The sequence below is a fragment of the Coleofasciculus sp. FACHB-542 genome, assembly GCF_014695825.1.
GTDB lineage: Bacteria > Cyanobacteriota > Cyanobacteriia > Cyanobacteriales > FACHB-T130 > FACHB-T130.
This window is the reverse complement of the sequence record NZ_JACJPB010000047.1, coordinates 1-115,343: the sequence shown is the minus strand read 5'-3', so window position 1 is coordinate 115,343 and position 115,343 is coordinate 1. Positions and strand designations below refer to the sequence as shown.

General features: G+C 45.9%; 103 protein-coding genes, 1 other RNA gene and 4 pseudogenes. 66 read left to right on the top strand and 42 right to left on the bottom strand.

From position 1 onward, the window contains the following. Positions 1-181 precede the first annotated feature (181 nt). From H6F52_RS19000 to H6F52_RS18985, 4 genes are all read right to left on the bottom strand, one after another. Positions 182-703, bottom strand: a complete 522-nt coding sequence (locus H6F52_RS19000; RefSeq protein ID WP_190524608.1) for a Ycf51 family protein — start codon at positions 701-703, stop codon at positions 182-184. A gap of 6 nt (positions 704-709) precedes the next feature. After that, positions 710-1,192: a Fe-S cluster assembly sulfur transfer protein SufU gene (gene sufU / locus H6F52_RS18995; protein ID WP_190426735.1), complete on the bottom strand. Its 483-nt coding sequence runs from the start codon at positions 1,190-1,192 to the stop codon at positions 710-712. Between the two features lie 186 nt (positions 1,193-1,378). Then, entirely contained in the window at positions 1,379-1,822 is a 444-nt protein-coding gene (locus tag H6F52_RS18990) for an STAS domain-containing protein (protein ID WP_190426727.1), read from the bottom strand. 226 nt (positions 1,823-2,048) lie between these two features. Next, entirely contained in the window at positions 2,049-7,442 is a 5,394-nt protein-coding gene (locus tag H6F52_RS18985) for a CHAT domain-containing protein (protein ID WP_190536410.1), read from the bottom strand. Between the two features lie 588 nt (positions 7,443-8,030). Here H6F52_RS18985 and H6F52_RS18980 point away from each other — a divergent pair. Further along, a complete protein-coding gene (locus H6F52_RS18980; RefSeq protein WP_190429082.1) occupies positions 8,031-8,573 on the top strand; it encodes a hypothetical protein in 543 nt (180 codons plus the stop codon). Between the two features lie 19 nt (positions 8,574-8,592). Here the strand turns inward: H6F52_RS18980 and H6F52_RS18975 are convergent, their stop codons facing one another. The 4 genes from H6F52_RS18975 to H6F52_RS18960 all read right to left on the bottom strand — a co-directional run bounded on the left by H6F52_RS18975 (position 8,593) and on the right by H6F52_RS18960 (position 13,376). After that, on the bottom strand, positions 8,593-9,972 hold the full coding sequence (locus H6F52_RS18975) for a DUF3370 domain-containing protein (protein WP_190429083.1): 1,380 nt from the start codon (positions 9,970-9,972) through the stop codon (positions 8,593-8,595). Between the two features lie 197 nt (positions 9,973-10,169). Beyond that, positions 10,170-10,964 carry an alpha/beta hydrolase gene (locus tag H6F52_RS18970; protein WP_190536409.1) on the bottom strand — a complete coding sequence of 265 codons (795 nt, stop codon included), beginning with the start codon at positions 10,962-10,964 and terminating at the stop codon, positions 10,170-10,172. A 222-nt stretch (positions 10,965-11,186) separates the two neighbouring features. Beyond that, the gene (locus H6F52_RS18965) at positions 11,187-12,614 is read right to left on the bottom strand and encodes a DUF3370 domain-containing protein (RefSeq protein WP_190536408.1); all 1,428 of its coding nucleotides are present in this window, start codon (positions 12,612-12,614) and stop codon (positions 11,187-11,189) included. 249 nt (positions 12,615-12,863) lie between these two features. Beyond that, positions 12,864-13,376, bottom strand: coding sequence for a peptidase C15 (locus H6F52_RS18960; protein WP_190536407.1), 513 nt, complete (start codon positions 13,374-13,376; stop codon positions 12,864-12,866). 136 nt (positions 13,377-13,512) lie between these two features. Here H6F52_RS18960 and H6F52_RS26510 point away from each other — a divergent pair, with 136 nt between their 5' ends. The 3 genes from H6F52_RS26510 to rsmD all read left to right on the top strand — a co-directional run bounded on the left by H6F52_RS26510 (position 13,513) and on the right by rsmD (position 15,356). Then, positions 13,513-14,049 carry a DUF4362 domain-containing protein gene (locus H6F52_RS26510; RefSeq protein WP_190536406.1) on the top strand — a complete coding sequence of 179 codons (537 nt, stop codon included), beginning with the start codon at positions 13,513-13,515 and terminating at the stop codon, positions 14,047-14,049. 84 nt (positions 14,050-14,133) lie between these two features. Further along, a complete protein-coding gene (gene hisH / locus H6F52_RS18950; protein ID WP_190536405.1) occupies positions 14,134-14,769 on the top strand; it encodes an imidazole glycerol phosphate synthase subunit HisH in 636 nt (211 codons plus the stop codon). Between the two features lie 38 nt (positions 14,770-14,807). Beyond that, positions 14,808-15,356, top strand: coding sequence for a 16S rRNA (guanine(966)-N(2))-methyltransferase RsmD (rsmD, locus tag H6F52_RS18945; protein WP_190536404.1), 549 nt, complete (start codon positions 14,808-14,810; stop codon positions 15,354-15,356). Positions 15,357-15,443: 87 nt separating this feature from the next. Here the strand turns inward: rsmD and petG are convergent, their stop codons facing one another. Next, a complete protein-coding gene (gene petG, locus H6F52_RS18940; RefSeq protein ID WP_190411146.1) occupies positions 15,444-15,557 on the bottom strand; it encodes a cytochrome b6-f complex subunit V in 114 nt (37 codons plus the stop codon). Between the two features lie 281 nt (positions 15,558-15,838). Here petG and H6F52_RS18935 point away from each other — a divergent pair, with 281 nt between their 5' ends. Then, on the top strand, positions 15,839-16,213 hold the full coding sequence (locus H6F52_RS18935; RefSeq protein WP_190411147.1) for a cytochrome c: 375 nt from the start codon (positions 15,839-15,841) through the stop codon (positions 16,211-16,213). A gap of 39 nt (positions 16,214-16,252) precedes the next feature. Here the strand turns inward: H6F52_RS18935 and H6F52_RS18930 are convergent, their stop codons facing one another. Both H6F52_RS18930 and H6F52_RS18925 read right to left on the bottom strand, forming a co-directional pair. Continuing rightward, positions 16,253-18,058: an ABC transporter ATP-binding protein gene (locus tag H6F52_RS18930; protein WP_190536403.1), complete on the bottom strand. Its 1,806-nt coding sequence runs from the start codon at positions 18,056-18,058 to the stop codon at positions 16,253-16,255. A 254-nt stretch (positions 18,059-18,312) separates the two neighbouring features. Then, positions 18,313-20,277: a patatin-like phospholipase family protein gene (locus tag H6F52_RS18925; RefSeq protein WP_190536402.1), complete on the bottom strand. Its 1,965-nt coding sequence runs from the start codon at positions 20,275-20,277 to the stop codon at positions 18,313-18,315. 1,150 nt (positions 20,278-21,427) lie between these two features. On the opposite strand from H6F52_RS18925, the gene H6F52_RS18920 reads away from it, so the two are divergent. Then, entirely contained in the window at positions 21,428-22,201 is a 774-nt protein-coding gene (locus H6F52_RS18920; protein ID WP_190536401.1) for a class II aldolase/adducin family protein, read from the top strand. Positions 22,202-22,301: 100 nt separating this feature from the next. Further along, on the top strand, positions 22,302-22,979 hold the full coding sequence (locus H6F52_RS18915) for a VOC family protein (RefSeq protein WP_190536400.1): 678 nt from the start codon (positions 22,302-22,304) through the stop codon (positions 22,977-22,979). Positions 22,980-23,128: 149 nt separating this feature from the next. Here H6F52_RS18915 and H6F52_RS18910 read toward each other — a convergent pair whose 3' ends face one another. The 3 genes from H6F52_RS18910 to ahcY all read right to left on the bottom strand — a co-directional run bounded on the left by H6F52_RS18910 (position 23,129) and on the right by ahcY (position 27,531). Next, positions 23,129-24,382 carry an Hpt domain-containing protein gene (locus tag H6F52_RS18910; RefSeq protein ID WP_190536399.1) on the bottom strand — a complete coding sequence of 418 codons (1,254 nt, stop codon included), beginning with the start codon at positions 24,380-24,382 and terminating at the stop codon, positions 23,129-23,131. 767 nt (positions 24,383-25,149) lie between these two features. After that, positions 25,150-25,773 (bottom strand): DedA family protein, encoded by a 624-nt coding sequence (locus H6F52_RS18905; protein WP_190411154.1) that lies wholly within the window; start codon positions 25,771-25,773, stop codon positions 25,150-25,152. Between the two features lie 480 nt (positions 25,774-26,253). Continuing rightward, a complete protein-coding gene (ahcY, locus tag H6F52_RS18900) occupies positions 26,254-27,531 on the bottom strand; it encodes an adenosylhomocysteinase (RefSeq protein ID WP_190411155.1) in 1,278 nt (425 codons plus the stop codon). 298 nt (positions 27,532-27,829) lie between these two features. Between ahcY and H6F52_RS18895 the strand changes: the two genes are divergently transcribed. The 4 genes from H6F52_RS18895 to H6F52_RS18880 all read left to right on the top strand — a co-directional run bounded on the left by H6F52_RS18895 (position 27,830) and on the right by H6F52_RS18880 (position 30,979). Next, positions 27,830-29,458, top strand: coding sequence for a mechanosensitive ion channel family protein (locus H6F52_RS18895; RefSeq protein ID WP_190536398.1), 1,629 nt, complete (start codon positions 27,830-27,832; stop codon positions 29,456-29,458). Between the two features lie 81 nt (positions 29,459-29,539). Further along, entirely contained in the window at positions 29,540-29,800 is a 261-nt protein-coding gene (locus tag H6F52_RS18890) for a hypothetical protein (RefSeq protein ID WP_190536428.1), read from the top strand. A gap of 264 nt (positions 29,801-30,064) precedes the next feature. Continuing rightward, entirely contained in the window at positions 30,065-30,433 is a 369-nt protein-coding gene (locus H6F52_RS18885; protein WP_190411157.1) for a hypothetical protein, read from the top strand. A 168-nt stretch (positions 30,434-30,601) separates the two neighbouring features. Beyond that, complete coding sequence (locus H6F52_RS18880) at positions 30,602-30,979, top strand: hypothetical protein (protein WP_190536397.1); 378 nt, start codon at positions 30,602-30,604, stop codon at positions 30,977-30,979. Between the two features lie 115 nt (positions 30,980-31,094). Here the strand turns inward: H6F52_RS18880 and panB are convergent, their stop codons facing one another. The 4 genes from panB to H6F52_RS18860 all read right to left on the bottom strand — a co-directional run bounded on the left by panB (position 31,095) and on the right by H6F52_RS18860 (position 34,591). Then, positions 31,095-31,883, bottom strand: a complete 789-nt coding sequence (gene panB / locus H6F52_RS18875; protein WP_190536396.1) for a 3-methyl-2-oxobutanoate hydroxymethyltransferase — start codon at positions 31,881-31,883, stop codon at positions 31,095-31,097. Between the two features lie 85 nt (positions 31,884-31,968). Beyond that, the gene (locus H6F52_RS18870) at positions 31,969-32,502 is read right to left on the bottom strand and encodes a hypothetical protein (RefSeq protein ID WP_190536395.1); all 534 of its coding nucleotides are present in this window, start codon (positions 32,500-32,502) and stop codon (positions 31,969-31,971) included. 92 nt (positions 32,503-32,594) lie between these two features. Beyond that, positions 32,595-33,707 (bottom strand): two-component regulator propeller domain-containing protein, encoded by a 1,113-nt coding sequence (locus tag H6F52_RS18865; protein ID WP_190536394.1) that lies wholly within the window; start codon positions 33,705-33,707, stop codon positions 32,595-32,597. Between the two features lie 158 nt (positions 33,708-33,865). Next, positions 33,866-34,591: a hypothetical protein gene (locus H6F52_RS18860; RefSeq protein ID WP_190536393.1), complete on the bottom strand. Its 726-nt coding sequence runs from the start codon at positions 34,589-34,591 to the stop codon at positions 33,866-33,868. Between the two features lie 271 nt (positions 34,592-34,862). On the opposite strand from H6F52_RS18860, the gene H6F52_RS18855 reads away from it, so the two are divergent. From H6F52_RS18855 to H6F52_RS18765, 19 genes are all read left to right on the top strand, one after another. After that, complete coding sequence (locus H6F52_RS18855) at positions 34,863-36,293, top strand: form I ribulose bisphosphate carboxylase large subunit (RefSeq protein WP_190411163.1); 1,431 nt, start codon at positions 34,863-34,865, stop codon at positions 36,291-36,293. A 92-nt stretch (positions 36,294-36,385) separates the two neighbouring features. Beyond that, a complete protein-coding gene (locus H6F52_RS18850) occupies positions 36,386-36,784 on the top strand; it encodes a chaperonin family protein RbcX (protein WP_190411164.1) in 399 nt (132 codons plus the stop codon). Between the two features lie 96 nt (positions 36,785-36,880). Next, the gene (locus H6F52_RS18845) at positions 36,881-37,216 is read left to right on the top strand and encodes a ribulose bisphosphate carboxylase small subunit (protein ID WP_190411165.1); all 336 of its coding nucleotides are present in this window, start codon (positions 36,881-36,883) and stop codon (positions 37,214-37,216) included. 137 nt (positions 37,217-37,353) lie between these two features. Continuing rightward, complete coding sequence (locus H6F52_RS18840) at positions 37,354-38,661, top strand: ribulose bisphosphate carboxylase small subunit (RefSeq protein ID WP_190411166.1); 1,308 nt, start codon at positions 37,354-37,356, stop codon at positions 38,659-38,661. A 1,026-nt stretch (positions 38,662-39,687) separates the two neighbouring features. After that, positions 39,688-41,055 (top strand): hypothetical protein, encoded by a 1,368-nt coding sequence (locus H6F52_RS18835; RefSeq protein ID WP_199300635.1) that lies wholly within the window; start codon positions 39,688-39,690, stop codon positions 41,053-41,055. An 87-nt stretch (positions 41,056-41,142) separates the two neighbouring features. Next, complete coding sequence (locus tag H6F52_RS18830; RefSeq protein WP_190435470.1) at positions 41,143-42,450, top strand: O-antigen ligase family protein; 1,308 nt, start codon at positions 41,143-41,145, stop codon at positions 42,448-42,450. A 71-nt stretch (positions 42,451-42,521) separates the two neighbouring features. After that, positions 42,522-43,523, top strand: a complete 1,002-nt coding sequence (locus H6F52_RS18825) for a glycosyltransferase family A protein (protein ID WP_190536392.1) — start codon at positions 42,522-42,524, stop codon at positions 43,521-43,523. A gap of 126 nt (positions 43,524-43,649) precedes the next feature. Beyond that, on the top strand, positions 43,650-45,173 hold the full coding sequence (locus H6F52_RS18820; protein WP_199300634.1) for an MOP flippase family protein: 1,524 nt from the start codon (positions 43,650-43,652) through the stop codon (positions 45,171-45,173). A gap of 56 nt (positions 45,174-45,229) precedes the next feature. Next, a complete protein-coding gene (locus H6F52_RS18815) occupies positions 45,230-46,474 on the top strand; it encodes a glycosyltransferase (protein ID WP_190536391.1) in 1,245 nt (414 codons plus the stop codon). A gap of 48 nt (positions 46,475-46,522) precedes the next feature. Next, positions 46,523-47,737 carry a glycosyltransferase gene (locus tag H6F52_RS18810; protein WP_190536390.1) on the top strand — a complete coding sequence of 405 codons (1,215 nt, stop codon included), beginning with the start codon at positions 46,523-46,525 and terminating at the stop codon, positions 47,735-47,737. A gap of 399 nt (positions 47,738-48,136) precedes the next feature. Continuing rightward, entirely contained in the window at positions 48,137-50,011 is a 1,875-nt protein-coding gene (locus tag H6F52_RS18805) for an ABC transporter ATP-binding protein (RefSeq protein WP_190411171.1), read from the top strand. A gap of 140 nt (positions 50,012-50,151) precedes the next feature. Further along, positions 50,152-51,204, top strand: a complete 1,053-nt coding sequence (locus tag H6F52_RS18800; protein WP_190536389.1) for a glycosyltransferase — start codon at positions 50,152-50,154, stop codon at positions 51,202-51,204. Positions 51,205-51,602: 398 nt separating this feature from the next. Continuing rightward, on the top strand, positions 51,603-52,427 hold the full coding sequence (locus H6F52_RS18795) for a DUF6817 domain-containing protein (protein WP_190536388.1): 825 nt from the start codon (positions 51,603-51,605) through the stop codon (positions 52,425-52,427). Positions 52,428-52,497: 70 nt separating this feature from the next. Continuing rightward, positions 52,498-53,529 (top strand): glycosyltransferase family 2 protein, encoded by a 1,032-nt coding sequence (locus tag H6F52_RS18790; protein WP_190536387.1) that lies wholly within the window; start codon positions 52,498-52,500, stop codon positions 53,527-53,529. A 53-nt stretch (positions 53,530-53,582) separates the two neighbouring features. Next, on the top strand, positions 53,583-54,521 hold the full coding sequence (locus H6F52_RS18785) for a beta-1,6-N-acetylglucosaminyltransferase (protein ID WP_190430089.1): 939 nt from the start codon (positions 53,583-53,585) through the stop codon (positions 54,519-54,521). Positions 54,522-54,538: 17 nt separating this feature from the next. Next, positions 54,539-55,561 (top strand): glycosyltransferase family 2 protein, encoded by a 1,023-nt coding sequence (locus H6F52_RS18780; protein ID WP_190430088.1) that lies wholly within the window; start codon positions 54,539-54,541, stop codon positions 55,559-55,561. A gap of 120 nt (positions 55,562-55,681) precedes the next feature. Further along, a complete protein-coding gene (locus tag H6F52_RS18775; RefSeq protein ID WP_190536386.1) occupies positions 55,682-56,479 on the top strand; it encodes an FkbM family methyltransferase in 798 nt (265 codons plus the stop codon). Positions 56,480-57,394: 915 nt separating this feature from the next. Next, positions 57,395-58,360 carry a beta-1,6-N-acetylglucosaminyltransferase gene (locus tag H6F52_RS18770; RefSeq protein ID WP_190430087.1) on the top strand — a complete coding sequence of 322 codons (966 nt, stop codon included), beginning with the start codon at positions 57,395-57,397 and terminating at the stop codon, positions 58,358-58,360. 79 nt (positions 58,361-58,439) lie between these two features. Continuing rightward, positions 58,440-60,758 (top strand): hypothetical protein, encoded by a 2,319-nt coding sequence (locus H6F52_RS18765; RefSeq protein WP_190536385.1) that lies wholly within the window; start codon positions 58,440-58,442, stop codon positions 60,756-60,758. 363 nt (positions 60,759-61,121) lie between these two features. On the opposite strand, the gene H6F52_RS18760 is transcribed toward H6F52_RS18765, so the two are convergent. Both H6F52_RS18760 and H6F52_RS18755 read right to left on the bottom strand, forming a co-directional pair. Continuing rightward, positions 61,122-61,919, bottom strand: a complete 798-nt coding sequence (locus H6F52_RS18760) for a WecB/TagA/CpsF family glycosyltransferase (RefSeq protein ID WP_190430085.1) — start codon at positions 61,917-61,919, stop codon at positions 61,122-61,124. Between the two features lie 251 nt (positions 61,920-62,170). Beyond that, on the bottom strand, positions 62,171-62,734 hold the full coding sequence (locus tag H6F52_RS18755; RefSeq protein ID WP_190536384.1) for a 2'-5' RNA ligase family protein: 564 nt from the start codon (positions 62,732-62,734) through the stop codon (positions 62,171-62,173). A 59-nt stretch (positions 62,735-62,793) separates the two neighbouring features. Between H6F52_RS18755 and H6F52_RS18750 the strand changes: the two genes are divergently transcribed. The 3 genes from H6F52_RS18750 to H6F52_RS18740 all read left to right on the top strand — a co-directional run bounded on the left by H6F52_RS18750 (position 62,794) and on the right by H6F52_RS18740 (position 63,719). Further along, complete coding sequence (locus H6F52_RS18750; protein WP_190411182.1) at positions 62,794-63,060, top strand: YciI family protein; 267 nt, start codon at positions 62,794-62,796, stop codon at positions 63,058-63,060. A 62-nt stretch (positions 63,061-63,122) separates the two neighbouring features. Next, positions 63,123-63,219: signal recognition particle sRNA small type (ffs, locus tag H6F52_RS18745), an RNA gene on the top strand. A 110-nt stretch (positions 63,220-63,329) separates the two neighbouring features. Next, on the top strand, positions 63,330-63,719 hold the full coding sequence (locus H6F52_RS18740) for a phasin family protein (protein ID WP_190435443.1): 390 nt from the start codon (positions 63,330-63,332) through the stop codon (positions 63,717-63,719). On the opposite strand, the gene H6F52_RS18735 is transcribed toward H6F52_RS18740, so the two are convergent. After that, positions 63,716-63,859, bottom strand: coding sequence for a hypothetical protein (locus tag H6F52_RS18735; protein WP_190435440.1), 144 nt, complete (start codon positions 63,857-63,859; stop codon positions 63,716-63,718). The two genes, H6F52_RS18740 and H6F52_RS18735, sit on opposite strands and share 4 nt — an antisense overlap. A gap of 89 nt (positions 63,860-63,948) precedes the next feature. Here H6F52_RS18735 and H6F52_RS18730 point away from each other — a divergent pair, with 89 nt between their 5' ends. From H6F52_RS18730 to H6F52_RS18720, 3 genes are all read left to right on the top strand, one after another. Further along, positions 63,949-64,362: a hypothetical protein gene (locus tag H6F52_RS18730; protein ID WP_190536383.1), complete on the top strand. Its 414-nt coding sequence runs from the start codon at positions 63,949-63,951 to the stop codon at positions 64,360-64,362. A 117-nt stretch (positions 64,363-64,479) separates the two neighbouring features. After that, on the top strand, positions 64,480-64,911 hold the full coding sequence (gene queF / locus H6F52_RS18725; protein ID WP_190536382.1) for a preQ(1) synthase: 432 nt from the start codon (positions 64,480-64,482) through the stop codon (positions 64,909-64,911). Between the two features lie 227 nt (positions 64,912-65,138). Then, the gene (locus H6F52_RS18720) at positions 65,139-66,800 is read left to right on the top strand and encodes a glycosyltransferase family 39 protein (protein WP_190536381.1); all 1,662 of its coding nucleotides are present in this window, start codon (positions 65,139-65,141) and stop codon (positions 66,798-66,800) included. A 68-nt stretch (positions 66,801-66,868) separates the two neighbouring features. Here the strand turns inward: H6F52_RS18720 and H6F52_RS18715 are convergent, their stop codons facing one another. Both H6F52_RS18715 and H6F52_RS18710 read right to left on the bottom strand, forming a co-directional pair. Continuing rightward, positions 66,869-68,293 (bottom strand): cytochrome c biogenesis protein, encoded by a 1,425-nt coding sequence (locus H6F52_RS18715; protein WP_190536380.1) that lies wholly within the window; start codon positions 68,291-68,293, stop codon positions 66,869-66,871. A gap of 53 nt (positions 68,294-68,346) precedes the next feature. Beyond that, complete coding sequence (locus H6F52_RS18710) at positions 68,347-69,081, bottom strand: cytochrome c biogenesis protein CcdA (RefSeq protein ID WP_190536379.1); 735 nt, start codon at positions 69,079-69,081, stop codon at positions 68,347-68,349. Between the two features lie 658 nt (positions 69,082-69,739). Here H6F52_RS18710 and H6F52_RS26505 point away from each other — a divergent pair. From H6F52_RS26505 to H6F52_RS18700, 3 genes and pseudogenes are all read left to right on the top strand, one after another. Beyond that, a pseudogene (locus H6F52_RS26505) lies at positions 69,740-70,210 on the top strand (PAS domain-containing protein); the annotation flags it as partial. Positions 70,211-70,909: 699 nt separating this feature from the next. Continuing rightward, positions 70,910-72,382: pseudogene (locus H6F52_RS26500) on the top strand (ATP-binding protein); the annotation flags it as partial. Further along, positions 72,379-73,902: a response regulator gene (locus H6F52_RS18700; RefSeq protein ID WP_190536377.1), complete on the top strand. Its 1,524-nt coding sequence runs from the start codon at positions 72,379-72,381 to the stop codon at positions 73,900-73,902. The pseudogene H6F52_RS26500 and the gene H6F52_RS18700, both read left to right, overlap by 4 nt. A gap of 129 nt (positions 73,903-74,031) precedes the next feature. Here H6F52_RS18700 and H6F52_RS18695 read toward each other — a convergent pair whose 3' ends face one another. After that, positions 74,032-75,219, bottom strand: a complete 1,188-nt coding sequence (locus H6F52_RS18695; protein WP_190536426.1) for an FtsW/RodA/SpoVE family cell cycle protein — start codon at positions 75,217-75,219, stop codon at positions 74,032-74,034. 503 nt (positions 75,220-75,722) lie between these two features. Here H6F52_RS18695 and H6F52_RS18690 point away from each other — a divergent pair. Continuing rightward, complete coding sequence (locus tag H6F52_RS18690) at positions 75,723-75,962, top strand: hypothetical protein (RefSeq protein WP_190411192.1); 240 nt, start codon at positions 75,723-75,725, stop codon at positions 75,960-75,962. 301 nt (positions 75,963-76,263) lie between these two features. Here the strand turns inward: H6F52_RS18690 and H6F52_RS18685 are convergent, their stop codons facing one another. From H6F52_RS18685 to H6F52_RS18670, 4 genes are all read right to left on the bottom strand, one after another. Continuing rightward, entirely contained in the window at positions 76,264-76,467 is a 204-nt protein-coding gene (locus tag H6F52_RS18685) for a phycobilisome linker polypeptide (protein WP_190411193.1), read from the bottom strand. Between the two features lie 234 nt (positions 76,468-76,701). Continuing rightward, on the bottom strand, positions 76,702-77,187 hold the full coding sequence (gene apcB / locus H6F52_RS18680; protein ID WP_190411194.1) for an allophycocyanin subunit beta: 486 nt from the start codon (positions 77,185-77,187) through the stop codon (positions 76,702-76,704). Positions 77,188-77,249: 62 nt separating this feature from the next. Continuing rightward, positions 77,250-77,735 (bottom strand): allophycocyanin subunit alpha, encoded by a 486-nt coding sequence (gene apcA, locus H6F52_RS18675; protein ID WP_190411195.1) that lies wholly within the window; start codon positions 77,733-77,735, stop codon positions 77,250-77,252. Positions 77,736-77,966: 231 nt separating this feature from the next. Next, the gene (locus H6F52_RS18670) at positions 77,967-78,164 is read right to left on the bottom strand and encodes a hypothetical protein (RefSeq protein WP_190536376.1); all 198 of its coding nucleotides are present in this window, start codon (positions 78,162-78,164) and stop codon (positions 77,967-77,969) included. Positions 78,165-78,217: 53 nt separating this feature from the next. On the opposite strand from H6F52_RS18670, the gene H6F52_RS18665 reads away from it, so the two are divergent. Beyond that, positions 78,218-78,466 (top strand): hypothetical protein, encoded by a 249-nt coding sequence (locus tag H6F52_RS18665; protein WP_190536375.1) that lies wholly within the window; start codon positions 78,218-78,220, stop codon positions 78,464-78,466. 27 nt (positions 78,467-78,493) lie between these two features. Here the strand turns inward: H6F52_RS18665 and H6F52_RS18660 are convergent, their stop codons facing one another. Beyond that, a complete protein-coding gene (locus H6F52_RS18660) occupies positions 78,494-81,895 on the bottom strand; it encodes a phycobilisome rod-core linker polypeptide (protein WP_190536374.1) in 3,402 nt (1,133 codons plus the stop codon). A 441-nt stretch (positions 81,896-82,336) separates the two neighbouring features. Between H6F52_RS18660 and H6F52_RS18655 the strand changes: the two genes are divergently transcribed. Next, positions 82,337-83,533 (top strand): class I SAM-dependent methyltransferase, encoded by a 1,197-nt coding sequence (locus tag H6F52_RS18655; protein WP_190536373.1) that lies wholly within the window; start codon positions 82,337-82,339, stop codon positions 83,531-83,533. Between the two features lie 104 nt (positions 83,534-83,637). Here H6F52_RS18655 and H6F52_RS18650 read toward each other — a convergent pair whose 3' ends face one another. Beyond that, a complete protein-coding gene (locus H6F52_RS18650; protein ID WP_190536372.1) occupies positions 83,638-84,192 on the bottom strand; it encodes a hypothetical protein in 555 nt (184 codons plus the stop codon). A 472-nt stretch (positions 84,193-84,664) separates the two neighbouring features. Continuing rightward, positions 84,665-84,997: a hypothetical protein gene (locus H6F52_RS18645; protein ID WP_190536371.1), complete on the bottom strand. Its 333-nt coding sequence runs from the start codon at positions 84,995-84,997 to the stop codon at positions 84,665-84,667. Positions 84,998-85,350: 353 nt separating this feature from the next. Here H6F52_RS18645 and H6F52_RS18640 point away from each other — a divergent pair, with 353 nt between their 5' ends. From H6F52_RS18640 to H6F52_RS18560, 17 genes are all read left to right on the top strand, one after another. Next, on the top strand, positions 85,351-87,846 hold the full coding sequence (locus H6F52_RS18640; RefSeq protein ID WP_190536370.1) for a CHAT domain-containing tetratricopeptide repeat protein: 2,496 nt from the start codon (positions 85,351-85,353) through the stop codon (positions 87,844-87,846). 149 nt (positions 87,847-87,995) lie between these two features. Further along, positions 87,996-90,566, top strand: coding sequence for a tetratricopeptide repeat protein (locus tag H6F52_RS18635; protein WP_190536369.1), 2,571 nt, complete (start codon positions 87,996-87,998; stop codon positions 90,564-90,566). Positions 90,567-90,854: 288 nt separating this feature from the next. Further along, positions 90,855-91,298 (top strand): ATP synthase subunit I, encoded by a 444-nt coding sequence (locus H6F52_RS18630; RefSeq protein ID WP_190411201.1) that lies wholly within the window; start codon positions 90,855-90,857, stop codon positions 91,296-91,298. A 53-nt stretch (positions 91,299-91,351) separates the two neighbouring features. Next, positions 91,352-92,113, top strand: a complete 762-nt coding sequence (gene atpB / locus H6F52_RS18625; protein ID WP_190411202.1) for a F0F1 ATP synthase subunit A — start codon at positions 91,352-91,354, stop codon at positions 92,111-92,113. Between the two features lie 219 nt (positions 92,114-92,332). Continuing rightward, entirely contained in the window at positions 92,333-92,578 is a 246-nt protein-coding gene (atpE, locus tag H6F52_RS18620; protein ID WP_015112744.1) for an ATP synthase F0 subunit C, read from the top strand. 174 nt (positions 92,579-92,752) lie between these two features. Beyond that, entirely contained in the window at positions 92,753-93,187 is a 435-nt protein-coding gene (locus tag H6F52_RS18615; RefSeq protein WP_190411203.1) for a F0F1 ATP synthase subunit B', read from the top strand. A gap of 97 nt (positions 93,188-93,284) precedes the next feature. Further along, a complete protein-coding gene (locus H6F52_RS18610) occupies positions 93,285-93,854 on the top strand; it encodes a F0F1 ATP synthase subunit B (RefSeq protein WP_190411204.1) in 570 nt (189 codons plus the stop codon). Further along, entirely contained in the window at positions 93,854-94,411 is a 558-nt protein-coding gene (gene atpH / locus H6F52_RS18605; protein WP_190411205.1) for an ATP synthase F1 subunit delta, read from the top strand. The genes H6F52_RS18610 and atpH overlap by 1 nt, the downstream gene beginning before the upstream one ends. 219 nt (positions 94,412-94,630) lie before the next feature. Further along, on the top strand, positions 94,631-96,148 hold the full coding sequence (gene atpA / locus H6F52_RS18600) for a F0F1 ATP synthase subunit alpha (RefSeq protein WP_190426132.1): 1,518 nt from the start codon (positions 94,631-94,633) through the stop codon (positions 96,146-96,148). 112 nt (positions 96,149-96,260) lie between these two features. Beyond that, complete coding sequence (locus H6F52_RS18595; protein WP_190411207.1) at positions 96,261-97,211, top strand: F0F1 ATP synthase subunit gamma; 951 nt, start codon at positions 96,261-96,263, stop codon at positions 97,209-97,211. A gap of 211 nt (positions 97,212-97,422) precedes the next feature. Then, complete coding sequence (locus H6F52_RS18590; RefSeq protein WP_190411208.1) at positions 97,423-97,593, top strand: ssl1498 family light-harvesting-like protein; 171 nt, start codon at positions 97,423-97,425, stop codon at positions 97,591-97,593. 47 nt (positions 97,594-97,640) lie between these two features. Then, positions 97,641-97,811, top strand: coding sequence for a ssl1498 family light-harvesting-like protein (locus H6F52_RS18585; RefSeq protein WP_190411209.1), 171 nt, complete (start codon positions 97,641-97,643; stop codon positions 97,809-97,811). Between the two features lie 54 nt (positions 97,812-97,865). Beyond that, positions 97,866-98,102, top strand: a complete 237-nt coding sequence (locus tag H6F52_RS18580; RefSeq protein ID WP_190411210.1) for a hypothetical protein — start codon at positions 97,866-97,868, stop codon at positions 98,100-98,102. 163 nt (positions 98,103-98,265) lie between these two features. Next, positions 98,266-98,589 carry a 2Fe-2S iron-sulfur cluster-binding protein gene (locus H6F52_RS18575; protein WP_190411211.1) on the top strand — a complete coding sequence of 108 codons (324 nt, stop codon included), beginning with the start codon at positions 98,266-98,268 and terminating at the stop codon, positions 98,587-98,589. A 117-nt stretch (positions 98,590-98,706) separates the two neighbouring features. After that, positions 98,707-98,895, top strand: coding sequence for a hypothetical protein (locus H6F52_RS18570; RefSeq protein WP_190411212.1), 189 nt, complete (start codon positions 98,707-98,709; stop codon positions 98,893-98,895). Further along, the gene (locus H6F52_RS18565; RefSeq protein WP_190524491.1) at positions 98,892-99,956 is read left to right on the top strand and encodes a DUF3326 domain-containing protein; all 1,065 of its coding nucleotides are present in this window, start codon (positions 98,892-98,894) and stop codon (positions 99,954-99,956) included. The genes H6F52_RS18570 and H6F52_RS18565 overlap by 4 nt, the downstream gene beginning before the upstream one ends. 46 nt (positions 99,957-100,002) lie before the next feature. Next, positions 100,003-100,590 (top strand): CPBP family glutamic-type intramembrane protease, encoded by a 588-nt coding sequence (locus H6F52_RS18560; RefSeq protein WP_190536368.1) that lies wholly within the window; start codon positions 100,003-100,005, stop codon positions 100,588-100,590. A 121-nt stretch (positions 100,591-100,711) separates the two neighbouring features. Here the strand turns inward: H6F52_RS18560 and purN are convergent, their stop codons facing one another. After that, on the bottom strand, positions 100,712-101,380 hold the full coding sequence (gene purN, locus H6F52_RS18555; protein ID WP_190536367.1) for a phosphoribosylglycinamide formyltransferase: 669 nt from the start codon (positions 101,378-101,380) through the stop codon (positions 100,712-100,714). Here purN and H6F52_RS18550 point away from each other — a divergent pair. Then, entirely contained in the window at positions 101,379-101,846 is a 468-nt protein-coding gene (locus tag H6F52_RS18550; protein WP_190536366.1) for a hypothetical protein, read from the top strand. The genes purN and H6F52_RS18550 overlap by 2 nt on opposite strands. A gap of 73 nt (positions 101,847-101,919) precedes the next feature. Here the strand turns inward: H6F52_RS18550 and H6F52_RS26195 are convergent, their stop codons facing one another. Next, positions 101,920-102,681, bottom strand: a complete 762-nt coding sequence (locus H6F52_RS26195; RefSeq protein ID WP_190536365.1) for a type IV pilin-like G/H family protein — start codon at positions 102,679-102,681, stop codon at positions 101,920-101,922. A 97-nt stretch (positions 102,682-102,778) separates the two neighbouring features. Here H6F52_RS26195 and H6F52_RS18540 point away from each other — a divergent pair, with 97 nt between their 5' ends. Continuing rightward, positions 102,779-103,669 (top strand): sugar ABC transporter permease, encoded by an 891-nt coding sequence (locus H6F52_RS18540; RefSeq protein WP_190536364.1) that lies wholly within the window; start codon positions 102,779-102,781, stop codon positions 103,667-103,669. Between the two features lie 227 nt (positions 103,670-103,896). Here the strand turns inward: H6F52_RS18540 and H6F52_RS18535 are convergent, their stop codons facing one another. Genes H6F52_RS18535 through H6F52_RS18525 form a run of 3 tightly spaced genes read right to left on the bottom strand, consistent with a single transcriptional unit; the run spans position 103,897 to position 107,644 of the window. Beyond that, the gene (locus H6F52_RS18535; protein WP_190536363.1) at positions 103,897-104,829 is read right to left on the bottom strand and encodes a hypothetical protein; all 933 of its coding nucleotides are present in this window, start codon (positions 104,827-104,829) and stop codon (positions 103,897-103,899) included. Between the two features lie 4 nt (positions 104,830-104,833). Continuing rightward, the gene (locus tag H6F52_RS18530) at positions 104,834-105,370 is read right to left on the bottom strand and encodes a cupredoxin domain-containing protein (RefSeq protein WP_190536362.1); all 537 of its coding nucleotides are present in this window, start codon (positions 105,368-105,370) and stop codon (positions 104,834-104,836) included. 21 nt (positions 105,371-105,391) lie between these two features. Beyond that, positions 105,392-107,644 carry a heavy metal translocating P-type ATPase gene (locus H6F52_RS18525; RefSeq protein WP_190536361.1) on the bottom strand — a complete coding sequence of 751 codons (2,253 nt, stop codon included), beginning with the start codon at positions 107,642-107,644 and terminating at the stop codon, positions 105,392-105,394. Positions 107,645-107,818: 174 nt separating this feature from the next. Here H6F52_RS18525 and H6F52_RS18520 point away from each other — a divergent pair, with 174 nt between their 5' ends. Beyond that, a complete protein-coding gene (locus H6F52_RS18520) occupies positions 107,819-108,469 on the top strand; it encodes a hypothetical protein (RefSeq protein WP_190536360.1) in 651 nt (216 codons plus the stop codon). Between the two features lie 98 nt (positions 108,470-108,567). Here H6F52_RS18520 and H6F52_RS18515 read toward each other — a convergent pair whose 3' ends face one another. Next, complete coding sequence (locus tag H6F52_RS18515; protein WP_190411223.1) at positions 108,568-109,017, bottom strand: hypothetical protein; 450 nt, start codon at positions 109,015-109,017, stop codon at positions 108,568-108,570. A gap of 35 nt (positions 109,018-109,052) precedes the next feature. Beyond that, positions 109,053-109,247, bottom strand: coding sequence for a heavy-metal-associated domain-containing protein (locus H6F52_RS18510; RefSeq protein WP_190411224.1), 195 nt, complete (start codon positions 109,245-109,247; stop codon positions 109,053-109,055). A 68-nt stretch (positions 109,248-109,315) separates the two neighbouring features. Between H6F52_RS18510 and H6F52_RS18505 the strand changes: the two genes are divergently transcribed. After that, a complete protein-coding gene (locus H6F52_RS18505) occupies positions 109,316-110,182 on the top strand; it encodes a branched-chain amino acid ABC transporter permease (protein WP_190536359.1) in 867 nt (288 codons plus the stop codon). 121 nt (positions 110,183-110,303) lie between these two features. On the opposite strand, the gene H6F52_RS18500 is transcribed toward H6F52_RS18505, so the two are convergent. Both H6F52_RS18500 and lipA read right to left on the bottom strand, forming a co-directional pair. Next, a complete protein-coding gene (locus H6F52_RS18500; RefSeq protein ID WP_190411226.1) occupies positions 110,304-110,447 on the bottom strand; it encodes a photosystem I protein PsaX in 144 nt (47 codons plus the stop codon). 183 nt (positions 110,448-110,630) lie between these two features. Further along, positions 110,631-111,563, bottom strand: coding sequence for a lipoyl synthase (gene lipA, locus H6F52_RS18495; RefSeq protein WP_190536358.1), 933 nt, complete (start codon positions 111,561-111,563; stop codon positions 110,631-110,633). Between the two features lie 789 nt (positions 111,564-112,352). Between lipA and H6F52_RS18490 the strand changes: the two genes are divergently transcribed. The 3 genes and pseudogenes from H6F52_RS18490 to H6F52_RS18485 all read left to right on the top strand — a co-directional run bounded on the left by H6F52_RS18490 (position 112,353) and on the right by H6F52_RS18485 (position 114,166). After that, complete coding sequence (locus H6F52_RS18490) at positions 112,353-112,970, top strand: response regulator (protein ID WP_190411228.1); 618 nt, start codon at positions 112,353-112,355, stop codon at positions 112,968-112,970. Positions 112,971-113,116: 146 nt separating this feature from the next. Further along, positions 113,117-113,455: pseudogene (locus H6F52_RS25840) on the top strand (response regulator); the annotation flags it as partial. Between the two features lie 138 nt (positions 113,456-113,593). Further along, entirely contained in the window at positions 113,594-114,166 is a 573-nt protein-coding gene (locus H6F52_RS18485) for a response regulator (RefSeq protein WP_347276231.1), read from the top strand. A 184-nt stretch (positions 114,167-114,350) separates the two neighbouring features. On the opposite strand, the gene recR is transcribed toward H6F52_RS18485, so the two are convergent. Together recR and H6F52_RS18475 are read right to left on the bottom strand one after the other, a co-directional pair. Further along, on the bottom strand, positions 114,351-114,962 hold the full coding sequence (gene recR / locus H6F52_RS18480; protein WP_190411240.1) for a recombination mediator RecR: 612 nt from the start codon (positions 114,960-114,962) through the stop codon (positions 114,351-114,353). Between the two features lie 141 nt (positions 114,963-115,103). Further along, positions 115,104-115,343 (bottom strand): annotated as a pseudogene (locus tag H6F52_RS18475) (photosystem II q(b) protein); the annotation flags it as partial.

Here is a 115,343-nt window from a genome sequence, read left to right as displayed (position 1 = left end):
AAGGGAATTGCTCAATACTGCTTATGAAAGAATTTATAACAAATTTTTCTAATAACTTTACTTTAGTAATTGAGGGAGGCAGCAGCCTATTTAATACTCGTTTCTAGGCACTCGTTTCTAGGCTCCGCCTCGCTTTGACTCTGAAAGACCCAATCTAGAGAAAATAGAGAAAGATCCGTAATTACGCGGTAGACTTTGGCAATTGTGCCAGGTTTTCTGGGAAGACTTGGATGTTAAGCTGTTCATCATCCCGGATGGCTAGCGATCGCTTCACCTCACCCAAGTAAAGCGGTTTAGAAGCGCCAGGGGAGGGATGAATAACGGTACGTACCCGAATGGTCAGTAAATTGTCTTTTGCCCGACCTAAACGACCATAAGAGTACAAATCGCTAGCAGCTTGACGCATCGTTGCATCTAATTGGGCGTTGGAAATCGTCGGCGGTACAGAAATCACCGTTTGCGCCCCGCCGGTGTCATAAACCAACTTATAGCGAACCGAACCTGGAACTGCTGTATGGGTAAGCGGTACCAAACTCAAAGAAAATAAACCGGCTGTTAGCACACCCATAAATCCAGTGCTACCCACCAGCCTAAACCGAATACCCCATTGGAAAATAAACCCCAGCACGGTTACAACTGCACTGGCGATGGTAAGAACCGCCGACCATTTGGCTAGTTCTAGAAAAAAAGTAGTCGTTAACATGGCAACTTAAGCGTCTTCCTTTTCATTACTGACGAACCCATTTGGCTGATTGCCATTGGGTGATTCTAAGGCAGCTTTTAAAGTATGCCAGGTGAGGTTAGCACATTTGATCCGAACTGGAAACTGAGAAACGCCTTGCATCACGTTCAGCTTGCGTTGTTCTTTGGGGAACTCGGCTTCCCCTTTCATCATGTTTTGGAAGCGTTCTACCATTTCCAAGGCTACATCTACTTTCTTTCCCCGCAAAGCATCCGCCATCAAGTCAGCAGAAGCCATTGCGATCGCGCAGCCTTCTCCTTCAAATTTCACATCTTCTATGACGTCGCCTGCTGCATTCATCTGCAATGTCAGCTCAATGGTATCGCCACAAGAAGGATTGTGCCCTCTCTGAGACCGATGCACGGGATTGGTTTGACCCTTGTGCCGTGGCTTCTTGTAGTGTTCTAAAATGACCTGTTGATAAAGGTCGCGTAGATTGCCCAAAGTCATGGCGAGATTGATAAGACGATATTCATCCATCTCGATCCTATCAGTGTCGCTTGATTTCCGGAGGGCTGAAAGCCGAGCATTGACTTCCTAACGCTGAATTTAGATAAAATTTCTAGCCGCGCAGCTCAGGCTAGAGTGCCCTTATAGCCTGCAATCGTTCGGCTGCTGGCGCTCTTGATGAAGTTGTCAAGCCAGTTTTTCAAGGGCAGCTTCATAACTTTCCTCAATATCAAACATTTCCTCAAGCTGAGCCACTTCAAAAAGTGTTTTGACTGGAGATTGCAAGTTGCAAATTACAATATGGCACTGCTGTTTGCGGGCGGCTTTGAGTCCTGCTATTAAAGAAAATAGCCCCGAACTATCCACCCCATTGATATGGGTCATATCAAGCACGCATAGAGCTGGGGCATCCAGTACGACGTTGTTCACAATCCATTGCTGTAAGAAAGCACCATTACAGCGATTTAAAACCCCTTGAGGCTGAATGACAATCCGGTGACTGGCTTTTCTGTTTCCTTGGGCTTGAGTAATTTCACGGCAAGAGTTCCGCCGCTTAATTACTGGGGAAAAAATAAATTCAGGAAACAGTACGGTCGAGCGCCAAAACTTTAGAAGTCTAGGTACACCCATAGTTGTGGCTGAGGTAGACTGATTGGTTCTTTACAAAGATTAGTCCTCAGCTCAGTAATTTTTCGTATGAAGTTGATGAAGACAGCACAAGTTACGTAAAGGTAATGCAAAGTTTCGCCTTGCCCTTACGATCGGTCAGTCGGTAATATTGTCAGGGCTTACGCAGATATCTCCCTAAATCCCTGCGAAGAGAGCGCATCCCTAACGCAAGTAAAAAGGCGACTGATTACTGTGCTTCCCCAATGAGGGTAAAAGCTGCCCAGTTGAGTGGCTCTGGATGTTGTTTCATCGTCGCTAGCATTGCGAAGCGCAATGCCTGGGCTTTATTCGGGTTTTTTTGCACAGTTCGGTAAAACTCTGTCATGAGAAGGGTCGTCGGCTCGTCAGGAACCGCCCACAGGGATACGATCGCGCTGGGTACTCCCGATGAAATGAGCGATCGCGACAAACCGATGACGCCATCGCCGGTGATTTTGCCGCGTCCCGTGTGACAAGCACTCAACACTACAAGTTCAGCATTTAGCTTCAGGTCAAAAATTTCTCCAGCAGTGAGGAATCCATTATCGTTCTTGGATGGAGCCAGAGCGATCGCGCCAGGAATGCCTAATTCTTGAATATCATCCAGTAAGCCGTGCGTCGCTAGATGAATTACCCGCGCCTGGGGCATCTGTTGCACAATCTCAACTTTGGTTGCTTTGTCACCCACAATCGCTTGAGTGTTCAAGAGTTTAGCAATCGTCAGCGCTTCCCGTTCGGCACCCGGTAACGGTGCTAGTGGCTGAGGCGTTTGTCCAGCTTTAGTAGTAGGCATCTTGGGCATCGTCGGATTTCCCACCACTAGGACGTTTTTACTATCTAGAGATGTTCTATGCAACCCTTCTACACGTTGCTGTTGTTGCTGAGTGAGGTCTAGCACCTCAATGGCTGGAGCCGTTAGGATTGTGTGTTGCTCGATTAAGTATTTGCCATTCGGAGCTTTTAGCGCCGGGAAAGGCAACAAAAATAGCCCACCTTGCGGGATAAATATTACGTGGGAATTTGCGTCTTTCGGCAGAAAATCAGCAATTGGCTCAATCAACACTTGATGAAGTTGCGCTCTAGCAGTTTCTCCTTTGTGAATATTGGGACCGTATACAATGCGACTATTCGCTAGCAATTCTTCAAAGGAATTATTTTGCTGTCGCAGCGGTTTCAAGTCAACTCGGCGAAACGCTACTTTACCTGTAGGCTGAACGACCCAAATAAAGAGTTCTGATGCCTGACCTCTGAGTTTACCTTGAACTTTGAATTCTTCTTCAGGGACAATTGAATATTCAACTAGCGTGGCATTTTGTTCTTTGGCAATTTTTTTAATTTGTGCGATGGTCGGAGGATTTAAATTAGTTTGGGATCGAGCCGAAGCTTCAGGGGATAATCGTTGTTGCAGTAACTCTACAAAGGCACGGGCACGTCCCCGTTCGGAAATTTCCAGAGCCAATTCTGCTTTGTTCTGGGCAATCAGAATTTGTTGCAATAAGTTGTAAGTCAGAACTTGCGTATCGAAAACTGAGACATTTTGGATATCATTTAATCCTGGTCGCAGAGATTCCATAACCTCAACGGCATCACGGAGTTTTTTCTCGGCTTCTGGGAGTTTGCCGGAAGCAAATAGCGTATGTCCCAGGTTATTGAGAGCCGCCCCCTCTCCTCGTTTGTCACCCAGCGATCGCGCAATTTCTAAACTCTTTTGGTGATGTTCAATCGCTTTAGGATAGTCGCCTAAATCCTCGTAAGCAATTCCTAAATTTCCGAGTGCCTTATGCTGTAACTCGCGATTGCTAATTTCTTTGGCGATCGCTAAACTCTGCTGATAATAATCGAGAGCCTTGGTAAATTCGCCCTGAACATGATAAGCAGATCCGAGATTGGCTAGGGTGCTTCCTTGTCCTTCCTTATCGCTAATTTGTCGCGCGATCGCTAAACTCTGTTCGTAAGACTGAAGGGCTTGCTGAGACTTGCCCAAATTAGCGTAAATAGCTCCCAGATTTCCTAATGCTCTCCCTTCCGCTGAGGGATCTTTAATTTCTCGCGCAATCGTTAAACTTTGTTGATAAGACTGAATTGCTTTGTCATATTCACCCAAAGCTTCGTAAGTATTGCCTAAATTGACTGAAACCTGACCCTCTCCCTGACGGTCTTTGGTTTCCTGCATAATCGTCAAAGCTTGCTGATGAGATGCGATCGCGCTTGCATAGTTGCCTACCGCTTTGTAAGCAATTCCCAGATTTGAAAGGGCTTGCGCTTTCTTAGTGGAATTGCCATTTCCCGGTTCCATTGTCAAGAATGGCTCTAAGAGCGCGATCGCATCCCGATAGTTTTCTTGAACCAGAGAAGCCGCACCCAGAACACCTCTGGCAGCAACTTCCCCCGGAACGTCTTTGAGTTCCTGGTAGATTTTTAATGCCTGTTGCCAAGACTGGACAGCAGGTGCAACCCGATTCGGCTGATACTGCTCAAAACCTTGCTGTAATAGTCGATCTGCTGCGACTTTACCGCTATCTTGCGCTGATGCAACTGATGCGGTGGGTTTTTCTTGCAAGCAACGCGGATCTCGTAGTTGCAGATTTCGTAGTTGCAGGTTGCGCGATCGCGGATCTTGCAGTTGTGCAGCGCACACAGCAGATGTTTCCGCCGTTGACAATTTCAGCGTTCCGTCGCTGTTCCGCGTCACCCGGTTCGCATGACGTGCATCTGAGCTGCTTTTGAGGCTGTTATCGAAGACAAGGACGCGATCGCTCGAATCCGATAAGCGCGAGTTAGAAGCGTCATTTCTCAGCGCAATGAGTTGTATATCTGTTGTGAGATTGTCAGATCCATCAGTAGTAGTATCGCTGTTACTATTCGTGCTGGTGCCATTGCTAGTATTCGTATTAGTGTTGGTGCCAGTATTTGTGTTGGCAACGATATTAGTACCAATATTTGTGTTGTTGCCACTCCCCGTATTCGGTTTAATACCAGTGTCCGTATTCGGATTAGGGTTAGGGTTAGGGTTAGGGTTAGGGTTAGGGTTAGGGTTAGGATTTGTAGTAGGGTTGGGGTTTTGGACGCTTGGAGGAAAAGGGATATTTTGAATAGACCCATAAAAGGAACTGTTACTTCCAGCTCCTACGGTGATAGCTCCCACCGTACCGCTAACATTATTGGGAAACTTATTTGAACCAAAATCAAGCGGCGTGTAAATTTCGTTTTTAAGCAATGCAAAGTCTTCTTTGAAATCAAAATTAGCATCAAAAGTTTTATCATAAGGAAGGTCTGGTTCAACTGGTTTAAAGGCTTCGTCGCCTTTCTTGATTTCAGCCCCAACAATAAAAATTCCGTTTCCACCTTGGATTAAAATGCTACCTTTGCCACTAGGTGTTGAACTTCCGGGAGTATAAATATCAAACTGTTTTGATACAATTGTTGTGGTTGCACCTCCATACCGAATACTAATCGGGGCATTAATTTCTTCATTAGTTTTGTTGCTACTCGGTCTAGCATGCAAACTAGATGAAATATCTTTTGTAACTACTGTAATTTCTTTTTTTGAATCAAATTCAATATTTTTGCTTTGAAGAAACCCCAGTAATTCTGGATCGTTTTCAGGTTTGATTTTTATCTCTAAACCCGATGGAGAAGGATTAAAAGAATTCTTAGCTTGGAAAATACCAAAAGCTGTAATGTCAATACCACCAGCCCCCGCATCAATGCTCTCGACCACAATATTGCCTGCCGTTGAAGACAAAACTACAGCACTGTCACCATGTCCGGTAGGAACATAAGTGTCGCTATCACCAGTAGAAATGTCTTCTGATGTGATGTTTCCTATAGCAGACAAACTTACAGAATCGCCGTATGTATTGATGTTTCCGGCAACTTTAATGTTTCCTGACGCAAGAAAAGTTACAGAACCACCATTTTTTTTTAAAGATGAAGTATTAATTGCTCCGGTTGTAATGTTTACGGCTTCAATCTTTAAATTTCCTCCTTGAGTCTGAATAGTATCTCCTGAATTCATAAAAAAGGAACCACCATCGATACCATCAGCATTCGCCTTGAAGGTGACTGTTGAGCCGGAAGTAGTAGCAAGATCCAGACTGTTATCGCTTAAGTCTTCGATAGTAATGTCATTCGTCGCCTCTAAAAGAATATTCGCTACGGTCTTAGAGATAGATTCCAGTTTGTCTACAGAAATCGTAAATGTTGCGTCAGGATTTCCATCATCCTTGAAGATTTTTCCGTCATTTAATTCACCGTCATTGTCTCCAGCACCATTGACAATCTTGATATTTTTTGGGTCGATTTCTAAAGCGCCAAAACTACCTTGAGCGGCACTCAGATCAACCGTGCCCTCAAAAGTAAGGCTGTTCTTCCCTGACACCTCGACAAATCCACCGTTACCGAAATTCTTGCCACCACGGGCGCTGATACTCCCAGAAAAACTGGTTTTTTCATCTGCCCAAACGATGGCTCTACCGCCATTGCCATTGTTGATGGCATCAGCTTTAATCGTTGCGTCCTTACCGACATACGTCTGAGTAGCATTCGGTACTTCACCCTTACCTTGATAGTTGCCGCCAATTAAGGCAGTGCCTCCCTTGCTATCTCCAGAGACATCAATTTGAGCCTGCTCAACTAAGGCAACTTTGTTACCCAGCACTTCCACAGTGCCTCCAGCTGCGCCTGGTGCTTTATTTGAGGCATCAAGAGTACCGGAGACAATAGTAGTGCCCGTTTCATCATTTATCTGGATGCCTGAGCCAGTTAATACTACCTGTCCGTTTTTAACTGTCAACCCGGTAGCATTGCTTCCACTTCCGCCAGTCAGCAATTGGGGTAATGTGGGAATCGGCAATGTCCAGTTTTCAGGTTGAGTGTCTGCCGTTGCCAAGGGTTGAATATCCAAACCTAGCAGCAGTCCTTGCTGAGTGATGCGGACGACACTTTCGCCAGGGATGGCAGCTACGGTAATGTTACCCCCTGGTGCCGAGAGCTGCCCGGTATTGATAACGGTACCGCCCAACAAAGTTAAGAAGTTTTGTCCCGGCTGTAAGCTGAGGTTGCCAGCGTTGATAATCGCTCCTGGCTGACTGGTGGCGAAAGCAAAAGCGTTGGGGTTTCCTGTCAGTGCGGCGTAGTTGTTAGAACCTGCTGCATTGAACCAATTTGAGCCGATCCCAATTCCGGTTGCTGTTGTCGCTGTAAAGGAAGCAGGCACGTTGAGGCTGGCTCCTGCGCCGAAGATAATGCCTGCGGGATTCATCAAGAAGAGGTTAGAATTCCCGCCTGTTACCTGAATCAGTCCATTAATAATGGAGGCGTCTCCACCAACAACGCGCCCCAGGATGTTTTCAATTCCTGGTTGGGAGAGAAAGTTGGCAATCTGGCTTGAGTTCAGTCCGAATTTCTCAAAGCTGTGGAAAAGATTCGCTCCAGATTGCTGTCCGCCGCTAATGTCGAAGCGATCGCCCTCAAGGACAACATTGCTGCCAGTGCCGTCACTCGCTGGGACAATGGATTGCCCGTGTGCTGCTTGGGTATTAATCGCTCCTACCAAAGGAAAAACTACCAGCAACCGACCGATGCTTCTCACCACATTCATAGGATTCTCGCTCAGGATTATCTAATTTTGCAAAACTTAAAATTTTTTTGGCTGCAAGAATAACGCTTAACTTTTAGTCAAGCGTTAACTTATTTTTGCTTGCAGCTATTTATTTTTTACTTTTTTAGCAATTTCACCAACATTATAAACACTGCTTTTTTAAAATGACTCTTCTTTTACGTATCTTTACTTAATCTTCATCAAATCTTTATAAAAAAGTTAGTTTGATTCCGAAGAATTACTCGTTGATTGTAAATATAATCGTCTTCAAGAATTTGTAAAGCTGAGATTCCCGACATCACAAAGAAGCCTGGGAATATGAACTGGTAGAATCTCATGACTTAAATGGATTGCTATAGAGTGGTTTGCGCTAACCGTTAACTCTATGTTTGAGCGAACGGGACTTAAATAAAGTTTGCGTGGATTGCTTATAAATGCAGCGAACAAATGCAAAATTTCTATCGAGAGGAGTGTCCCTAGTTCGAGTTTTTCCCTGACTTGTGGCAGAGGTAGCTAGAAAAAATAGGTGGCATTCTATGAATATATACCTCTGTAGAAAAGAGGGGAAAAACAAAAAAGAGAAACAATATGAAACTAACAAATTGGATAAAAATATTACCGGCTTTCCTAGCGATCGCTTTCGTTGTCCCCGCCCAACGAACCCAAGCTCAGACAACGACCGTTGCCGTTCCTCAACCCACACAGACTGTGGTTCCCACACCGACGAAGGCTCCCGATGGAACCCCGACTTATGGTGCGGAATATGCTTATGACCAGTACATGAGATTGGGGTATGCAGCAACGCAAAGAAAGGATTATCCTGCCGCTTTGTCTTACTTCCGGTCAGCACTTGCCGAACGCCCAACTGACCGTTATGCCACACTCGCTTATTGGAATATTACAGACTATTTAAAAGGGCAAGATCCCCCGCCAGCAAGTGCCCCAGCAGCAACAAACTATGACAAATACATGAGAGTTGGCTACGAGGCTTCCAAGAAAGGCGATTATCACACCGCGCTGATTAATTTCCAAAGGGCATTGAAGCAGCGTCCGGGCGATTATTATGCTAGCCAAGCTCTGCGGAACGTCCAGACCTATGTCAATCGCGGTCAGGGATTATCCCGCAGATAAAAGGCTTAATTACAAGGTTTTAAGAAGTCTTTTCCAAGGTTCTAACCGTTAAAACTTGGGGCGGCGTGGCGTCTGGGGGATAAATAAAATCGACTTTTACCAGTCGGCGATCGCCCGGTAGCATCTTTAAGGTTATCAAAGGTTCGCCTTGCTGACCGCGCCGTTGAACTAAATGCACGTAACGAATTTGCGGTAAGCCTCGGTCGTCCGTATATTGGATCTGGACGGTGCCCCGGAAAAAAACTTGCTGAGGCGGTGGTTCTAGAAAGCGCAGTCCTCCTTGCAAGCGATCCTGTTTGATCGGTGTCTGTATTGCCAAGGTTACAGTCTGTCTGTCGTTTGTATCGTTCATCAACGGCAAGGTGAGGCTGTATTGCACTCCATAGTTGCCGTGAGCCATATAAGCGGTATCTGGGTAGCGCACCAACATGGGGGCACTTTGCACTCGTTCGGTGCCGAGAGTGCCGCGAGGAACGGTGCTGAGGCTATAGGAAAACGCTTTTCCTGGTTGGGGAATGCTCAGGTTCACTGCACCTGGTCTTTCTACCAACCTGGCTTTCCACTGGGAACCTTGTGCGACACCAGCAACACGACCGTAGATCAATTGCCCCTTATTGGCTTCAGGAGAGGTCGGAACGCGATCGCGCGGCTGTGCTAAATTACCAGAATTCAGAAGTGTCTGCCATTCTTCCAGCGTCGGTGTACGTTCGCTCTTATTGGGATTTTGACGCGCATACATCGCTAAACTCGCCATATAGACTTTGGCATTGCTCCGCAACCGCATTAATGTTGAGCGACCATTCAGTGGCGGCGTTAGCGTCTTTACAGGAATCGGATGATTCATCAACATCCGGCTTTCCCCCGGCGGAATTGTCAACTGAGGGGGAAAATCAGCTTGACGCTGTTCTCGCAAAATATCATGACTGACGCGATCGCCAGGGCCAGCATACACTGTACCCAAGGGATTCTCAATGTAGGACGCCATTGGCATAAATGGCGCATCTGGTTGACTGAGATAACTGGCAGCTTGCAAGATATCCACCGTGACGGGTTGCTTACCGGGATTATGCACGATGATTCCCAAGTAGAGAGTCCGTAAGTCTTCCGGCGTCGGCGGCTTAGCAATATGATGGGCAAACACATCAAAACGCCCTTGGAAGGGAAAATTTAAATGAGCTGCCGAGGTGCTTTTTTTGCTGGGGGGAAAGGTTGAAAGTAAAATTCCCTCTGTCTGGACTAATTCCGGGCTGTTGCTATTAAAAACTGGCACATCATCCAGTTTGCCCGGTAAAGCGCGGACTTCCTGCGGTTGCACGACCTCAAGTGGTGGTGCAGGGGGTGCAGGTGTCGGGAGCGGATTTGTTTGCGCGAGAAGAAAAAGCGGCAAAAAAGTCAGCATGAAGCGATTTCGGAGTCTCACGGTTAGCACTCACCATTTTCTCCGCTGTCGGATGCGATCGCACCCCTATTCTTCTAACTGAGGCAATTCACGCAGGAAGGAGGGGCTTTCGCAGTCGCTAAATCAGCGATTGGAACCAGAAATCGTCGCCCGTAGGCGTAAGCCTTCCCGAAGGGTATGCGAAAGCCCAGAGAAAATTATGCCCTTGTCAATAACATTTCCTCAATTTCTGCAAGAAATTCAAAAGCAATCGTTGTAAATTTATCTGGAAAAAACAGGTTCCATTCGTGGTATCCTTCCTCTACCACTTTTAATTTAGAGCCTTTGATTCCTTGTGATAACTCTTGGGCAAATTTTACCGGAGTTAGAACATCGTTTTCTCCCCACAAAATTAAACAAGGGGATTCAACATTTGGTAAAATTGGTCTGATATCTTCTTGTAACGCGATGAATCCCATCTTTATTGTGTTTTCCAGGTTAAATAAGCTGTTATAAAACAAGTTTTTAAAAATAGCACTAACAGGCTGAAGCTTCATTTGCCAAGATTGTGCAGGCATTTCAATTGCCCTTTTCAATACAACTTCCGGTATAGAACCCAGAGGAATCCCTGTACTGTCTACGACGATGAGGCTGCGGACAATCGACGGCATCAAAGCTGCCAATGCTATGGCAATTGCGCCTCCTAGTGAATGTCCAACTACATGAACTTTCTTTAAATTTAACTTTTTTACAAAATTACCGATAATCTTTGCATAGTCATTAGAATTTTGAATTTTTTCAGGTGCGGTTGAGTTCCCTAAACCTGGTAAGACAGGCGCAATTACCTGATAACGCTCAGATAAAATATTTAAGCTTTCTTGATAAGGTTCAACTAATACTCCCCATCCGTGTATAAAAAGTATCGGATCTAAATTTGAGGCAATTCCTCCTTCATAGTAGGAAATACAACAGTTATCCAAATTAACTTGCTTTTCGATGAATTTGCTTTTCACTGAATTGACCTTCAATTTTTTGAGACAGTAATCACTAATTTAGGCATTTGTCAAAAGTGCCTAAATTAGAGGCTGTTACATAAGTTAACAATGTTTACCTAGTTGTCTCGTCTGTCTAAAGTAAGGGCACGGCAATGCCGTGTCCCTACGCCTGGAATCCCTACACCTGGAAATAGGGAAGCGAGGCAAACCCCGCAGCCAATACATCAGGAAATTTTTTAACTAAAGTACAAACCGAATTCCATACAGGACACGCATCAATTCCACTAATGACTTGTCACTTACATTCGCTGAGGTATTTTCTAAAGTTCGCACAGTCAGGACTTGCGGCGGCGTCGCATCTGGTGGGTATATCAAATCGACTTGCACCTGGCGGCGACTTGCCGGTGGCATTTTTAGCGTTAGCAGTGGTTCTATTACCTGACCCGTTTGGTGCCACAAATGCACATAGCGCGTCAGGGGTTTTCCTTGGTCATCGTTGTAGCGCAACCGTACCGTACCTCGGAAAATTGGAAAATGCGGGGGTTGCTGGAAACGCAATCCTCCTTTTGCTAGCTTGTCTTCCTTTAAAGGCGTTTCTAACGTCAGGGTGACAGTTTGAGGTTGTTTGGTGGAGTTGATGAAGGGCACGCTGAGGTTGTATTCAACTCCGTAGTTCCCATGTGCTTCGTAAGCGGTATCCGGATAGCGCACCAGCATCTTTGCAGTTTGCACTTGACTTGTACCGAGGGTGCCTAACTTGAGGGAACTGATGGGATAGGAGATAGCGTTACCGGGTTGGGGGATGGTGAGATTTTGGGCATTGGGTTTATCCACCAGTTGCCCTTTCCAGGCAGAACCTTCAGAGACTCCTGCCACGCGACTGTAAATAAATTGCCCGCTGGTTTGCCCTGGAGGAGAGGGGGCTTTATCTCTGGGTCCGGCTAAAGTGCCTGTATCGAGTAAAGTCTGCCATTCTGCTTGGGTTGGTTTCCGTTCGCTGCCATCTGCATTTTTCTTGGCATACATCGCTAAACTGGCTGCATAAACCTTGCCATTACTCTGCAACCGCATTAGTGTAGACCGACCATTGATGGGCTTTTCTAGATCCCGAACCGGAATCGGATGATTCATCAACAAACGGCTTTGTCCCGGTGGTATCACTAGCTGGGCGGGAAAATCAGCTTGTCGCTTGCCTCGCATGACATCGTTGACTGCGCGATCGCCATGACCGGAATATACGTCTCCGTTGGGATTTTCGACATAAGTCGGCAGTTTGATATAGGGCGCATTCTGCATTAGCTGACTTGCCGCTTGCAACACTTCCACTTTGACGGGTTTTGTACCCGGATTATGCAAGATTACGCCCAGATAAAGCGTCTGCAAATCTTTGGGAGTGTGGCTAAAGTGGTGGGCAAATAAATCAAATCTTCCCTGGAAAGGGAAATTAAGATGAGCCGCTGGCACCTTTTTACCATTTGGGGGAAAAGTAGAAAGTAAAATCCCTTCACTTTTCACCCATTCTGGGCTGTTACTGTTAAACATTGGCACTTTATCCAGTTGTCCGGGTAAAGGCATAACTGGCTGGGGTCGCACAATCTCTTGAGGGGCTGGTTTGGGTGGCGGCGGTGGTGTTTGAGCAAGCGGTAAAAGGGGCAAGAATGGCAACATGGGAAGATTAATATTTAAAAACGATAACGACCTTATCCGGAAAAATCATCTGACTAGACTTTTTGAAAAGTGTGCCCTCAGACTAAATGGCACGACACAAACAAAGCCTGCCTCCGCAAGCTAAATTTACTGTTAGTCAGTGTAGGCGGACTTCGTCCGTGAAGCCACAACTTTACTGAGTCGTCCTTGTACGTTCGCTGAGGATGCCAACCAAAGATTTTCCGGATGGGTGCTAAGACATCAAGGACTTTAAGAAAGTGCCAGTTTCTTCAGAATACATAAAAAATCTGCCATGATTCCCGAAGAGTTTTCCGGAGTTAGGATTGGGACGTGAATGAAAATACAGCGGCTGTTAATTTGGCGTTCTTGCAAGTAGTCTAATACTGAGTAATACAGCCCTTCGCAGACAAATTTACCGGCATCATGGCTGATTTCAGTTGCGACTAAGCCTGTTAATAGTTTTTCTAGATTTACCGATGTTTTTAGCAGTGTGGTTCCACAAGCCGCACAGGATTCTACGCTCAATTGAGTGCGAGACTCTGCCATACCGCAGCAGATAATGGCATCCGGCTGTAATTCGTTAATTTTGGCAAAGACGCGATCGCTTGCTTGAGCAACATCAACGGGTAGCTGTCTTAAAAAACTCAATGATAGCGATAAAGAGTCTAGGTTGCCAACTTCCAGTAAAAGATCGTCGGAAGCATTAGAGTTTTGATGGGGAAGCCACGTAGTAAAAGACGTTAGCAGAATTTTTCGATTCATAAGTAGCTTTGTGGGATGCGTAGATTAGCTTAATCTAACCACTTACCTGCCTGACAGCAACAAATGTTTAGATAGATGCGTCTTTCCTCTAATAGACGCAAATGTAACAAATGTTGAAATGAGGCTGAGGTAGAAAGTGCGACGATTACTTCCTGTTTTAGGAGTGGTGCTTCTGGCATCAGGCTGTAATTTAGAAAAGGCTGCCCAGACACAGACTGTCAATCTGAATCAAGAAAAGATTACAAAAGAAGAAAAGGCTTTACTTGAGCGGCTGAAGAAAGACAAATTGCTGAAAGCAATCGAGTGCCCATCTAGAGAAGAATTAACTAATTTTGATAAAAACAATTCAACCAAGTCTTTGCTGAGCTGGGTATTCAAGTTAAAAAAAGGTAATCTTGGGGCAAAAAAAATCTGTATCACCCAAGAGGGAGATCCTGTCACAGAATACATAATCGTTGAAAATGATAAAATAAAGATAGTTTTAGATTCTTCCGAAGATAGATTTGGGACAAGGGATGTAGAAGTATATAATCCCATTCAAATTAATCGGGGATACTTTGAGGAAGATGACAGAAAATCAAAAACTTTCAAAATTTCGGAATTACAACTGCCTGAAGGTAAAGAAATATTCATTCAGTATGAATTGCCGAACGGTGAAAAGAGATATTTTTGAAATTTTTAACAAAAGAATGTAAAGTTAAAAGAAGGGAACTAGACACCTAACACAAACAACAAAAGTCAGCAAAGGCGCATATTAATGTCAGTCATTGCAGTCATCGACTACGACATGGGAAATCTGCACTCTGCCTGTAAAGGATTGGAAAAAGCGGGTGCAACCCCTAAAATTACGGATTCACCGGCAGACATTGCACGGGCGGATGCTGTAGTCCTGCCTGGTGTGGGATCTTTCGATCCGGCAGTGCAACACTTGCGATCGCGCCACCTAGTAGAACCCATCAAAGAAGCGATTGCCTCCGGCAAACCTTTCTTAGGGATCTGTCTGGGATTGCAAATTCTGTTCGATTCCAGCGAAGAAGGCAAAGAACCCGGTCTAGGCATTATCCCCGGTGTGGTGCGACGATTTCGCCCGGAACCTGGGTTGACGATTCCCCACATGGGTTGGAATCAAATAGAAATCGCTCAACCGGATGCCCCAATCTGGCGGCAGTTACCGTCTCAGCCTTGGGTTTATTTTGTCCATTCTTACTACGTCGATCCCGTCGATCCTCAAATCCGCGCCGCCACTATCGCTCACGGAAGTCAAACGGTGACGGCTGCGATCGCGCGTGATAACTTGATGGCTGTGCAGTTCCACCCGGAAAAATCTTCTACCAGCGGACTGCAAATATTATCCAACTTTGTCGCCCAGGTACGAACCGAAGTTGCCGCATAGTAAAGTTGCCTTAGCGTAGCGGCACGTCTGACCTAATTATGAGCCTCAGAATCTACGGCAATCGCTTACTCAAAACTTTACCAGGTCAAGAAACCCGACCCACACTAGGGCGAGTGCGGGAAGCAGTATTTAACATTTGGCAGGGCAGCATCAGTGGTTGTCGCTGGCTGGATTTGTGTGCTGGTAGTGGTTCGATGGGCGCTGAGGCATTGTGTCGGGGTGCCAGTTACGTCATCGGAATTGAACAGTGGAGTCGCGCCTGCGCCATTATCCAGGAAAACTGGCAGCAAGTCGCTCAAGAAGACCAAAAATTTCAGGTGTTGCGGGGGGATGTCGTTCAACGATTGAAAACCCTTGGCGGTCAGCAGTTCGACCGGATATATTTTGACCCACCCTATGCGAGTGAATTATATCAGCCGGTGCTGGAAGCGATCGCGCAGCATCAACTACTGGCTGAAGGCGGTGAATTCGCAGTGGAACACAGTCCTAACAACTGGACGGTGGAACCCGTTCCCGCACTGGAAATCTGTCGCCAAAAGGTTTACGGCAACACTGCCCTTACCTTCTATTGCCCAGCCAGCATCTGAAAGTTTACAACCATTTAAAAAGGTGGGCCGTGCCCACCTTTCTCAGCTGACTCAGGAGGGCGGGAGAACCGCGCCCCTACAGCACTTTTATACTCCTAGTTTGTTGTCGCGCTTTTTCTGCATATAGGCAGCGAAGAATAGTCCCGCGAGGGTGACTAAAATCAAACCAAGCACGATACCAGAAAGCAGGGGTTCTACCACGTCAGTACTCCTTTGTTAACGTTTCTTGCCTGTTTCTCATCCTACAAGCTAGAGCGGAAGAACGGGTGAGCCTGTAGCGACACAATTTCAAGGCATCTCCGATTCCAGTAGCAGGCTGGAGAAAACTATGCTTGCCTCGACTCTCTAGAAAATTTAAGCTATGTATATGAATCGAAATCTTTATCGATACACAACCACACATATCGCTATACTCGTTCATTGCATAGCGATCGCTTGCGCCCCGATCAAAAACTGCCCTTACATCTCACTTTCAAAAACCTTTGGATAACCAGCTACCTAAACCTGAAATCCTGATGCAGCGCCTCAGCTTGATGGCATTGGCTGCTTTCCTGGTCATCCTCTTAGCACTTGTTGGGGTTAACCTGTTTCGCGTCTCCGATCCTTATGTCAAGACAGTTTTGACCCTAACGGGCGACTCCGTGAAGGGACACGCGATTTTTCAAATGAACTGTGCGGGATGTCATGGATTGGAAGCACACGGTCGAGTGGGGCCAAGTCTGGAAGCCATCTCTAAGCGCAAGTCTCGCGTAAGAATCATTCACCAAGTCATCAGTGGGGATACACCACCCATGCCCCAGTTTCAGCCCAGTACCCAAGAAATGGCAGACTTACTGCGTTATTTAGAGGAATTGTAGATGGGAGTGGGCATGGATAATCGCTCATTCATCATCAGCCTAGACCTGACTGAACTGTTGTGCGTAAAATCGGGCATAGCGATCGCCCTTTTGCAGCAATTCTTCATGGGTTCCCGATTCCATAATCTGCCCCTGTTCCACAACCAGAATTCGATCAGCGCGGCGCACTGTGGCAAGGCGGTGGGCGATGATGAAAACAGTCCGGTCTTTCATGATCCGTTCTAGGGCTTCCTGCACCAAGGCTTCTGATTCCGAATCCAGGGCAGAGGTTGCTTCATCGAGGATGAGGATTCGAGGATTCAGCAAAACAGCACGCGCGATCGCAATTCTCTGCTTCTGCCCCCCCGATAAATTTACCCCTCTCTCCCCCACCCAGGTATGATAACCCTGGGTAAATTGGGTAATGAACTGGTGGGCGTTGGCAATCTCTGCCGCCACCTGCACGTCCTTGAGGTCAAACTGCGCTTGTCCAAAAGCAATATTTTGAGCAATCGTCCCAGAAAATAGAATCGTTTCCTGCGGCACAATCCCAATTTGCCGCCGCAGACTTCGCAGCGTCACATCCTGAATATTAATCCCGTCAATCAAAATTTCACCTGCTTGGGTGTCATAAAAGCGGGGAAGAAGATTCACCAAAGTCGTTTTACCCGCACCCGACGCACCCACCAAGGCAATCATCTCTCCGGAGTGTGCCAGCAAATTCAAATTTTGCAGCACCGGAGTTCCTCCTTGCCCCAACTTAGAAAGAGGTTGCACCCTATCTAAGTCATCCTCTGAGAAGGTAGGACTTGGGGAATTTAGTGCAGGATAGGCAAAGGTAACGTTACAGTATTCCACCTTACCCGTGACTGCCGGAAGGTCAACGGCACCCGGCTTCTCCACTACGGTTGGCTGAATCGCCATCAGTTCAAAAATCCGATCGACCGATGCCTGACCCTGTTTAAATTCGTTGTAATTGCTGGTGAGATGGGCAATCGGGTCAATCAGTAACGCCACTGCTGCGATATAGCTAACAAATTCTGCCCCAGTCAGATTATTAATCGAAATTTGCCAGCCACCGAGGAAAAACAGCAGTAAAACGCTCATCGCGTACAAAAATCCAACCACAGGATTCTGAATCGCCTTTAGCCGTTCAGTTGCATACTTCGCTTTCCGGTTTTCTTCAGCTTCCTGGGCAAAACGGGCAATTTCATAATCTTGGGCGGCGAAAGCTTGTACTAGACGAATTCCGCTAAACACCTCTGTCAGCAACGCCGATAAATTAGAGACGCGATTTTGGCTGCGGCGAGAAAACTTTAGCATCTGTTCGCCAAACCAGCCAATTAAAACGCCCATCAGCGGTGCGACGATAAACGTTGCCAGCGTCAGCTGCCAGTTGAGATAAATCATGTAGCCCAGTACAACGATTAGCTGCAACACGCAGGGAATAAAGTCATGGAAAACTTTATTGACGACTTCCCCAACTCGGTCAATATCCTCGGTGAGACGGTAAGTTAAATCGCCGGTTTGTGCAGTTTCAAAGTAGCCAAAGTTGAGACGATGTAGGTGAGTATAAACTTGCTTGCGTAAGTTAAAGGCAACGAAAAGGGCGGCTTTCGCCATCAGCGAATCCTGTCCATACATCAGGATTTTCTGCACGAGAAAAACGACTGCCAGCACTCCTGCTAACTGGGCAAGTGCTGCCATATCGCCTTGTCCAATGAAATTGGCGATTTTGCCTGCAAGTGCCGCCTGGACGGGCCAGAATACTGTAACCCCTAACGTGCAAGCGAAAGCTTGCGCGATGGTTTTCCACTGAGGGCGGATGTATGGCAGTAGATGCCAGTAACTAGAGCGCGTTTTCAAACCTTAACGTCCTGTAATAATCTCTCCTTTGTCTGACGCTACCAGTTTTCGGTTGTTTCTGAGCGATTATTCTTGGGTGTATTTTAGGGATAGGAAGCGATCGCTTCCCCCGTCCGCAAGGAAAATAAGGGCAATCCCGCTTTCTGTCTGCTAGCGGGGAGGGTTTCATTTCAGCTTGTGTGTATCGACGAGGTAGACGAAGTTGCGATCGCTCGATGTCAGCACCAACAATGTCAGCATTCAGACACATTTTTTTATACTTTTTCGTTGCCAAACATCCTGTTTTGTGCCTTTTCCATCAAGTCAGAAACCACAATCAATACAGTTGCCAAAATTTCAAGAATTGCTAACCCTGAAATCGCTAATACTTTCAGGATTCCAAAAACGAATAACCAAATCAATCCAATAATTTTTGATTCAGTTAATACAATTCTCAAAGCGCGTAAAACTATTCTAGCAATCCTAATTTTTTGACTAAGTTTCAGATCCGCAGGTTGCGGATCTTGTGCTAGCAGATATTTCTTGATTTGTCTTACTATCGTATCTACTTCTGCTTCTGTAATGTCTACATTGCAGTATTGGTGTAACCAAGTAATTCCACAAATTCGCCCCAATAGAAAATCATGATCTCGATAACGTTTGTCAAAAAAACCACCAAATGCACCCAGGAAATCTGATGCGAGTAGTTCTGCGGCGCTTCCTTCTTGCAGAGAAGCTTTAATATTTTCGGGTAGATTATCGTAGATGGGTTGCAGCCTGCTCATTCCATTACTTCTAGAATTAGCAATTTCGCCGATAATTGCTGGAGTAATTGGACGCAGCTTTATGTGCCGATAAGGGATTGCTTCTTCGATAATTTTCTCAATCTGGCTGATATCTCCAAAATTTTTATCTTCAATTGCTTCTATCAATTTTTCCTTTGCTAAGGCTAATTGATTTCGTTTTTGAATTTCTCTTAAGCGGAGCGAGTCATGTTCTGATTTTGGCAGCGTTAAGCCACTCAATCCAACTTCTAGTGTCGAAAATTCCCCTTGGGTTAGGCGTTTTGCACTATTCAAATTTTCTACGGGAACTGGACGGATATATACGTGCAATCGTTCTGTATTAATTGATGGCTGTTGTGCCGTAAATTCCTGCTGAAACTGACTTGAACGCTCCTTTTTGTGTATTTGATTGGAGCGCAAATCATTTTCTAGTTCAATTCCTTTTAAAATAGGTAGACCATCTAGGATGCCTCCATCCGTATACAGAAATACTAAATGTGTATCATCTGCCTTGCTTTCACGTACAGCGCCTAGCCCTTCTTCCTTCAGTTCTTGTCTTTTGGGTGTTTTAAAGTAGTCATCACTGAGGTCTTTAAGATTGATACTACTAATATCAGAATGATCCCAAATGGGTGGAAAAGCAACCGGAAAAGCGCCGGAAGCGCGCCCCCCCATTACTGCCTTGGCCCACATCTTATTCATTGTTTCTTGAGGAATTCCTGAATGAAAAAGAAATTGACGAGTCTCTGAACTGGTAATCGTTTCAATTTCTTGTTCCAAATGTCCTTGTGCGTCGGTGAGATTGATTTGTTCAAGAATTCCTTGCAAGTTGGTAAGCGTCATTAAAAGCGCCAGAGGTTTCGTATTTTCTGTAATCTGGGGAGGCTTGATAACAAGTTCGGCAATTTTTTCAATTGCTTCACCAGAAAGAACGCTGAGATTGGTTTTTTCGCGTTTTGCTTCGGGAGTAGATTTATAAGATTTAGAACGATGAAAAAGCTTATAAAATCCTTTTCTAAGCGGATTAGAACTCTTTTTATATTTCTCTAGGGTTGCTTCAAAGCTATCGGCAAAACTTTCTATCGTCCCTTGAAATCCATCTTTAAAACTAGACAGCATTACCGAAAAGCTATCGATTTTTTGAATATCGGCTTGTTGAACCCAGGCTTGATACAAAGGGCTTTTATGCTCTTCTTCTGAAAATTTGAGTCGTTGATCGAATTTAAAAGGTGGATCTACCTTTCCTTGAAGTAAGCAGTAGGCGGCGATGACACCAGACATTGCCCCTGCTGAAGATCCAGTAATAATATCAATAATCACTTTCGGTTCAGCCTTGACGGATTCTTTCGTCAATTCATAAAAAACTCCTGCCATATAAGCACCCAATGAAATGCCACCAGAGCAGTTGAGTGTAATCAGTTTGGGAGTTTGTGCAGATTTGGTTTCGGTTTTCATGACAATATACTTGGCGGTGAAAATAACTTGAAGTTTAGTTTAATTCAGCGAAGTTCTGTTATGAGTTTCTTGGCATAAGAGTATTGCTTGGAATTCTAGAAAATTGTTTTGCTTGGCAACATAAGAGATAAAAGCTGGGTTCTGGTTGTACATAGCATTGAGCAAACAGAGTGATATTGCTAAGCTGGCATTTTGAGCTAGCGTCTTGCTTCTCTGGCGACAGCCATTCCTATAAATAGGGGGATGCTGCTCTAAGTAGCCGTTCGTTTCTTCGACAACCTCACTATTTTATATGAGCAGAGAATAATTAAAACTTTTCGGGAAAGAATCACAAGCGTCTCCTCTCCTGCTTGTAACTTGCTGCTGAGGCTACTTCCAGAACTAAGTTAGGATGCTTTAATCAACTGTGTAATTTTGGAAGCTGCGTTGAGTTCTGGATGCTGTTCGTTAAAGTATTACAAATACATCCTCTATCGTGTTACACCTTTTGGTGGGGAACGAAATATCAATATACCAATGGCTGAAGTCATTGTCACATTTGCATAACCATTTGGTAGTATAAATGCTGGCAGTATCAGTGACTCCAATCTTGGCAAAGGTTTGATGGGTTTTGCTTCTGCTCCACCCATCCTATGAATAATAAAGTTAGTTGGCTGAAGCGCGATCGCTCTCTTGAGCCGAACAATTAAAGGAGTTAGATGAGCAATCGCTACTTTATGAATAATTAAGAAAGATTATTTTTTTTGCTCTATTTCTTATGACGAAATATAAATTTATGAATTAGTCCATGATGGCACTTTAAAAGAAAGACGTTTAAAATAAAAGAAGAATTACCAATAAAATTCTTCCTGCATTCAAGAACCTCTCTCCAATTAGTTTCAGTTTAGCTAGGAATAAAGCTAAAGAAATAAATACTTTATAGCGATTGCTCAGATTGCAATGGCTTCCTCACCAAGGAAAAATAAATTCTAGAACTCAAAATTCGGGCAACAGCTTTAGAGAAAGCCTTGTATCCGCCGGAAAAACTCCTGCGTTCAATCGCCGCTCATCGGTAGCGATCGCTAACGCTCTTCTAGTGAATTCCTGGCAGAATACAATACACTCACGAATTAAACATCTTTGCAACAACCGATTTATACAGGCTAAATCTATGCAGACATTAGACATTCCTATCAATATTCCCCAGCCGCCGACCTTTGCTTCTGTCGAAGATGAACGCCTCCACCGCAAACAACGCCTAGCCGCTGCATTTCGCCTGTTTGCTCGCTTCGGCTTTAGTGAAGGCATCGCCGGACACATCACCGCCCGCGATCCCGAACACCGCGATCGCTTTTGGGTCAATCCCTTCGGGATGCACTTCAGTCTCATCCGCGTCAGCGACCTGCTTCTAGTCAATGAGCAAGGTGAGGTCGTTGAGGGGAATAAGCCTGTCAATCAAGCAGCCTTTGCCATCCACTCCCGCATCCACGCCGCCCGTCCCGACGTTGTAGCAGCCGCACATTCCCATTCAACCTACGGCAAAAGCTGGTCAAGTCTGGGTCGCCTCCTTGATCCTCTCACGCAAGATGCCTGTAGCTTCTACGAAGACCACGGGCTGTTTGATGACTACACGGGCGTCGTTCTCAAACTAGAGGAGGGCAAGCGGATTGCTGACACTTTAGGCGGCAAAAAAGCTCTCATCCTCCGCAACCACGGGCTGCTCACAGTAGGTCACTCAGTCGATGAAGCTGCTTGGTGGTTTATCACAATGGATCGCTCCTGTCAGGCACAGCTGATGGCAGAGGCAGCGGGTAAACCTGTCCTGATTGACTCCGATATGGCTCGTCTGACGTCTCGCCAAGTGGGGTCGCACCACATGGGGTGGTTTAGTTTTCAACCACTCTACGACATGATTGTGCGTCAACAACCAGATCTGCTGGAGTAAGTGTTTTTAAAAGTGTGGAGTGAGGAAGCTTCTAAAAAAAAGGCTGGATTTACAAACCAGCATCTACCGATTGTATTTAAAGAAAAATGAGGGTAGATAAATGACGAAATTAGAGCTACCTAAAGGAAACGATAAAACTTTGAATTCCGACCGAGACTCACCTTTTTCCCAAAAAGATGGCTTATTGGAGTTCAAGGCAGAATTGACCACTCCTGAGTTTTTCAAACGCTGGTCATTTGTCACCAATGTGTATGGTGAACGAGTGCAAGTGGATCACTTTGTCCTGACTTTTCCTGATTTTACACGTCTCAAAAATTACGCTGAAGCTTTGTGTCAATTGGGCGGTCAGATTGTTGAAGGACCAGGACTCTTTCCTATCGAGTTTTGTCCTGAAACTTATGTAATTACCAATGATTTATGGTTGCACTTGTTGACAATATTGATGCCGTCGGGGGGGTTGGTGGTTCTAGCTGCGCCCCACGCACCAGACGATCAACTTGACCGATTCCTACATGAGCGGGGAAACACTGGCGTCCACCATATTGCGATTCGCGTAGACGATGTGCAGAGTGCTGGTTTAGTTTGGGAGAAAAAAGGGTTTCATCCATTGTCTAGAGAGCCTCTTAAGGGTGATTCTCTATGCCAATGGTTTTGGCAAAACTCAGCAGGACAAATTATCGAGCTAATTGGTCGTATTCCTGAAAATCACGCAACTTTTTACTGCCAAAATATAGGGGGTCTTCGGCTCTCGGAAGTGGCAGGGGTTAATGCAAAATGAGTGTTGATTTAAGTAGCTGGTTGCCGGGGATTGATCCAGAGGCGTTTTAGAATTGATGATGATGCGATCGCTATCTGTTCGGGGATGAAATCAGAGAAAAGCGATCGCTCATTTGCTTCTTGATGCCTAAGTATTAAGATAACAGCGACCTAAGCCCATAATTCCCCTATCCAATCATCCCCTTGTTCCCAATCCCGACAAGGTTCTTCTTTGGGGCCAGAAGGATGAACCGCACAGACAATTTCGCACTGTCCGTAGTAAAAACGGCATCTTCGACAGGTCTGGAGCGCTTCTATATGAACGGTTTCAATGACTCCACCCTCAGACGGAATCGTGTCTCGAAGCTCTTGCTGACAGGAAAAGGTTGGTAGCCACACGCCTATCGAGAGCTGGTCGTTGATTCCCTCTGGTTCCCCGAAAAAGTGGTCGTTGATAGCACCCGGTATGCATTGGCAACCCGTGATTCTGCCTCCGACTTTACTGACAGCTTGACGAATAACTTTAAGAGTACATTTAGCTTCAACCGTAAAATAGCCACATATATCAATCCGTTGCGTTCCCGCCGTGGCTACGAGAGTCAGATTGGTGCGAACAAATCCTGCTTGAATAACCAGCAATCTCAAGTGATTGTCGAGTTTCTGAAAAACTGGCTCAACCTCCGACATAATTTTGCCTGTTATTTCTTCAGTTAGACCAAGCGCTCTTTGTAACTGCTGCCAAAGTGCCTGTAGCGTCTTCAAAAGCCGCAACAAGAATGAATCTAGCTTTTGATCAACCTGAATTGGATACTCTTTTATAACCTGGAATCCCTTTTCTAAATGGTGAGCAGTTTCTTGAATACTTGTGAGTCCCAACATCGCTGCTCCGCTTTTAATCGAATGAGCAGCACAAAAAAGCTGGTTGATTTCTTCTGCGTCTTTAATCGTGCTTGTTTCGGACAGCAATCCTTGCTCAATTGTCTGGATATATTCTCTTGTTCCTTCAATAAACAAGTGATTGAGGTGATTATTAAGTTCTTCAAAAACTGGCTCAACTTTCGACATCATCTTGTGAGTCAGCTCATCATTCAACCCACAAGACCAAGAAAGCTCCTGCATCAGAGCTTTTAGGGTATCCAAAACCCGTTGTAAGAGTGACTCTAGCTTTTGATCGATCCTAACGGGACAAGCATTGAAGACCTGGAAACATCTTTCTAGGCGGTAAGCCGTTTTCTGAATGCTGAGGAATCCCAGCATTGCTGCACCACCTTTGATACAATGAGCAGCTCGAAAAACCTGATTAATCTTTTCTGGGTCTTCGATAGTGCCTTGTAGATCCAGGAGACCTTGCTCAAGTGTATTGAGGTGGTCAATTGCCTCTTCAATAAAGTAGCCAATAATTCGCTGATGTTGTCCCGACATCATTCTCTTTTCTCCTTGTTTTCGCGTAGGGTATTTTCTACCGCAACGCGCTAGGCTTCGCTCAAGGGAAAACTCCGCAGGGGTCGCGTAGCGTATGCGCTCTGTTTACCGATCTCTCCGGTTCTAACACAGCTTGAGACTGATTGAAGTTTTTTCAATAATTGTTGTCAGCGATCGCTCCACTCAATTGCGATCGCTTCCCTGTTTCTAAAGTTTTAATATAAAGTTTTAAAAACGCCAGCTCTAGTTATAAGCTAAAAACGTTCGCGATTGCACAGCGCTAATACGGTAATTTTGGAGCAAAACTGCGAAAAGTGCGAAAATTTTGTGAAAAACGCTCCAATATAACTCCTTTCTTGCTTATACCCTTTCACTCTATTTCTGCAAGAGTTCGGTCTGGCACCCCTTTGTTGATTGCTTTAGGAAATTCAGATATGTAGCATCGAAAAAGTGAATTGGTATTAGGGAGTTTTTAACATTTTTATAAAAAAAATTCCGCGTGCAACAAAATCCCTTGACCAAGTAGGGTTAAGGGTAGCTATTAAGTAAATTTGGCCCAAACCAATTAAATTTTTTCGGAAAGTACCCTAGTTCTTGAATATTTTTTTATAAAAATGCTATTTAAGTTATAAACGGATATTTGCTTGTAGAGACGCGATATATCGCGTCTCTACAGAGATTCACAAATCATTGAGGATGGCTACACCTATAAAATGACTTAGCCATTCTGGGAATCAATGATTCTTTGTATATAACCAAGCTTTTCCTCTTCACGCTTGCTTGTTGCCTTTGTTTTTTTGCCTTTTCCTAACTAACCAGACAACAAAAGCGACAATAAGAATCACAAACACAATTTTAGAAACAGGCCCAAGATGCTCATCTACAAGCTCATAGTTTTCGCCTAGTGCGTATCCGGCATAAGTCAGCAAACCCACCCATAATGTAGTGCCAAGGGTTGAGTAGATTAAAAAAGGCAATAAAGGCATCCCGCTGATGCCTGCTGGAAGCGAAATTAAAGTGCGAACTCCAGGAACCAAACGGCAGAAAAACACTGCTTTACCGCCGTGCTTATCAAACCAATTATCTGCCTTGTCAATATCCTTGCTGGATAACCCGATCCACCTGCCATACTTATTCGCTAATCGCTTTAAGTTTTCTTCGCCTACGAGTTTACCCACGTAGTACCACGGCAATGCACCCAGCATCGTGCCGATTACTCCCGCTGCAATCGCTCCAAAAAAGTGGATCTTGCTATTTGGTTGCGTTGAGACATACCCTGCCAAGGGCATAATCAGTTCGGAAGGGATGGGGGGAAAAAGATTTTCCAAAAACATCAGTAGACCAATTCCCAAGTGACCGAGGGAATTCATGGTGTTCGTGATCCATTCCTGCATAAGTTAGTGTTGGGTATTAGGGGACAGTTATTTTAATTGAAAATTTCAATACTTCTGGCAATCGCATTGTCTTAACGTCACAATTAAACTGTTAAGTTTAGTGAACAAGCTAAGTTTGCTTAACTTTATCAGGTTTTCGAGAATCTGAAAATTGATTTATCTAAATCTTCATCGTAAATTTGCAATATCCAATTTTTGCAGTGAAAGTTTTATTGGCAATTTGAAGTGGCAATCATTCTTTCAATTGCCCTTTTTTACTAAAGACAGGGTTCAGTTTTTAGCAAGCGCAGCTTGACTGCATTAAAAATCTCGTGAGGTTGAAAAGCTGTTGAGTAACCCTAACGTTTTCTGGGTCAGTTTCTACAACTGAGGCTGTTCTTGCAAAATTTTCGGTAATACAAACAAACAATCCGGATAAGTGGCAATCCTGAGTTGTTACTACATGATGACGAAGGGTGGGCAATGCCCACCCTTACCGATTTAGGTTCCAGAAGTCCAAGAATTGATGTACTCAATTTGGTCGGGTGTCAAGCTATCAATTTGAACACCCATTGCTTGCAACTTCAGCCGTGCAATTTCTTTGTCAACCTCGACTGGAATGGAGTGCAATCCAGGTTCCAGGTTGCCTTTGTTCTTGACGAGGTGTTCGCAAGCTAAAGCTTGGTTTGCAAAGCTCATATCCATCACTGCGCTGGGATGTCCTTCCGCAGCCGCCAAGTTAATTAAACGCCCTTCGCCCAGCACAATAACCGATTTACCATTCTGGAGGCGGTATTCTTGGGTGAAGTTCCGCGCTTCCTTGACTTCAGTCGCTTTGGCACCCAACGACTTGAGGTCAATTTCAATATCAAAGTGACCGGAGTTGCAAACCATTGCCCCGTCTTTCATCACATCGAAATGCTCGGCGCGAATGACGTGCTTGTTGCCAGTGACAGTAATAAACAAATCGCCTACGGGGGCGGCTTCTGCCATTGGCAGCACTCGGAAGCCATCCATCACCGCTTCAATTGCTTTAGTGGGGTCAATTTCGGTGACAATCACATTGGCACCCATTCCCCGCGCCCGGAGTGCCGTGCCTTTGCCGCACCAGCCATAACCGGCGACAACAATCGTTTTACCAGCGAGCAGAACGTTGGTGGCGCGAATAATCCCATCCAGAGTAGATTGCCCGGTACCGTAGCGGTTATCGAAGAAGTGCTTGGTGTCAGCGTCGTTAACATTGATGGCGGGGAAAGTGAGAACGCCATCTTTGAACATGGCACGAAGACGGACAATGCCCGTTGTGGTTTCTTCGGTGGTGCCAATCAAATCTGCAATTTGGTGTTGACGTTCCTGAATCAGAGTAGCGACCACATCACTACCATCGTCGATGATGATGTTGGGTTTGTGATCCAAGGCGATTCGCACATGGCGACTGTAGGTATCAGCGTCTTCGCCTTTGATGGCAAATACGGGGATGCCATGATCGGCAACCAGGCTAGCAGCCACGTCATCTTGAGTGGAGAGGGGGTTGCTGGCAATGAGGAGGGCATCAGCACCAGCGGCTTTGAGAGCGATCGCCAAGTGCGCGGTTTCAGTTGTGACGTGGCAGCAGGCGACTAACCGAATCCCGGCGAGGGGTTTTTCTTGGGCAAAGCGATCGCGTATTTGTCTCAACACGGGCATCTCTCTACCCGCCCATTCGATGCGTTGTTTACCGAGAGGCGCGAGGGAGAGGTCTTTGACTTCGTGCTTGGGCTGAGTAACAGTTGCAGTCATGAAATTGCTTGCTCAACAAATATTTAAGTTGCGGGTTTTTACTAGGTTACTCGACTAGACCGCTAAAAAGGTAGCCTGATTTTTTAGCCCCACCCCACCAGCCACACAAAGGTTTGAGGCTGGGAGAAATTCAAAATCGAGCTAGAACCCTTACTCTGCCAAGTTGCTGCTTAACTTCTCGCTTTGGTGTGAAGTTACCTGACAAAGGGGTTGTTAGGCTGGGTGGGGATTATTTAAGTAAGCAAATGTACTTAAGTTTACCCAAATACCTGTGTTCAATGCATTTCGGAGGTTTGAAATGCCTTCTCAATCTTCTTGGGCGATCGCTGGAACAATTCTGTTGACTGGTTGGGTAGCATCTCCAATCCAAGCTCAAATTCCACTTCCGCAGAATTTGGAACTGCCCGCACTTAGCCTACCCAGTAGCGATGCACAAAGCCGAATCATGTCTGGTTGCATCCGCTTGGATGGTCGCTGTCTGTTTCAAGTCGCCGCACCCCAGTCGGAATTACCCGCACGTATCCAAGATATTCAGCAGAGATTGGAAACAATTAGTCGCCAATATTTGCAGGAGGATTCCTCAGAACTCCAAATTGAGAGCAAAAAGCAAAATAATTTGCCAGTCATCTATGTCAATGACCAACCCCTGCTGACAGTGACACGACCCGATGCCGACTTACAAGGGGGAGACTTAGATACACGGGCAGAAAAGCTCAAAGAATCCTTGCAAGAAGGACTGAAACGGGCGAAACGGGAGCGACAACCGCAGTTTTTAACTCGTCGAGGTGCGATCGCGGGCGGGTTTTTGGTAGCAATGATTGTGAGTAGCTGCGCGATTCACAGTACTTCCAAGCGATCGCGACAACGGTTAACCGGCACCACCACTACACCTACAGGTCATCCGGTCACAACCCAGCTGGCTCAACAACAACAAGGGAATTTACAAGAAGTTCAGCGCCGCTTGTATCAAATGGCGCAAGCCAGTATTTGGGGCGGGGGAACCCTCATCGGGCTTGGTTTATTTCCCTACACCCGCATCCTACAGGTTTTGATGCTCAACGTTCTCCAAATCCCTTTGCGACTGGGGATCGTGGGACTAGGGACTTATGTTGTCATACGTTTGAGCTACGTCTTGATCGACCGCTTCGCTGGCGCTTTAGCCAACAGCTATTTACTCACGCCCGAAGCCTCCCGCCGTTTGCAACTGCGAGTTTCGACAATTTCCGGTGTCACCAAAAGTATTACCACCCTAGTCTTGTTAGGAGTGGGTAGCTTGGTCGCCCTGACGACATTAGGTGTGGAGATTGCCCCCTTACTTGCTGGTGCTGGCTTGGTTGGCGTTGCGGTGTCTCTTGCCTCCCAAAACCTGATTAAGGACGCGATTAATGGGTTTTTAATCATTGTGGAAGACCAGTATGCGGTTGGCGATGTGATTGCTGTAGGCGACGTAGGCGGTTTGGTAGAAAACATCAATCTGCGGATTACTCAGGTACGCGATGCTGAGGGTCGATTGATTACGATTCCCAACAGTGAAATCAAAATTGTCGCTAATCTTTCCAGCAACTGGTCGCGGGCAGACTTAAATATCCCTGTCGCCTACCATGCCGATGTCGATCAGGCGCTGAAGCTGATTGACACCATTGCCCAAGAAATGAGCCGTGACGTGACATGGCAAGAGCAAATTCTGGAAAAACCCCAAGTGCTAGGAGTCGATAATTTTGGGGAACGGGGCGTCACGATTCGGGTATGGATTAAAACCCAGCCCTTGAAACAATGGGATGTGGCGCGGGAGTTCCGCCGCCGCCTGAAAATTGCCTTTGATGAGGCGGGTGTTCCAATCCCGCTACCCCAACAGGAGATTTGGTTTAACCGTTCTCTGCCTGCAAAATCTCAGATGGATGAACACGAATCTCACTCGCCAATTTAGTACGGATGTACTATAATATAAGGGTAGGCAAATCCAGTCGAGAAACCGCCTGAACCCCACATGGAGTCAAGTATTCAAGCCATGACCAAGCACTACATTCTCAGCCTGAATCCGACTGCTCAGCATGACTGGGATCGTTGCACTCTCAGAAACCCTATCACTGCTGAACGCCCAGACTTGGCGAGTTTGATTGCCGAAGCGGTGGGAGCGGATGCCGGTTCTTACCTGGTAGCTGTCCATATTGAAGTCCAAGTTTTGGAAAAAGCACCAATTCTGCAACCAGAGCGCGTTCATCTGGATGTGCCAGTGACGTCGAAGCAGCTCAAGGAATTAGTCGCGTAGAGGCGGAATACCCAACTAATTTGGCATTTCAGCAATCGTTGTTGTAAACCCGCCCTCCGGTTTGAAGTCGAAATCCGGCGAGGGTGGGGATACAAGAACACAGCCGCCTTTCATGAAGGCTAGTACAAATTTTTTAGAGCTTCTCATGTCCGGACGACACTAGGACAAGGCAGTGCCGTTCGCCTACCGACGCTACGGAAGTCCGCTTTCGGTGGACTAGTACAGATTTTTCTACAACAAGTATTCTTCAAGAAGAAGATGCAAATGAAACTGAGTCAATATCCCGCTGCGATCGCTCAAGCTGCTCATACTGTGAATGAAGTGGATGCTCAGCTTGCCGCCGCTCATCTGGTAATTAACCGCATGGAAGGCAATGCTGACAAAACGGTGGCATTTGAGCAAGATTTGAAAAATGACAATCAACGCAAGGCGCGTCGCTTTGAATTACTGATGGTGAATTTGGAGTATCAGCAGGCGCTGAATACGATGATGCGCTTAAGTGCTGAAAAAGCCAATGCGGTGGCTCACCTGGAGTATCTCCGCAACCAGTTTAGCGTTGCCAAGCTGGAAACACGTCTTGCGATCGCCCGACAGCTTGCTGGTTCCGAAGCCTTGGAACTGGTGGGTGTGTAAGCGATAAAAGCTTCACCGATGACCAGAAGATGGGATAAATCGGTGTTTCTACAAACAAGTGGGGGTGGGCACTGCCCGCCCTTTTTTTTCGCACAATGGCAATGCTTTGGCACAATAGTTGTAATTGCCTATCTGAGTTCCAGATTGGCTACTTTTAACAACAATCTCATGACTATCGTTACATCAGCAGAAATTGAAAATTTTCGCTCCGAATTGGCAGATTATCCAGACGCTCTAGCAGCTTTGGATGTAATCGAGGATTGTGAAGGAGATTTAGAAGATGCGGCGATGGTGCTAGCCATTCGAGTAGGACAGCAACCAGAGATAGCGAACGCTGAATGGTTGCCTATTGTAAGTAAAAAATGCCGCGCTGTTATCTGCCAAGAAGAATTTCGCGACGAGCTGGTTAATGGAAAATTCGCCCGGATGATGGGACATTTGGCAGCCACAAAACTTTGCCCAAGCCCTTTAGTAACGCCCATTTTGATGTATGTGGCTCAGCAGGGTGTGGAAAATTTTTGCGAACCTTTAGATCCAGTATCCTAACCACACAAGCCTATTTTTCAACGCAAACATCACAGAGGTTAATCACGCCAAGGTACACAGAATAAGGATTCCCTTTGGGTACCTTGGCGTCTAAATAAGAATCTAGCAATGCTGTTTAGGGTTGTGGGGAATCAGGAAACTGTCGCGATCGCACTTCGCTACCGTAATTCTGCACTGCTTGGGTAATTGTTTCTCGCAAATTGGCGTAAGATTTGGCAAAGGGCGGCTGGCGTTCGGAGAGTCCCAGCAAATCGGCGGTAACGAGTACCTGTCCATCGCAATGCACCCCAGCCCCAATTCCTATCGTCGGAATCGATAATTTTTGCGTAATCTGCAATCCCAAATCGGATGGGATATGCTCCAAAAGCATCGCAAAAGCACCTGCTTGTTCCAACGCGATCGCTTCTTGTAAAATTTTCTCTGCCGTTTCTGGTGTTTTCCCCTGCTGTCGGTAGCCTAGCTGATGTACCGATTGGGGAGTCAGACCCACATGACCCATCACCGGAATGCCTGCTTGCACGACTCTGGCAATCGTTTCCACCATTGCCGGATATCCTCCCTCCATTTTCACCGCCTGAGCGCCAGTTTCTTTTAATACTCTCCCAGCTGAGTGAATCGCTTGCTGAGGACTTTCTTGATAACTCAAGAATGGTAAATCGCACACGACTAACGCCTGTTTGACACCGCGACGCACGGAGGAGGCATGGTGTAGGATTTCATCTAGCGTCACCGGCAGGGTTGTCTGATAACCGAGTGCCACCATCCCTAGGGAATCCCCCACCAGAATCACATCCACTCCAGCGGCGTCTATAAGTTGCGCGATCGCATAATCCCAAGCTGTCAACACGACAATGGGACGCCCCTGTTGTTTCCACTGGATTAATTGCTGGGTGGTGACTGCCATTTTTTAGATGCGATTTTGAGAAGGTTGTTAATCATTGGTAGGGATAGGCTAGAACCCACCCTACTTGTAAAAATTAACAACTATTTCAGCGCTCCGGTTTCATCGTTTGCACAAATCTTAGAAAATCGTCAGTTTCCCAGCCGTCTTCAATATCTAGGGTCTGTATGTTAAAAACTCCTACAGAACCGTCAGTCAGTTCGACTTCCATCGTTACTGTTCCACCAAGACCGTAGGTGTTCACTACCTGTTCTACCAGAGTACAAGGCATATTGAACGTACCCATATCGATTCTGCCATTGTTGGCTCGGTAGTCCCAAACGACTACCTTTTCAATTCCAGCAGAGTAGGGTTGCTGACAGTAGAATCGATGACTTAAGGCAATCATCCTCGCCATGTGGACATCGTAGCGGCGCATCTCACCCCCGAAAGCAGAAACAGTTGTGTTTCGATCGGGGACTTCAAAGTAACCTAGTCGCACGTTAGCACTGGCATCAAGGGTATTTTCTAATCGGATGGTATTGATCCGGATGTCTGCTGGACTAGCAGCTTGAGCGATCGCAGAGAAAGCTGTGGCAGCGATCGCTGCACTTACAACGGTTTTGGCAAATTTTTTCAGCATGGAAGCGTCAATCTGTTAATGACTCAAACAACCTGTAACAGACTTCAACTTCCGGCTGACTTATTCCGTTAATCTAGACCTTGACAAATTGTTTACTCTTCTCCCCGAACGAAGGCTAAGTGCGGGGTCACGCGCCCCGTCGTCAAGCTAATCCAAGCGAGTCCTTCACTGGTTCCCACCCACAACTTATCGGCAACATCCGTTGATAAAGAGAGTATCCGGCTGGAGGGGAGGTCGCCAACTCGATCCAGAACCGCACCCGTATCCGGATTCAATCTCAATAAACCATTATCTGTCCCCACCCAAACGCTCCGATCTTGGGCAAAGCGCACGGCGGTAACGTTGCGTCCCCTGAGTGGCGTCACCGACCGCAGCACATCCCCGGTTTTCGGGTCAATGACTAGCAAACTGCTGGGCGTTCCTGCCCAAATCCGTCCCTGTGGATCTAGGGTGAGAGCTTGCACTGTGGTGCCGGGAATATCCCTCAGCCGCTTCATCACAAAGGCATTGGCGGTATTAATTCGCACTAATCCTTCTAAGGTTCCAACCCATAACTGACCTTCGCGGTCGAGGGTGAGGGCATTCGCTGACACTCCGGGAAGCTTTTGCACCGTTGTCATTAACAATCCCTGGTCGGGACTGATCATGGCAAGACCGCGATCGCTTCCTACCCACAGATAACCCCGTTGGTCAGTCAATAGCGACAACACCCGGTTAGACGGTAAGGTGAAATTTTGCGTCGTCACTTCATTGCTACGGGGATCTACACGCAACAGTCCTTCGTAAGTTCCCACCCAAACCCGTCCCACTCGGTCTTGCGCTAACGCGCCGATGGTATAGTTCGGTAGAGCAATCCGAGCCAAAACATTGCCTGTCCTCGGATTTATCCGCGCTAAACTCTGCCAGGAACCAACCCAGAGACTGCCGGTATAACCCGGTTGCAATGCAGTGACGCGAAAATCTGCGGGTAGGGGGGTGGCTTCTTGCCGTCGGCGTTCGGGGGGCAAGGGACGACCTCCAGGCGGCGGCGATGAGGGTGGATAGGTGAGTAGGTCATCTCCCCGGTCTACCTCCGTAGATTGTTGAGCTAGTACGCCACTACCACGGGTCTGTGAATCTGATTGGATGATTCCCCATACTGGTAGGCTTAAAGAAAGCAGCGTAGCACTAATAAACAAACCGATACGCTCACTCAAGAATGCCATCGCTAATCTCCTTAGAAGAGGCTTTGCTAACGTGCCTCTCTTCATTTAGCTGAAATATAAGTTCCTACTACATTTAAGCCTGTGTTAGCGACAGATTGAAAAATTACAACGAAGTCGCGATCGCAGATTGCATAACTTGAGTATATGTACTCAACAAATTAATCACAAACGCCAAATGTTTTTAGTTTGCCATTGACAAAGTAGAAAGCATTTGAACAGTATGCAAGGGTGCCAATTTCTAAATATTGAGGGACACCGGCTGAATCAGTTGGTAGTGCTTTCCAGAGTTCAATTGCTGGTTTTGCTTTAAAAATTTGCTGTTCGGATGTTCCAGATTTCAAAGGAGAATATTCGCGGGCGGCTGGTCCTAGTTCTCCGGGTGGTTTGAAGCTAATCGCTGTGTAAATAGTGCCTTCTGAGGAGTCTGAAAGATGGCTGAAATCCTTAACCACGGCTGGAGCGAACTGTCCGCTGCTCTGGGTAATGGCGATCAAAAATCGAAAATTATTATTTTTAGGGTTGACTAACAATAGAGCGTAATCTTTCTGCTTGTCTTCGTTGAAGTCAGCGGTGAAAATGCTACAAGTCTCTCGCTGTCCGGGATTTTCTTGCTCATAGGCACGAATGGAAGCGACAAAGTCCGATTCTTGCGCCAAGCGATACTCACCCAAGCTTGCTTCGAGCGATTTGGGAATTTCTCCTTGGCACTGAGGTTCTGGTAGTGCTGTCATGGATGGGGCTGCTTGAGTCCCGATGGAAGCGGGATCGCGGCGAGAGGCGGTCACATCGGTTAATGTACTCAGCGGCAGATGGTTGGATACAGCGATCGCACTACACGCTGCCAGCATCAAGGATGCGGCTAGGAGAGAAACTTTTTTTAGCATTCCCAACAAAAAACAACGACCCTATAATATTCGGTGCGCGATCGCTATTTTCAGTGATTTTTATTCGTTTACTAATTGTTTCCAAAAGTCAAGTCTTTATTTGTAACAAAACCTATAGATTTATAGGCAATAAGTAAAGCTTATGTTTACAAAAAGAAGATTAGAATATCAACTTATTACCTTGCTGGTATAGTTAAAAATTAATAAAGAAAAAAGTTATGGGATCGCTTAAACCCGTAACAACATTCAGGATTCCCTCAGGAAGGAAGACATGTCTTACTCTCAAACAAAAACTCAGACAAAGACTGGGTATAAGGCCGGGGTTCAAGATTACAAACTCACCTATTACACCCCAGACTATACCCCCAAAGATACTGATGTCTTGGCGGCTTTCCGGGTTACGCCTCAGCCTGGTGTTCCTCCAGAAGAAGCTGGAGCTGCTGTTGCGGCTGAATCTTCCACAGGTACCTGGACAACAGTATGGACAGACCTGCTGACAGACCTGGATCGTTACAAGGGTCGTTGCTACAACATCGAGCCAGTACCAGGCGAAGACAACCAATATTTTTGCTATATTGCTTATCCCCTGGATTTGTTTGAAGAAGGTTCTGTTACCAACTTGTTGACCTCTCTGGTGGGTAACGTGTTTGGTTTCAAAGCCTTACGTGCGCTGCGCTTGGAAGACTTAAGAATTCCTGTTGCGTACCTCAAAACCTTCCAAGGCCCTCCTCACGGGATTACCGTTGAGCGCGACAAACTGAATAAGTACGGTCGTCCTTTGCTGGGTTGTACGATTAAGCCGAAGCTCGGTTTATCAGCTAAGAACTACGGTCGTGCCGTCTATGAAGTCCTGCGCGGTGGTTTGGACTTCACCAAAGATGACGAAAACATTAACTCCCAGCCTTTCATGCGCTGGCGCGATCGCTTCCTGTTCGTTCAAGAAGCCATCGAAAAAGCTCAAGCTGAAACAGGTGAAATCAAAGGTCACTACCTAAACGTGACTGCTCCCACCTGCGAAGAAATGATGGAACGGGCTGAATTCGCTAAGGAAATCGGCACACCGATCATCATGCACGACTACCTGACGGGTGGCTTCACTGCTAACACCACCCTCGCTAAGTGGTGCCGCCGCAACGGTATCCTGCTGCACATTCACCGCGCTATGCACGCTGTGATTGACCGTCAAAAGAACCACGGTATTCACTTCCGCGTTCTCGCCAAGTGTCTGCGGATGTCTGGTGGAGACCACCTGCACTCCGGTACCGTCGTTGGTAAACTGGAAGGCGAAAAAGGCATCACGATGGGCTTTGTTGACCTAATGCGTGAAGACCACATTGAAGAAGATCGCTCTCGCGGTATTTTCTTCACCCAAGACTGGGCTTCTATGCCTGGTGTGATGCCCGTGGCTTCTGGTGGTATCCACATTTGGCACATGCCTGCTCTGGTGGAAATCTTTGGTGACGACTCCTGCTTGCAGTTCGGTGGTGGAACCCTTGGGCACCCCTGGGGTAACGCACCTGGTGCAACCGCCAACCGTGTTGCTTTGGAAGCTTGTGTCCAAGCTCGTAACGAAGGTCGCAACCTGATGCGCGAAGGCGGCGACGTGATCCGCGAAGCTTGTAAGTGGAGTCCTGAGTTGGCGGTTGCTTGCGAACTTTGGAAGGAAATCAAGTTCGAGTTCGAGGCAATGGATACTCTGTAATCTAATGACAGAGTCATGATTGTTGAGTGCTGAGTTAAACTTAAACAAACTCAACACTCAAAATTCAGAACTCTTTAGGTCTGGGGTCAAATATGGATCTCAAGCAAATTGCCAAAGACACGGCTAAGACACTGATTAGCTACCTGACTTATCAGGCAGTGAAAAATATCGTGGCTCAGTTGAGCGAAACAAATCCTCCTTTGGCAATTTGGCTGAGTAACTTTTCTAAAACGGGCGTCATCCAAGATGGAGAAGCCTACGTCAAGGAATTACTCAAAGAAAATCCAGAGTTAGCGCTTCGGATTATGACTGTGCGCCAGCATCTTGCAGAGGAAGTAGCAGACTTTTTACCTGAGATGACTCGCACTGGTATTGAGAAATCTAATATCGAATATCGGCGTCAACATCTGGAGCGAATTACGCTACTTACTTTACCTGACCCCAGCTTCCAGCCGGAACAACAAACTGAATCACCAGGCGAGTCTGGATAACCTCGACCGTCATCTGACAGAACTCTTCAACTTTGGACGTTAGACCGCATCAAGCGTCCACTTAGCAGACATACCTACAAGGAAGACCACACAACTATGAGAACTCTGCCTAAAGAGATTCGTTTCGAGACTCTTTCCTATTTGCCAGCGCTTACCGACGCGCAAATCAACAAGCAAATCCAATACATCCTCGACCAAGGCTATATTGCAGGGGTTGAATTCAGCGATAGTTCTGCACCGGAACAGCACTACTGGACATTGTGGAAACTGCCTCTGTTCAATGCTACGACAACCCAAGAAGTTCTCACTGAAATCAAAGCTTGCCGTTCTGAGAACCCCAACGCCTATGTCCGAGTCATGGGCTTTGATAACATCAAGCAGTGCCAAGTTCTCAGCTTCATCGTTGGGAAACCAAACCAAAGAGGTTACTAAACCTTAATTAGTCAGGTGGGCGCTGCCTAACCGACTCACTTTTAACTCGTTCGTGCAAAATTGGAGAGGCAGAGCAATCTACCTCTCCAATTTGTTTGTTTGATGCCTAGCAATCGGAGCATTCACTTTAACAGACTATGACCTACTACATTTCTCCCCGCTTTTTAGACAAGCTGGCGGTTCATATCACCAAAAATTTTCTTGACCTCCCTGGAGTACGAGTTCCTCTGATTCTCGGAGTTCACGGACGGAAGGGAGAGGGAAAATCTTTTCAGTGTGAATTAGTATTTGAGCGGATGGGCATTGAAGCTGTCCATATGTCGGCAGGGGAACTGGAAAGTCCAGATGCAGGAGATCCCGGGCGTTTGATCCGCCTGCGCTATCGGGAAGCAGCAGACTTGATCAAGGTGCGCGGCAAGATGTGCGTGCTAATGATCAATGATTTGGATGCTGGGGCAGGGCGCTTCGATCAAGGCACCCAATATACGGTGAATACTCAGCTGGTGAATGGCACGCTGATGAATATTGCTGATAAACCTACAGATGTGCAACTTCCTGGCAGTTATGATTCCACGCCGCTACCCAGAGTGCCGATTATTGTCACAGGCAATGACTTCGCCACCCTGTATGCGCCGTTGATTCGGGATGGTCGGATGGAAAAATTCCACTGGGAACCCGATAGAGATGACAAGATTGGCATCGTCGGAGGCATTTTTGAGCCAGATGGATTATCTCGCAGTCAGATTGAACAGTTAGTCGATCGTTTTCCCGATCAAGCGATTGATTTCTTTGGTGCAGTGCGATCGCGCATTTACGATGAACAAATCCGCTCTTTCATCCACGACATTGGGATTAACCGGGTTTCTACTAGGGTAGTAAACAGTGCTGAAGGACCACCAGTGTTCAAAAAGCCTGATTTCACTCTTTCTCGCTTAATCGAGTTTGGCAACCTGATGGTTCAAGAACAGCAGCGAGTTCAGAATTCACGCTTGGTAGAGGAGTACAATACAAGCCGACGCTCCGTGACTCCAGAAGTTAGGGATGTGCCTCAGATGTCATCCCTACCCCCGGAAAATCGGAAGACCGTTGTCCGCAATGAACTGGCGAACGAGCCATCGCACCCCCATGAGTCCGATCGAGGTAACGGTCACAGCAGCAACACTCAGGTAAATAGTGCCCGAATTAGTCCAGAGGTGCAGCAACAGATCCGGGATCTACTTGCCCAAGGCTATCGCATTGGTATAGAACACGCAAATGCACGTCGGTTCCGCAGCCAATCTTGGCAAAGCGGCGATCCCATTCAGACAACAAATGCGTCGGAAGCGATCGCTGCTTTGGAAGCTAGCTTGAGCGAGCATAATGGGGAGTACGTGCGCTTCATTGGCATTGACCCCAAAGCCAAGCGGCGCGTTGCAGAAACGATTATCCAACGTCCGAATAGTTAACGTTTGTAGTGTAGTATTTGCGGGGAAAGCGATCGCTCTGTTGGGGCGATCGCTTTTGTTTATCCTGGCGAATCGATAATTCAATAAAAGCGAGATGGGAACAAAAATTTATTAATTTCGTCGCCCTTTGCGGTATAAATTTACAGTAACGAAGTGAGCGATCGTGATTAAGATATAGAGGCTCATCGAATCACAAAATCAATCCAACTTCTGTAAAGTTTAGGTAAAGTTGCACGATTTTTGTGCAATTTTTGATGAAGTTTTCATTGCTGAGATAGCGATCGCTTAATCACTTTACTTGTCACCGTAACAGAGCGATCGCTATCTCACGAGCAATTGCTCAAACAACCTGCCTGTGCCTCTTTCAACACGTTTTTAGTTCGCTAGATTTGCACTTTGGTTAAAAAAAATCATGCAGTCCATAATCATCCTCTGGACTGATGTTTCGCTATGTAAAGCCCCTTACGATGAGATGACACTAAAATTATGTTTAATGATTCCTTGAACCGAATCATTTCATTGAAATCTAGGCTGTTTTTAAATACGAGTAACTAAGCTTTTTCCGGGTGTTTCTAATGCGAAAAGCGAATGACTAGCGAAAAACAAATTATAGGGTGGATAGAAAAACATTCTATGTTGCAATTGCAGTCAATCAAAAGGCTTTTTAGTAGTTTCTAAATAGCTCTTGAAATTACATCCTAGCTGTTGTTTGAAACTGAAAATATGAAAGCGTTTTATCTTAATCTCTTCACGTGAGCAATGATAAATCACTCCTAAAAAGTAGCGAAGTAAAGGCTGTGTATACTCTAATAAGCGAAGGTTATACAAAATTATTGAATCAAGATTGCCACTCAGTCCTTGAGCCTAGCTATTCAAAGAGACAAACAATCGCAATAACCCTAGTGTAAGCCTAATTCTTTGACTATGAAACGCCCGATTACCTCTCCCCATGAAGATTTGGCTATTACTGACTCTGCAAGTATTTCTAAATCTTCCTCAAAATCAGCAAGGTCTCAAGGAAATTGGATGCGTTACTTAGTCTTAGGACTATTAACTAATGCAGCTATTTGGGGAGGAGCTTTATATTATATAAAAGTTACCAAACCCAATTACAGCACTGAGTTAGCGCTTAGTTTACCCTCAGCCGGTTCAGCCAGCAATATCAACCTGCCAGGGATTGGGCAAGCTTCCTCTAAAAGCGACTCTCCGTACATGAGTACGAATCAAGATCCTAGAGAGAACTATAAATTTCTAGCTCTCAGTAAGCCGGTCTTGGAGACTGCTGCTAATAAGCTCAATATGCCCTTGCAAGATTTTGGTAAACCCAGGGCTAAAGTATTAGACAACACCACGCTGATGACTTTTGAGTTTCAAGGAACGACTCCCGAAGAAGCTTATAAAAAATCTTTAGCGCTCTACGAAGCCTTGCAAGTAAAAATCAACGAACTGAGAATTAAAGAAGCCGCTCAGCAGGATAAAACGCTACAATCCACCCTTGGGGAGTCCCAAAAAAAATTAAAAGCAGCGCAAACACGCCTATCTGAGTACAAAGCGCGTTCGGGTTTAACTTCTACGGATCAACTTACGAACCTTTCACAAAATATTGAACAGCTACGGCGACAGCGGGCTGAAGTATTAGCTAAACAGCAAGATGCGAATGCTCGTTTGCAAGGACTATCTAGTAGCTTAGATTTATCGGCTAAACAAGCGGCAGATGCTTTTGTTCTTCAAGCCGACTCCCTATTTCAACAATACTTACAAGACTATAGTGAAGCGAACAGCCTCTTCGTTGCTTTGCAATCAAAATTTTTACCCGATCATCCTGCTCTAATTCAGCAGCAGGCAAAGCTAAATGCCGCTCAAACGGCTTTACTGAGGCAAGGGCGCTCTCTTTTAAAGCGACCCGTTACGATAGCAAGTCTAGAAGAACTTAACCTGAGCAAAAGTGGTGGATCGGGAACCTCGCGGGATGCTCTTTTCCTAGAATTAGTGACAGTGCAGACAGAGGCACAAGGACTCCAAGCAGAAGCGCGATCGCTCAACCAACAGCTTGCTCTACTTGAGAATCGGCTCAAGTCACTTGCACAGCAAGAGGTTTCATTAGCCGACCTGATGCGAGATGTGCAAATTGCCGAAGCAGTTTTTTCTTCTACTTTAGCGAGATTGGATTTGAGCAAGTCAAATATATCTTCCTCTTATCCTCAACTTCAAATCTTTACAGAGCCTACAATTCCGACTTCTGCGAGTGCCCCCAATAAGAAATTAGTTCTGCTAGGTGCAGCCTTAGGTTCCTTGTTTTGTACTAATGGACTACTGTTACTGTGGCTGCGCGATCGCAAAATTTCTCGGTCTTCTGGGCTAGTTAAACATACCTACTTGGATACCAGTCCGTAATCACTGGAAATCGATTCAGATTTCAGGAGATAAACCGCAGCAACAATATTGTTTTGATTAGACCCAAGATGCATGAACCAGATATCAATGAAACCTCAAAATCTTGAAGAAAAGTTGATTTGGTATTACATTACCTGGATTTATGTAATTCACATTCTTGGGCTACAAATGACCTTAGTGCCTATACTAGCTTGGTTTTTCTTGTGGCGTGTAGGAAAGAAACTGTGGAACCAAACAGAGAATACGCCCACTGAGGAGAAAATAACCATTCCCACAACAATCTGGGTGTGGATTATTTGTATCTTAGTCATGGAGGTGGCTTTAATTGCTGCTCACATGAACTTCAATTTAGGATTAGGCAAAATTCTTAACTCATCAATCAATTGGGTTGTAAGATATGCTCCCTTAGCGTTATTTCCTCTTGCAGGCTGTTTAAAAATTCGACCTCAGATAATTTATAGAGCAGCTTGCATACTTTGTCTGCAAAGCTTAATTGCTGTGATCGTTTGCTATACAGCGTCTAGATTACACCTACCTTCTCATATCTACACTTCCCCTTTGCGGCTCATAGAACGTAGCGGTCTTGCCTACTACAGTGTTAACCTCTACGGTCTCGATCCTGAAGGAGGTGGAGTTCGTCTTGAATTGTTTACGCCCTGGGCACCTGCCTTGGGAATGGTAGGAAATATCTATTTCTTTCTAGCAGCGCAAGAATCGAACAAAAAATGGCGATTCATTGGCATGATTGGCGCGGTTGCAATGATTGTGGGTTCGGTTTCGCGTTTAGGTATTGTATCTCTTCCTTTTGTCATATTTTCTACTTGGGCTTTATCAAATTTTACGAAACCTTATATACAGCTCATAGCCGGAATCGCCAGTTTTATTATGGGAGTGTTTTCTTCCTGGCTAATTAATTCATTTAGAGCTTTCTCAGATATGTTCTACCAGGCTAGAGCCGGCTCTTCTAGAGTGAGAGATATATTGGCTCGCCTAGCAGTAGAACGTTGGAAAGAAGCTCCTATTTGGGGACATGGAATTGGTGAATTTAAAGGACCTGCTGTTGCAACATTCAAGCCAATCGGTTCTCACAATACTTGGTTTGGTCTTCTGGTAACGAAAGGAATCGTAGGGTTTACGGCACTTGTCATTCCCTTGGCTTGGAGCTTTATAGATTTAGTAATCAAGTCCCAAAGTAGTCGAGTTTCACGAGTAGGATTAAGTATAATCTTGGTGATATTTATGTTTACTTTTGGGGAAAATATAGAGGCTCTTGCCTATGTTTATTGGCCTGGGTTAGTTATGTTAGGAATTAGCATCAAAGAAAAGTTTCCTAGCTTTTTATTCACTGAGACCAATATTCCTGAAAACGGTTATAGAGTCAAAACAGAACTTTAAACTGTTTACTGATGATTGAGGGGAATTAAGATAACATTTTTTTTATTAGACTTACACAAAGGTTAAACTAAATGCCAGTAATATCAGTGATAATTCCGGTCTACAATGCTGAACAAACAATCTTGGAAACGGTTAAATCTGTTCAGCAGCAAACATTTTCCGACTTGGAAATAATTTTAGTTGATGACGGATCGAGTGACAAAAGCGTAGAACTGCTTAAAGGAATTGTTGATGAACGGGTAAAAGTATTTGTCTATGAAAATGGCGGAGCCGCCGTCGCTCGCAATCGCGGTTTAGCTCACGCTAAAGGTGAATTTATTGCCTTTATTGATGCAGATGATTTATGGACACCAGACAAGCTAGAACTACAACTTGCAGAATTACAAAAGCACCCCGAAGCAGGAGTAGCTTATAGCTGGACTTCTTTTATAGATGAGAAAGGGAAACTTTTATATGTGCAGCAACCCGTATATTTTGAAGGAAATGTTTATCCACAATTATTAGTCAGCAATTTTCTAGTTTGTGGTTCAATTCCACTGATTCGTAAGCAAGCAATTGAGTCCGTTGGGGAACTCGACCCAGAACTGAAATCTACTCATGATTGGGATTACTGGCTCAGGTTAGCAGCTAAGTGGTCTTACGTTCTGGTTCCTCAACATCAGATTTTTTATCGTCAAGTAGCTGGCTCAATTTCTTCCAAAATAGAGGTTAGGGAAAAATATAATCTGATGGCGCTTGAAAAGGCTTTCCAGACAGCGCCAGCAGAGTTGCAATCTCTCAAGAACCAGAGTTTAGCAAATGTTTATCAGCACCTCGCCGATCTTTATTTAACTCGTAAAGCAGATCCTGATGCAGTTAAGCAAGCGGGTTACAAACTAAAAACGGCAGTTCGTTTGTATCCAAAAATGCTCCTAAATAGCAGCGCTCAGCGCTTACTGCTGAAATGGCTGGTGATGCGATCGCTTTCCCCTAAATTCGCTAACTATTTTCGGCAGATATCTACTAAATTTCGTGATTTTCGATATCAACGCTGGAGTAAAAATTTAGCAAATATCGGTAAGGAGACGCCCTGATTTTAGTTTGAAAATCGACCAAAACGAGGAAATTTAGAAGAAGGGTTTAAATCCTTCTATAAATATCAGAAATAATTAGCAATTTTTAAATTAGTCGCTTCAAAGAGTTTTATAAGAGGTATCAATTTGTCAAGATTACAGAAAAAGATTCTATCTGAGCCTGACCAAACTCAGCACTTTCAGACTGACCATCTGAAGGCTGATTTAAAAGGTCGCTCGGTTCGTGGCGGTGCAGTCACGATGGTGAGTCAGGGGTGCAAATTTGTACTTCAAATGGGATCGACGGTTGTGCTAGCTCGTCTACTCTCACCTCAAGACTACGGTCTAATTGGGATGGTGACTAGCGTGACGGGTATTGTGTTTCTCTTCAATGACATGGGTCTGTCAACGGCGACGATCCAAAGAGCCGAAATCAACCACAAGCAAGTCAGCACCCTGTTTTGGGTGAATGTGGGGATGAGCCTCTTGCTGATGCTATTGACTGCGGTTATGGCACCGGCGATCGCTTGGTTTTATGGTGAGCCGCGCCTCACCTGGATTGCGATCGTTTCTGCTAGTGCATTTATATTTGGTGGGTTGAGCGTCCAGCACCAAGCCTTGCTTCGGCGGCAGATGCGCTTTACCGCTCTCGCTGCAATTGAGATCGTCTCCATCGTGCTGGGGGTAGCGATCGCGATTATTTCGGCTTTGTATGGGGCTGGATACTGGTCGCTGGTATTTATGTCACTGACTACGGCAATCGTCACGGCTGCTGGGGTTTGGGTAATGTGTGGTTGGCGTCCTGGCTTACCTGCTCAACGCTCAGGCGTCCGTTCTATGCTGGCTTTTGGTGGCAACCTCACTGGTTTCAGCGTCCTTAACTACTGCGCCCGAAACCTGGACAACATTCTAATCGGACGGGTGTGGGGTGCTGAGGCTCTAGGTGTGTACGCGAAAGCATACAGCCTAATGATGCTTCCTTTGCAACAAATCAACTCCCCAATTACCGCTGTTGCCGTTCCCGGTCTGAGCCGATTGCATTCTGAGCCACAGCAATTTCGCAATCACTATTTAAAAGGACTATCGCTGATCGGATTTTTGACGACGCCTATCGTCCTCTTTATGATGATTGTCTCCGAAGAATTGGTCGAGCTGATACTTGGCTCCCAATGGGGAGAGGCTGGTACAATCTTCAAGCTTCTTGGTATATCTGCACTCGTTCAACCACTTACGAATACCTCTGGCTGGCTCTATATTTCTTCAGGAAGGACAGCTCAGATGTTCAAGTGGGGAGTATTTTCTTCCAGCTTCTTGGTGATTTCTTTTTTCTTTGGATTACCTTACGGTGCACGCGGTGTTGCTTTAAGTTATTCAATTGCCAAGCTATTACAGACATTGCCTTGTATGTACTATGCAACGCGCGGCACGTCTATCACCATGCTCAATTTATTAGAAGCCATGAAGCATCCTTTGCTGGCATCTCTAATCGCAGGAGCGATCGCTTTTGGGGTTAAGTTAGCGATCGCGCCAACTTTAACCGTTTGGGCTACAGTGATTGTCAGTTTGGCGGTAATGGCTTTGACCTATTTAATCTTGATGTTCTATGTATTCAATACCAAGGAGCTTTACCTGTCTGTACTAAAACAATTTAAACGACCTAAAGGCTCTTGATGCTTAACCGTCCAGAATGATGACAGCAGAGTATCGGATATTAGGTGAAATTTACGATGAGAATCGCTTTTATTGTTGGTAAATTTCCTACTGTATCAGAGACGTTCATCTTAAATCAGATCGTGGGGCTGATTGAGAGAGGACAAGAGATTGAAATTTACGCCCAGCAACCGGGCGATACTGCCAAAATCCACCCAGATGTGGAAAGATATCAACTTCTTGAGCGCACCTACTATGTTCCGGAGCAAAGACCAGCGAATCATTTAATTTACGTAATTAAAGCGATTGGGCTGCTATTAGCAAATTTCCATAAAAATCCTGTTGCTTTTGCGCGATCGCTTAATGTTTTTAAGTATGGTAAAGAAGCTGCTTCCTTGAGGATGTTGTATACAACATTCTCGTTACTCCCATTTCTATCAAATAAGCCATACGATATAATCCATTGCCAGTTTGGACCATTAGGTTTCTTAGGGATGTACTTTAGGACAATTGCTGCCTCTAGAGCCAAATTAATTATCTCATTTCGAGGTTCCGACCTCACTATGTATCTCAGTCAATACGGTGACGATATCTATAAAAAGCTTTTTGAAAAAGGAGACTGTTTCCTGCCCATTTGTAACCATTTTAAAAATAAATTGATTAGTTTGGGCTGCAATGAAAAAAAAATTATTGTACTCCGCTCAGGAATCGATTGTAATCGGTTTTCCTTTAAGACACGCTATCCGCATCCCGATGGTAAAGTGCGGATTGTTTCAACAGGTCGCCTAATTGAAAAAAAAGGGATTGAATATGGTATTCGCGCTATCGCTAAATTGACAAAAATGAACCTCGATCTTGAATACAATATCATTGGTGATGGCTCTTTAAAGCCAGACTTGCAGCAACTGATTCAAGAGCTAGATGTTGGAAATATAGTAAATCTCTTGGGTTGGAAACAACAGCACGAAGTCGTGCAAATTCTCAACGATTCCCACATTTTTGTAGCTCCCTGCGTAACCAGTAAGGATAATAATCAAGAAGGAATTCCTAATGTTTTAAAAGAAGCAATGGCAATGGGTTTGCCAGTTGCCAGCACTTACCATAGTGGTATCCCTGAGCTAGTCGAAGATGGGGTTTCAGGGTTCCTAGTTACAGAACGAGATGTCGATGCTTTGACAGGAAAATTAGGCTACCTAATTGCCCACCCAGAGGTCTGGCCCGAAATGGGTGCGGCTGGTCGTGCATACGTGGAAAAGCACTATGAAATTGGGCAGCTAAACGACCATTTAGTTGAAATATACGAGAAACTGCTAATTACCTGATAGGGTATTTAGTAAATAGAAAAGTCAAGTTGTAGGGGTAAAATTGTTGTGAAAGTCGCGATGATTGTTGGTCGATTTCCGGTTTTGTCAGAAACCTTTATCTTAAATCAAATCGCTGGTTTAATCGATCGGGGTCACGAAGTTGATATCTATTCTGACCAACTCGGAGATACTTCCAAGGTGCATCCAGCAGTAGAAAAGTACCAACTCCTGAATCGTACCTACTATATCCAAATGCCATCTAATATTGCGATTCGCGGGCTAAAAGGCTTGGGGTTGCTATTCGCGAACAGCTACAAAGACCCAGCCCTATTACTGCGATCGCTTAATGTTTTTAAGTATGGCAAAGAAGCTGCTTCATTGAGGTTGCTATATGCAGCAGTCTCATTATTGGGCAAAAAAGAATACGACGTCATCCATTGTCAATTTGGCCCTTTAGGATTCATCGGGATGTCATTTCGGCTGATTGGTGCGCCCCACGGAAAATTAATTACCTCATTTCGCGGTTTCGATATTAGCCAGCATATTCAGGAATTCGGTGAAGACGTTTATAATCCCCTATTCGCCACAGGAGACCTTTTTCTTTCTAACTGCGATTATTTCAAACGTCGCCTGATTAAGCTAGGTTGCGATGAGAAGAAAATCATCGTCCTTCGTTCGGGCATTGATTGTAGCAAGTTTGTGTTTACCACACGTCATCTACCCGCTGATGGTCGTATTGGGATTGTCACCACGGGTCGCCTTGTCGAAAAAAAAGGGATTGAGTATGGAATTCGTGCCATTGCCAAGTTGGCTAAGGCATACCCCAACATCGAGTACAACATCGTTGGGGATGGGCCATTAAAGGAAAGTTTGCAGCAACTCATTGATGAGCTGGACGTTAGTGACAAAGTAAAATTGCTCGGTCACAAGCAGCAGCAGGAACTCATTGAAATTCTCGACAACTCCCATATATTTATCGCCCCCTGCGTGACAGCGAAGAACGGCGATCAAGATGCCCCCGTAAACGTATTAAAAGAAGCAATGGCAATGGGTTTACCCGTGATAGGGACGCAACACGGTGGCATTCCAGAACTAATTGAAGATGGGATTTCAGGTTTTTTGGTTCCCGAACGAGATGCCGATACTCTGGCTGAAAAGTTGGGCTATTTATTTGAACATCCGGAAGTTTGGCCTGAAATGGGTCGCTCCGGTCGCGCCTACGTAGAAGCGCATTACGACTTTAACAAGTTGAACGAGCGGTTAGTAGAAATCTACCATTAGATAGAGTTCAACCATTAAAATTGCATTTGGCAGGTTAAAATCTGCCATTAGAAGTATATTTTTCTAGAAAAAACATGATATAAACCGAATAATTTTCTGATTGAATGAGTTAAAAAATAAAAACTTCAAGTAAGGATTTTATATTAATTGCAACTTCACTAAAACTTCACATTAAAAATAGGGGAAATCGTGTTTTTTCGATGCTTTTATAGCAAAAAGTCTGGTAACATTTACTAGAGAAAGTGAACAAAGCTAACACTGTGTTTCCTACGAGCAAAATAATTTAAGAGCAAGCGTCGGCACAGTGAAACATCAGGAAAAAGCGCTCCGGCAAGAAAATTTAGCCTGGAATTAGCAATCAACGATTGGCTGTTCAAAGGTTCAGTAGCGGTAGACACTATGAGTCGAAGTCAGACACTCGGACGAGAAACAAGGTTGCGTGAGGCTAAAGCAAAATTAAAATTGGGCTTAATGAAGCGAATTGGAAAATTCGATAAACTGACCTCTCTGATTTTGGAGGTGCAGAAGAAAACTCTCTATCTAGGTTTAGTGACAATGATTTTGTCTTCTATTCTAGATAGTGTAGGAATCGGATTGATGATTCCTTTCCTAAAAGTAATTTTGAATGAAGGAGGTGGAACGCTTCTTCCTCAAATGGCTTTAACGGAAGGGTTGAACAGTTGGCTAGCGCAGCAAGGTAAAGGAACGCTCATTAGCTTGTTTGCCTTAGTCCTCATGGGTTCTTTAATTTTAAAAGGGTATTTCTACTACATTTCCCAAGTCTTGACTTCCATTTATCGGGAAGCCGTCATCAAACGCTTGAGGAAACGGCTGTATCAAACCTATTTATATTCGCCCATTGAATTTTTTGATAATGTGCAGATGGGTAAAGTAACCAGCACCTTACATACAGAGGTGATGGAAACAAACAAGCTGTTGACTAACTTCTTTTATGGCTTGACCAACCTGCTGATTTTAATCGCGTATTTGGGAACGTTGGTGATCGTGTCGTGGAAAATGACGGTTCTAACGACATTTTTGATTACAGGCGTTGCTTTATGGCTCAGTTATTTCTTGAAAAAGATTAAGACATCGGGGGGTTTAGTTGTCACTGCTAAACGCACTCTGAACGCGATGGCTTTAGATACGTTAGGCGGTGTTCGCATCGTTAAATCTTATGGTGCGGAAGATTTTGAACTGAACCGCTTCAATAAGATCAGTAGCAATTATATGGAGGCAAACATCGGGCTAGCTAAGAAGCTAAACATCATCGACCCGCTGACAGAGTTAGCGACTTTGGCGGCGGCGATGGTAGTTCTAGTCGGTAGCTACACTTTGTTTATCTCCAAGGGTCTGCTCACGACCGCAGAGCTGCTGATATTCATGCTGGTTCTGATTAGAATTGTTCCGGTACTGAAAAAGGTGAATGCAGCGAGGGGTTCTGTCCAAGAGTCTCTGCCAGCGTTAACGAAAGTCACGGAGGCGCTCTCGTTACCAGAGAAATATCCGCTTCCTAATGGAAACCAGAAATTTACAGGGTTGCGCGATCGCATTCTTTTCCAAAATGTAAAATTTGCCTACAGCGGCAGATCTTACGTCCTCAACGGTTTGGATCTAGAAATTCCTCGTGGCAAAACTGTGGCGCTGGTTGGCGCTTCTGGAGCCGGGAAATCCACTGTGGCATCTCTCGTTACCCGTTTCTACGAAGTGACCGACGGTGTAATCGAGATCGACGGTCAAGATATCCGAAACTACGATGTTGTCTCGCTACGCCAGCACATCGGAGTCGTTAGCCAAGACACCTACATCTTTAATGCCTCACTTCTGGATAACATTGCCTACGGTTTAGAGGGAATGGACAGAGAAAAGGTGATTGAGGCAGCCCGCCTTGCCAATGCCCACGAATTTATCTGTCAGTTGCCCAACCAATACGACACAGTGGTAGGAGATAGAGGCGTTAGGCTTTCCGGAGGACAACGACAACGCATTTCAATTGCTAGGGCAATGCTGCGCGACCCGGAAATCATGATTCTCGATGAAGCCACTAGCGCCTTAGATTCGCAGTCAGAACAGTTAGTGCAAGAAGCACTGGAACGTTTGCGAACAAACCGGACTGTAATTGTGATTGCCCACCGTTTGGCTACTGTCCGGAATGCCGACAAAATTGTGGTAATGGAGAAAGGTCGAATTATCGAACAGGGAGGGCATGACGAGTTGCTTGCCCAGCAGGGAGCTTACTGGTCTTACCACAATCTCCAGTCTTTGCCTGTGTAAAACAGACCTGCCCAAGCGACACCGGGCAACTACACAGTACAGACTTTAAACACAAACAAGTTTTTTCCCTATCTAGCTGAGTTGATGCATAGCAAACAAAACAGCCGATAAATTGTTTAGTCTTTAGCGAGGAGTTCCTGATGTTAGATCCCCAAGTTACGATTGTTGTTTCACCCCGCGAACGTTTCAGCTGCGCCCGCGAGTCGCTGGAAAGCATTTACGAACATACATCAGTCCCATTCAAGTTAGTTTACGTAGATGGGGGTTCACCCGCTCACATTCAGCGTTATTTGCAACAGCAAGCGACTGAAAAAGGATTTCAAATCATTCGCACCGATCACTACCTCACTCCAAACCGCGCCAGAAACCTCGGTCTGAGTCAGGTTACAACCAAGTATCTCGTCTTTATCGATAACGATGTGATCGTCAGCCCAGACTGGTTGGAAAGCTTAGTTCAGTGCGCTGAAGAGACAAACGCTACCGTAGTGGGTCCCCTGACCTGCCAAGGCACTCCGGTACACGAAATTGTCCATTTTGCCGGTGGAGAAGCCCACATTTGGCTGGAAAAAGTCGGCGAAAACCCCAGACGGCGTCTCCGCGAGAAAATGTACAAGCAAGGTCAGAAAGTAGCGGAGGTGCGACCCAAGCTCAAACGTCAACAAACCGAACTAGCAGAATTCCATTGCGTACTGGTTCGCACTGAAATCTTTGAGAAAGTCGGCTTGCTCGATGAACAAATGTTCAATACTAAAGAACACCTCGATTTCTGCATGACAGTCGTTGAGGCGGGTGGTAGCGTTTACTTTGAGCCTGCGTGTCTTGTCACTTATGTTCCAGGCCCGCCCCTGAAGCCGTCAGATATGCTCTTCTATATGCTGCGTTGGAGCGACGCTTGGGAACTCAATAGCTTGCATCGCTTGCGCGATAAATGGAATTTGGACGAGGACGGGTACTTCAAATATCGCTACAAGCGCTTGGGATGGCGGCGATACGTGACAATCCTGAACCCAATTGGTAGCCGCCTGACTTTAGGTCTTGCTGGGGGCGGGGTGGCAAAAGTGTTGCGTCCTCTAGATAAGGTGTTTAACCGTTATCTCACGAATCGTCAGGCTCGCCTGCAAGCGAAAGGGCTACAACCTCAGATGCCTGCAATACCGGAGAAGAAGCCTACAGTGACGGCATCGTCCCGTTAGGTTGGCGTGTAAGGGTGTAGAACGACGAAACGAAGGTGCCAAAAGAAGGTGCGATCGCTTCGACGATAAATACTCTTACACAGCCAAAACTAAGTCTTCATCCAGAAAACAAGTGGGGAAAGCGATCGCAATCCACAGACTTTTTTAGTCGTACTCCTACCTTGGAAAAGTGGATGCTATTACTAAACTTGTTCTGTGTTAAGCGATTCCCCGCTTTTTCAGGAACGCTCCTATTGAAATTGAAATGTTGTTTGGGTTTTCCTTCTTCAGAGAGACGTTTTGCCTAAGCCGTTCAATGATTGTTAATTTTTTTAAATGCACTTGACTTAGACAAAATCAATGGACTTCGCCTAAGCCAAGTGCAACAAAAATGAAGCATTCCAATCAAAAGCAAAATTATGCACTCTTTTGCTCAAACAAACATTCAACTCTTCAACCAGCTACGTGCAGAAGGCTACTCAAGCAACGATATTAACCGCATCCGTGATGCTTATCAGCTGACAATGCAGCTGTTCACAGGTGCTTTTCGAGCCTCAGGTAAGACGTTTATTGCCCATCTAGTCAGCACTGCTAGTATCCTGGTTTCTCTTCATGTACCTGCAAAGATAGTAGCAACAGGTCTGCTTCATGCTACCTATACTCATGGTGACTTTGGAAACGGGAAAAAAGGCATTTCTAATGCCAAACGCGAACAGGTAAAACGTGTTGTTGGCAAAGAGATTGAGGAGTATCTTGCTAGATATGCAACGCTGTCCTGGAATAAAAAGACGATTCCCGATATTTTTCACCGCATTGATACGCTCGATCCGCTTGATCGCGATATTCTTTTGGTGCGCTTAGCCAATGAGCTAGAGGAATACTTGGATTTTGGCATTGTTTATTGTGGAGATTTCAAACATCAACAATACATTAATTACGACGGTCATCTGATCGTAGAAATGGCAGAAAAGTTAGGTTTTCCTAATTTAGCTACTCAACTAACAGAAGCATTTAAAGAAACTGCCTCCGCTGAAATACCTAGGGAACTTTGTAACACAAACGCTCAAGATGTTTCGTTTCGTCTTGCACCAAAGTCCTACCAGAAGCGGCTGTCACTCACCTTTTATAATTTGTTGATTCATAAACCGCGTCGTTTAGTTTCTGCCATAGCCCGTAAATTTGGTAATTTGCGTCCCAGTACGTCCATGACAAAGGATGTTCCTACTATAAGTCAGTCAGAGTAAGGGGGCAGTTAATCACAAGGAAGTGCTGGCTGTAGCAAATATTAATTTTTCACAATTTTTCAAAATCAAAATGAAAAAAATTTCTGTCATAATTCCGGTTTATGGAGTCGAAAAATATATAGCTGCTACAGTGCAATCAGTTTTAGACCAAACCTATAAACATTTTGAACTTCTAATTATTGATGATGGTTCTCCCGATCAAAGTGTAGAAATTTGTCAGCAATTCACAGATCCTCGAATTCAGATTATTCGCCAGCATAATAGCGGGGTTTGCGCCGCTCGAAATACAGGAATTCGCCAGTCTCAAGGAGAATATCTGGCTTTTTTAGATGGAGACGATTTGTGGCTGCCAGAAAAGCTGGAAAAACATATTGAGCATCTAGAAAATTCACCAACTGTCGGGCTTAGCTTTAGCCGCTCTGCTTTTATTGACGAAGCGGGGCAGCCATTAGGTATCTATCAAATGCCTAAACTCAAGGATATTGCTCCACCCTTGATCCTCTGCCGTAACCCGATTGGAAATGGCTCAGTTCCGGTGATTCGGCGAGAGGTTTTTGAAGCTATTAAGTTTCAAGATGCTCCTCAGGGTACTGCAAAAGATTGTTATTTCGATGAAAGATTGCGACATTTTGAAGATGTCGAATGCTGGCTTCGCATTTCCTTAAAGACTGATTGGCAAATCGAAGGCATTCCTGAAGCTTTGACGCTGTACCGAGTGAATGCTGGGGGCGCTTCAGCCAACCTACTCAAGCAGTTAGAAGACTTGGAAAAGGTGCTGGAAAAAACCCGCTCCTATGCTCCAGATTTGATTGCTCAGTATGGAAACCCAGCTAAAGCCTACGAGTTGCGGAAATTAGCCCGGTGGGCAGTCCGGCTGAAAGCTGCCCCAACCGCTGTAGACATGGCTCACCGCGCCTTATCTACCCACTGGCGCATGATTCTTGACGAACCCCGGCGGACACTTTTGACGTTGGGAGCTGCCTATTCGCTGTGGCTACTGCCACGTCCTCTCTACCGCCAGATGGAAAGTTTTGCCTTAAAAATGACAGGAGCCGCCCAAAAACGACGCATTCTTCAAGATCGTTCCCGTCAATTGGCATAATGATAGAACCTTTTTTATAAACACCCGCTCGCCATCAAAATAGGTTGCAGAATATGAGGGTTGTCTACCTGATCCAAACCCATACCAATCCGGAGCAAATTTATCGGCTGGTTAAAGTTATTAAAAAGTCCAGTAATGACTCTTATATAGTGATGAGTCATAACTTTAATGCTAGTCAAATAGATGTAGAACTCTTCGAGAGTTTACCGAATGTTAAAGTACTAAGAGCTAAGAAAGTTGGAAGAGGCGATTTCTCGATAACCCAAGCTTATTTGGATGTTATTGACTGGATTTTAACCCAGAATATTCAATTTGATTGGCTAGCTAATCTTACAGGTCAAGACTATCCGACTCAATCGCTCTCAAAATTTGAGAATTTTCTGGCTGCAACCGAGTACGATGGATTTTTTGATTATTTTAATGTGCTTTCTGATAAGTGTACTTGGGGAGCTAAAGATGGGCGCGATCGCTACTTCTATCAATACTGGTGGTCAGGTATAGAATTAGCCAAGTGGCAAAGAGCCTTATTCAAACCTTTTCGAGTTCTTATTAATAATGTTCAGCCTTTTGTGCGGATTGATTCTTCCTATGGACTCATCATCGGGCAACGGGCCGCTTCAGCTCCATTTAATGACAAATTTGTATGCTATGGAGGCTCTTACTTTAAAACAATTTCTAGACAATGCATTCAATACATTCATGATTTTTGCTCTGCCAATCCTGATTTGGTGAACTACTACAAGAAAGTTCGCCTTCCCGATGAATCTTTTATGCAAACCATCTTATTAAATAGTGGGTTGTTTAATTTTTATCCCCGCAATATGCGCTATATTGATTGGGAGAACAGCCGACACGGTCATCCCCGCATCCTCACATCTGAAGATTTTCCAAATTTAATTAAAGATAAATATTACTTTGCTAGAAAATTTGACATGAACCGGGACAGCAAAGTATTAGATATGCTTGACGAAAGAATTTTTCAAGCAACTTAAAGAAAATGGTACTTTTCATGAAAAAATTTTCGGTTATTATTCCAGCCTACGGAGTAGAAAATTATATAGCTGCTGCAATTGAATCGGTTCTAGCTCAAACATACAAAAATTTTGAAATTATTGTAGTTGATGACGGCTCTCCCGATAGAACTGTAGAAATTTGCCAGCAGTTTATAGACCCTAGAATTAAAATCGTTAGCCAGAAAAATAGAGGACTCGCTGGAGCAAGAAACACCGGAATCCGCCATGCTCATGGCGACTATTTAGCTTTTTTAGATGGCGATGACCTTTGGCTACCGGAAAAATTAGAGAAACATCTCGAACATTTAGATAATTCCTCGACGGTAGGGATTAGTTTTAGCCGTTCTGCTTTTATCGATGCAACAGGAAATCCCTTGGGTACGTATCTGATGCCCAAGTTCAAGGACATTACACTACCCGATTTACTTCGCGACAATCCAGTCGGAAATGGTTCTGCTCCCGTAGTTCGGCGAGAGGTATTTGAAGAGATTAAATTTCAAGATAATCTTTACGGGACTGTTGAAGATTTTTATTTTGATGATAATTTTCGTCAGGCAGAGGATATAGAATGCTGGCTTCGCATCCTCCTCCAAACCAACTGGCAAATTGAGGGGATTCCTGAAGCGCTGACACTGTATCGGGTAAACGCGGGAGGTCTTTCAGCTAGTTTGCTGAAGCAATTAGAAGCTCTCGAAAGGGTAATTGAAAAAACACGCTCCTACGCTCCAGAATTAATCGCTGAATGGGAAAACCCTACTAAAGCATATCAACTGCGATATTTAGCGAGAAGTGCAGTCCGTTTAAAAGCAGGCTCAATGGCTGTGCAGCTAATGCACCGAGCCTTGGCTGCTCACTGGCGCATCCTTTTGGAGCAACCCCGCCGCACGCTGATGACCTTAGCAGCTGCCTACTTGCTCTGCTTCTTACCCCATCCTGTTTATTACCAAATAGAGGCTCTTGCTGCCAAAATGACTGGGCTTATTCAAAGACGCCGTATTCTTCAAGATCAGTCTAGCTAATCTTTATAATCAACATTTTTATACTTCTAATAAAATTAATCTAACCGCTTCAATAAAACCTTGACGTTGCATTAATTGATGTTAGTATAGTGGCGTTTTAGTGACTGGAGCAGCTAGACCATGAAAATTTTCTTAGAAATAAAAAACTTTTTCAAAGAAACAATTAAGGGTTCATTTCTCGATCCGGTCGTTAGACCTTTTTTAGATATAGTAAATCCTCCTAAACGCAGTGACATTCTTAATAGACAAGACAATGCTTTCACGATTGAAATGATGTCTTGTGTTTTAGCAAAAGACTCAAACTGTATTGATGTTGGTTGTAACACGGGCGATTTACTTGACAAAATTTTACAGTTTTCACCTCTAGGATTTCATTATGCATTTGAGCCAATACCACGGTTAGCCAGTAGGCTTAGAAAAAAATTTCCAACTGTTGAGGTAAGAGAAACAGCTTTGAGTGATTCGGAGGCAGAAACTACTTTTTGGTATGTAGTGAATGCTCCTGCTGTAAGTAGCCTGGATAAAGAATGCTGTAAAAGCCATATTCCTGATGCACTTATGGAACCAATCACTGTTAAAACTCAGAGACTTGATGATGTATTAGCCCCAGACCTTAAGATTCATTTTATCAAGGTAGATGTAGAAGGGGTAGAATTGCAGGTTTTTAGAGGTGCTATCAGAACATTAAAAACTTATAAACCTTACTTAGTTTTTGAAAGTGGCTTAATTAATTCTCAAGAATGGGTTGATGGGACATTGAAAGACGGAAAATGGCACGATAGCAGAATTTACGATCTGCTTGTCAATGAGTGTGGTCTAAAAATTTTTAAGCTAAAAAATTGGGTAGATGGTTTAGCTCCGCTGAGTCGGGATGAATTTCTAAAATCTTCTGCTTGGAATTTTTTAGCAATGCCTTAGTAACAGAAAAATTTGCCTGAATACTTTTTGAGCTATCTGCAAAGTGGCAATTAGCTAATTTTCTAGTACTTTTTATTATGCTAGTTTTGTGCAGGCAAGATTGGTATTGCTTGTTACTGTTATTTTAATTTTAAAGGAAATATATTAATGTTTTACTTTAGGCGGACAAATCGCATAAGTAAAGTCTATCTTAAGGGGGACGCTTGCAAGATAGGCACTGTAACAAGATGTAAAGCGTAAAGCGACTAGGATTGCAAGCGTGGCTTGAGTCCCTTAAAGAGTTCCTTAGACTGGGATTTTAATTATGACCATAGCTGTAAATGTAAAAAATTGGGTGCAACGAAAAGGTCATAGCCTGTCGTGAAGAATCTAATTTTGTACACCATTACTGAATTTGGACATGGTTAAAAGACAGAGATTTTTTTCCTAGGGTACAGAGTTTAGTATCTATGTCTATGTGGGTGAAACAATAAAACAAGGTTCGGTTGAAAACCGGGAACCAAATAAACCCACATTTCGTCTATATACCAGGTGTACTATTTACCATCCTGAACTTAACTATTCTAGAGTGCCTGATTTCCAGTGAAAGCACCTATTTACTGCTGTTTTAACTTTGTCGATGCTATTGCAGTTAAACAGTTTTAGTTAAGTTCTTGAACACAGATTTCCCTGTCAATTTATGACTTTGCTTGCACAAAATCACCAGTATTTATTATGCAGGCATTTCTAGTTTGACAATTGTTGCAAATTTTGTTGTTACCGCATAGAGAGCAGATAATCAGGTTTTTTTAATACCTTGACCTGGTTGAGTCTAGCTATCTCTACTTAATAATACATCTGAAGTGTTATGCACAACACTTTGGCAGATTGCTGCGTTCACTTTTTCGTGCAGTTGTTTTCTGGAGGTTAAAGATCGTGAAAGTTTTATATCTGATTCAAAGTCATAAAAATCCCGAACAGATTTTTAGACTGGTGCAAACTCTAAAAAAATCAAGTCCCCAATCTCAGATATTGATTAGCCATGACTTTAGGGGTTGTCATTTAGACGTAACGGCCTTTCACGAATTCCCAGGAGTGAATGTAATTAGGGGTACGGGAGGACGAGGAGATTTTTCGATTGTTCAAGGTTATCTGAATGCCATTGACTGGCTTTTTAGCCATAATGTTGAATTTGATTGGCTTGCCAATATTACAGGCCAAGACTATCCGATTCAACCGCTACCAAAAATTGAGAAGTTTCTTGCGGAATCACCGTTTGATGGCTTTTTAGAGTATTTTGATGTACTTTCAGATTTAGAGGGAAATCTTTGGGGAAGCCGGGAAGGTAGCGATCGCTATCTCTATCAGTACTGGCGTTCGGGTCAATATTTACCACTGTGGAAACGCGCTATCGTCAAAATTCCTCGCATGGTCATTAATAATGTCCAGCCTTTGGTGAGAATAAATTCTTCCTATGGGCTGATGCTAGGAGTTCGTACGACTTCATCTCCATTCAATGAAAACTTTAAATGCTATGCAGGGTCTTACTTCAAGACTCTATCGAGGAAGTGTGTCGAATATTTACATCATTTTTGCCAGCATAACCCCGAGCTAATTAATTACTATAAAAAGACTTGTATTCCTGATGAATCTTTTGTCCAAACGGTTTTAGTCAATAGCGGGCAATTTCATTTGTGTAACGACTATAAACGCTATATTGATTGGACTGGGACTCGCCACGGTCATCCTCGTACTCTAAATGCTGAAGATTACTCAGCAATTATAAGAAGGGACGTTCACTTTGCCCGAAAATTCGATATGACGCAGGACAGCAGAATTTTAGATATGCTTGATGCAAGAGTTTTAAAAGAAAGTAGCCCAGTCACCTTAGGCATTAGTTAAGACTTAACCCGTCAAATCTGTATAGTCAGCTATAATTCCTTAGTTGGAAGTAGCTGATTATGGGATTTGAGGCTCAACGATGCTTAATGCAGCTATTAATCATTGGTCAAGCATTGAAGCGATCGCTAATGTTACATTTGCAGGGCTGGCAAGCGTCCAACCAGTTCTGACTAGCTTATTAGTCTTCGCCATCGGGATTTGCCTCGCCCATATCGCCTTCAAGCTGATTACTAAATTTAGCGCCCAACCAAGCCTTTCGTTAGCTCGAACGGTTCGCCTTGCTGTCATTGCTCTGTTTGCCACAGTCGCACTTCAGCACATCTGGCTTGCTAGCAACATCCTTAACGGTGCATCAGGACAGGCAGAAGTCGTCATTTCCCGCAATTACCGAACCAATGTGTCTTTGGGGGAGACGAATGTTGCAATAGGCGGAGGGGGCTATGTTACGGGTATTTTTCTGCATCCGCTACAGAAGGATCTTGTTTACATCAAAACTGATGTGGGTGGCTTCTATCGTTGGAATTCAGTAAATAAAAGCTGGGTACCGCTAACTGACCACTTTCCACTAGAGAAGAGCAATTACTACGGCGGAGAAGCCCTAGCCCTCGATCCAAAAGATCCAAATATTGTTTATATTGCCGCAGGCAAATACGTCTGGGATGAGCCTGGAACTATCTTTAAGTCTAACGATCGAGGTGCAACCTGGAAAAAGCTGGATTTGGACTTGCCAATGGGCGGCAACCAAGATAGGCGGGAGGTAGGCGAGAGACTCGTCATCAATCCATTTAATTCCAAGATGATTTTATTTGGTTCGCGGCGCGATGGGCTTTGGAAATCTTTAGATGCTGGCGCGAACTGGACTAAAGTGACTTCTTTTCCCGGAAAGCCGGAAAAAGATATCGGCATCACAGCAATTGTCTTTGACAAAGATAAGCCTGGCTTAGTCTATGCCAATGCCTATGGTGATGGAATTTATAAATCTACTAACACAGGCATTACCTGGAGCAAGATTGACGGAAGCCCAAAAAAAGCGATGCGGCTAATGACAAGTCGCAATAACACTCTCTACACAACAATTAATGGAAGTCCTGGAGTTAGAAAGTATACAGATGGAGATTGGAAAAACATTACTCCACAAGGCTCCAAAGAGGATTTTAATGGGTTGAGCATTAACCCTGCTAATCCTAAAGATATTCTTGTTGCTACAAAAGAGAGAAAAAATACTAAAATTTACCGCTCATTCGATGGCGGAACTACATGGAAAGAGCAGAAGCGATCGCTTAACAATACCGTTCCTTGGTGGTCTAGCTATATGCTCTCCAATCCTTCTGTCTCTGCGATTGAGTTTGACCCCCACGTTTCTGGAAGAGTTTGGTTTACCGATTGGTACGGAATATGGCGGACAGACAATATTAACAAACAACCCTCTGCCTGGACGAACTATCAAAAAGGACACGAAGAGCTTGTCACCTTCACCTTAACTGCGCCTCCGAGTGGCGCGTTGTTGTTGAGTGGGGTGGCAGATGTAGACGGGTTTTACCACAACAAGGGATTAGACAATTATCCATCTAAAACCTTTAGTGCTAGTGGCCCTTCGTTCCAGGATACCTACAGCATTGCCTACTATGAAAAAGCTCCCCTGCAAATGGTGCGCGTTGGCGGTAATCGCTGGAACAATACTTATTCGGGAGCAACTTCGACAGACGGCGGCTTAACTTGGAAAGAATTTGCTTCATTTCCAAAAGACACGATGCCGATGCGTATAGCGATGTCAGCAACTAATCCAAAGTTATTTGTTGTCACTGTTAGTGGAGATAAAGCTCTCCGCACAGATGATGGAGGCGCTTCGTGGAAAGAAGTTACTGGCTTACCCAAGGGTTCCAAGGGACCTTGGAATTGGTCTTTGCCGCTGGCAGCAGACAAAGTGGATGGTAACACGTTTTATTACTATAAGAATGGCAAATTATATCAAAGTACCGATGGAGGTTTGTCTTTTAAAGTCGTGAATTCATCACTTCCCGATGAAAGTTGGCACTCGCTAAGAACCGTATCTGGAGTTAAAGGTGAAATTTGGCTGAGTCTCGATAAGAAACAACTTTACCATTCGACAGACGGTGGCAAGACCTTCTCTAAGATGAATGCAGTTAAGAGATCCTATTTGTTTTCTTTAGGAAAACCACAGCAGGGAAGCACGATTCCAGCACTGTATGTGTACGGAGAAATTAATAATATGGGCAAAGGAATCTTCCGTTCTCTCGACAGAGGGAAGACATGGCAAAGGATTGGTAATCCGAAAAATCCGATTGGCAATAGCCCAAATGTGATGGAAGCAAGCTTGCAGCAGTTTGGTTTAGTTTTTATTGGTACAAATGGCAGAGGAATTTACTATGGCAATTAGTAATCCAGCAGGAACATCCTCCTAAGGCGGCAAGCAAATACATCTCGTGACGCAGTTGTAGCGAAGGGGTTCGGAATGCGCTCGACCCTTACAATCTATTTAGAACCCCAGCCTTACCCGTTTACCGGAAAGAAAGAGCTTGAGGAAAGTTGGGACAAATTTTTCAAGTAGTCTAAGTCAACTAGTCTAATCGCTTGCCAAGATATCTCATCACAAAAATAGACGTTCCCTGGAACGTCTATCCTGCAACCATAAATTTTAACAGAAAGCCTATAGCTGCTAAGACTACTTACCCTACGACAAGCAAGCTACAGCATTACAACATTAGGTACTTTACAAACGTCCCTTCAAATAAGAATTTTTTTATTCCCACTTAACTCGTTCTAATTTCACAGATTTCTTCTCTGCCTGAAAAGGCTTTTTATAAAGGTTAAGCTTTTGTTTCAAAATTAACCAGAAGAAAGGCATATCGTCTATTAAATATCTTTTCCATAACCTTTGTGGCTCGGATAAGAGTCTATGTAACCACTCTATTCCTGCGTCGCTCATCCACTGTGGAGACCTTGGTTTATGTCCTGCTTCAAAGTCAAGAGATGCGCCAACAGACAAGAAAACTTTGATATTGGGTAATTTATTTTTATACTTCAATATCCACTTTTCTTGTTTAGGGGCACCGACGCCAATGGCTAAGACTGTAGCGCCTGACTTATTAATCCTGTCAATAATTTCTAGGCATTCTTTTTCGCTCTTTTCAAATCCGAAAGACGGCGAATGAGAAGCAACTATAATATTTCTGCCTACTTGGTTATTGATTCGCTCTTGAGCTTTACGAGCCACTCCTTCAGCGGCACCCAGCAAGAAAATCTTAACGCTTTCATTGTCCTTGTGGTGCATATAGAAAGCGGGAAATAAATCTGAACCCGACAGTTTTTCTTTAATCGGCGTTCCTAAAAATTTAGAAGCGTACAATACTATCTGACTGTCACACACTTTATAAGTAGCGATATTGTAAGCTTTGTAGAAATCTCCATCGGTTTGCAGCTTCATCAGGTGGTCTACGTTTGGCGTAAATACGATACCACCTTCCCGATCGAGTTTGGTTAATAGCTCTGCTCTTGACAAGTTGTCAATGGATACATTAAGTACATTAACTTTTTTCATTGACTCCTCTCACTTTAGCAATCTACTCGTGTGGGGACAGCACACTAATAACAACACAATAGTGAGAGTCAAGCTTGCACTACCTCTACCATGAGAGAGGACAAATCTTTATCAACGTTTATTCCCTAGGATAGATTGGAAAATTGAGTGAACAAGATTCGCTATTATAGTGAGGGTTTTTCTGAGCGAAAGAAAAAAGGTTGCGATCGCGCCACAACCAGCCGCAACCTTGGCTGAAAGGCTTGCCCTGTTTACCTCCGGCGCGCTAAACAAGGGAATTCGGCCCTCACTTCCCATCGTTCCCCTGTATGAATCAGTAGGGTTAGCTGAGCAGCAGTGAACTCAAACTCTAACGATCGCCCCTGAAATTCAGCCCATGATGCATGAAAGTTTTGCCGTGTCAAGTCTCTAAAGGCAACAGTCATGTGAGGAGCAAAGGGACGCTGCTTGGAAACCGCATCGACAATTCCCAAGTTGGTCTCCATATCGGTCATTAAATCGGCTTGTAACGCTAGCAGTTCCGGCGTCTTAAGAACATTGATGTAAATAACACGCGGTGGAAATGCTCCAAACCCTTCCAGGGTAATGGAGACAGGTGGACGATGGGAAGCAAACGTTCTCAAGGATTCTTCCAGCACTGGCACTGCCTCTACCTGCCATTCAAACGGCGGTTGCAGCGTGATATGCGGGGGAGATTTCTGGGCACCTTTGCTAGCAAAGGTTTGAGCAAAGTGCTGCTGAATCTCTTTGGCGTAGTCCTGAATCTCTTGCGGCGGCAAGAGAGCAATAAAGAAGCGGCGTTTTGTATTGTCCAAGAACTTCCAGCGGTAGTTTACTTGTTAAATAGATATAGCCAGATAAGGGAAGAAAGTGAATGCCCTGGTTTGTAAAGATTGAAGAAGGCATCGTTGATAAACCGATCTTTGATAAATCTGTACCGGCGCACAAAGCTTATGTCCAGGATTTGATTACCAAAGGATATCAGGCGCGTAGCGGCTACTGGCTGGAACGGCGAGGCGGCATGATGCTATTTGAGGCGTCTTCACTGGAGGAGGCGCGCGCAATTGTCTCACTCGATCCGCTGGTGCAAAACGGCTGCGTCAAGTATGAACTTTATGAGTGGCGAGTGGTTGCCGAATAAAAGCGAATCCTTGATTGCCGCCAGAGGTTTCAATTTTCAGTGAATGATGTTATGCTTTAGATGATCTGGACCCATGCGATCGCAACGCCTAAACCTTGTCAGAACCGGAAGGTAGCAGCAACACGGGATGCTTGTGATAGGCGTGGTATCCGGATCACCCGAATCGCCGCCTCGCCCTCGTTTGCCTTGTAATTGGTGGGCAGTTTCTCGATTTCACGCTTATGCTGGAATCAGCAGATACTTGCAGATTAAAGGAGCGACTCATTGCGATGGCTGGTTTTGGAGATATTGTTCAAAAAGCGTTTTACTTAGGGGTTGGCTTAGCTGCCTCTGCGGGTGAGAGAGCTGGGGGAAAGTTAACTGAGTTGCGATCGCAAGCTCAAAAGCTAGCCGATGAAATGGTAGCAAAAGGCGAGATGACAACAGACGAAGCCCGCCGGTTTGTCGATGATATGATGAAACAAGCCCAGCAGGCACCCGTTGAGCCATCCACTAGCAGCACCCAACCCGGTGAGCCGCGGCGGATTGAAATTCTCTCAGAAGATGAAGAGCCAAAGTCGGCAGCAGCTCCAAATGCGGCTCCAAATAATGATGTGGACGCGATGCGCCAACAGGTGCAAGCACTACAGGACGAACTGCGTCGGCTAAAGCGCGATTAGCTTTGCAGTAATGAACGATAAACTGCGAACAGCCGAATCGTTAGCTGCATAGGCAAGAGCGAGTCGCTGCGAGGAGCATCACACGCCTTGCGATCGCGCAAGGCAACGGGTGCTAATCTATAGCATTGCGATCGCATCATGGATTCGCACTATTTAGAATAGAATTGCAGATTAATTGGCGTCATCGCGTCGCCGGTAAAAACTAAGCCTTTTGTGCTGAGTATCCAAAATGGAAGAGTGGCAAAAAGATTTTTTCGAGATGATGGAAGCAGTCGCTGATGAAGTAGAGCAATTCTTCGTTGGCATCACAGAAGTAGTAGACGCTGTTGCCGAAAGCGTGCAAACTACAATTGCAACCGATCTCAATCAGTGTTTGCAGGAATTATTTGAACCGCTCGCTGAAATTTATTTAGAATTTGAAGAAATTGTGGGTGAAGGTGAGCAGCCTTTTTCCTATATGGTGGATACTGTTGAACCCACCCCACAAAAAAATCCTGCATGTATGGGTTGTCACCATTACCACGGACAAGCTTATGGTGGAAACCTGTTAGTCTGCGCCATGCATCCCTATGGCTGGGATGATAAAAATTGTCCGGATTGGGAGGGTAGTACAGATCCGTTCAATTCTAGAGATATTTTCTGAACAAAGCAGGTGAAGAAGGCTGAAAAAGCTTGATCTGCATTCATATTCAAGGGTTATTAGTCCTTTATTTGTTATAAATGACTAATAACTAACGACCCACGTTTGCTACCACTACTGATGAGTCAGTCGCCAACACAACAACAATTATCATCTGAAACGCCGCTTTCGGAAATGAAATACGGTGAGCGAAATATTTCTGAAGGACAATTAATTACCTTCCCCAATCCGCGAGTCGGACGCCACTACGACATTCACATTACTCTACCAGAGTTTACCTGTAAGTGTCCGTTTTCTGGCTATCCTGACTTTGCGACCATCCATATTACCTATGTTCCCGACCAAAGGGTGGTGGAACTGAAGGCGATCAAGCTTTATATCAATAGTTACCGCGATCGCTACATCTCCCATGAAGAATCCATCAATCAAATTTTGGATGACTTGGTGGCAGCTTGCGATCCTTTAGAAGCCACTATCAAAGGGGATTTCGCGCCCCGCGGTAATGTTCACACAGTCATTGAAGTGCGTCATCAGAAGTCCTCTGACGCCTAGATAGCAGCAAAAAAATTCGCTTGCATCTGGCTACTTCCACCTGGTTTAAAAATTATCTTTTTCAGAAAGCCCGTCCAACGGGCTTTCTGCTTTGTGTCATCAAAAGCCTATCCTATCGGCTCAAAAAATAGACACAATATCAGTCTCAGGGTGAATGATAACTTCCATTGGCACGCCTAACATTTCGCAAAGCTTCCCGGCTTTTTAGATTACGAAATGGAGGTTTCATGGCAGTTGCACAAAGCCTTAACCATGTTAAGAATAGGTTAACTCAAACAAAGCTACTTCCTCCAAGCTGGTTACAATTTTTTATCATTGTCGTGCTGGTACTGGGAGTATTTTTTCGATTCGTCAACCTGGATCGCAAAGTTTACTGGGGCGATGAGACTCTGACTTCATTACGGATTGCGGGTTACACCAAAGCAGAATTAGTCCAAGAACTCTTTGATGGACATTTGATTGGCGTCGAAGATTTGCAGAAGTTTCAACAACCCAATTCGGAAAAAGGTGCAAGCGGAACCATCAACTCGATAGTGGTCGATACTCCCCAGCATCCGCCCCTCTATTTTTTAATGGCAAGATATTGGGTGCAAGGATTTGGTTATTCGTCAGGGATAATCAGAAGCTTGTCTGCATTAATTAGCTTGCTAGCTTTTCCTTGCATCTATTGGCTATGCCAAGAATTATTTGGATCTTCCTTAGCAGGATGGATAGCGATCGCACTCATCGCCGTCTCCCCGTTTCAAGTTCTCTACGCCCAGGAAGCACGACCTTATAGTTTGTGGATTGTGGCGATCTTACTATCGAGTGCGGCGCTGCTACGAGCGATGCGGCTGGGAAATAGAGACACCAAAACCCTTATTTCCACTTGGGGGCTGTATGCAGCAACGCTAGCACTGGGAATTTATACCCAGTTATTTTTTGCGTTGGTTGCGATTGGACATGGAATTTATCTATTGACAATCGAAAATTTCCGATTCACTAAAACAGTCTTTGCCTATTTGCTGGCATCTTTGACTGGTTTGCTCACATTTGTGCCTTGGCTTTTAATTCTAATTGCTAATTCATCTACCGTTGAAAAGACAACAGATTGGTCTCGCCAGAAAGAAAGCCTGTTTTCTTGGGTGAAAGCTTGGACTCGCAATATCACTCGGACATTTCTTGATACAGATCCAGCAGGAGGAGTGATTGAGTTTGGATTTAACAATCAATGGACAGAATTTATCCGACTGACACTGGTAGGAATGATTTTATTCCTGTCAGGATATGCAATTTATTTTTTGTGTCGTAACACTGGCAAGCAAGTTTGGTTATTTGTTTTAACTTTGCTTGGGGTAACTGCCCTTCCCTTTATTTCCAGAGATTTAATCTCCGGAGGAGGATTGTCAGGTTCAACTCGACATCTAGTTGCTGTTTATTTGGGGATTCAGCTAGCAATTGCTTACTTACTGGCTACTAAAATTAGTTTGCCTTCGAGAAGTGCAAAGGTACAAAAACTATGGCAATTTGTGCTTGTTGCAGTAGTTTCGAGTGGTGTTATATCCTGTGCCATCAGTTCTCAACAAGAAATCTGGTGGAATAAAGCTCTCTCTCAAACTGAATACAATCCAAAAGTAGCCCAAATCATCAACAAAACAGCTCATCCGCTTTTGATCAGCAATGAGAAACTAAACTTTTTTCTTCCTTTAACCTATGCACTGGAACCGAAAGTGCGGCTTCAATTAGTCGTTAAACCAAATGTGCCTCAGATTCCAGATGGGTTCAGTGATGTGTTTTTATACAGGAGTTCCAAGGAATTAAGAAAGGCACTACAAAAGCAGAACTACAAAATAGAGCCTGCATACCAAACGGGTCAAGTTTGGCTTTGGAAACTAGAAAAAAAGGTGTGAGTGGAAGACGTTATTTGTTGGTAGAGGCGCGATGAATCGCGCCTCTACCAACCCACATCAAAAATGGTTTAGGACTGGGTCGCGATCGCTTCTATCTCAACAACTGGCACTTCCTCCTGAGACGGATGACTGACTCGATCCAAAATTTCCAACAGTTCCCGTTCAAAAGCAACCTGTGCGCGGTTAGTTCTGCCGCCGACATAGAAGCGAATCTCCTTCTGAGACGCTGCACTAACCCCTTCTTGTAGCGCCCAAATTTGCGAATGAGAAAAATAACTCATGACTACACCCAGCATCAGCAAACCAAAGCCAGCATAAACAAACGGGATACCCGGATCGGCTTTTATTTGCAAGCCAGTGCTGCCGATTACTTCATCAATGCTCAGCCTGACTCCATTCACAGGTACCGACATCCCGGCGCGAATAGTATTGATTAGCTGACCCTTTGGGTTATAAAGCATCAGTGTTCCCTGCAAATCCTTGGCAATTAAGGCAACGCCCTCACTCAAATCCGGTTTAGTGGGAATCCAAGTTCCCCAGATTCGGCCCTTGCTGACAGTATTTAATGACGCCATCGGCAACTGTAAAACTGGGCTATTATTCAGCCGCACCTGGATACCTGCAATTCCCCAGTCTGTTTGATAAAGCGTCACACCTCGGTAACGCAGCGGCTGATTGACGTGAATCGTTTGACGATCAACTTCTTGTCCTTGTTTATCCAAAACCGACAAATCGGAATAAAACTGGTCGATTCTGCCTTCAGGTGTATAGTCGATCCAAAAGCGATTTACCCGCACCGACCAATCTTTGGGAACTTGTGGTAGCGCCCAAGAACCCGCTTCGATGATGTTTTTTATCTGGAATGTATCGCCGCTGGCAACCATTTCCTGGGCGACAAAACCCGTGATACTCCCCCAAATTGCGCCCCCCAGAATAATTAACATACTGGCATGAACAACAATCGGGCCAATCCGCCCCACCAGACCTTTTCGGGCGTAAAGTTTATCTTCTTCTTGAAAAACTTTATAGCGCCGCTGCTGCAACAACTCGGTCAGTTTGTTTAGCGAACCTGTTTCGAGTTCCGCACTCAAGGCGAGTTTCTGAAATTGGCGAGGTTGGTCGTAAAACTTCCAGTGTTGTGCTGCTTTTAAAGCTGGAAACTGGCGGGTGAAGGTACAGGCAGTTAAGCTGCTGCCAAATAAAATCAGGATTGCTAAAAACCACCAGGTGCGATAAACACGATCCAATCCGACTACCTGGATTACCTTCCAAGTCAGGAAACCAAACAAAGCGGGATGCTCTGGATAGTTCGCTTGGTAAAAAGCAGGCGACTGACCCTGCTCAATGACCGTGCCAGAGATACTGAAAAGTGCGATCGCTAATAGTAACGCGATCGCTAACCGCAAATCTGCCAGTAATGGCAACAACTCCTGTCGCCAAAACCGATAGGAAGTTGACCCCAAGTTTGAGAAAAAAGAATTTTTTGCAGTCATTTTTTGATAATTGATAATTGGTAATTGGTAATAGCGAGTGCTTTTGATTACCTTTAACCAATTGGAATCCGAGACAGCAGCGAAAATACCCCAAATCCAACCAAAAGCACACCACTAACGGGTGTAATCCAACTCGACCACTGGCGCAACTCCAGCAACTTCTTAATAGAGGCTGTAAAAGTTCCTGCCAAAATCAACGGTGCCACATAACCTGCTGTGTAGGATAGCAGCAAGACTGCACCTAATACCATGTCTTGCGTCGTGGCAACCCAACCCAGTAACGTTCCCAATACGGGAGTACTGCACGGGGACGCAACCACCCCAAAAGTTAGACCAATCAGATAGGAACGCACTCCCGCTGGTAATTCTTTAGAAATCCACTCCATCCCACCCCAAGCAGGCAATGGAAGGGGCAAAGCTTCTAGTAAATTTAGCCCCATTGCGATCGCAAGAATGCTCACCAGGATCGGCAAACCAAATCCTACTTGACCGTAGACGTTCCCCAGCAACGCCGCTAAGATACCAAGCCCTGCCAGCGTTGTTGCCAATCCCAAGGAAAACCAGGTAGCTTGGGCAGCTGCTTGGAGGCGGCTTTTGGTTTCATAGCCCCCGATGTAGCCAAGGGTGATGGGCAACATGGAAAGCATACAGGGGGTCAAACTGGTGAGCAACCCGGCGGCAAAGATAATGCCAATACTGATAACGCTGAGATGTTGCAGCTGGATGAAAACGAGACTGTTGGCAAATTCACTGAGTTCGTAAAGCTGGGTTTGCAGACTTTCAATCATGAGGAGGCTAGTTCGCGGAATGCTGATTCTGCTTGAATTTTAGCTTACTTGGAAGGGTAGAACCGGCGCGAAGGAAAGCGTCCGCATTGTTTGCTTGACAATAACACTCATCAATGTCTTTCATCAACGCAGGTTTCTCAAGAAATTTTTAGCGCCGTTTCTATTAATTGCCCCATTAAGCTTGCAGCGAGTCTTTTATTCAAATGTTCTTAATTCAGTCGGCGGATGCATTAAATTGAATATTTCTTTAGTTGGATTGACCCAGGAAATCCAACACCTGTGAGGGTTACGCTATCGACAACCCATCCTACAAATCATTAATCCAGCCTACTGATTGTCAAGCCTAAAAAAGAAAATTTTTACTTTTTTCATAAAGGAATAATATTTTTTTTGTATTTCTTAACATTAAAGAACATTCAAGATTAGAGTTTTTTTCCAAATTTAGGGAATCCTAAATACGGACACTAGGAGCCTATATTATTCCTCCTTTCCTTAACAGAGGGATGACTTCGCCAACGAACTGCGAGCATCATTGACTATTTAATTGGAAACTCCAAGAAGGTCGAGGAGAGTGCTATGTCCGTGTTGAATGTTGAATTTGAGCCGCTTAACTTAATTTCGATATATCTAAAACCAAAAGGTATAGAAGGAGGAATAGATGGTTACAAGTTATAGACGCAGTAAAACCAGTACCGGCAAATTGCAGAATCAAGAATCCTTGAAACTGCGTCAGCAAATTGCCGAGCTAGAGCAGACACTAGCCGATTGCCAGGAGGTCGAGAAAGAACTGCGTCAACGGGTGGAGATGTATGCACAAGTCCTAGATGCCATCCCAAATTTAGTAAAGTGCCAAAACTCCCAATCGTGCCTAGTTTATGCCAACAAAGCATTTTGCGACTTTTACGGCATGACACTGGAACAGCTTTGCGATCGCGATCCGACAGATATTCCTCTAAATAACCGGGATGCTACCCAACAGTCTGTCGTGGATGACGCCTATGTCGTGAATACCGGGCAGACGCTCCACATCTCTCAAGAACCTGTAACTCGTTACGATGGGCAAGTCTATTTATTTGACATCGTTAAAGTCCCTATTTTTAATGCTGAAGGCGAAGCTGTCAAAGTTGTGGAGTCCAGTCACGTAGCTTTAGGTGGCAACCTCTCCGACTCAGCCTTAATAGAAGTCAATTCAGCAGATATCCGGGGAGAACAGCGAGATAAATTAACCAACTCTCTCACTTATTTAAATAGCCAAATTATCGAGCGCAGGCAAGCAGAACAAGCCTTACAGGATCTGATCGCCGGAACCGCCTCAGTTACGGGCAAAGATTTCTACCCGATGTTTGCACAGCATCTAGCCGCAGCGCTTGGAGTTCGCTACGTTATCGTGGCAGAAGCATCCGCCTGGGAGGACGATACACCTGTCCGAGCCAAAGTGCTTTCCTTTTGGAATTCAGACAAATTGGGTGACAACTTTGAGTACGACTTAGTCCATACTCCTTGCGAAAGCATCTTTACACAAGAGACTCTGGTTGAAAACAACGGCATCAGTTGCTATCCCCAAAACGTCCAGTCATTCTTCCCCAAAGGCGAAGCTTTAGCGGCTTTGGGAGGAGAGTGTTTCCTGGGAGTTGCCCTTTTAGATTCAACATCCAGTAAGCCAATTGGTCATATTTGCTTTATCGATGATAAGCCCCTCGTGCAGGAGCAACGGGCAAAATCAATTATGAGCCTCTTTGCAGCACGAGTTAGCGCCGAACTGGAGCGCCAGCGGGCTGAGGAAGCGCTAGAGCGATCGCAAATACAACTGAAACTTTCCCACGAGCAATTAGAAAACTACAACCGGATGCTGGAAGCGAAAGTTCAAAAGCGAACGCTAAAGCTGCAACAAGAAATACGCGATCGCCAAAAAGCCGAACAAGCCGCCCAATCTGCCAACCGCGCCAAAAGCGAATTTCTCGCTAACATGAGCCACGAACTGAGAACCCCCCTCAACGGCATCCTCGGCTATGCCCAAATCTTCAAACGAGACAAAACCTTAAATGAGTCGCAAAAAGATGGTTTAGGCATCATTCACCAGTGCGGCGAACATCTATTAACCCTGATCAATGACATCTTAGACCTCTCCAAAATAGAAGCTCGGAAAATGGAACTCCATCGGAGTAACTTTCATTTTCCCCAATTCCTTGAAGGCATCGTCGAACTGTGCCGTATTCGTGCCCAACAAAAAGACATCTACTTAACCTACCAACCGATCGCCCCGCTTCCAATGGCAGTCCAGGGCGATGAAAAACGGTTGCGGCAAGTCTTAATCAACTTACTTAGCAACGCGATAAAATTTACAACTACCGGCGGCGTCACCTTCCAAGCCAGCTATCAAGACGGAACATTCCGGTTTCAAGTAGAAGACACTGGCGTCGGTATGGCATCAGAGCAACTAGAAGAAATCTTCTTACCCTTCCACCAAGTCGGAGAGCGCGATCGCAAAAGCGAAGGCACCGGCTTAGGCTTGGCAATCAGCCGTCAATTAGTGCAAATGATGGGCAGCGAAATCAAAGTTAACAGCATCTTAGGTAAAGGTAGCGTTTTCTACTTTGATTTAGATTTACCCTTAGTTGACCAGTGGGCAGATGTCACCCAAATAGATGAACGCCCCATTATTGGTTACTTGGGCGACAAGCGCAAAATCCTCATCGCCGACGATCAATGGGAAAATCGCTCAATTCTAGTAAAAATGTTAGAGCCATTAGGGTTTGAAATTATGGAAGCCACTGATGGTTTTGACTGTATAACCAAAGCACAGGAGTGGCAACCCCATGTAATTTTGATGGACTTAATGATGCCCGCCCTCAATGGCTTAGAAGCCACTCGTCGAATCAGAAAGTCACCCAACTTAAAGGTCGTTGTGATTGCGACTTCAGCCAGCGTTTTTGATTGCGATCAACAACAGAGCTTTCAAGCCGGTTGTAACGATTTCCTGCCCAAACCCATCCAAAACCAGGAACTTTTAGAAAAGTTACGCGGTTATTTGGGGCTGTCATGGATTTATGAAGAAATTAAAAATGAAGAATTCCGCGAGCCTTCCGCAAAAGCGATGGTGCCTCCGCCTGTAGAGGAAATCGCGGCACTCTTCGATTTCGCAATGATGGGCGACCTCAGAGGGATTGCCAAGCGAGCCGCTCAACTGGAACAGATGAATCAGGACTGGATACCCTTTACCAACCATTTACGTCAATTAGCCAAGGGCTTTGAAGAAAAACAAATCTTGGATTTTATCAAACAATATAGAGAAAATAAATGAGCGAAGAAATTCCCCACAAAGGCATAATCTTAATCGTTGATGATACTCCCATAAACTTAGGGGTTTTGTTCGACTTTTTGGCGGATTCCGGCTTCAAAATTTTGGTAGCCCGGGATGGCGAAAGTGCGATTCAAAAGGGGGAATATGCCCTGCCGGATCTTATCTTATTAGATGTACTGATGCCGGGGATGGATGGGTTTGAAACTTGCCGTCAACTGAAAGCCAATCAAGTAACGAAAGATATCCCTGTAATTTTTATGACGGCGCTTTCTGAGACGGTAGATAAGGTTAGAGGTTTAAGCCTGGGAGCCGTCGATTATATTACTAAACCACTTCAGCATGAAGAAGTTTTAGCTCGCATTACTGTCCAACTGAGTATGCAGAGTTTAACAAAGAAACTGAAAGAACAAAATGTGCTTTTGGAACAAGAAATTCAAGAACGTACAAGGGTAGAAAAAGCACTCTTACAGCTCAAAGAAGAACTAGAAGAACGGGTAGAGGAAAGAACCCTTGAACTTTCCCACTCTAATGCTCTGCTGAAACAAGAGATTCAAGAGCGGATTTCTACAGAAGCAATATTACAACAATCAGAGGCACGCTATCGAGAACAAGCGCATCAGCTAGAACTCGCCTTTCGCCAACTCCAACAGACTCAAGGTCAACTGATCCAAAGCGAACAACTGGCTAGTTTAGGACAGTTAGTCGCCGGTGTTGCTCATGAAATGAATAACCCGGTCAACTTTATCTACGGCAATATTACTCACGCAGAGCGCTATACCCAAGACCTGCTGTACCTGCTGAATCTTTATACCAAGGAATTAACCAATCCGGGGCCAACTATCCTGGAGGAGGCTCAGGCAATTGACCTGGAGTTTCTGGTTGAAGACCTGCCAAAACTACTGGGTTCGATGAAGATTGGGGCTGAGCGCATCCGCGAGATTGTCCAGTCATTGCGGAATTTCTCTCGCGTGGATGAGGCTCAGATGAAGCCAGTGAACATTCACGATGGGCTAGACAGCACTCTGCTAATTTTGAACAACCGGCTGAAATCCAAGGCTGACTATCCGGGCATTCAGATCGTTAAAGAGTATGGCAAGCTGCCTCCTGTAGAGTGTTATGCAGGTCAAATGAACCAGGCATTTATCAATGTGCTGTCGAGTGTGATTGATGCTTTGGAGGAGTATGACCATAAGCGATCGCCTGAAGAAATATACTTCTCCCGCAGTACCATTCGGATTTATACCGAAGTAACTGACCGTGGCTTTGTGACGATTCAGATTATAGATAATGGCCCCGGTATAGCGGAGGAAGTCCGCCCTCACCTGTTTGATCCCTTCTTTACGCCGAAAACGAAGGGCAAAGGCACGAAGGTTAGGTTGTCCCTTAGCTATCAAATCGTCGTGGACAAACATGGTGGACAAATGCAGTGTATTTCAGCGCCCGGGCATGGTACGAAATTCATCATAGCGATTCCGATTCGACAAAATCTTCGGAAAACGCCTTCCTTCGAGTCAATGTAATGTCAACGTCATCAGGGAAAAGCATTTAACTGGCACAGTCAATTCTGGTAGTGGGTAATGGAAATTATCCTCACCTAAAACCTCTCTTTCAATTTGTGCAATTTAGATGTTAGATGTGTGATAGACAACTTATTGCTCTCGGCGTCGCCGCCTAGCCGCAGCCCGACGCCCTTGCAGAGACACAATTTCTGCTTCGCTACTTTCCCGCGCCACGCGAATCAGCAGCCCAGCGGCAATCAAACTCGCAATCATTGAATTGCCACCATAACTAAACAGCGGCAAGGGCAAACCCGTAGTAGGTAGCACACCAGTCGCAACGCCAATATTTAGCAGTGACTGCCCCACCATCAAAATCATGGCTCCAATCGCCACCAGCCGGTGAATGGGATTTTGCGCCTTTATCGCCACAATTAGCGCCAGCGCCGCATAAGCCATCAGCAGCAACAGCAGCAGCAAACTGCCTGCAAAGCCAAATTCTTCTGCGTACACCGCAAAGATAAAATCGGTGTATTGAATCGGCAAATAAAACAGCTTCTGTTGCGATAGCCCAAAACCAGACCCCCAAGTGCCGCCAGAACCAACTGCCAGCAAACTTTGAATCAGCTGGTATCCGTCTTGCATGGGGTCAGCCCAAGGATTCAAAAAAGACATTATCCGACGACGCTGATATTCTTTCACGCTGATACTGATTGTCGCCAAGAGCACCCCGCCCAGCGCTGTTCCTCCCAAGTAGGAATAAGGCAACCCAGCAGCAAGTGCAATTAGCCACAAAGTCATCCCGCAAAGTGCGGTTGTACTTAAGTTGGGCTGTAGCAAAATTCCCAAAAGCACGCAGCAAAAAATAAACAGCCAGGTCAAGCGGACTTTCCACGTTAGTCTGTCCCAATGCCCAAAAATCCGAGCGCCTTGCAACACCAGGAACGGCTTGATCAACTCAGAGGGTTGAAGTGGAAATGGCCCCAAGGCTATCCAACGGGTTGCGCCATTGGTGGTGGTTCCCACTCCTGGAATCAGGGTGATGAAAATCACTCCCAACAGGAGTATGACAAACCAATCAGCGATTTCTAGAACAGAACGTAGGGGGAAGTTCACCACCAGGTTAAATGCTACTAGCCCCAGGATGACTGAGATGATTTGGCGCTTAAAGTAGTACATCCCATCTCCAAACTCAGCATCTGCGCTGGGATAGGACGCCGAAAATAGCACGACTAACCCGATAAATAGCCAGAGGAAGGTGAGCCACCGCAACAATCTGGCATCTATTGCCCAATCCTGGGCAGAGGAATTAAAAACAGGAATTAGCTGGCGTAAATTCACAGCGACTTGGCGTATAGGTAACATTCAGCGGCAGGGAATCACAAAGCGATCGCTCTGGCAGATGCACGGAGTGCTGCTCGCTCCCCAACATTAGCAGCGGTACCGACCAAAATGATAAGGCGCTTTGCCCGATATCGGTTTATCCGCTCCCGATTTTCTTTGCTTTTCTATAAATTTTTCTGACATCTAAGGGCATCAGGCGATCGCTTTCTAAATCAAAAATTTATTAACCCACCCTCTAAATTAAAGCTTTCAAGAAGATTGCTTCACTGACGATCTTTGTATTGAACTTAACCGTATGATTACCGAATCAAAATTCTAAATTTCAGTGGTTTAAGTAAAAACGCGACCTTATTACTTCGTAATATCTATCGCCCTTATTACGTATAATCACGCAGACCACTTAGAGTTTTGGATTGAGCAAGCTGAAAAAGCTCAATTAGCCCCCAAGACTACAGAGACGATTCCCTATTTCCTATAAAGTTGAGCGAGATTACTTAGAAATGCAGGTCAAAACTCATCCTCTCAATGTAACGGTGCTGACTGTCCTGGTGCTGGCAGGATTTATCGGCATCGCCTCTATCCTATTAGCCCTCGTCAGCTCATCTTCACTCTACTCATCTACACATCCAGTGGTAATACCTTGGATAGGCGAGCAGCATCGATGTGAGACAAGCGGTAGAACTTGGAGAGAAGAGAGCGAGGAAGAATGCCTGGATTACGAACACAGCGCTGAGTTCTAAAAGAATTTGGCTTAACAGAAATTCTGGGAAAATTCTTGATAAGAAGTCAATAAATGCTTACCTAGCAAACTTTAGTCGCTCTTTTTAATCTAGTTCTTATACGATTCACAAATTACTAGCAACAGAAGCGCTCTAGGCGTCTGCTGAAAAAGGGAGCTTCGGGAATCGAAGTGTAGCCTAATAAAACGAATTGCTATCGAAAGCGGCTATTGAGCCACAAAAAAAGAGGTCCTTAAGACCTCTTTGCATTTGAATCTTATCTAAATGTTGAAAATTCCGTAAACAAGCCTATTTCCGCAAATTAAAGTAGACCAGTATTTACTCCTGGCTTACCAGTAGCCAGCTCAACCTTAACGATTTTTCCACCCATTTTCATAATCCGCTGCTGTTCGCGAAACCAATTTTCGTAGGGTACAAGTTTCGTGAAATAAGTGTTTTGCAATTCCCGCTGAGTCCGGATACGGGTCTGGCTGGGAACACAGGCAGTAATTTTAAACATCCGCATGGTTAATTTCTCCTAGTCAGGTGGTGAGGAAATTTTTGATCTCAATCAATCTTTGGATTGGCGTATCTAATTAAGACACCGAAGGCTGGGAGTCAAGAGTCAATACTAGACCGCTAAAACTTATCAACTTAATTCGACAAGCCTTTGACGAGCTAGCATTCACTCCAGACTTCCCAGACTTCACCAGACAAAACGCAGTCGCTTAAAACTTAAGCGATGAACGAGCGCTTACGCTTAGCTCAAGCCAGAGCAGATGTAGTCTAAATAAACGCCCATTTCCTTACCAGCATCAGCACCCACCAAGCTGGCGGTAACTTCTTTCATGGCTTGGATAGATTGCACAGTAGCGGAGATGGGAACACCCAAGGAGTTGTAGGTTTCCTTCAGACCGTTCAGCACGCGCTCATCCAAGATGGATGGGTCGCCAGCCAGCATGGCATAGGTGGAATAACGGAGGTAGTAGTCCAAGTCGCGGATGCAAGCAGCATAGCGACGGGTGGTGTACATGTTGCCACCGGGACGGGTGATGTCAGAGTACAACAGGGACTTAGCAACCGCTTCCTTAACGATGGTGGCGGCATTAGCGCTAATGGTGGTTGCTGCACGAACGCGTAGTTCGCCAGTGTTGAAATAGCCCTTGAGCTTTTCCAAAGCACCAGTGTCAAGGTATTTACCTTGAACGTCAGAGGAATTGATAACAGCAGTAATTGCGTCTTGCATTTTTCTTGTTTCCTTATCTTACGTAGTCAGGTTCTAATCCTTAGCAGGGGAAGGGAAACACCCTACTGCATGGCACCAATCACGTAGTCGAAGTAAGCGCCTGCTTCAGAAGCATCTTCGCCAGACATCATGGAGGAAGCAGCATTCTTCATAGCGCGAACGCCTTCAGCAACTGCGTCAACCGGGGTACCCAGAGACTTGTACATTTCACGAACGCCAACCAAACCGATTTCTTCAATCGGGGTGACATCACCAGCAACGACTCCGTAGGTGATCAGGCGTAGGTAGTAGTCCATATCCCGCAGGCAGGTAGCGGTCATTTCTTCACCGTAAGCGTTGCCACCGGGAGAAACAATATCAGGACGCTTTTGGAACAACTGGTCGCCAGCTTGCTTGACGATGCGCTCGCGAGAGTCGGTCAACGTTTGGGCAATCCGGAGGCGACGCTCACCGGAGGTCACAAAGTTCTTGATCCGGTCTAGTTCGCCTGGGCTAAGATAACGAGCCTCGGCATCAGCATTCACGATGGATTTCGTGACGATACTCATTTGTGGATTCCTCCAATCAAAAGAAAAGTTTTACCAGATGGTTTGAAACTGGCATTCGCCAAGGAATGTGGAAGCCTGTCACTGCTACAAGAATACTTGTTCGGTATCTTTAGCATTTTTCAGTGTAACCATCCGTACACACTGCCTGGGACTCAGCTACCTTCCGCAAATAATTTTGCGGCATTCTGTTCACATTCCAGGTCTCTTCTTAACACTTTTTAATATTGTTCCTCATTTTGGGGCTTTGAGGGCGATCGCAGCGGGTCTCGGTGGGGTCAGTTGGTCATCAAAGATCGATCGCTTGCTTGGGAGGGGAGCGATCGCTGTCAGGATTTTTGAATTTTTGCACCCCTGAGCATCAATCACCTTCTCTTCCCCCTTGTCCTCCACATCTTCGCAGCTCCATAAAAATGCGATCGCCCATTCCATGCCCTAATCTGTTCTGCTGATTTAGCTTTAGCAGAAACTTTAAGGGATTCAAGTTGTGGACACTAGATGAGCCACTTTACCACAATGCAGTTGGACAAGGTTTTGCAGTGCGGTTATTGGGGGAATTTGACCCGAAGAATCTATCTCATTGGAGGATGATCGACAAGATAGCGATCGCCTCTTCTATTTCTATTTCTGTGGTTTCTGGAGCATTTCTGCGGTTCGATCAACTTCCCGTGTCATCCAGCGCACAGAGCAAAACTTCCGATTCATTAGGAATGGGGAACGGGTCATCAAAATGACCCATTCCCCATTCCCGACTCTCGGATTTATCGGCTCAAGCGATTACCGATGTAGGAAGGCGACATATCTGACCAGGATTGTTTCACCAAGTCAGCTGCTGCTTTCACACTGCCCAGATAATTACCCGCTGGCAGTGACGGGAAGCGGTTGTAAGGCACCACATCCTCGCCGAAGTAACGGGCATACTCAGGACTATCCACCATTGCCTCTACAGCCGCCTTCAAGCCGCCATCCGCCAGCAGTTTGTTGTACTGCCGGATTTCACCTTGGGTCGCGGGTGCGCGTCCCAGCAGGTGCCGGAACAGGAACTCAATCACCTTGGTGTTGGGATAGGGGGCATAGAAGCGACGGCGATAGATCTCGGAACTTGCCAGACTCTTCACAAACTCTCGCACCGAGATTTCAGCGTTGCGGAGTCTGCTATCGAGATCCGAACGGCGCAGTTCCCCAGGAACTTGACCGCTGAAGATATCCATCACCTGACAGTAGATGGCATTAATCACCTGTGCAGATTCACCCTGGTTCATCCCTGGGTTCATCCGGTAAATTCGAGCAGGCTTACGCCGCGATGTCCCAACTCCAACTTCAACGGATTGCCCGTCACCGTTGGTAAAGGAACGACCCAACTCGATAAACAGCGGCTTACTCATGTCGCGCTGACGAGCTTTTGCAGCGATATCTGCGATCGCTTTACCCATCAGCGGCATCTTCGCCACATCCATGCGCGACTGCACCGGCTTGAAGCTGGGAACCACCAAGTCATCATTCTGCTTGGTCAGTTGGTTATACAGCTTCTCGGTATTCGGGAAGTTTGCCGCTGGCAGGGTCGGGAAGCGGTTGTAAGGCACCGTATCTTCTCCGAACGCCTGGGCATACTCTGGGCTATTCACCATTGCGCCCACAAAGCCCCGAAGCCCTTCAGATGCAAGGATCTGGTTATACTTGCGAATTTCTACTTGGTCTAGGGGTGCCCGTCCCAAGAAGTGCTTCGTACCCAACTCGATCACCTTAGTGTTCGGGTAGGGAGTATAGAACTCTTTGATGTAGAGGTCTGAACCTCCCAACGCCTCAATAAATTCCTTGAGGTTGATTTCACCATTCCGCAGCTTGCTTTCAAAGTCGCTGAATTGGTTCTTCACGATATAGGGTTCAATATCGCGCTCGAAAATTTGCCGGTATGCTGCCCGGATTGTGTTTTGCACCAACGCTTTGTCGTTGGTTTCTGTCAGCTTAAAGACCTTGGTTTGCTCGCGCTTCTTGCTGACACCCTGGTTGATGCGGAATTGAATGTCGGGTTCTGTCCGCAGCTGCGTGACTTGACCGAGTTCCACAAAACGAGGGGTTTCTTGCTTCTCAATTTTCAGAGCTGTGTCGGCAATGCTGCCAATCCGAAGGCTACGCAAGCTGACTCCAGCTGGTGTCAGATAGCGCTCGTAAGGAATCGTATCTTCCCCAAATGACTCGCTGTATTCGGGGCTATCGATAATCGCGTCAACCAGGGCGTAGAAGCCTTTTTTGGCGCAAATATCAAAATACTTGTTAGTTTCCTGACGTCCATAGGTGGGACGACCCAACAGACGGCGGTGGATGTATTCAATCGACTTGGTAACGTACAGCGAAGTCCAGTACAACTTGCGGAACAAGTCAGACTTAGCCAGAGCGCGGATGAACTCCCGCACTGTGGTTTCGCCGTTCTCCAGCTTGATTTCCGCCACTTTGAGGCGCTGACCTTCATAGACATCCCGCCCGAATACTTGCAGGTAGGCTGCCTTAATCACCGCTTGGGTGGAACTTTCGGAGTATTTAACGCTGGAATTCTTCACATACCGTTTGAAGGATGTGCCGCCGTTCCCACCTGGGCCGGGGAGTTGATCCAGTTTAAACACCTTCGGACCCAAGGAACCCGGAGCTTTGGGACGAGCTGCTGGGTTGCTCAGTTGGTTGTCAATTCCTGGGCCTTGGCGGATCAGGATGCGACGAGTATCTTTACCAAACGGAGCAGGACGGGTGTTGGGATTTTTGGTTTCTTTAGGGAAGATTGCCCCAAACTGAATTTCCAAGGGGTCGTTGCCGGAACCATACGGATGTTGGTCGGGCAGCGGTCGCTCATAAGCAGCAAATGTGGTGAGGAACTGCGGTACCTTGCGGAAAGGCGCGCTGTAGTTCAACAAATCTTGCTGCGGTCCCCAGTTGCGACACTCCTGCGCTTCTTGACCCAAACCCCGGATGTAGGGCACGGTTTCTTCGCCGAAGTAGTCGGAATATTCCTTAGAATCCACCAGGGCATCAACGAGACCGGGTAGACCTTTGCTGGAAACAATGGAGAAGTATTCTTGGACTTCTTCACGGCTGGATGGGCCACGACCCAGGAAGTGACGGAATGCCAGTTCCAGAGCGCGACTGTTGATATATGGCTCGTAGAAGTTTTTGCGGTAAAGAGTAGATTTACCCAAGCAGCGGATAAATTCTTTCATTGAGATGTCGCCATTTCTGACCTTGGATTCTAAGTCAGAGATGCCAAGGCTGTAAGCGCGAGTAATGTCGCGCTCAAAGACTTGCCGATAGGCGGCTTTGATGATTTCTTGCTTTTCCGAAGATGACAAACCGGGCTTCATGGCGTACTTGGGACGCCGCTCGGCTGAATTGAAGTAAATTTGAGGCAGTTGCAGACCTTGCTGATCGCCAGAAGGACGCTGCCGCACTTTGTCAGAAGGTGTGGGGGCGCGGAATTCGCTAATCAGCACTTCAAAGTACTGGTTAACAATCGTTGTCCCTTCCTCGTCGCGACGGAAATAACCCAAGGCGGCTGCCCGCATTTCCTGCAACGCCACAATTGTCGCTTCGCCTGAGCAAGCATTTTCAATGATTTCCCGCAAACCCCGCGTGTTAACCGCGATGATATTGGGGTCTCCGGCAACAATTGCGTAGGTCAGGTAGCGCAAGAACCAGGATAAGTCCCGCAACGACTTTTGCATATTGCCCGGACCGTAGCGGGCAACGTTGATCGGTCGGAAACCAGCTGGCGTAGGACCGCCGCCGCCTGCGCTGAAGAGCGATCGCAACCCCTGCAAAAAGCCACCGCTGCTTTCCACATAGGTGACATTTCCCAGCGCCATCCCTTGTTTGACATCCGGAACGTTCGCCGTCACCAATTCGGGTTCGCGAGGCTTTTCTAAGAAAGCCATCGGGGAACCCCCGACGAAAATGCGGTTGGCAGCACGGGACACAATCAGGTCTGCATTTTGGGTGAGCGTTTGAGCAATCTCAAGACGCTTGCTGCCGGAACTGAAATAGCTCTTCAGTTCATCCAGCTCACCTCTCCCTAAGAAGCGGTCTTGTTGTTCCGCTTGCGAAATAGTTGCAACTGGTACTGTTTGATATAGTTGCGGACGCGCAACTGAGCTTCCACCACTTGCCTTAACACTCATTGGATCTCAAAAGCTCCCTATCTAAATCGTCACTGCGTTAAACATGACCAGAGTGCCACTGATGAATGATGAATTGTGAAGGTTGAGGGATTAAAGTTAACCAACCGCCACGGGAGCGACTGACCCGGAGAAAGTGGCTTTTTCCCTACGGCTTATGGCTTATCAACTTCATTCTTGCGCCTTCAACATCTCAGTGTTCATCTTTGAGCCTTTATCCTTTAACTGCCTGGGGTTAATCAGCTCAGTTTTTAGATTAAAACTTTTCGGGCTTCTCAGACTGGTTTGTTAAAAAGTGTGTAGAACCCTATCTAGGTGTTCACAAGGTCATAATACTAAATGGCGGCAGATTCCCTGAGAAGAGCGATAAGTTTTGTTACTTAAGACGCCGTCTAGCTACAGATGACCTGCCCGGACATCTCTAACTTTACCCTTTAACGTGATATGGAAATCAGGCAGGATATCAGTTCCGCCGTCCAACGACTTTACGATACTTACCCTTTTCCACCAGAACCTCTGCTGGATAGTCCGCCTCCCGGCTACAACTGGCGCTGGAATTGGCTAGCCGCTTATCACTTTTGCACCAATCAAACACCCCAAAAGCAGGATGTCCGCATTTTAGATGCCGGATGTGGCACGGGTGTAGGAACAGAGTACCTGGTTCACCTCAATCCGGCTGCTCAAGTGGTGGGAATTGATTTGAGTTCGGGCGCTTTGGAAGTGGCACGAGAGCGTTGTCGCCGTTCTGGGGCAAATCGCGTCGAGTTTCATCACAAGAGCTTGTATGACGCGCAGGAACTACCAGGTGAGTTTGATTTAATCAATTGTGTTGGGGTTTTGCATCATTTGCCCGACCCGATTCGGGGAATTCAATCCCTAGTGGCGAAGTTAGCGCCGGGAGGCTTGATGCATATTTTCGTTTATGCTGAGCTGGGGCGCTGGGAAATCCAGCTGATGCAAAAAGCGATCGCGCTTCTTCAAGGCGAACGGCGAGGCGACTACCGCGATGGCGTTCAGGTGGGGCGTCAAATATTTGCCGCTTTGCCAGAAAATAATCGACTGGTCAAGCGAGAAAAAGAGCGCTGGTCTTTAGAAAATCAGCGGGATGAGTGCTTTGCAGATATGTACGTTCATCCCCAGGAAATCGACTACAACATCGACACTCTTTTTGAACTCATTGATGCTTCGGGTTTGGATTTTGTCGGTTTTTCCAATCCCAAAAACTGGGAATTAGAGCGACTCTTGGGGAAAAATCCAGATTTACTCAAACGGGCAAAAAAATTAAGCGATCGCGAACGTTATCGTTTAATCGAATTATTAGACCCAGAAGCAGTCACTCACTACGAATTTTTCCTAGCACGTCCTCCCCTATCCAAAGCAGATTGGTCATCGGATGAGGCGCTGTTAGCAGCTATTCCAGCGCGAAACCCCTGCATGGATGGATGGCCTAGCCGCTGTCTGTTTAACTACGATTATCAGATTGTCAATTTGTCAGAGGGAGAGTTTGGATTTTTGCAAGCGTGTGAGCTGAACTCAGAAAAACGTCGAAGCATAAAAGAAATTTTGGCGAGTATTTCGTTGGAGTTGGATCTTGTGCGATCGCTCTTGGAACGACAGCTAATTATGCTGACACCGAGTTAACAAATCGGTAATTGTTAATGGGTAATAGGAAATTCATGACGATTCATTCCCTATTACCTATTCCCATTGCCAATATTTCATATATCAATTCAGCTTGCCTTACATTAGTTACCCTGGTTTGGCTGGGGGTTCCTTGGTTCTGCTTCCCAAATGATCTCTCGTTTTGGCTCTTCGTTGTTGTCGTCTGGACTCTCAGCAGGCGTTGGTTCTGGGATTTCCGCAGGAGTCTCAGCGGGGATTTGATTTTGGTGTTCTTCCGGAGTCTCAGCAGGCGTTGGTTCTGGGACTTCCGCAGGAGTCTCAGCAGGGATTTGATTTTGTGGTTCTTCTGGAATCTCAGCAGGCGTTGGTTCTGGGACTTCCGCAGGAGTCTCATCAGCAGGGATTTGATTTTGTGGTTCTTCTGGAGTCTCAGCAGGTGTTTCAGATGGAGCTTCATCTCCTGCTTCAAACTCAATCGTAATAATCGGTTTAGCCTCCTGATAGATAAAGGCTTCCATATCTCCTATAGGATTTCGGGCACTGTTAAGGCTGTCACCATCGTAGGGGGGAGTGCCATTGAAGAATTTTTCAAGCCGATAGGTTTGAGCCACGGCTGGTGAACTGATAAAGGCACTTAATCCAATGATGCAGATTAACCCTTGAGTTTGAGGTTTCATTTAACCAATACCTCCTCAACTACAGTTACCTGTAGTCTATATAACCACCAAAATTAAACGAAGTTTCCAGTTTATATCCTTTAGTGACTTCTGTAAAACTTGAACAAAAAAATTAGTTCAGATGGAATCGGCAACGAAAAGGACGTGATGGTACTCCTTGAAGGATTTTTTCAGCATCAAAGAATATTTTGATATCGTCAAGAACAAGTTTTGCTGGCATTGCTAATGGAGACGATTGCCCCTAAAACAATAGGAAATATAGCAGTTGTAAATGATTCTTGAAGACGGGATTCGTGACTGCTTAGAGAAATCGCACATCTGAACCTCTGTACAAAAAACAATTCCCCTAACTTCCTTGATTAAGAGAAAGTTAGGGGAATCAGTTGTGTAAAAAATGCAATTATAAAAATATAAGCCATCAACCTTTACTTAGAGTAAATAAAAGCTGAGGGCATTAATATAACTTGCATAACTACCTTAGGGAACCTGGCTGGTAGGGCTGGTTCGTGGGTCTTGCATCTCTTTGTAACTGGCTTTCCGGCTGATTAGGACTGTTGTTTTCTTGTTCTGTTAAGTTGCGATTGGTTGCAGGTGTCGCATTCTGAGTTGATTCCCCAACCTCTCTATCATCGTTAGAGGTTGCCCGATTTCCAGTCGGGTTGCGGGGTTCAATAACGTCGTCCCCCGTATATGGGGGGAGACCATTGAAAAAGTCTTGTAACGGTGTGTTTTGAGCTACGGCTGGGGAACTGATGAGGGCAGTTAATCCCAGGATGCCAATCAGCCACTGGGTTTTAAATTTCATTTGACCAATACTTCCTTAACTACGTGTCGTCTCCTAGTATTCAAGTTAAGCAAGTTTGCTTTTTGTAACCTCTAGCTGCCGACGTATCACCTGAGATTAAAACTCAGCCAGATAAAACTAGCAAACGAAGCGATCGCTACTACACCCAGAGCGCTACTGTACCCATTTGATAATTCTTCTGGCGTCACAAACCGATGGCGAGGCGATCGCTCGTTGATACTCCTGTTTCTGGAGTCTTCTCTCGTGTCCTCTGCGGCTCGTTTTTTGACGAATCCAATAGGAGTGCTATAGACGCCCTATTTCCGTGTGGGCTAAGACAGTAGATGTCGCTGCACGCTTCTCGAAAAATCGCTATGCGCTCTCAAATCGGACTCCGCGCCTTCATCCCCTTCCTGGCTACTATTGTGAGCGTCGATTTGGGATTTCCAAGTGTAGATTGGCAATTCATCCAAAATTCAAAATTTTCTAGCACCATCCAAAATTCTCAGGCGTTGGCTCAAACCCCCGCTGAGCGAGAAGCCGAAGCCGATCGGTTGCTAGAGCAAGGGATTGAGCAGCAAAAGAAGGGTCAATTTAGAGCTTCCTTACAGTCTGGACAAGAAGCATTGAAGATTTACCGAGAAATCGCCGATAAGAAGGGAGAGGGGGCGGTTCTTAACAATTTGGGAGAAGCTTATCGATCGTTGGGTGACTATACACGAGCGATTGAGTTCTACCAACAAAGTTTAGCTGTGGATCGTTCCCTCGGCAATCGCAAAGGAGAGTCATACGTTTTAAATAATTTGGGCATTGTTCATCATCATTTGGGCGATTATGCCAAAGCAATTGATTACTTTGAGCAACGTTTAACGATTGCGCGAGAAATCCGCTATCGCTCCGGAGAACAAGGCGCTCTGGGAAATATAGGGATTGTCTTCTATTCCCTAGGAAATTATGTCAAAGCGATTGATTTCCATCGACAGAGTTTAGCGATCGCGCGAGAACTTGGCGATCGCTCTGGGGAAGGTGCATCTCTGAATAATTTGGGCATCGCTTACGATTCTCTAGGCGACTATTCACGAGCTATTAATTACTATCAACAGCGTTTACCGCTGGCGCGAGAGTTAGGTGAGCGTCACGCAGAGGGGCAAGTTCTGGGGAATCTAGGCGTTGCTTACATGGATTTGAGGGATTATCCCAAAGCAATTGAGTATCTGCAACAGCGAATCGCGATCGCGCGGGAAATTGGCGATCGCTTAGGGGAAGCAACAGCACTGGGAAATTTAGGCAATGCTTACACTTCTCTGGGAGACTATACCAAGGCAATTGATTACCAGCAGCAGCGGATCGCGATCGCGCAGCAAATTGGCGACATCGAAGGCGAAGGAACGGCGCTAAACAGCTTGGGAGTAGCGCTTCGCCGATCGGGCAAGCTTGCAGAAGCCGAAAAAACCCTAAGCGCAGGAATTCAAATTTGGGAATCGCTTCGGCAAAAATTGGGGAATAACGATACTTACAAGGTGTCAGTTTTTGAACAGCAAGCCAAAACTTACCGTCTGCTGCAACAAGTCCTCATCGCCCAAAATAAAATAAATGAAGCGTTGGAAATTGCCGAACGGGGTCGGGCGCGGGCATTTGTGGAGTTATTGATGACGCGCGTCGCTTCACCCAATGCTCTAACAACCATTACTCCCCCTAACATTCAGAAAATTCAACAAATCGCCAAAGAACAAAACGCCACACTGGTTGAGTATTCAATTATCGTCGATAGTTTAGAAGAAAAAAATCGAGAACAAATCGAAGAATCAGAACTCTATATTTGGGTCGTAAAGCCCACAGGTGAAGTGAGTTTTCGCTCCTCTAACCTTAAACCTCTGTGGCAGCAACAGAATACAGACCTGGCAAATCTTGTTGTCAATAGTCGAGCATCGATTGGTGTTAGAGGTCGCGGGTTGAGTGTTGTAAGCAAAGTAGATGAAACAAGTCAAGCCAAACAATTACAACAAGTTCATCAGCTACTGATTCAACCAATTACCGATCTGTTGCCAAAAGAGGCAAATGCCCGTGTTGTTTTTATTCCTCAAACATCTTTATTTTTGGTTCCCTTTGCCGCTCTGCAAGACCGTTCTGGCAAATACTTAATTGAACAACACACCATCCTGACTGCACCCTCGATTCAGGTACTGGATTTAACTCGTCAGCAAAAACAACGTGTAGAGACTCGAAGTTTAGCCTCTCGACAAAACCCGAATGTGTTAGTCGTTGGCAATCCCAATATGCCCAGTGTTTCTCTTAAGCGGGGAGAATCGCCTCAAAAATTGTCAACCCTCCCTGGTGCGGAACGGGAAGCTTTAGCGATCGCTACTCTATTTAATACCAAAGCTCTCATTGGCAACTCTGCCAATGAATCTGCGGTTGTCCAGCAAATGTCTAAAGCAAAAATGATTCATCTTGCGACTCACGGGTTGCTGGATGATTTTCAGCGTAGCGGAGTACCGGGAGCGATCGCCCTGGCTCCTTCGGGTAAAGATGATGGGTTACTTACTGCCAGCGAAATCCTGAATCTCAAGCTCAATGCCGAGTTAGTTGTCTTGAGTGCTTGCGACACTGGGCAAGGTATACTCACCGGCCATGGTGTGATTGGACTGTCTCGCTCTTTAATTACTGCCGGTGTTCCCAGTGTTATCGTCACTTTGTGGGCAATCCCGGATAATTCTTCTGCCTTGTTGATGAGTGAATTTTATCGAAATTTGCAACAAAACCCGAATAAAGCGCAAGCTTTGCGAAGCGCGATGCTGACGACGATGAAACAATATCCCGCCCAACCCAGCGCTTGGGCTGCATACACGTTGATTGGGGAAGCTGAATAACCCGAAAACAATCAGATAGCGTCTGTTGCTGCTGCGATCGCATTCTTGATTCTGATGACGATACTCTCGCATCAACCGATAACTAGACGCGCCTAATTGCCGTAGGTTAAAACAGCGATCGCATCCTTGCACCTTCTCCCCTAATAACTGTGCGTTTCCAAATCAGACTCCTCAGCGCGATCGCTCTTTTGACATCTGCTGCAACGCCGTTCCCGCCTAATTTTCCAGCGCTATTTCCCACAACACAGGCGTTAGCGCAAACCCCAGATGCTCGGAAAGCCGAAGCAGACCAACTACTTGTGCAAGGTATTCAGCAGGCTCAGACCAGTCAATTTGAGGCGGCATTACAGTCTTGGCAACAAGCACTCAGTCTCTATCGGGAAATTAAAAACCGTTTGGGGGAGGGACAATCCCTAGGCAATTTGGGAAATGCTTACCGTTACCTAGGAGATTACGCCAAAGCGATTGATTACCACCAGCAGAGTTTAGCGATCATGCGGGAAATTAAAGACCGTTTGGGGGAGGGGAAATCCCTAGGCAATTTGGGAAATGCTTACGATTCTTTGGGAGATTACGCTAAGGCGATTGAGTACCACCAGCAGTATTTAGCCATCACGCGAGAAATTAAAGACCGTTTGGGGGAGGGAGGTGCGCTGGGCAATCTGGGAGTTACCTACAAAAATCTAGGAGATTACGCCAAGGCGATTGATTACTACCAGCAGAGTTTGGCAATTAAGCGGGAAATCAAAGACCGTTTGGGGGAGGGGGCATCCTTAGCCAATTTGGGAAATGCTTACTTTTATCTGGGAGATTACGCCAAAGCGATTGATTACCAGCAGCAGCATTTAGCCATCGCACGGGAAATTAAAAACCGTTTGGGGGAGGGGGCATCTCTAGGCAGTCTAGGAAATGCTTACTCTTCCCTAGGAGATTACGCTAAAGCTATTGACTATTACCAGCAGCATTTAGCCATTGCGCGGGAAATTAAACACCGTTTGGGGGAGGGAAGTGCGCTGGGTAATTTGGGACTGGCTTACAATTCTTTGGGAGATTACGCCAAGGCAATTGATTACCACCAGCAGCATTTAGCCATCGCACGAGAAATCAAAGACCGCCAAGGCGAGGGGCAATCCCTAGACAATCTGGGAATTGCCTACAAAAACCTAGGAGAATACGCCAAGGCGATTGATTACCACCAGCAGCGTTTAGCCATTGCACGGGAAATTAAAGATCGTTTGGGTGAGGGGCAATCTCTAGCCAATCTGGGACTGGCTTTTCAGGAATCTGGCAATCTCTCTCAAGCCGAAAAAACCCTCCGCGCTGGAATTGAGGTATACAAATCTCTACGGGAACGATTGGGTGGCAATGATGCCTACAAAGTGTCAATTTTTGAGCAGCAAGCTCGCACCTATCGTCTGCTGCAACAAGTCCTGATTGCCCAAAATCAACCCACAGAGGCTCTAGAAGTTGCGGAAAGCGGTCGTGCCAGGGCATTTGTGGAACTACTGGCGACACGCTTCTCATCCCCTTCCTCTACTCAGGCGAATATCTCTACCAATCCACCCAACACCCAGCAAATTCAACAAATCGCCAAACAACAAAATGCCACCCTGGTTGAATATTCGATTATTTATGACGACTTCAAGATTCAAGGTAAAAAAGAAGCTCGCGAATCAGAACTCTATATTTGGGTAATCCCACCCTCAGGCAAAGTAGCTTTTCGTCGTGTTGACCTAAAACCCCTGTGGCAGCAGCAAAATACAAGCCTTGAAGAACTTGTTATCAACAGCCGCGAATCGATGGGTGTCAGAGGTCGCGGCTTGAGCATCATCACTAGATTGGATGAAACTACCCAAACTAATCGATTACAGCAACTCCATCAACTACTAATTAAACCCATTGCCGACTTCCTGCCTGCTGACCCCAATGCCCGCGTTATCTTTATTCCTCAAGAATCCCTGTTCTTGGTTCCCTTTGCTGCCCTCCAAGATACCAGCAATAAATACCTCATCGAACAACACACTATCCTCACGGCTCCCTCAATTCAGGTACTGGCATTAACCCGTCAGCAACGACAACGGCTTCCAGTATCAGTTAAAGATGTCCTAGTGGTTGGCAATCCCACGATGCCCAGCCTTGCGCCCAAGATAGGGGAAAAGCCTCAACCGCTTTCGCCCCTACCAGGTGCCGAGAAGGAAGCGATGGAGATTGCTCGTCTCCTAAACACAGAAGCCCTCACTGGGAAACAAGCCACTGAAGCCGCAGTTGTTCAGAAGCTACCCATAGCCAAGATGATTCATCTGGCGACTCACGGCTTGCTGGATGATTTTCAGCGTAGCGGAGTACCGGGAGCGATCGCCCTGGCTCCTTCTGGTCAAGAGGACGGGTTACTTACCGCCAGCGAAATCCTCAATCTCAAGCTCAATGCCGAGTTAGTTGTCTTGAGTGCTTGCGACACTGGGCGAGGTAAACTAACCGGCGATGGCGTGATTGGATTGTCTCGCTCTTTAATTACTGCGGGTGTCCCCAGTGTCATCGTCACTTTGTGGGCGATACCCGATAATCCTTCTGCCTTGTTGATGACCGAATTTTATCAAAATCTGCAACAAAACTCCGATAAAGCACAAGCTTTGCGAAGCGCGATGCTGACGACAATGAAACAATATCCCAACCAACCCAGCGCTTGGGCTGCATACACGTTGATTGGGGAAGCTGAGTAAAAAGCTAGAGAAAATCGCCGCAAGCTGCTACAACAAGGGGCGGGGCGATACCCACGCTGATGCCTAAAATGCTTCCTAAATGAGAACCCATGAGCATGAATGCGAAAAATGCTTCTTGGATGAGAACTCATGAGCATGAATGCGATCGCTACCAGAGAGAACCTTTTAATGTGCTGACATCGACTTAATTCTTTTTTAAGTAATGTTACCTCTGCATGGTATATTCAAAATGTTTGGTTCTGACCTGTAGTAGTCAGACCAAATAGCACAAGCTGAAACACATCAGTTGTGAACTTGTCAAACGAATCTCAAACAACCACGCCGACCACCGAGGAGTTACCACAAACTGGTTCGCCTGTATCAGAACCAGATGGCTCCATGCAAGAGTACTACCAACTTCAACAAGAGTTGTTGCTGACTACACTTGCTTTGAGCGGGATTATTTTTATCTCCGTCTGGATTTTTTACTCTCTCAACATTGCCCTGAATTACTTGATAGGGGCGTGCACATGTGTGGTTTACTTGAGGATGTTGGCTAAAGACGTTGAGCGACTTGGCGCAGAGAAACAGCGTCTGAGTAAGACTCGGTTTGCTCTGTTTATTGGGTTGATTATAATCGCAACCCAAGTGAATAAGCTACAGATTCTGCCCGTTTTTTTGGGATTTCTGACTTATAAAGCCTCCCTCATCGTCTATATGCTTCGGACTTTGTTTCCCCCGGACGCTCGATAGGTTGGACAGTGTTAGAATTCTCCACTCTTTAATCCCTGGAGAACCCTCATTGAATGGAAATGCTAAGTATTCTTTCCGCCTTTAATTCATTCCCTCTCGCCAAACTAGAAGTTGGTCATCACCTTTATTGGCAAGTGGGAAATCTTAAGATTCACGGGCAAGTTTTTCTAACTTCCTGGGTTGTTATTGGTATTCTTCTGCTTGCCTCGTTAGCTGCAACTCGGAATATTCAGAGAATTCCTAAAGGTATCCAAAACTTCATGGAATATGCTCTAGAATTCATTCGAGATCTGGCTAGAAACCAGCTTGGCGAGAAAGAATACCGTCCGTGGGTGCCATTTATTGGCACGCTGTTTCTGTTTATCTTTGTCTCAAACTGGTCTGGCGCATTAGTTCCCTGGAAGCTAATTCACCTTCCAGAAGGAGAACTAGCAGCTCCTACTAATGACATCAATACCACAGTGGCACTGGCATTGCTAACTTCTTTAGCGTATTTTTACGCAGGTTTTAGCAAGCGGGGTTTAGGGTACTTTAAAAAGTATATTGAGCCGACACCGATCCTATTACCCATTGCCATTTTAGAAGATTTCACAAAGCCCCTTTCCCTCAGCTTCCGTTTATTTGGCAACATTCTGGCGGATGAACTGGTAGTAGCAGTATTAGTGCTACTGGTTCCCCTGTTTATTCCTCTGCCAGTTATGGCGTTGGGGCTATTTACCAGTGCCATTCAAGCTTTAGTGTTTGCCACCTTAGCAGCTGCATACATTCATGAAGCGATGGAGGGGCATGGTGATGAAGGGCATGAGGAGCATTGACCTTTTTTAGAGGTAAGGAAGAAGGATATAAGATGAATAAAATCATCCCTCCTTTTCCATATCGCATTCGGGATGCCCTCAGTTGATAGAATTTGAGATTTGAGATTTAAGATTAAAAATCTTGGCTCAAAACTCAACACTTGTAAGGGCGCGGCATTGCCGTGTCTCTACTCGAAACTCTCTGTTGTTTGTTCTGTACTTCAAGGTAAGGAAATAATCATGGATCCATTGGTTTCTGCTGCTTCAGTTCTGGCTGCTGCTCTCGCAATTGGTTTAGCTGCAATTGGCCCTGGTATCGGTCAAGGAAATGCTGCTGGTCAAGCAGTCGAAGGTATTGCTCGTCAGCCAGAAGCAGAAGGGAAAATTCGCGGCACCTTGCTGTTAACCCTGGCTTTCATGGAATCCCTTACCATTTATGGTCTGGTGATTGCCCTAGTTCTGTTGTTTGCTAACCCCTTCGCTTAACATTTTTTGTTTGAGTAGAGACGTGGTTAACCACGTCTCTACTCAAACGAAGTTTTTAGTGTCCAGTCCTGTTGATGTAAGTTGAACCCCTTGCCTAGAGGGTATAGAGAATATGACAAGTGAGATAATTTTGCTTGCCATTAAAACTGCTGTTCAAGCATAAAGAGGGAAGAAATGTTTGATTTCGACGCTACCTTGCCCTTGATGGCAGTGCAGTTTCTGCTATTGGCAGCGGTATTAAATGTGGTTTTCTATAAGCCACTGACTAAAGTGCTAGACGAGCGCGACGATTACATCAGATCGAATGAGATGGGTGCGCGGGAACGCTTGGCAAAAGCTGAGCAGTTAGCAAAGCAATATGAGCAACAGCTAGCGGATACCCGCAGGCAGTCTCAAGCGCTGATTGCAAATGCTCAAGCCGATGCCCAGAAAATAGGCGCTCAACAAGTAGCTGAGGCACAGCAAGAAGCTGTTGCAAAACGAGAACAGGCGTCTATAGAGATTGGGCAGCAAAAGCAAGAAGCTTTGCAATCTCTAGAAACCCAGGTGGACGAACTGAGTCGCCAAATTCTGGAAAAAATATTGGGACAGCAGCTGGTCAATAGATAGAGAGCTTGAAGGAAAAGCTGTCATTAGTCATTAGTCATTAGTCATTAGACCAAAGCCAATGACTGATGACGAATGACCAACTTCATACTTCAATGGGATGGGTATCATGGGGACTTTTTTCTTATTAGCCGAGGTGGCTCACTCAGCTGGCGCTGAATTAGCAGAGGCAGAGGGGCATCATGGTTTCGGTTTAAATCCGGACATTTTTGAAGCCAATCTAATTAACCTGGCAATTCTTATTGGTGTACTGTTTTACTTTGGACGTAACTTATTAGGAAATATCCTAAGCGAGCGTCGTGCAAGGATTGAAACGGCGATTAGAGAAGCAGAGCAACGCCAGAAAGAGGCAGCAGCTGCACTCTCTGATGCCCAGCAGAAATTAACTCAGGCTCAAGCGGAGGCAGAACGAATCCGCAAAGATGCTGAAGAAAGTGCGAAGGCAGCGAGAGAAGCCATTTTGGCGAAAGCAGCAATGGATGTCGAGCGCTTGCACAGAACAGCTGTTGCCGATTTGAACACTGAAAGGGAGCGAGCGATCGCTGAACTCAGAGCGCAAGTTTCTGCAATGGCGTTGCAGCGCGTTGAATCGCAACTCAAAAGCCAATTGGATGATGCTGCTCAACAACAATTAATTGACAGCAGCATCGCTAGTGTAGGAGGTCGCTGATGAAAGGTAGTATGGTTAGCGGTGAAATCGTAGAGCCGTATGCAGAGGCATTAATGTCCTTGGCTCAGTCGCAGAACCAGACAGAGCGGTTTGGCGAAGATGTACGATCTTTGTTGGGAGTCCTAGAAAGTTCTGAGGATCTACAGCATTTTCTGGGCAATCCAGTTGTAAGCGCTGAAAATAAAAAAGCGGTATTGCAGCAAATTGCTGGCGATGGACTTCACCCCTACATCCTCAACTTTTTGATGTTGCTGGTAGAGAGGCGACGTATCCTCTTTCTAGAGGGAATTTGCAAACAGTTCCAGGCACTTCTGCGGAAGCTGAATCAGACTGTTCTAGCAGAAGTTATCTCAGCGGTAGAACTGTCGGAGTCTCAGCAGCAAGCCATCGGTGAAAAAGTAAAAGCGATTAGCGGTGCCCAGCAAGTAGAACTCGATACCAAACTCGATCCAGATTTAATCGGTGGTGTCATCATCAAAGTGGGGTCTCAGGTATTGGATGCCAGTTTGCGAGGACAACTGCGCCGTATTGGCATACGCCTGAACAGTGCCGCCTAAAGTTGAAAGTTGAGAGTTGGAAAGGTAAGCAGTTTGTCGGTGGAAACTTTTCAGATGTTTGCAAGTTAAGCAAGTGAAATTTGCAAATCTTAACTTCTAATGTTCAACCTACCACCGCCAAAATAGAGAGCTTCAACCTTTAAGCTACCCTTCGAGAAGGGATTCTTCTTAAAACCTTCAACCTTTAACACAAACCCTTTCCTCCTTTAACAAGTAACCATGATCAGCATCAGACCTGACGAAATTAGCAGCATTATTCGGCAGCAAATTGAACAATACGACCGAGACGTTAGTGTTTCTAACGTGGGTACCGTATTGCAAGTAGGTGACGGGATTGCCCGGATTTATGGCCTAGACAAGGTTATGTCCGGGGAACTGGTGGAATTTGAAGACGGTAGCGTTGGCATCGCCCTGAACTTAGAAGAAGACAACGTGGGCGTGGTGCTAATGAGCGATGGTCGCAACATCCAGGAAGGTAGCTCTGTGAGCGCCACCGGCAAGATTGCTCAGGTGCCAGTGGGCGAAGCCTTGATTGGTCGTGTTGTGGATGCTCTCGCTCGTCCGATTGATGGAAAGGGAGACCTTAACACCACAGAAACCCGCCTCATTGAATCAGGCGCACCGGGAATTATTGCTCGGCGCTCGGTTTACGAACCGATGCAAACCGGCATTACCGCTATTGACGCGATGATTCCGATTGGTCGGGGTCAGCGGGAGCTAATCATTGGTGACAGACAAACCGGAAAAACTTCGATCGCGGTTGACACCATCCTCAACCAGAAAGAAGAAGACGTGATTTGCGTCTACGTCGCTATCGGTCAAAAAGCTTCTACCGTCGCCCAAGTGGTGAACGTGCTTCAGGAACGAGGCGCAATGGACTACACCATTGTGGTAGCAGCAAACGCCAACGACCCAGCAACCCTGCAATATCTGGCTCCCTACACGGGCGCTAGCTTGGCAGAATACTTCATGTACAAGGGCAAGGCGACGCTGATCATCTATGATGACCTCTCCAAGCAAGCCCAAGCTTATCGCCAGATGTCCCTGCTGCTGCGTCGTCCGCCCGGACGGGAAGCTTATCCTGGGGATGTGTTCTATCTCCACTCCCGTTTGCTGGAGCGTGCGGCAAAGCTGAGTACAGAACTGGGTGAAGGCAGCATGACCGCGCTGCCAATTATCGAAACCCAAGCTGGGGACGTTTCCGCTTACATTCCCACCAACGTGATTTCGATTACCGATGGTCAGATTTTCTTGACCTCCGACCTATTCAACTCTGGCTTGCGTCCCGCAGTGAACCCTGGTATTTCCGTGTCGCGGGTGGGTTCGGCGGCTCAAACCAAGGCTATGAAGAAGGTGGCTGGTAAGCTAAAGCTGGAGTTGGCTCAGTTTGACGACCTGCAAGCTTTTGCTCAGTTTGCCTCGGATTTGGATAAGGCAACCCAAGACCAGTTGGCGCGGGGTCAGCGCTTGCGGGAACTTCTGAAGCAGCCGCAATACTCGCCGCTATCAGTGGCTGAGCAAGTGGCAGTTGTGTATGCAGGTTTGAATGGCTATTTGGATGATATTCCTGTAGAGAAGGTGGCTCCTTTTGCGCGATCGCTGCGGGAGTACCTGAAAACCAGCAAGCCGAAGTACATGGAAATCCTCCGCAAAGAGAAGCAGCTGACGGAAGATGCGGAAGGCATTCTCAAGGAAGCGATCGGTGAAGCGAAGAAGACCTTCATGGCGATGGCGTAACTTGTCCAAAGCGAATAGCTAAGCGCGAATAGCTAATTGTAAAAAGTAGCGCTTCGCAATTAGCTATTCGTAATTAGCCACTCGCAAAGGACAACTGACACCGGACAAAACTATGGCAAATCTAAAATTTATTCGCGATCGCATTCAGTCGGTCAAAAACACCAAAAAAATCACTGAGGCAATGCGCCTAGTTGCCGCCGCCAAAGTGCGCCGCGCCCAACAACAGGTGACTGCCACTCGCCCCTTTGCCGACCGCCTCGCTCAGGTTCTCTACGGTCTGCAAAACCGTCTGCGGTTTGAAGAAGCTAACCTGCCTCTGTTGAGAAACCGGGAAGTTCGGTCTGTAGGAATTTTGGTCATTACAGGCGATCGCGGTCTCTGCGGTGCCTACAACACCAACGTCATCCGTCGCGCTGAAAACCGCGCCAAGGAACTACAAGCTGAAGGTCGGGACTATAAATTTGTGCTGGTAGGGCGCAAAGCTATCCAATACTTCCAGCGTCGCGACCAGCCGATTGACGCTACTTATACTGGCTTAGAGCAAATTCCTACAGCAGCAGAAGCATCCAGAATCGCTGACGAACTGCTTTCCTTGTTCTTGTCAGAGAATGTAGACCGGATTGAATTGGTTTACACCAAGTTTGTCTCCTTGATCAGCTCTCGCCCAGTGGTGCAAACCTTGCTGCCGCTGACAACGCAAGGACTAGAAGCAAGAGATGATGAAATCTTCCGCCTCACAACTCGCGGTGGCGGTTTTGAGGTAACGCGGGAGAAAGTCTCTACCCAAGTTCGAGAATTCCCACGGGACATGATCTTCGAGCAAGATCCAGTGCAGATTCTCGACGCCCTCCTGCCGTTGTATCTGAATAACCAGTTACTGCGGGCTTTGCAAGAGTCGGCAGCGAGTGAACTAGCAGCACGAATGACGGCGATGAACAACGCCAGCGACAACGCTAAGGAGCTGATTGGTTCTCTTACCCTGAAGTACAACAAAGCGCGTCAGGCGGCAATCACCCAGGAAATTCTGGAAGTTGTCGGCGGTGCCGAAGCGTTACAAGGCTAGATTTAGCTTTTCAATTTAATTTACACAGAGCGTCTGAGTAATCTCAGACGCTTTTTTGTTGTATGCACTCGCATCATCGAACGGATAGACCCACTTAAGCAGCACCTATCACTGCCCAAAGCAAAGCGTATAACAAAAAGTTTCTAGATTATTGCAATTTATTTACATACTGTTACAATAGTTAATATAGAGAAACAAAGGAAAGACAACCATGAGATACACCACCGACGAAAGAGGCATCCTCAACAACTATGCAGCCGAGCCTGCGGTGTACTTTGCCGAATCCCCCTCACCAGAGCAACAGCGTCGCTACGCTTTTCAAGGCGCGATCGCTACTTTGTTTGTCACCCTGCTAGTTCTGACTGCATTGGGTGTCAGCTAAGTTATTCAAGATTTACAGAGCAATACAACCAACCAGGACAAACAACCATGAAATACACCACCGACGAAAGAGGCATCCTCAACAACTATGCAGCTGAGCCTGCGGTGTACTTTGCCGAGTCCCCTTCACCAGAGCAGCAGCGTCGCTACGCTTTTCAAGGCGCGATCGCTACTTTGTTTGTCACCCTGCTGGTTCTGACTGCATTGAGTGTCAGCTAAACCTGAAGAAAGAGAAGTTTCAGACACTTATTTCCAATACTTAGGAGTTCGGTTATGAAGACTGACTTTGACTTTGATGCCCGCTATCAGTTTGCGCCGACTGTCTTTAACACTGATTTCAACAACTTTGCGCCCATCACTGCTAATCAAGCTTGGTCGTTGTTCTTTACCGCTGGTCGTAACGATGCGGCGCTGGGAGATAATCCTGAAGTAGGGCGACTCTTCAACAACATCTTGAGTGCTGTTGTCTTCACAGTGATTGTTGGAGCCTTTACTTTCTACTCGTTTTAAGACAAAGACAACGTGAAAATTTCTTCAACCCCAGCTCCTCCAAAGCTGGGGTTTCTCATTTCCAGCATTGTCGTTTGACCGGGGTGAGTAGCTAATTGATTCATGGAACAATAGAGAAAGTTTAGTTTCCGTAGGGAAGCATTCCCTCTAGCCATTGCTGCTCATGTCCAAGACACATAAAGTTGAAATTTACGATCAAGGGAATACTCAGACCCTTGAAGTGCCAGAGGATAAAACGATCCTTCAGGTTGCCTCTGCTGCTGGGTTAGACTTACCCAGCTCTTGCAATGCGGGAGTTTGTACTACCTGTGCGGCTAAGGTTCTAGAAGGCAAGGTAGAACAGGGGGATGGCATGGGCGTCAGTCCAGAGCTTCAGGCACAAGGCTATGTACTGCTCTGCGTCGCTTATCCCCGATCCGATTTGAAAATTGAGAGTGGGAAAGAAGACGAACTGTACGAGCTACAATTCGGGCAGTTCCAGAAGTAGGGCTACTCAGACTCGACAAGTAATTTCGCGGCTTTTCAAACAAAGCCTGCGGTCATTTAGCCTTAATTCAGCACAGGGCAAACTGGTATTTCAATATTCCGTACTAGAACCACTAAGATGACGACACACTTTATTACCGCAGAAATTGACCTTCAGGAATCGCCAGTGCAGTTACACTCTGCTATTGAGGCAGAATTGGAAAAACGGGGAGAACCCTTGCGCTGGGCGATCGCTTCTGTAGATGTCGAACAGCAGAAAGCCCACGTTGAGGCAATCATCACAGTCGCATCCGACTCAGCTCAGTGAATCGGCGTCCTTACACGGTTGTCTTAATTGTCCCGACTGGGGTTGGGGCAGCAGTTGGGGGATATGCGGGGGATGCGCTGCCAGTGGCAAGAGCGATCGCGCAAATCTCTGACATCCTGATTACCCACCCCAATGTCCTCAACGGTGCCCAGTTGTACTGGAATTTGCCCAACGCTTTCTATGTGGAAGGCTACGGACTTGACAAATTTGCGGCTGGGTGCTGGGGACTGCGACCCGTGCATCAGAACCGGGTCGGTTTAATCCTCGACCAAGGAATTGAACCCGAACTGCGGTTGCGGCATCTCCAGGCAGCGGATGCCACGAGAGCCACGCTGGGATTGAATCTCACAGATTATGTGGTGACAGACGCCCCGCTAGGGGTGGAACTGCGGACAGCGGCATCGGGAGCTAGTTGGGGGACGATTGGAAATCCTGATAGTTTATTACGGGCAGCAGAGGTACTGATTACTAAGGCGAGGGCAGAAGCGATCGCAGTCGTTGCCCGTTTCCCCGATGACATCGAAACCGAGGCGCTGGAAAGTTACCGACACGGGCAGGGAGTTGACCCCCTCGCCGGTGCTGAAGCTGTAATTAGTCACCTGATCGTGCGAACCTTTCAAATCCCCTGTGCCCACGCCCCAGCTTTGTTACCCCTGCCCCTCGATCCGCACCTGTCTCCCCGCTCAGCTGCCGAGGAATTGGGCTATACTTTTTTACCCTGCGTTCTAGTTGGTCTGAGTCGCGCCCCCCAGTTTATTAGAAAACCCCACAGTGGTACGACCTTACCTGGAGATGTGTGGGCAGATCGAGTCGATGCCGTCGTCGTACCCGCAACTGCTTGTGGCGGCAGTGCAATCCTGAGTTTAAGCCAAACGCGATCGCAGATTATTGCCGTCGAAGAAAATAAAACTCAAATGCAAGTTCCTCCAGAACAAGTGGGAATTAAAGCATTGCGGGTAAACTCATATTTAGAAGCACTCGGTGTCTTGGTGGCCCATCGAGCTGGGATTAGTCCAGGTGCCATTAGTCCAACCCTGTCTTCGCTAGTCAGAATTCAGTAAGGCGGACAATCCTCTACTTTTACCCTTCATCCTTCATCTTTCCGAAGTGGCAAAACAGCTTCCTACCGATCCGGAAATCGAATCCCTGACGCGCACCCAAATTTTAATTGCGATGGGGGTGACAGCGGTTGTATTGCTCGTCATCGCCAAGCTGTCCCTGCATTTCGGCGCGTTTTCCGTTATGCCCGTGCGCCCGACCCTAGAAGCATTACTTTTGGGCGTCGCAATTGGGCTAGGAATTACGGGTGCCAGTAGCGTCATCTATCGCCTATGGCCTGGTTATCAGCGCAGCGCCGACTACTACCTAGAATTAGTGCTAAAACCCTTATTTTGGCCTGATTTGATCTGGTTAGGACTCTTGCCCGGTTTAAGCGAAGAATTACTGTTTCGAGGTGTAATGCTGCCAGCAGTGGGATTAAACTGGGTTGGGCTAGTAGGATCGAGTTTTTGCTTTGGCATCCTACATCTGAGTGGCCCTCAACAATGGCCTTATGCAGCGTGGGCAACCACTGTAGGATTGCTACTCGGTTATAGCGCCTTGGAGACGGGTAATTTGCTAGTGCCAATTGTGGCTCACATTACGACGAATTTAATTTCCAGCTGCCTTTGGAAGCTGGATACCAAAAAGGCATAAATTTTAAGAATCGGGAATAGAACGTTGTGAAATGTCAGTGGTTTAGATTCCCGGCTTCTTAAAGAAGTCGGGAATCGCGCCTTAACGAATCGTTTAAAATTACGATATATTTTTTATCTTGTTAATGCGATCGCGCTGCTGCCAAAGCGATCGCTTGCGGTAATATCTTGTGTTCCTGAACTTGAATCCGGGCGTGTAGCGTGTCTAATGTATCGTCGGGAAGAATCGGGACAGCTGCTTGTAGTAAAATTTTGCCGCCATCAACTTCCATGTTTACCAGGTGAACGGTACAGCCAGTTATTTTTACCCCTGCATTCAAGGCTTGTTCAACTGCTCGAATCCCCTTGAAACTCGGTAACAAACTGGGGTGAATGTTAATCATTCGATCTGGGTAGGCATCCACTAAAACCTGGGTGACGACACGCATCCAACCTGCCATAATTACCCATTCCACTTCATACTGCTGCAAGGTTTCCACAATTGTTTGATCTAACGCTTCGCGGCTGTTAAAGTCTCGGTGATTCAGCAAAACAGTGGGTACACCCCAGCCTTCGGCGCGGGTAGCGGCTTTTGCACCGGGATTATTGTAGATCAGAACTTTTATTTCGGCATTAAGTTGCTGTTGCGCGATCGCTTCTGCAACTGCCTCGAAATTACTGCCATTTCCCGACGCCATCACACCTAATTTTAAAGGAGAGCGATCGCTCAAAAGATTGGGAGGAACCGTTGGAGAAATTAGGCTGGGGATATAATTAGGGCTAGAATCAGATGTTGAGGGATTGAAAGTCATGGAGCTAGAAATAGACAATGAATTATTAATTGAATCTAATAATTTTTACATCAAAATATATCCTATAGAAACAGAGCTTAATTACTTACCCTCATTTGCAGCAAAAATTGACTGTAAAATTTCTTCAACAATTAAACTTCAATATAATTACAGCGATCGCATCTGGTTTAAATTTGAAGATTTTGATAAATTTATAACGGATGTACAAGGCATTGTATCTGGCATAAGGGAGATAGCGGAACTCAATTCTATGAGTCAACCGGCAATTTTCATAATTAGCCAATCTGGCAACTATTTAAAGTTTACTATAAATTTCGATGCGGGTTTCTCTTTTGCTGGAGATGGAAGAAGAATCCAAGTGACAACATCTTTTCTTGAAGAATACGATTTTATAAACATTCTTTCAAGGTCTCTTACAGAATTTTGGGGAAATTTCAAATACCTTCTTAAAAAGGAGAACCCATAAATAAGGATTCAGGGAGAAATCGACCTAGCTATGAATAGATTTAGCCAATGTTGGATTCGTTTTCATAAACTCTTCAGCGTCCTACCGAATGGGAACCAGCCGGACACTGGATTTCCCCAGATATATCCTTAGGAGGCGTTGGCATTGCAGGTGGCGTGGATGAGGGTTTATCTGTTTCGCAAATTACTGTTCTTGTAATATTTTCACCATTATTTGTGACAACAAATACAGCACCCGTGTAGCTATTAAGTTCGGGGCGCTTGGCTTTGGCAGTGTGCATCACCCTTTGAGTGCCATTACCTTGAGGCACAATTTGGTAATTATAACTCTCTGTCTCTGGCTTAATCCCAATCCCTAGCTGCTCGATTGTTGTACTAAATTTATTATTTTCCAAGTAATAAGCTTGTTGGGAACGATTCATCGCCCCAATGTACATTTTCCCTTCAGATTGTTTTGCCTTGGTTGCTTGATTGTTAAAGGCTTCCTGAATATCAACTATTTTAGTATTGGGAGGTAAAGTGGATGAGTCAGAAAGCTTTTGAACCGGGATTTCATAAGCAACCGGAGGCTCAGAAGATGTTTCCGGCGGGAGGAGGAATAATTTACCCTCTGGCGTCAATACAAATTTTACCGCCTGACTGGATGATGGATTGTTGACTTGCCATTGTCCTACCCATCGATCTGTCCCTAAATTGGCATTAGCAGCGCTGGGAGAAGAAGAATCTGAAGGTGTATTGGTTGAATTACATCCATAGATAGCGAGTAACCCAAGCAATCCGCTAAGCATTCGGAAACCAGGGTGTTGGCTGCGTTGCTTGAATACGGTTATGTTCACGTTATCAGTTGCTAACAGGAGATTAACAGGATCTTACCAGTGCCGCCAGGTAGAATAACGCTACGACGCTAACATTCAACGGTAAGCCAATCGCTCAATGAAAAATACGCACTTTTCTCGGAGGCATCTGTTAGATAATGATGCGATCGCTGCCTGGATTTTTCTGACCCCTGCCTTAATTCTATTAGGGCTTTTTCTCCTATGGCCTATCGCTTATTTGTTTTACCTCAGTTTTACCACGGGTAGCTTTACCTCTGCGGGTGTGCGCTTAGTGGGATTGAGAAACTACTGGCGTCTCATGCTGAGTCCTGACTTTTGGCAAGTTCTCGGTAACACCGCTTATTTCACCATTGCCACGGTGATTCCCAGTTTGGTAATTCCTTTGGGTTTAGCAGTGCTATTAAATCGTGCCTTTGCCCTGCGAGGAATCCTGCGAACTGCCTATTTTATCCCCTCAATCGTTAGTCTTGTGGCAGCTGGTTTGGGGTTTCGCTGGTTGTTTCAAACCGAAGGGCCAGTTAACGCATTTCTAAATGCTATCGGAATTGAACCGATTTCCTGGCTGGGTAGCACGTTTTGGGCGATGCCAGTGCTGATTTTGTTAAGCATTTGGAAGCAATTGGGTTTCAATATGGTCGTGTTTTTGGCAGGATTGCAGGCAATTCCTCCCAGCCGGTATGAAGCGGCAGAACTAGATGGTGCCAATTCCTGGCAGCAATTTTGGTACATTACCCTGCCAGGATTGCGTCCAACTCTCATCTTTGCCACTGTCACGACGGCTATTTTTACCCTGCGGAGTTTCGAGCAAGTTTACGTCATCACCGGCGGTGGGCCATTAAACTCGACTAATTTGCTGGTTTACTACATCTACGACCAAGCGTTTGCCCAATTTGATTTTGGTTATGCCGCAGCGGCGGCAACTGTGCTGTTAGCAGTAACGCTGGTGTTAGTGTATTTTCAGCTAAAAACTTGGGGAGAAGAAGCTTAGGAATTGTGTTTATTGTCTACATCAAGTTAGCCATTTCCGATGAGGTAAGTTTGTCTAAGTTTGTTGAGCAAGGCTATAGCAATCCAATGTGAAATTTATCTTTGTTGTTTTTAACGAACCGCAGAGGACGCAGAGGGCGCAGAGAGAAGAGAAGAAGAGAGAAAGAATGGTGTTGCGAGTGAAATTAGGATTGCTATAGGTATGCTCAAGGGGTTGAATTCATTGTGTTAGAGAACTTCTACCCAAAAATCAGCGGTAACAATCTTACCGTTGCGGTTAAACTGACCCCAGAGTTTATATTTTCCTGGTTCGGGAAATTTGGTATGGAAAAGAACCTGACCTTCAGGAGTATCTTTCATGGCATGGGCGTGAATGTAATCTGCGGCTGTTAAGCTTGGTGACTGTCGGAGAATGACTAAATGACCTTTTTCTCCTAAGTACGGTTGCAAGTCTTTGACGGGTTGAGTGTTAGAAGCGTCTCGCAGATCAAACGTTAAGGTAACATCTTTACCTGCTTTGAGGGTTGACTCAGAAAATACAAGATTCGCTTTTGTATTTCCGAAAGTTTTAAACCGATTTAGATCGATTGCTGGCGCAGATAAAATTTTACCAGGAATCTGTGTTTTTACTGCCGAGACTTGTTCCTTTTGACCGGCTGGTTTGTAGTCATTCAAAAGAGTGTAATTACCCGGTTGAGGAAAACTTGCCTCGACTTCAAAACGCCCATTCTGCTTGTATGTGGGATGAAGATGGCTGAAAAACTGGAGATCGTCACTGACAACAATCAAGTGCATCAGTTTTTCTTGAAAAGTGTCAAACTTAGCGATCGCTTTCCCGGATTTGTCTTGAATATCAATCGCTAAAGAAACGGGTTTGTTTGGGGTAATCGTTCCTTGAATCGTCAGCTTCGCCTGCGCTGCCTCAGTTTCAGGCATCGATTCGTGCGCCGATTCGTGCTTCGATCCGTGCCCCATATGATGTCCCTCATGAGGGTCGGTTCCAGCCGTGTGATGCCCCTTATGGGAGTCATTCCTAGTGTTTGTCGAGGTCGCTTGCATCGTTCCATCCTTCATTTTCATCGTATGAGTGACTGCGCCTGTAGCGATCGCGCTTCCTGCCACTAAACCAACCAAACCCAAAAGCATTGACTTATTTTTCATTATTTTACTCCTCTTGATTTGCCGTTCCGGCTGCTTTTACTTCCAAGACACCTCTAGCCATATTCATTCCACAGGTAAAGGGATATTCGCCTGGGGTTTTTGGTGTGAATTCCACAGGTGTCATCCGATTCAAATCCAAATCTTTAGCAATGTGAAAATCCGGTAAAATGATTTTTTCCAGACAAATACTGGGGTCTTTTCTGAAAAAATTGAGCCGCACAGGTTGCCCTGCTTTCACGATGACTCGATTTGGATCGTAACCGCCATCTACTTGGATAGTCAGTTCCTGAATTCCTTGATTTGCTGTCGCTTGTTGAGCTTGAGTTTTACTCACCAGAAACCACCAAAGTTCTAACCCAATTAAAGCCAACCCGCCTAAAGTAAGACCCAGTTTTAGCTCAAAAGGTTGCTTAATTTGACGAAATTGGTTTGTGGGCATTGGTGCCTCGGCTGAAGCGGCTTTTGCGGGTGTTCCTGAGAAAACCGAGAGCAAAATCCACAAACCTAGAAAATTACTCAACAAATTTTTTTGAGTTACCATATTTCCTCCTTTTCTATGTAGTTAGAAATTTACTCGCGGCTGAAAATTCCGCAAGCGCAAAGCGTTACTGACAACAGAAGCCGAACTGAATGCCATCGCTGCCCCCGCAATCATTGGGTTCAGTAACCAACCAAAAATCGGGAATAAAATACCAGCAGCGATTGGAATTCCAGCGACGTTGTAAATAAAAGCAAAGAAGAGATTTTGGCGAATATTCTGCATCGTGGCGCGACTTAATTGAATCGCAGTAACAATACCTTGCAAGTCGCCAGAAATGAGAGTGATGTCGCTAGCAGCGATCGCGACATCGGTTCCAGTGCCAATCGCGATTCCCACGTCTGCTTGTGCCAGTGCTGGGGCGTCATTGATGCCATCACCTACCATTGCCACCACTTTACCTTCGGCTTGCAGTTCCTGGACTTTAGCGGCTTTTTGGTCGGGACGGACTTCCGCAAACACTCGCGTGATGCCAACTTCTTGCGCGATCGCATCTGCTGTTTTGCGATTATCCCCGGTTAGCATCACCACTTCTAAACCCATGCGGCGTAGCGATCGCACAACGCCTGCTGAAGAGGGTTTGAGGGCATCGGCAATGCCAATTAATCCCTGCATTTCGCCATCTACCGCAATCCAAACGGCAGTTTTTCCGGCAGATTCCCAAGCAACTTTTTGTCCTTGCAAAGGTAGCGTTTCAATCCCTAATTCATCCATCCAACGCTGAGTACCGATTTGCACCAGTCGGTCGGATACAATTCCTTGAACGCCACTACCCGCGATCGCTTCAAAATTTTTCGCTTCCGGCAATGGAAACTGCACTTCCTGAGATTGGGCATACCTTACAACCGCTTCAGCCAAAGGATGTTCTGAATTGCGTTCAACTGCTGCCGCTAACTTTAATAGCTTTATCTCATTGCTGTGGACAGTTCCTACCATCGTGATGTAGTCGGTAACGGTGGGTTTTCCCTGAGTTAGAGTCCCCGTTTTATCCAACACAATCGTTTGAATTTTATGCGCCACTTCCAGACTGTCAGCACCTTTAATTAAGATGCCATTTTCTGCACCTTTTCCGGTTCCCACCATCACAGAAGTCGGCGTTGCTAAACCCAAAGCACAGGGACAAGCAATAATTAACACTCCCACCATTGTCATCAGGGCCATTGTGAGATTGCCCATCACGTCGAACCAGATAATAAAAGTAGCGATCGCGATCGCAATCACCACTGGCACAAACCACCCGGTTACTTGATCCGCCAATCGCTGAATGGGGGCTTTGGCACCTTGCGCTTGTTGCACTAGTCGGACAATTTGAGCCAAAACGGTATCTCGTCCAACTCTCGTCGCCCGAAACTGAAAACTGCCAGTTTTATTAATCGTCGCCCCAATCACTTCATTCCCCGCCTGTTTCTTCACAGGCAAGCTTTCACCCGTCACCATCGCTTCATCGACACTAGACGTACCTTCTACCACTTCCCCATCCACGGGGATTTGTTCGCCAGGACGCACTAAAACCACATCGCCAACTTGGACAGCTTCAACCGGAACATCGATTTCCTGTCCATTGCGGATTAAACGCGCCGTTTTCGCTTGCAAACCCATCAATTTGCGAATCGCCTCCGACGTTTGCCCCTTGGCGCGAGTTTCTAAAAACCGTCCTAGCAGAATTAAAGTAATGACAACCGCCGCTGTTTCGTAATAGACATCTGTAATTCCCTCCAAAAATCCTGGAAATACAGTCACAAACAGCGAGTAGAAATACGCCGCACCTGTACCCAGCGCAATCAGCGTATTCATATCAGCCGCGTGACGCTTCAAAGCTTTCCACGCACCTGTAAAAAAGGATCGACCGCACCAAAATAAAACTGGCGTTGTCAACACTAGCTGCACCCAAGAATTATGCAACCATGCCGGAATTAAGGGGAGGTGCAATCCAGTCATTGCCGGAATTGACCCCACCACCAGCACAATACTAATCGCTGCGCCGAATACCACTTTCCGCGCCAAATCTTGCCGTTCCTGACGGCGGGTGGCTGCTTCGGTATCATCTTCTTTGCTTCCGAATTCTCGAACTGGCGCGGCTGTATATCCGGCGTCGGTGACAGCCTGCTGAATTTCCTCTAAACTCGTTTGCTGAGGCTCGTACTTAACAGTCGCCTGTTCCATGCCGAAGTTAACGTTACACTCGCTGACGCCTGGAACATTGCGAATCGCTTTTTCTATCGCACCAGCGCAAGCCGCACAACTCATTCCTTGTAACTTCAGAGAATGTGTTTCCATAACTTTCTCTAACTCGATGATTTTAGGTTAATCTCTCTAGTTAACTGGAGAGTCAAGGGGGTTAGAGAAAAAATCTTGTGTGCCATATTGGTTCTGAAAAGCGCGATCACGTATGCATCGATAATTCCGCTTCTCGCTACCCCACCACCCCCATCTGTTTAGAAGAAGGCACTCATGCGCGACCAGCTAATTGCAGAATTAAAGCTTTGCATAGAGCCATTGTTACCTGGTTATCTAGCAATTTTTGATTTGGCTGATACGAAGCGGCGCAACCTTTACTTAGGTCACGAAGAAGTAGATAAAGATATTTTAGGATTCGATACTTTGTTAAAAGCTCATCTCGGTAAAGCTTTCAAACGAATTGGGGGCGAGCGCTGGGTTGCTTTTGTTACTGAAAATCAACTCAACGTTTTCGATCGCTTAATTTTGGCATACCAAAAAGAAGTCCCTATCTCTGCTGGCTGGGAATGTAGAGCGATCGCTCCTAACAACACCTTAGTTCATATTGAGGAGAAAACCGATGTCTTGATAAGTCGCGCTGTCCGATGTGGCTACTTAAATATCCAAGACATCAATGACGTAGCGGCTAGGGTAAATGATTTATTAGAAAAAATATGGCGTTTACCTGTTAATTCCGCAACTTCACTAGAGCAGGAATTAACATTTAATGAACCAAAATGGAAGTGTATCATTGGCAATTTACCTAGCACTGCGTACTGTGCCTTCTGCAAAGGCACAGAGTTTGAATGGCTAGAAGGTACTGATGACACTGCTTACGGAATTTGTAAGGGTTGTCGCGCCGAAGCGGATTTTGTATACGGCTGAATATCGCACTCTTAAATGGTTTGTGAAGGCGAGATACCCGACTTCTCTCTCGAAGTTTGGGATTTGAAGGGCTGGCTAACTAATCAAAGAAAATCGCCTTATTCGTAGCTATTTGTTGAAATTCGCTTTTCTTCGATAAACTGAAGCCAAAAAGCCGCAGCGATGCCCCAAATTGCATTAAAAAATAATACAAACAGTGGAGTTAAAACTCCCAATTTCAACCCTAGCAGCCCTTGATTCGCTTTCACCGAAAATACAATCAGTAATTGCGCCAGTGTCGGCGCAAGACTATAGACAATTCCTCGCAAGACAATCCCTCGCAACCAAGAGGGGTAACGCAGAAAAGGCAAGACAAAGAGAAATCCCCATAAACCGCCCCAAACGATGCGAGGATACAGCCAATCTGGGGTCAAAGCTGGCGCAATTTTCACCCCCAAGGCAGCAGTGATGCCCAGAACTCCAAACAGCCAAACAGCAAGACTATTTGCCAGTCCTCCCAAAGCGCCAGCGGCGAAGACGAGTGTTAATTTTCTGCTCCACTGCTGCATCCAAATTTCCCCTAACCTTTGCGATAATCTTATCGCTAGGCGACAGGATATCCAGCGTTCGCGATCGCTTCCCTGACTTTGTCTGCTGGCTGTTGTGTTTCCACACTTACGAGCTTGGTTTTGGTATCAGCCTCTACCTTCGCGGTGGGGTCAAGAGTGGCAACTGCCTTAGAAATCGTGTCTACACAGGCAGAACAAGCCATGCTGGGAACTTTCAGTTGTAGTGTCATAGTGTAAATTCAGGATTATTGTTTCAATCGCTATTATGAAATCTCCAGTTAACTGGAGAGTCAAGTAAATGGACATCCAAACTGCTCAATTAATTGTGAATGGCATCGCCGTGGGTTGCATCATTGCGCTAGCGGCGATTGGTCTAACGCTGACTTATGGAATTTTGCGCCTTTCCAACTTTGCTCATGGCGATTTTATGACCTTGGGCGCGTATCTTACCTGGTTAGCGAATATCAGTGGGATAAATATTTGGCTGTCAATGATTCTAGGCGCGGGGGGAACGGTGGCGGCGATGCTACTGAGCGAACAGCTGCTCTGGAAACCAATGCGGGCACGCCGTGCCTCCCCTACCACCCTGATCATCATCTCGATTGGACTTGCCTTGTTTCTCCGCAATGGCATCATTTTCATTTGGGGAGGAGGCAACCAGCGCTACAATTTGCGAATTGCCTCCGCCCTCAACATCTTCGGAGTCAACGTAGCTTATTACCGGATCGTTGTCATGGTTTTAGCCATCCTGGCAATGTTGGCGCTGCACTTCCTGTTGCAGAACACCAAAATCGGGAAGGCAATGAGAGCAGTTGCGGATGATATCGATCTGGCCCGCGTCTCCGGCATTAACGTTGAGCGCGTAGTGATTTGGACTTGGCTAATTACCGGCGTTTTTACGTCTCTGGGAGGAGCCATGTACGGGCTAATTACGGGCATACGCCCCAACATGGGCTGGTTTTTGATTTTGCCGATGTTTGCGTCGGTGATTCTCGGCGGGATTGGCAACCCTTACGGCGCGATCGCGGGTGCGTTGGTCATTGGTATCGCCCAAGAAGTCAGCGTCCCCTTCCTGGGGTCTGAATACAAGCAGGGTGTTGCCCTCTTGATCATGGTCTTAATTCTGCTTGTCCGTCCCCAAGGCTTGTTCAAGGGCACCCTTTAAAAGGATGAAGGATGAAGGATGAAGGATGAATCAACAGGCTATCCATCCTTCTCCCTTCCGCCTTCATCGTTGTCATTCGCCCTAACCTCAAAACTGTAGATTCAGTTTTCTTAGAGATGGATTACGGGTTGATGATGTGGAAATAAATCGCTGCAACCAGGAAGTTACCAGCTAAGAGGATCAGCGAAACGATAGTGCGGAAAGGATAGGGAGGCTTACTCGTTTGGGTAAGAGAACCTTTTGGTTTCTTGGCTTGTGCAGTCATAAGCATTTGCTCCTAATTTTGGACTTTATCAAGAAATACCAAAGAGCTGTCACAATTAGCACGGCTCGATAGAAATATTTTCATTTACCGCAGTCTTCCTGAAAGCAGCGTAGACCTTGATAGGCGCTTTTCCGATGCACGATCAATAGAAAAATTCTTTTTTCCTCCCGTGGTTTCTTGACTTTAAACACTCTCTCCCGCGTGGTAGGAACTGCGGACGAGGGGACCGGAACGGACGTGAGCAAAGCCCATTTTCCGCGCGATCGCTCCCAGATGCTCAAATTCTTCTGGCGTCCAGTATTTTTGGACTGGTAGATGTTCTAGGGAAGGGCGCATATACTGACCGAGGGTAATGCGATCGCATCCAGCATTCCGCAAATCGGTCATCGCCTCAATCACTTCGGCTTCAGTTTCTCCGTGTCCCAGCATCAAGCCGGATTTCGTGGCAATCGTGGAGTCAAGTTCTTTCACAATCCGGAGAACATCAAGCGATCGTTCATACTGTGCCCCCCGTCGCACCCGTCCTTGCAGACGCTCCACCGTCTCAATATTGTGGTTATAACAAACGGGTGACGCTGCAACCACCGTTGCGACTCGTTGCCGCTGTTTCTCCACCGCATCCTTACCCCCCCAAAAATCTGGCGTCAACACCTCAATCAGCGTTTCCGAGTTCATCTGTCTTATCGCTGCCATCGTCGCCGCAAACCAACTCGCCCCCCCATCCGGCAAATCATCTCTCGCCACCGAAGTCAGCACCACGTAGTGCAAAGAAAGCAACTGCACCGCCTGAGCCACCTTTTGCGGTTCTTCCGGATCTAATGGCATCGGTGCGTGCCCTTTCTCCACTTGACAAAAAGCACAGGCACGGGTGCAAGTTTGCCCCATCAGCAGAAACGTTGCTGTCTTTTGGGTATAACACTCTCCCCGGTTCGGACAGCGCCCCTCTTCGCAAATCGTGTGAATTTGCCGCTGCTTAATAATTCGCTGCACCGTCGAAATGTCGCTAGCTTTCCCGATGGAGCGTCGCAACCAAGGCGGTAGCGCCTCAATTTCTGACCTCCACGCTTGTACATCAGGCTGAATTTGTCGAGCATTCGTTTCGATAGGCAAATTCATGTTTTTTTCTGGGCTACCAGCTCAATGAGCATCCGTATAATACAGAACTTACGCAGCCAAACTCCTAAACTCAAGAGCTTACAACAATTTCCATAGCAACTCTCTATTGGATGCAGTACGGTTTAACCCCACCTCAGCCCCTCTCTGTTCACGGATTTGAGTTTAATATTTCCCCTCTCTGTTCGCGGATTTGGTTCAATATTCTCCCCTCTCCGTGAAGGTTGAGGCGCTGGGGGTGAGGTTCGGATCGAGTGAGAACCACTATCTCGCCTGCTTTCCTGCGCCTTTGTCTATATAGCCAGTACAGGATAGCCAGTACAGGCACAACCCAAAAAAGCCCCTACGTTGTCGGGCAATGCGTGAGTCCTATGATACAAATCTTAAATCATTCGACTCTAACTCTGATTCTGCTTCTGCCTTAGTTTTTTTCCCTTTCAGGTCAGACCGGATTAATCTAGAATTAGGCACGCTGCTAGCTTTTTGGCTTTATGTTTTTGTATGTCAAGACGATCGAAGAGTGAGGATATCAGGCAAGCCATTGTGTTGCTGTATACCACGCACTCATGAGAATCCCCATTACGGCGCTAGCGTTGGTTTACCGTAATCGGGTATAGAAATCATAGTTCTGTAGCGCAGACACACTTGTACTACACATTCCAAATTATCCTGATTGGTATGAACGCGAGGCAGTTTTCTGCTAGCCGCTCATCTTGCTGAAATTAGCGGCAAGGCAGCAGTCGGCTCAAATCAACTTTAGTTTTTCTTTAAATTACCCCTAAGGAGTCAGTCGTGGCAGGTCACAAAATTCTGGTGATTGATGACAGTCGAGTGATCAGAAATACAGTACGAGATATGTTACCACCGGGTAACTTTGAAATTTTAGAAGCAAAAGACGGTCTGGAAGGCATGAATCTGATCTACCAGTCACACCCGAACTTGATTATGTTAGATTTTCTCTTGCCCAAAATGAGCGGGTGGGAGGTGTTTCAGCAGATTCAAAGTAAGCCCGAACTTCAGTCAATTCCTCTCGTTTTAATGTCTGGTCGGAAAGAAGAGGTGACAGAGAAAATCTCAGAACCTTTTGAATATTTTGAATTCATACCCAAGCCCTTTGACCAGAAGCAACTGATTGCCGCTATCAAGACAGCAATGGCAAAAGCAAGAAACCGCCCGGTGGTAGTACCATCAGCACCGCAGCCAGCCGTCGCTAAGGATACAGTCCCACCAGATTCAGGGGTTGCGTCAGCAGACATTCAGCAGTTAAATGCCAAGATTGCCAAGATGCAAGCTGAGATTGACGCCTTGAAGAAACAGGTGGCTCCAATGGCAGCGATACCTAGTGAGGTTGATGGCTTGAAAAAACAGCTAGCTCAAATTGTGACATTCATTAAACAAAAGCTGAAGTAATCGCTAGCATTTATAGAATACACCTCAGCATTTAGATCCTGTCCCCATTCAATCTTCCAGCTCATCTGACTCGTAATCGGGGCGTTCTTACGGTTGAGTTCCTTGTTTCATGGAATGTCCTCAGTCACCACTCCTAGGAGTTAGTTATGCCAAGTAACAAGATCCTGGTTATCGATGACAGCAGCACCAGTCGGAGTCTAGTCCGCAAGCTATTGCCCCAGAGTAACTTTGAAGTTCTCGAAGCAAAAGACTCTCAAGAAGGACTGAATTTAATCCGAAAAGAACGCCCCAATTTAATCGTGCTGGATTTCCTGTCATCTCAGCCTAGTAGTTGGGAAGTCTTTCAACAAATTCAAGTCTCTCCGGAACTCCAAAAGATTCCTTTAGTGGTGACATCAGGACGTAAAGAAGAAGTTACACACAAAATTCCAGAACCGTTTGAGTATTTTGAATTTGTTGCCAAGCCGTTGGAGCAGAAGACGCTGATTCAGGCGATGAAATCAGCAATGGCTAAGGCGAAACTGCCTCGTCGGCAAGCGGCTGCGGCTGGTGCCCAAACAGCACCAGCCGCTAAAGGAACCCCAACGGCTCCCGACGTTCAGAAAGCGGGAGCAACTCAAAAAATCCTAATTGTTGATGATGCTAAAGTAATTCGGGCTTCATTGCCAGAAATGTTGCCTCCGGGCAACTTTCAAGTTTTAGAAGCAAAAGATGGGGAAGAGGGACTTAATCTCATCCGTCAAGAGCATCCGAATGTCATTATTTTGGATTGGATTCTGCCTCGCATGAGCGGTTGGGAGGTTTTTGGGCAACTTCAAGCTTCGCCCGAACTCCAGATGATTCCTTTAGTGGTCATCTCTGGGCGGAAAGCGGAAGTGATGGAGAAACTTTCAGAACCGTTTGAGTATTTTGAATTTCTAGAGAAGCCCTTCAATGAGAAGCACTTAAATCAGGCAATCCAGTCGGCGATCGCTAAAGCCAAATTGCCACGCCCACAAGCTGGAACACCTTCTGCTCAGACAACCGCAGCCGTTGCTGACTCTACAGATGCATCTGCTGAAATTAAGGCATTAAATGAAAAAATGGCGGCAATGCAGGCTGAAATTAAGGGATTGAAGGAACAAGTCGCTGAAATTCCGGCACTGAAAAAACAATTGGCTCAGATGATGGCTTTCGTTAAGCAAAAGTTGAGTTAGAAGCCCTATTTAAGTGACTAGAATACCCAGATTATCTACTGGCTGCTAATGACTCATTGCTAATCTCCCTCTTGTGTCATTTTGAGAGAATTCGATGAATTTACGGTATTACAGCCCGCGAGAAATCAAGCTTTCACCCCAGTTTGACAGAAGAGGGATCTAGCAATTCTAGGGTTCTACTCGCTTAATCCAACTCTCTGCGCCCTTCTAAGGCTCGTGCTAGTGTCACCTCATCGGCATACTCTAAATCACCGCCCATCGGTAAACCAAAAGCAATCCGCGTCACCTTGGTAAACGGCTTTAGTAATTGACCGACGTACAGGGTGGTTGTCTCACCCTCCACACTAGGACTAATTGCCAAAATCACTTCTTTAATTTTTTGCTGGCTGACTCGCCGCACCAGCGGTTGAATATTTAGTTGGTCGGGGCCAATTCCATCCATCGGTGAAATGATGCCCCCCAAGACGTGATACTTGCCGCTATATTCGCGAGTTTTTTCCAGCGCAATCACATCACGGGAATCTTCCACCACACAGAGCGTGCTGTTGTCGCGGTTAGAGTTACGGCAAATATCGCAGACAGGTTCAGCCGAGAGGTGAAAGCACACCTGACATAAACCCACTTGCTTTTTCGCCTCAACTAAAGCTTGAGCCAGTGTTTCTACTTCTTCGGGCGATCGCTTAATAATATGCAGTGCCAGACGTTGTGCAGTTTTCGGGCCAACTCCTGGCAACCGTTGCAGTTGCTCGATGAGACGAGCTAAGGGACGTGTGTAAACCGTTGTCCTATCTCCAATCTGTATGCTTCCATATTTATCCTAAACCCCCGATAGATTGGATTGATACAATCTGGCTCTATCTGTGGTTCCCAATAAAAAAGCGCCCCCTTGCGGGAGGCGCTTTTGATGTAGAGACGCGATATATCTTGTCTCTAGCGATTAACCATTGATGCTGGGAGCCATCAGAGCCACTGGAGTAGACTCACCGGCTGCCAAGTCGAGGGGGAAGTTGTGAGCGTTGCGCTCGTGCATTACTTCCATACCCAGGTTGGCGCGGTTGATGACATCTGCCCAAGTGTTGATCACCCGACCTTGGCTGTCAATCACTGACTGGTTGAAGTTGAAACCATTCAGGTTGAATGCCATCGTGCTGATTCCCAAAGAGGTGAACCAGATGCC

What these genes read in the sequence shown, in the direction of transcription:
- H6F52_RS18650 (WP_190536372.1), bottom strand. Translation starts at nt 84,192, where the DNA reads ATGAAACCTCAAACTCAAGGGTTAATCTGCATCATTGGATTAAGTGCC.
- sufU (WP_190426735.1), bottom strand. Translation starts at nt 1,192, where the DNA reads ATGACTTTGGGCAATCTACGCGACCTTTATCAACAGGTCATTTTAGAA.
- H6F52_RS18685 (WP_190411193.1), bottom strand. Translation starts at nt 76,467, where the DNA reads ATGCGGATGTTTAAAATTACTGCCTGTGTTCCCAGCCAGACCCGTATC.
- H6F52_RS18525 (WP_190536361.1), bottom strand. Translation starts at nt 107,644, where the DNA reads ATGGAAACACATTCTCTGAAGTTACAAGGAATGAGTTGTGCGGCTTGC.
- H6F52_RS18670 (WP_190536376.1), bottom strand. Translation starts at nt 78,164, where the DNA reads ATGGAATGGGCGATCGCATTTTTATGGAGCTGCGAAGATGTGGAGGAC.
- H6F52_RS18980 (WP_190429082.1), top strand. Translation starts at nt 8,031, where the DNA reads ATGAAACTAACAAATTGGATAAAAATATTACCGGCTTTCCTAGCGATC.
- queF (WP_190536382.1), top strand. Translation starts at nt 64,480, where the DNA reads ATGAGTCAGTCGCCAACACAACAACAATTATCATCTGAAACGCCGCTT.
- rsmD (WP_190536404.1), top strand. Translation starts at nt 14,808, where the DNA reads ATGAGCCTCAGAATCTACGGCAATCGCTTACTCAAAACTTTACCAGGT.
- H6F52_RS18905 (WP_190411154.1), bottom strand. Translation starts at nt 25,773, where the DNA reads ATGCAGGAATGGATCACGAACACCATGAATTCCCTCGGTCACTTGGGA.
- H6F52_RS18760 (WP_190430085.1), bottom strand. Translation starts at nt 61,919, where the DNA reads ATGAAAAAAGTTAATGTACTTAATGTATCCATTGACAACTTGTCAAGA.
- H6F52_RS18785 (WP_190430089.1), top strand. Translation starts at nt 53,583, where the DNA reads ATGAGGGTTGTCTACCTGATCCAAACCCATACCAATCCGGAGCAAATT.
- H6F52_RS18590 (WP_190411208.1), top strand. Translation starts at nt 97,423, where the DNA reads ATGAGATACACCACCGACGAAAGAGGCATCCTCAACAACTATGCAGCC.
- H6F52_RS18765 (WP_190536385.1), top strand. Translation starts at nt 58,440, where the DNA reads ATGCTTAATGCAGCTATTAATCATTGGTCAAGCATTGAAGCGATCGCT.
- atpE (WP_015112744.1), top strand. Translation starts at nt 92,333, where the DNA reads ATGGATCCATTGGTTTCTGCTGCTTCAGTTCTGGCTGCTGCTCTCGCA.
- H6F52_RS18850 (WP_190411164.1), top strand. Translation starts at nt 36,386, where the DNA reads ATGGATCTCAAGCAAATTGCCAAAGACACGGCTAAGACACTGATTAGC.
- H6F52_RS18985 (WP_190536410.1), bottom strand. Translation starts at nt 7,442, where the DNA reads ATGAATGTGGTGAGAAGCATCGGTCGGTTGCTGGTAGTTTTTCCTTTG.
- H6F52_RS18655 (WP_190536373.1), top strand. Translation starts at nt 82,337, where the DNA reads ATGGAAATCAGGCAGGATATCAGTTCCGCCGTCCAACGACTTTACGAT.
- H6F52_RS18535 (WP_190536363.1), bottom strand. Translation starts at nt 104,829, where the DNA reads ATGAAAAATAAGTCAATGCTTTTGGGTTTGGTTGGTTTAGTGGCAGGA.
- H6F52_RS18830 (WP_190435470.1), top strand. Translation starts at nt 41,143, where the DNA reads ATGAAACCTCAAAATCTTGAAGAAAAGTTGATTTGGTATTACATTACC.
- H6F52_RS18660 (WP_190536374.1), bottom strand. Translation starts at nt 81,895, where the DNA reads ATGAGTGTTAAGGCAAGTGGTGGAAGCTCAGTTGCGCGTCCGCAACTA.
- H6F52_RS18805 (WP_190411171.1), top strand. Translation starts at nt 48,137, where the DNA reads ATGAGTCGAAGTCAGACACTCGGACGAGAAACAAGGTTGCGTGAGGCT.
- H6F52_RS18915 (WP_190536400.1), top strand. Translation starts at nt 22,302, where the DNA reads ATGACGAAATTAGAGCTACCTAAAGGAAACGATAAAACTTTGAATTCC.
- hisH (WP_190536405.1), top strand. Translation starts at nt 14,134, where the DNA reads ATGTCAGTCATTGCAGTCATCGACTACGACATGGGAAATCTGCACTCT.
- H6F52_RS18885 (WP_190411157.1), top strand. Translation starts at nt 30,065, where the DNA reads ATGAAACTGAGTCAATATCCCGCTGCGATCGCTCAAGCTGCTCATACT.
- H6F52_RS18550 (WP_190536366.1), top strand. Translation starts at nt 101,379, where the DNA reads ATGGAGCTAGAAATAGACAATGAATTATTAATTGAATCTAATAATTTT.
- H6F52_RS18530 (WP_190536362.1), bottom strand. Translation starts at nt 105,370, where the DNA reads ATGGTAACTCAAAAAAATTTGTTGAGTAATTTTCTAGGTTTGTGGATT.
- H6F52_RS18575 (WP_190411211.1), top strand. Translation starts at nt 98,266, where the DNA reads ATGTCCAAGACACATAAAGTTGAAATTTACGATCAAGGGAATACTCAG.
- H6F52_RS18640 (WP_190536370.1), top strand. Translation starts at nt 85,351, where the DNA reads ATGCGCTCTCAAATCGGACTCCGCGCCTTCATCCCCTTCCTGGCTACT.
- H6F52_RS18840 (WP_190411166.1), top strand. Translation starts at nt 37,354, where the DNA reads ATGACCTACTACATTTCTCCCCGCTTTTTAGACAAGCTGGCGGTTCAT.
- H6F52_RS18780 (WP_190430088.1), top strand. Translation starts at nt 54,539, where the DNA reads ATGAAAAAATTTTCGGTTATTATTCCAGCCTACGGAGTAGAAAATTAT.
- H6F52_RS18920 (WP_190536401.1), top strand. Translation starts at nt 21,428, where the DNA reads ATGCAGACATTAGACATTCCTATCAATATTCCCCAGCCGCCGACCTTT.
- H6F52_RS19000 (WP_190524608.1), bottom strand. Translation starts at nt 703, where the DNA reads ATGTTAACGACTACTTTTTTTCTAGAACTAGCCAAATGGTCGGCGGTT.
- H6F52_RS18585 (WP_190411209.1), top strand. Translation starts at nt 97,641, where the DNA reads ATGAAATACACCACCGACGAAAGAGGCATCCTCAACAACTATGCAGCT.
- H6F52_RS18845 (WP_190411165.1), top strand. Translation starts at nt 36,881, where the DNA reads ATGAGAACTCTGCCTAAAGAGATTCGTTTCGAGACTCTTTCCTATTTG.
- H6F52_RS18710 (WP_190536379.1), bottom strand. Translation starts at nt 69,081, where the DNA reads ATGATTGAAAGTCTGCAAACCCAGCTTTACGAACTCAGTGAATTTGCC.
- H6F52_RS18615 (WP_190411203.1), top strand. Translation starts at nt 92,753, where the DNA reads ATGTTTGATTTCGACGCTACCTTGCCCTTGATGGCAGTGCAGTTTCTG.
- H6F52_RS18700 (WP_190536377.1), top strand. Translation starts at nt 72,379, where the DNA reads ATGAGCGAAGAAATTCCCCACAAAGGCATAATCTTAATCGTTGATGAT.
- H6F52_RS18510 (WP_190411224.1), bottom strand. Translation starts at nt 109,247, where the DNA reads ATGACACTACAACTGAAAGTTCCCAGCATGGCTTGTTCTGCCTGTGTA.
- H6F52_RS18740 (WP_190435443.1), top strand. Translation starts at nt 63,330, where the DNA reads ATGGCTGGTTTTGGAGATATTGTTCAAAAAGCGTTTTACTTAGGGGTT.
- H6F52_RS18795 (WP_190536388.1), top strand. Translation starts at nt 51,603, where the DNA reads ATGCACTCTTTTGCTCAAACAAACATTCAACTCTTCAACCAGCTACGT.
- H6F52_RS18720 (WP_190536381.1), top strand. Translation starts at nt 65,139, where the DNA reads ATGGCAGTTGCACAAAGCCTTAACCATGTTAAGAATAGGTTAACTCAA.
- H6F52_RS18815 (WP_190536391.1), top strand. Translation starts at nt 45,230, where the DNA reads ATGAGAATCGCTTTTATTGTTGGTAAATTTCCTACTGTATCAGAGACG.
- apcA (WP_190411195.1), bottom strand. Translation starts at nt 77,735, where the DNA reads ATGAGTATCGTCACGAAATCCATCGTGAATGCTGATGCCGAGGCTCGT.
- H6F52_RS18835 (WP_199300635.1), top strand. Translation starts at nt 39,688, where the DNA reads ATGCGTTACTTAGTCTTAGGACTATTAACTAATGCAGCTATTTGGGGA.
- ahcY (WP_190411155.1), bottom strand. Translation starts at nt 27,531, where the DNA reads ATGACTGCAACTGTTACTCAGCCCAAGCACGAAGTCAAAGACCTCTCC.
- H6F52_RS18855 (WP_190411163.1), top strand. Translation starts at nt 34,863, where the DNA reads ATGTCTTACTCTCAAACAAAAACTCAGACAAAGACTGGGTATAAGGCC.
- H6F52_RS18610 (WP_190411204.1), top strand. Translation starts at nt 93,285, where the DNA reads ATGGGTATCATGGGGACTTTTTTCTTATTAGCCGAGGTGGCTCACTCA.
- H6F52_RS18715 (WP_190536380.1), bottom strand. Translation starts at nt 68,293, where the DNA reads ATGACTGCAAAAAATTCTTTTTTCTCAAACTTGGGGTCAACTTCCTAT.
- H6F52_RS18975 (WP_190429083.1), bottom strand. Translation starts at nt 9,972, where the DNA reads ATGCTGACTTTTTTGCCGCTTTTTCTTCTCGCGCAAACAAATCCGCTC.
- H6F52_RS18645 (WP_190536371.1), bottom strand. Translation starts at nt 84,997, where the DNA reads ATGAAATTTAAAACCCAGTGGCTGATTGGCATCCTGGGATTAACTGCC.
- H6F52_RS18825 (WP_190536392.1), top strand. Translation starts at nt 42,522, where the DNA reads ATGCCAGTAATATCAGTGATAATTCCGGTCTACAATGCTGAACAAACA.
- lipA (WP_190536358.1), bottom strand. Translation starts at nt 111,563, where the DNA reads ATGAATTTGCCTATCGAAACGAATGCTCGACAAATTCAGCCTGATGTA.
- H6F52_RS18925 (WP_190536402.1), bottom strand. Translation starts at nt 20,277, where the DNA reads ATGAAAACCGAAACCAAATCTGCACAAACTCCCAAACTGATTACACTC.
- H6F52_RS18570 (WP_190411212.1), top strand. Translation starts at nt 98,707, where the DNA reads ATGACGACACACTTTATTACCGCAGAAATTGACCTTCAGGAATCGCCA.
- apcB (WP_190411194.1), bottom strand. Translation starts at nt 77,187, where the DNA reads ATGCAAGACGCAATTACTGCTGTTATCAATTCCTCTGACGTTCAAGGT.
- H6F52_RS18910 (WP_190536399.1), bottom strand. Translation starts at nt 24,382, where the DNA reads ATGATGTCGGGACAACATCAGCGAATTATTGGCTACTTTATTGAAGAG.
- H6F52_RS18690 (WP_190411192.1), top strand. Translation starts at nt 75,723, where the DNA reads ATGCAGGTCAAAACTCATCCTCTCAATGTAACGGTGCTGACTGTCCTG.
- H6F52_RS18580 (WP_190411210.1), top strand. Translation starts at nt 97,866, where the DNA reads ATGAAGACTGACTTTGACTTTGATGCCCGCTATCAGTTTGCGCCGACT.
- H6F52_RS18750 (WP_190411182.1), top strand. Translation starts at nt 62,794, where the DNA reads ATGCCCTGGTTTGTAAAGATTGAAGAAGGCATCGTTGATAAACCGATC.
- H6F52_RS18790 (WP_190536387.1), top strand. Translation starts at nt 52,498, where the DNA reads ATGAAAAAAATTTCTGTCATAATTCCGGTTTATGGAGTCGAAAAATAT.
- H6F52_RS18880 (WP_190536397.1), top strand. Translation starts at nt 30,602, where the DNA reads ATGACTATCGTTACATCAGCAGAAATTGAAAATTTTCGCTCCGAATTG.
- H6F52_RS18960 (WP_190536407.1), bottom strand. Translation starts at nt 13,376, where the DNA reads ATGAATCGAAAAATTCTGCTAACGTCTTTTACTACGTGGCTTCCCCAT.
- panB (WP_190536396.1), bottom strand. Translation starts at nt 31,883, where the DNA reads ATGGCAGTCACCACCCAGCAATTAATCCAGTGGAAACAACAGGGGCGT.
- H6F52_RS18735 (WP_190435440.1), bottom strand. Translation starts at nt 63,859, where the DNA reads ATGATGCGATCGCAATGCTATAGATTAGCACCCGTTGCCTTGCGCGAT.
- H6F52_RS18865 (WP_190536394.1), bottom strand. Translation starts at nt 33,707, where the DNA reads ATGGCATTCTTGAGTGAGCGTATCGGTTTGTTTATTAGTGCTACGCTG.
- H6F52_RS18990 (WP_190426727.1), bottom strand. Translation starts at nt 1,822, where the DNA reads ATGGGTGTACCTAGACTTCTAAAGTTTTGGCGCTCGACCGTACTGTTT.
- H6F52_RS18890 (WP_190536428.1), top strand. Translation starts at nt 29,540, where the DNA reads ATGACCAAGCACTACATTCTCAGCCTGAATCCGACTGCTCAGCATGAC.
- H6F52_RS18505 (WP_190536359.1), top strand. Translation starts at nt 109,316, where the DNA reads ATGGACATCCAAACTGCTCAATTAATTGTGAATGGCATCGCCGTGGGT.
- H6F52_RS18540 (WP_190536364.1), top strand. Translation starts at nt 102,779, where the DNA reads ATGAAAAATACGCACTTTTCTCGGAGGCATCTGTTAGATAATGATGCG.
- H6F52_RS18895 (WP_190536398.1), top strand. Translation starts at nt 27,830, where the DNA reads ATGCCTTCTCAATCTTCTTGGGCGATCGCTGGAACAATTCTGTTGACT.
- H6F52_RS18500 (WP_190411226.1), bottom strand. Translation starts at nt 110,447, where the DNA reads ATGACTGCACAAGCCAAGAAACCAAAAGGTTCTCTTACCCAAACGAGT.
- H6F52_RS18965 (WP_190536408.1), bottom strand. Translation starts at nt 12,614, where the DNA reads ATGTTGCCATTCTTGCCCCTTTTACCGCTTGCTCAAACACCACCGCCG.
- H6F52_RS18515 (WP_190411223.1), bottom strand. Translation starts at nt 109,017, where the DNA reads ATGCAGCAGTGGAGCAGAAAATTAACACTCGTCTTCGCCGCTGGCGCT.
- H6F52_RS18775 (WP_190536386.1), top strand. Translation starts at nt 55,682, where the DNA reads ATGAAAATTTTCTTAGAAATAAAAAACTTTTTCAAAGAAACAATTAAG.
- H6F52_RS18860 (WP_190536393.1), bottom strand. Translation starts at nt 34,591, where the DNA reads ATGCTAAAAAAAGTTTCTCTCCTAGCCGCATCCTTGATGCTGGCAGCG.
- H6F52_RS18870 (WP_190536395.1), bottom strand. Translation starts at nt 32,502, where the DNA reads ATGCTGAAAAAATTTGCCAAAACCGTTGTAAGTGCAGCGATCGCTGCC.
- atpH (WP_190411205.1), top strand. Translation starts at nt 93,854, where the DNA reads ATGAAAGGTAGTATGGTTAGCGGTGAAATCGTAGAGCCGTATGCAGAG.
- H6F52_RS18800 (WP_190536389.1), top strand. Translation starts at nt 50,152, where the DNA reads ATGTTAGATCCCCAAGTTACGATTGTTGTTTCACCCCGCGAACGTTTC.
- H6F52_RS18730 (WP_190536383.1), top strand. Translation starts at nt 63,949, where the DNA reads ATGGAAGAGTGGCAAAAAGATTTTTTCGAGATGATGGAAGCAGTCGCT.
- purN (WP_190536367.1), bottom strand. Translation starts at nt 101,380, where the DNA reads ATGACTTTCAATCCCTCAACATCTGATTCTAGCCCTAATTATATCCCC.
- atpB (WP_190411202.1), top strand. Translation starts at nt 91,352, where the DNA reads ATGGAAATGCTAAGTATTCTTTCCGCCTTTAATTCATTCCCTCTCGCC.
- atpA (WP_190426132.1), top strand. Translation starts at nt 94,631, where the DNA reads ATGATCAGCATCAGACCTGACGAAATTAGCAGCATTATTCGGCAGCAA.
- H6F52_RS18520 (WP_190536360.1), top strand. Translation starts at nt 107,819, where the DNA reads ATGCGCGACCAGCTAATTGCAGAATTAAAGCTTTGCATAGAGCCATTG.
- H6F52_RS18595 (WP_190411207.1), top strand. Translation starts at nt 96,261, where the DNA reads ATGGCAAATCTAAAATTTATTCGCGATCGCATTCAGTCGGTCAAAAAC.